Origin of the sequence: Novosphingobium sp. KCTC 2891 (genome assembly GCF_025938155.1) — a bacterium.
GTDB lineage: Bacteria > Pseudomonadota > Alphaproteobacteria > Sphingomonadales > Sphingomonadaceae > Novosphingobium.
Genome location: NZ_JAPCZG010000002.1, coordinates 1 through 112,314, shown reverse-complemented (window position 1 = coordinate 112,314; position 112,314 = coordinate 1). Strand labels below are relative to the sequence as shown.

Below are 112,314 nucleotides of genomic sequence, written 5' to 3'. Positions count from 1 at the left end.
CCGGCGGTGTCGTCGTCGTGCTCGGCAAGACCGGGCGCAACTTCGCGGCGGGCATGTCGGGCGGCGTGGCCTACGTCTATGACGTGGACGGCAACTTCGCGCAGCTCGCCAACGGCGCGATGGTCGATCTTCTTCCCGTCTCGGCAGAGCGGGACGAGGACGACGGTGCAGGCCGCCCGCAGCAGCGCGGCGTGGACGTCCACGACTTCGGCATGGGCGACATGCTCCGCCATGATGCGGATCGTCTCCGCATCCTGATCGAGCGCCACCAGCTCCACACCGGCAGCAATCGCGCGCGCGCGATCCTCGACAACTGGGCCGAGGAACTGCCGCGTTTCGTCAAGGTCATGCCGCGCGATTACGCGCGAGCGCTCCGCCAGCAGGAGGCCGAGCGCCTCGCCGCCGCCTCGGTTGCGGCTGAATAAGCGCGCGCGGAAGAAGGAATACAGAACATGGGCAAGGCTACCGGCTTTCTCGAAATCGACCGCAAGGACCGCACGTACGACGCGCCTGCGGAACGTCTGAAGCACTACCGGGAATTCGTGATCCCGCACGACGATGCCAGCCTCAAGGGCCAGGCTTCGCGGTGCATGAACTGCGGCATTCCGTATTGTCACAACGGTTGTCCGGTGAACAACCAGATCCCGGACTGGAACCACCTAGTCTATGAGAACGACTGGCGCGAGGCGCTGGACAATCTCCATTCGACCAACAACTTCCCGGAATTCACCGGCCGCATCTGCCCCGCCCCGTGCGAGGCGGCGTGCACGTTGAACATCGTGGACCAGCCGGTCACGATCAAGTCGATCGAATGCGCGATCGTCGATCGCGGGTGGAAGGAAGGCTGGATCGCGCCGCAGGTTCCGGCGAAGAAGACCGGCAAGTCGGTCGCCGTGGTCGGCTCCGGCCCGGCGGGCCTCGCCGCCGCGCAGCAGCTGGCGCGCGCGGGTCATTCGGTGACGATGTTCGAGAAGAACGATCGCATCGGTGGCTTGCTTCGCTACGGCATTCCCGACTTCAAGATGGAAAAGCAGCTCATCAATCGCCGCGCGATGCAGATGGAGGCCGAAGGCGTCCAGTTCCGCACGGGCGTTGAAGTGGGCGTGACCGTCTCGTTCGCCTCGCTGCAGGAAAACTTCGATGCAGTGGTGCTGGCGGGCGGCGCGGAAGATCCGCGCGGTCTGGCCATTCCGGGCGCGGAACTGCCCGGCGTGCGCATGGCGATGGAATTCCTCACCCAGCAGAACAAGCGCAACGCGGGCGACGATGAACTGCGCGCCGCCCCGCGCGGTTCGCTGCTCGCCACCGGCAAGCACGTCGTCGTGATCGGCGGCGGCGATACCGGCTCGGACTGCGTCGGCACGTCGAACCGCCAGGGTGCGCTGTCGGTCACGCAGCTGGAAATCATGCCCGAGCCGCCCGCGAAGGAAGACAAGGCGCTGTCGTGGCCGAACTGGCCGCTCAAGATGCGCACGTCGTCCAGCCACGAGGAAGGCTGCGAGCGCGAGTTCGCGGTGCTGACCAAGCGCGTGGTCGGTGAAAACGACGTGACCGGGCTGGAATGCGTCCGCGTCGAATGGGTTGGCGGCAAGATGCAGGAAGTGCCGGGAAGCGAGTTCACGCTCCAGGCCGACCTGATCCTGCTGGCGATGGGCTTCGTCGGCCCGCGCAAGCAGGGCCTGCTCGAACAGGCCGGCGTCGAGCTGGACGCGCGCGGCAACGTCAAGGGCAACGTGATCGACTACAAGACCAGCGTCGAGAACGTGTTCTCCTGCGGCGACATGCGCCGCGGCCAGAGCCTTGTCGTCTGGGCGATCCGCGAAGGGCGCCAGTGCGCGCGCGCGGTGGACCAGGCGCTGATGGGCGTGAGCGAACTGCCGCGCTGAACCGCGCAAACGGTGTGAACCGTGAAAGGGCGTCCGGCAACGGGCGCCCTTTTCGTTTGGGCTGGCATGGATGCCGGGGCTGGACGGGGGTTTCTGCCCTCTTTGACGTTCGCCCCGGCCCTGCCGATCACCCATGAAAAAGCCGGGCGCCACCTGCGTGGTGCCCGGCCTCTCAGGTCCGGTGCGCAAGGCCGCCGGCAGGGATTACTCGGCGGCGATCCCCGCGGTGCCGAACATGTCGACTTCCACTTCGATGCCTTCCTCGGTGTTGGCGACGGTCTTGGCCTTGCGGCGGCTGTCGAAGCTGGACCACACGGTGTTCCAGTCGCCGCGGGTGGCGGCCTTGGAATATTCGGTGGCGCGGGTCTCGAAGAAGTTGGCGTGCTCCACCCCGTTCAGCAGCGGGGCGAGCCACGGCAGCGGGTGATCCTCGATCATGTAGATCGGCTGGAAGCCCAGCTGGCCCAGGCGCCAGTCGGCGATGTAGCGGATATAGCGCTTGATTTCCTTCGGGCTCATCCCCGGCACCGGGCCCTGCTCGAAGGCGAGGTCGATGAAGGCATCTTCCAGCCGCACTGTCTTCTGGCAGCAATCGATGATGTCTTCCTTCACCGCCTTGGTCAGGCAGCCGCGTTCGGCCACGAAGGCGTGGAACAAGCGGGTGATGCCTTCGCAGTGCAGGCTTTCGTCGCGCACCGACCAGCTGACGATCTGCCCCATGCCCTTCATCTTGTTGAAGCGCGGGAAGTTCATCAGCATGGCGAAGCTGGCGAAAAGCTGGAGCCCTTCGGTGAAGCCGCCGAACATCGCCAGCGTGCGCGCGATGTCCTCGTCGGTGTCCACGCCGAACTGCTGCAGGTAATCGTGCTTGGCCTTCATTTCCTCGTATTCGAGGAACATGCCGTACTCGCTCTCGGGCATCCCGATGGTGTCAAGCAGGTGCGAATAGGCCGCGATGTGCACCGTCTCCATGTTGGAGAAGGCGGCGAGCATCATCTTGATCTCGGTCGGCTTGAACACGCGGCCGTACTTTTCGTGGTAGCAATCCTGCACCTCGACGTCGGCCTGCGTGAAGAAGCGAAAGATCTGCGTGAGCAGGTTGCGTTCGTGGTCCGAGATCTTCTGCGCCCAGTCGCGGCAATCCTCACCCAGCGGCACTTCTTCGGGCATCCAGTGGATCTGCTGCTGGCGCTTCCAGAAGTCGTAGGCCCAGGGATATTCGAAGGGCTTGTAGGTCTTGCGGGCTTCGAGAAGAGGCATGGGCTGAGGGTCCTCGTGAATCAGGTAAACGAATGTAGGGATCGGGGGGCGCCGGCGAAAGCGGGCGCAGGGGCAACCCGGCGCATCGGGGGCGGTTTTCCACCGCGTTGTCGCCAGCTTGAGCGAAGGCGTGCAGGCGCGCGCTTCGGCGTCCGTAGGGCGCATATCGGCGCAGGGCCGACGATGCTTTCCCCCGTGCGGGAACGTGCGATCGCAGCAGGCATTGGAAGGGCATGGGCGGCGGCCGGAGAGGCTGTGCCGCAATTCCCAATCCAAGGAGACCTGCCGTGAGCGGAGATCATGAACGCAATTCGGGCGACCAGACGGGCGCCGGCCAGCAGAGCCAGTTCCAGAGCGGTGCGAGCGGCCAGATGGGCGGCGGAGACGTGGCCAGCCAAATTCGCGAGCACATGGAAGTGATCGGCGCGGACGGGGTTCATGTCGGCACGGTCGACCACGTGGACGGCCGCCGCATCAAGCTGACCCGTGCTGATAGCGGCGTGGGCAGCCACCAGGGCCACCACCACTACATTTCGCTCGGCCTCGTTGCCGAAATCGAGAGCGACAAGGTGCGCCTCTCGGCCAACGGCGATGTCGCCTACGGCATGGAGGAAGAAGAATAAGGGCTGGGCGGGGGCGCCAGTCCCCGCCGCCCGGCGCAACGCTCTGACCCCCTCGGAGCCAGGCCGCGCCACGTCGTACATGGCTGGGCCGGAAGACGCCTCGTCGCAAGACGGGGCGTTTTTCTGTGCGTGGCCCCTGACGGGTGTCAGGGGCGCAGCAGACCAGAACCTTTCTACTTCCAGAACCAGCCGGGCTTGAGCTTGCGGCTGGCGCGGTTGCGCCACATCGAGATGTAGAGCCACAGGCCCGAGAAGCTGAAGAACACCATTGCAAAGCCCGAGAGGGTGGCGATCACCACGCCCAGCGGTCCGAAGCTTTCGCCCGAATGGAGATGGTGCAGCGTGCCGACCAGCGCGCGCGGGTCGCCCGGCTTGGGCTTGGGACGGCAGATGTAGTCCGGCGGGCAGGCAAACGCGGGCTTGCCTTCCGCTTGCGCGGCCTTGGGCTTTTCGCCCCCGCCCAGCAGCGGAACGACCTGGCTGAGCACGCCCGTCACCGCGATCCACAGCAGGAACACGGAAAAGAACACCGAGAGCCAGCGGTGCCACTTGCGCATGAAACGATCCTCTTTGATAATGCGAATTGTTCGCAGCGGTTGCCACGCTTGCCGGGATCAAGCAAGCGGGGGCCTTGTCGCCGATTGTAACGCACAGCAGCAAGCCGCGAAGTGTCGCGGTGTGTAACGGCGCTGACGGGACGACGGCGGTCATGCAGGGCCTGCGCACGCGAACGGGATGGGGCGTGCGCAAGGGCACGCCGGGCGGAGAGTCTTGTCAGAAAGCAGGCCGGCGCGGCGCGTGAACGCCGCCACCGGCCGGGAAGGCCGGCTGCCGCTTACTGGCAGGCGAGGCATTCCTCGTAGTCCGTCGGGCTGGCGGCCAGTTCGATCACCGGGGCGCTGGCGGTGTTGTCCGCCTCCACCCCGCCGGCGAAGCCCGCGCGCTGCACCGACTTCGAGCGCAGGTAGTAAAGGCTCTTGATACCCTTTTCCCACGCCTGGAAGTGGAGCATCAGCAGGTCCCACTTGTCGACGTCGGCCGGGATGTAGAGGTTCAGCGACTGCGCCTGGTCGATATAGGGCGTGCGGTCGGCCGCGAATTCGAGCAGCCAGCGCTGGTCGATCTCGAAGCTGGTCTTGAACACCGCCTTTTCCTCGGGGCTGAGGAAGTCGAGGTGCTGGACCGACCCGCCGCGCTCGAGGATCGAGTTCCACACGTTGGTAGAATCCTTCGACTTCAGCTTGAGCAGCTTTTCGAGGTATTCGTTCTTCACCACGAACGAGCCCGACAGCGTCTTGTGCGTATAGATGTTCGCCGGGATCGGCTCGATGCAGGCCGAAGTGCCGCCGCAGATGATCGAGATCGACGCGGTGGGCGCGATCGCCATCTTGCACGAGAAGCGCTGCATCACGCCCATGTCCGCCGCATCGGGGCAGGGGCCGCGTTCCTGCGCGAGCAGCAGCGAGGCCTCGTCGGCCTTGGCGGCGACGTGCTTGAACATCTTGAGGTTCCACGCCTTGGCCATCGCGCTTTCAAAGGCGATGCCCTTGCGCTGGAGGAAGGAGTGGAAGCCCATCACGCCCATGCCGACCGAGCGTTCGCGCGCGGCGGAATACTTGGCGCGGGCCATCTCGTCGGGCGCGCGGTTGATGTAGTCCTGCAGCACGTTGTCGAGGAAGCGCAGCACGTCCTCGATGAAGAGCTTGTCGGCGTTCCACTCGTCCCAGGTTTCAAGGTTGAGCGAGGAGAGGCAGCAGACCGCCGTCCGGTCGTTGCCGAGGTGGTCGCGGCCGGTGGGCAGCGTGATTTCCGAGCAGAGGTTCGAGGTCGAGACCTTCAGCCCCAGGTCGCGGTGATGCTTGGGCATCGTGCGGTTCACCGTGTCGGAGAACACGATGTAGGGCTCGCCCGTGGCGAGGCGGGTTTCGACCAGCTTCTGGAACAGCGAGCGGGCATCGACCTTGCCGCGCACCGAACCGTCCTTCGGGCTCTTCAGCTCGAACTCGGCGCCGTCGCGCACGGCTTCCATGAAATCGTCGGTCAGCAGCACGCCGTGGTGGAGGTTCAGCGCCTTGCGGTTGAAATCGCCCGACGGCTTGCGGATTTCGAGGAACTCCTCGATTTCCGGGTGCGAGACGTCGAGATAGCAGGCGGCCGAGCCGCGCCGCAGCGAGCCCTGCGAGATCGCCAGCGTAAGGCTGTCCATCACGCGGACGAACGGGATGATGCCGCTGGTCTTGCCGTTGAGGCCGACCGATTCACCGATGCCGCGCACCTGGCCCCAATAAGTGCCGATGCCGCCGCCGCGGCTGGCCAGCCAGACGTTCTCGTTCCAGGTGTTGACGATGCCTTCCAAGCTGTCGTCCACCGAGTTCAGGTAGCACGAGATCGGCAGGCCGCGACCGGTGCCGCCGTTCGACAGCACGGGGGTGGCGGGCATGAACCACAGCTTCGAGATGTAGTCGTAGAGCCGCTGGGCGTGGTCCTGATCGTCGGCGTAGGCATCGGCCACGCGCGCGAAGAGGTCCTGGAAGTTTTCGCCCGGAAGCAGGTAGCGGTCGTCGAGCGTGTCCTTGCCGAAGGCGGTCAGCAGCGCGTCACGCGCCGCGTCGGTCACGATCTTGAAGCGGCGCGGGTGAACCGTCTTGGAATCGTCCTGCGGCGCAGCGGCGGCGGACGTGATGGCGGAAGCTGCCGCAGCCATGCCGGCCGCCAGCAGGGTTTCGCTGCCCAGATCCTTCGCGTTCATGTCGATCGCCTTCGTTTCCGGCGTTGCCGCCTCGTTCGGGTCGAGCGCGGCGGTGCCGCCTTCGAGACCCAGTTCGTCCTGTGCCGCCACGGAGCCGTCCCCAGTCCTGAAATCCACGTGCAATCCCCGTCTTGCGGCCCTTCGCGCCGGGCGCGGGAGGGCTGTTCAAATCCATGACCACGATGCCGGGCGGAAAGCCCGGCGTTCCGCCTTGTCTTCGAATCAGGAACGCGCCCTGATCCTACATTGCCCGGAACAGGAGGGGAACATAATTCCTGCTCAACCGCTTCCGGACAAGGTTTTCAGCCAATGTGGCGATGGGCCGCCAAAGAGCGGATTCCATCGCTGCGCCCCTTGCGGTGCGCAGATGCTCCAAACTAGGTCTAGAGGTCCCCCATCGGCCCAACCACAATCCATAGTGCCTCAACCACTTTCAGACACAAGGGGGTAAAGGCCCTGACCCCGATTCGGTTTGTCGCACGTACGATTCGTTTCGTCGTCATGACAGCTATGCTGCAGTGCAGCGACGCGTGAGGCGAGCGACCTTTCAAGAGGCAAATGGCACCCGTCGGAATTTTTTTGGTGTCGGTCAGCAAATTGTGGACAAGAACGGGTCAACCGGCGTCTGACGGGGTGTCCACAGGAATGGAGTGCTTTGCGTGCTGAACCTCATCTCGATCCTGCTTTCGGGCCTGCTGGTCGGCTTCGCCGCGCAGGTGCTCTATCCCGGCCCGATCGACATGGGGCTGGGGCGCACGATCCTGCTGGGCATCGGCGGCTCGCTGGTGGCCGGCCTCGCTGCGAGCTGGCGTGACGGACGGCCCTGGAGCGAAGGCTTCAGCCGCGCCGGTTGCATCGCCTCGGTGATCGGCGCGATGGTGCTGATCTTCCTCGGCCGGCACTTCTGAGCGCTGCCGGGGCGCTGGCCCCGGCAATCCCAACCCCGCGGGCTGGCCCACGCCGCAGGCTGGCTGCGCCCCGCAAGCCGCCCGTCAGGGCACCAGGATGGTGTCGCGCGCCACCGCGTCGGTCTGCGGGTAATCGAGGTTGTAGTGCAGCCCCCGGCTCTCGTGCCGGGCCTGTGCCGAGCGGACGATCAGTTCGGCGCTCTGCAGCAGGTTGCGCAGCTCGATCAGGTCGGTCGAGACGCGGAAGTGGCCGTAGTAGTCGTTCACTTCGTCGAACAGCAGCTTGATGCGGTGCGCGGCGCGTTCGAGCCGCTTGTTGGTCCGCACGATGCCGACATAGTTCCACATGAAGCGGCGGATCTCGGTCCAGTTCTGCTTGATGACCACTTCTTCGTCGGCCTCGGTCACGCGGCTTTCGTCCCACGGCCGCACTGCCGGCGGAGTCTCGAAGCTGTCCCACCGGGCCAGGATGTCGCGCGCGGCAAGGTCGCCGAACACGAAGCATTCGAGCAGCGAGTTCGAGGCAAGCCGGTTGGCGCCGTGCAGCCCGCTCTCGGTGCATTCGCCGGCTGCATAGAGGCCGGGCAGGTCGGTGCGCCCGTCGATGTCGATCAGCACGCCGCCGCAGGTATAGTGCTGCGCGGGCACCACCGGGATCGGCTGCCGGGTCATGTCGATGCCAAGGCCCAGCAGGCGTTCGTAGATGTTGGGGAAATGCCCGCGGACGAACTCGGCCGGCATATGGCTGATGTCGAGATGGACGAAATCGAGGCCGAACTTCTTGATCTCGGAATCGATCGCGCGGGCCACGATGTCGCGCGGGGCGAGTTCGAGCCGGTCGTCGTAGAATTCCATGAAGCGCTTGCCGCTGCGCGGGTTGATCAGCCGCCCGCCTTCGCCGCGCACCGCCTCGGTGATGAGGAAGTTCTTGACCTCCAGGTTGTAGAGGCAGGTCGGGTGGAACTGCATCATCTCCATGTTGGAGACGCGCGCGCCCGCACGCCAGGCCATGGCAATGCCGTCGCCGGTGGCGCCGCGCGGCGCGGTGCTGAACTGGTAGACGCGCCCCGCGCCGCCGGTGGCGAGGATCGTGGCGCGGGCGGTGTGGGCCTCGACCTTGCCGGTCGCTTCGTCGAGCGCATAGACGCCCCAGACGCGGCCCGAGCCGCAATAGCGCGCCGCCTCGTGCCGTCCGGTGATGAGGTCGATGCAGGTCTGGCCGGGCAGCAGGGTGATATTGGGGCTGTCGTGAGCGGCCTTGAGCAGCGCCTTCTGCACCGCGGCCCCGGTGGCATCGTCGACATGGACGATGCGGCGGTGCGAATGCCCGCCTTCGCGGGTCAGATGGAGCGAGCCCTGCTCGGCATTGAACGGCACGCCCAGCGCGATCAGGCGGCGGATTGCCTCGGGCGCGTGCTCGACCACGAACTCCACCGTCTCGCGCCGATTGAGGCCCGCGCCGGCGATCATCGTGTCGTGAATATGGTTCTCGAAGGTGTCACCTTCGTCGAGTACCGCGGCGATACCGCCCTGCGCCCAGTTGGTGGAGCCGCCATCGAGCGCTCCCTTGGCGAGGACCAGCACCTTGCAGCGTTCGGCAAGGACGAGGGCGGCGGTCAGCCCGGCAGCGCCGGAGCCGACGATGAGAACGTCGTGTTGGGTCAACCTGCGCGGCTCCCGAAAGGGGCTATCGTTGATGGAACGGACCGGGGTCCGTGCTGTTCCTTTGCCCTCCGCGACCCGGTTTGGAAAGCCGGATTGGCTGACTACCAAGAGTTAATTATGAAAACTATCTTTCATTAATTTAATTAGGCTTCGCACTTGCAGCATGGTAGAAATACGTAATCCGCTCCAATGTTTACGGGATGGCGACATCATGTTTGGCCGGCTGCTCTGTCTGTTCAACCGTCACCGCCCAAGGCGGGACCGCATCGAATGGGACGGCTTCAACTACATCTCGGATTGCCGCCACTGCGAAGCCACTGTGCGCCGCCAGCCGCGTGGCGGCTGGCGTGCCCACCAGGGCGGTGCGCGAAAGTCGCAGAAGTCGGTCTGACGGCGGCGGATCAGGCAGCCGCGCTGGTGGTCAGCCGCACGAACACATCTTCCAGATCCGCCTCGCGCGTGGATACGTCGATGATGGCGTAACCCTGGTCCTGCACGAGCGCGAGCACCTGCCCGGCGTTCATGCGGTCCTTGTCATAGGTGATCTCGACCTGCCGCTCGGCGGAAACGATGCTTTTCAGGAAAGCGGGATGCTGCGGCGGCGCGGTCACGTCGCGGTCCAGCGTCAGCACCACGATCTTCTCGCGCGCCATGTCGACCAGTTCGCGCGTCGGCTTGTTGGCGATCAGCTTGCCGTGGTTGATGATGGCGATCTGGTCGCACAGTTCCTCGGCTTCTTCGAGGTAGTGCGTGGTGAGGACCACGGTAACGCCGTCCTCCTTGTTCAGCCGCACCACCAGTTCCCACAGCTGGCGGCGCAGCTCCACGTCGACGCCGGCGGTCGGCTCGTCCAGCACCAGCACGGGCGGGGCGTGGACCATGGCCTTGGCCACCAGCAGGCGGCGCTTCATGCCGCCCGACAGCGAGCGGGCATAGGCATCGGCCTTGTCGGCCAGATGGACCGAGCGCAGCAGCTCCATGGAGCGGCGCGCGGCCTTGGGCACGCCGTACAGCCCCGCCTGGATGCCAAGCACTTCCAGAGGGGTGAAGAAGGGATCGAACACGATTTCCTGCGGCACGATGCCGATGGAAGCCTTGGCGTTGCGCGTGTCGCGGTCGATGTCGTGGCCCCAGATCTCGACCTGGCCCGAGGTTTTCATCACCAGCCCGGCCAGCGTGTTGATCAGGGTGGACTTGCCCGCGCCGTTCGGGCCGAGCAGGCCGAAGATCTGGCCCTGCGGCACGTCGAAGCTGACGCCGTCCAGGGCCAGTTTGCCGGGCGCCTTGCCTGCGGGGGCGTAACGCTTGACGAGATCGCGGATCATGATGGCGGGCTGGGAAGTCATGCCGCCATCCCTGCCCCCGGACGAAGGCGAGGTAAAGGGGCATCGGCAACCCTGCTCTCGAGGGTCGCTATCGAGGGCGCCCGAAGACCATCCGCGCGCTTGTCCGCGCGCGCCGGTTTTGCTAGCGGCACTGCCCATGATCAAGGCACCCGAGACGACCCTCACCGACTCCGCCCGCGTCTGGTGCGACGGCGCCACCGACATTCGCGGCGGCAGCGCGCTTGGCCATCCCCGCGTGTGGATGGAAATCGACGAAAAGGGCTATGCCGAATGCGGCTATTGCGACCGCCGCTTCGTGCTGAAGGGCGGCCCTGCGGACACCGCAGCCCAATAACCCTCCGGTTCCAGTAGCGCAGCGCGGCGCGCCTTCCTATATCGGGAGGCGATGACCGATCTCACCAACCCCCGCTCGCTGCTCTACCGCCCCGGCCTGCTGACGCCCGACGACGCCCTGCGCCTGACGCGCGATGCGTTGAAGGCCTGCGACGACGGCGAGCTTTACCTCCAGTTCATCGCTTCCGAGAGCTTCGGCTTCGACGATGGCCGGCTCAAGATGGCCGATTATTCGCGCGATGCGGGCTTCGGCCTTCGCGGCGTTTCGGGAGAAATGACCGGCTTCGCCCATGCCAACGAGATGTCAGCGGCCGCCATCGCGCGCGCCGGCGAGACGCTGAAGCTGCTCGATCCGGCCAAGGGCCAGCCCGCGCCCCCGCCGCGCCGCAACAACCGCCATCTCTATACCGATGCCTCGCCGCTCGATGCGGTGCCGTTCGAGGCCAAGGTCAAGCTGCTCGAATCCATCGACGCCGCTGCCCGCGCCCGCGATCCGCGCGTGGCGCAGGTGTCGGCCTCGCTGTCGGGCACGTGGTCGGTGGTCGAGATCGTGCGCGCCGACGGTTTCGTCGCGCACGACGTGCGGCCACTGGTGCGGCTCAACGTCTCGATCGTGGCCGAGCAGAACGGCCGGCGTGAGACGGGCAGCTTCGGCATTGGCGGGCGGCGCCTCTATGACGACCTGTTCCTGCCCGAAACATGGAACCGCGCGATCGACCACGCGCTGGAACAGGCGCTGGTCAATCTCGAATCGGTGGCCGCCCCGGCGGGCGAGATGACCGTGCTGGTCGGCCCCGGCTGGCCGGGCGTGCTGCTGCACGAAGCGGTGGGCCACGGGCTGGAGGGCGATTTCAACCGCAAGGGCACCAGCGCCTTCTCGGGCCGCATCGGCCAGCGCGTCGCCGCGCCGGGCGTGACCGTGATCGACGACGGCTCGCTGCTCGGCACCGGGGGGCAGGGCCGGCGCGGCTCGCTCTCGATCGACGATGAAGGCACGCCCACGCAGGAGAACATCCTGATCGAGGACGGCATCCTCAAGGGCTACATCCAGGACCGGCTCAACGCGCGCCTGATGGGCGTGGAGCCGACCGGCAACGGCCGCCGCGAAAGCTATGCCCATGCGCCGATGCCGCGGATGACCAACACTTTCATGCGCGGGGGCAACGACGATCCGGCCGAACTGCTCAGCCGGGTGAAGAACGGCATCTACGCCAAGAGCTTCGGCGGCGGGCAGGTGGATATCACCAGCGGCAAGTTCGTGTTCTCCTGCACCGAGGCCTACCGGGTCGAGAACGGCAAGCTGGGCGCGCCGATCAAGGGCGCCACGCTGATCGGCGATGGTCCCACCGTGCTGACGCGCGTCACCGGCATCGGCAACGACATGGCGCTGGACGAAGGCGTGGGCATCTGCGGCAAGGGTGGGCAGTCGGTGCCCGCCGGCGTCGGCCAGCCGACGCTGCTGGTCGAAGGGCTGACCGTGGGCGGCACCGCCTGATCGCGGCCGTGGCGGCGGGCGATATCATCGCCGGTGGCTGTGGCTGCGGCGCGGTCCGCTATACCGCCACCGACGGCGGCTTCCTGCCTTATGCCTGCCACTGCACCGGCTGCCAGACGCGGCAGGGATCCTCCTTCGCGCTGAACCAGCAGGTGCCCGCAGCGGGCCTTGTGGTCGATGGCGATACGATCTCCGGCACGGTGCTGTCGGTCAGCGGCGCGCGCGTGACGCACCATGCCTGCCCCCTGTGCCTGACGCGGCTCTACACCGTAAGCGATCGCCGGCCCGCGCTGCCCACGATCCGTACCGGCACGCGCGACGACAGCGCCGGCGTCGTGCCCGCGTTCCATATCTGGACCCGCCACAAGCAGCCGTGGATCGTCCTGCCTCCCGGCGTTCCCGCGTTTTCCGCCGAGCCGGACGATGCGGCGTGGGAGCGGCTGGTGCGCGGCGAAGGATCGGGCGGGGGCGCGCGTTGAATGACCGGCAGGGCCGGTCAGCGCCGGTTCAGCCGGGGTGAGGTATCGATCGCAGATCGAATTTCGAAGGACAACGAATCATGGCGAAGACGGCACGCATGACGGGGCTTGCCCTTGCGGCAGGCGCGATGGTTCTGGCGGGCGGCACCGCGCACGCGAAGCCCCGCCTCACCGGCGAGCAGCAGCTGGCCAAGATGCTGGAAGGGCGCGTCGCGGGCGAACCGGTCGATTGCATTTCCATGCCCACGATCAGTTCGAGCCGCATCATCGACAAGACCGCGATCGTCTACGATTCGGGCAGCACGCTTTACGTGCAGCGCCCGCGCACGGGTGCGGAATCGCTCGATGAGGATGACGTGCTGGTGACCAAGCTGACCAGCTCGCAGCTGTGCAGCGTGGACACGGTCCACCTGCATGATCGCAGCGGCGGCTTCTGGCGCGGCTTCGTGGGGCTGGACAAGTTCGTGCCCTACCGGAAGGTGAAGGCCGCCGAGGCCAAGTAAGGCCGCACGCCGGGCTGGCAAGCGCGGCAGAGGGCGATTAGGAAACGGCGCATGACTCTGCGCCTTGCCCGCCCCGACGATGCCGCCGCCCTGTCCGACCTCGGCCGCCGCGCCTTCGTCGCCAAGTTCGGCCACCTCTATCGGCCGGAAGACCTCGCCGCCTTCCTCGATGGCAGCCACACGCCGGAAAAGATCGCCGGGGAACTGGCCGATCCGGGCATGACGGTGGCCGTGATCGAGGAGGAGGGCGACCTGCTGGCCTTCTGCAAGCTGCTCCACCACAGCAGCCTGCCGCGCGTGACCGACGCGCAGCGCCCGCTCGAACTCAAGCAGCTCTACACCGATCCCGACCGGCTGGGGCGCGGCAACGGCGCGCGGCTGATGGGCTGGGCGCTGGACGAGGCGCGTGCACGCGGCGCGGACGCCATCGAACTGTCCGTGTGGAGCGAAAACCCCGACGCGCAGCGTTTCTATGCCCGCTACGGCATGGAAAAGGTGGGCGAAGCGATCTTCATGGTGGGCGAACAGGCCGACGAGGACTGGATCTTCTCGCTCCGCCTTTAAGGGCGTCCCGGTAAGGGTTTCGCGCAAGCGCCGGGTGCCCTATATGCGCCCCATGTCCTCGATCCGTCCCTGGCGCGATATCGCGCGTCGCAAGAGCCGCCAGATCATGGTCGGCACGGTTCCCGTCGGCGGCGATGCCCCGATCACGGTCCAGACCATGACGAACACGCCCACGTCCGACCCGGTGGCGACGATCGACCAGATCCGCCGCTGCGAGGAAGCCGGCGCGGACCTGATCCGCGTGTCGTGCCCCGACGTGGAAAGCACCGCCGCCTTCCGCCAGATCGTGAAGGCCGCGCGCGTGCCGCTGATCGCGGACATCCATTTCCACTACAAGCGCGCGCTTGAAGCGGCAGACGCAGGCGCCGCCTGCCTGCGCATCAACCCCGGCAATATCGGCAGCAACGCGCGCGTTGCCGAAGTGGTGCGCGCGGCCAAGGCCAACGGCTGCGCCATCCGCATCGGCGTCAACGCGGGCAGCCTCGAGAAGGACCTGCTCGAAAAGTACGGCGAGCCGTGCCCCGAGGCGCTGGTGGAAAGCGCGCTCGATCACATCAAGCTGCTGCAGGACCACGATTTCCACGAATACAAGGTGGCGGTGAAGGCCAGCGACGTGTTCCTGGCCGTTTCCGCCTACATGGGGCTGGCCGAAGCGGTCGATTGCCCCTTGCACCTTGGCATCACCGAGGCCGGCGGGCTGATCGGCGGCACGGTCAAGTCCTCCATCGGCATCGGCAACATGCTGTGGGCGGGCATTGGCGACACGCTTCGCGTCTCGCTCTCGGCTGAGCCGGAAGAGGAAGTGCGCGTCGGCTTCGAGATCCTGAAGGCGCTGGGCCTGCGCACGCGCGGCGTTCGCGTCGTCTCGTGCCCCTCGTGCGCGCGGCAGGGCTTCGACGTGATCCGCACGGTCGAGGCACTGGAAAAGCGGCTGACCCACATCAAGACGCCGATCTCGCTCTCGGTGCTGGGCTGCGTCGTCAACGGCCCCGGCGAGGCGCGTGAAACCGACATCGGCGTGACCGGTGGCGGCAACGGCAAGCACATGGTCTATCTTTCGGGCGTGACCGACCATCACGTCCAGTCGGCCGACATGCTCGATCACATCGTCGCGCTGGTCGAGGCCAAGGTGGCCGAGATCGAGGCGGCCCAGGACGCCACACCGCCGGCCGTGACCGAGCCGGCGGAGTAACCTTGCCCCCGCGCCACGGCCTGCCGGCTCTCCACCTGCTGCTCGCCATTGCCATCATGGCGGTGTGGGGCACCAATTTCGTCGTCATCAAGATGGCGCTCGCGCACCTGCCGCCGCTGACGCTGGCGCTGCTCCGCTTCGTCTTCGTGTTCTTCCCGCTGGCGCTGGTGCTACCCCGGCCGAAGGTGCCCTGGCGCAACCTGGCCCTCTATGGCGTGCTGATCGGGGCGGGGCAGTTCGGGCTGCTGTTCACCGCGATGCGCGGGCAGATCACGCCCGGCCTCGCCAGCCTTGTCGTGCAGACGCAGGTGTTCTTCACCATCGGCCTGTCGATGCGGCTGACGGGCGAGCGCGTGGCTCGCTTCCAGATCGCCGCGCTGCTGCTGGCCACGGCGGGGCTGGCGGTGATCCTGACGCACACCGATGGCAGCGCCACACCGCTGGGACTCGCGCTGGTGCTGTGCGCGGCGCTGTCGTGGTCGGGCGGCAACATGGTCGCGCGCCGGGCAGGGCAGGCCGATCCCAAGCTTAACATGCTCGCCTATGTCGTGTGGTCGGCGCTGTTCGCGGTGCCGCCGCTGCTGGCCTTCGCGCTGCTGCTCGAAGGGCCGCAGGCGATGGCGGCGGGGATCGCGGCGGCGGACGGCTGGACGTGGGGCGCGGTGGCGTGGCAATCGGTCGGCAACACGATGTTCGGCTATGCCGCGTGGGGCTGGTTGCTGGGCCGGCACCCCGCAGCGCAAGTTGCGCCGATGGCGCTGATGGTGCCGGTGTTCGGGCTTGGCGCCTCGGCCCTGCTGCTGGGCGAGCCGTTGCAAGTGTGGAAGCTGGCCGCTTTCGCGCTGGTCATGGCGGGCCTTGCGCTGGGCATGTTGTGGCCCCGGATCAGGATGAGGATGACACGATGACGCTTTCCATTCGCCCCGCCACCCCCGCCGACGTCGGCCTGATCGCCGACCTGATCCGCGCGCTCGCCGATTACGAGAAGTTGCTCGACCAAGTGCGCTTCGACGAAGCCGTGCTGGGCGAGAAGCTGTTCGGTGCCCGCCCCTATGCCGAAGTCGTGATCGGCGAGATCGACGGCGCGCCCCAGGGCTTCGCACTGTTCTTCCACAATTTCTCGACCTTTGAAGGCAAGCCGGGGATCTACCTGGAAGACCTGTTCGTGCGGCCGGAGGCGCGTGGTTCTGGCCTGGGCAAGGCGCTGCTGTCGCACCTCGCCGCGCTGGCGGTGGAACGCGACTGCGCGCGGCTGGAATGGTCGGTGCTCGACTGGAACGAGCCTTCGATCGGCTTCTACAAGGCGCTGGGCGCACGCCTGATGGACGAATGGACCATCATGCGCGTCGATGGCACGGCGCTGGCGCAGCTCGGCGAAGGGGCTGCAAGACTGGCCGAAAAAGTGTAGAACAAACGTTCACCACGCGGCAGGAAAGGCCGTGCTATGGACGGGAAGATGACGAAGGCGATGAACAGGCGGGCCGTGCTGACAGGCGCGGCAATAACGGCGGCGGCGGCCGCGCTGCCGGCGCGCGTCTTCGCCCAGCCTTATTCGATCAGCGAACAGCACCGCCGCGTGCTCGATGTCGCACGTGCGCGGGTGGAGCAATATCGCCCCTCGCTCTGGCGGACCGACATCGTTGGCGTGGCCGATTTCGCGCTGCCCTCGTCGCTGCCGCGCCTCCATTTCGCCGATCTCGAAAAGGGCGAGGTCCGCTCGTTCCTCGTCGCCCACGGCAAGGGCTCCGATCCGGAGCACGACGGCTTCCTCAAGCTGTTCTCGAACGAGCCGGGCAGCCTCGCGACCTCGCGCGGCGGGTTCATCACTTATGAGTGGTACAAGGGCAAGTACGGCACTTCGATCCGCCTTGGCGGCATGGACCCGGACAATTCCCACGTGCTCGACCGCGCGATCGTGCTGCACCCGGCCTGGTACGCCAACCCGGACATGCTGGAGAAGTGGGGCAAGCTCGGCCGCAGCGACGGTTGCTTCGCCATGGCCGAGGCCGATTTCAACGAAGCCCTCTGGCACCTCTCCGGCGGCCGCCTGCTGTTCGCGGACCGGCTGGGGATTTATTGAGGCTTGGTGTTGCCCGCCCCTGGCTTTCGCCAAGGGCGGAGCAAGGCCGCGCAATGCGCGGCAGATCAACGCATCAAAGCGGGTTGTCCAGCTTGATGATCGCCTCGGTGCTCTTGCGCTGGCTGGTGTGCAGTTCGCGGGGGGCGGCGAAGCTGGCGATCACCGGGGCATCGCGGCTGTAGAGGTCGTTAAAGCTGCGCATCATGCCGTTCACGTCGCGCGCCACCGTGAAATAGGTGACGTAGACCGGAAACGGCTTGGCCATCGGCACCTTGGTGTACTTGCCCGACAGGTTGTATTCCACCGCGGTTTCCGGCGGCAGTTCGGCCCCCAGGATGGCCATGGTCATGGCCAGCTCGGTTGCGCGTTCGGCGCGGATGCAACCGTGTGACAGCGCGCGCGTGGGCAGGGCGAACAGGCCCCGGCTCGGCGTGTCGTGGATGTAGATCGCGTGCTCGTTCGGCATGTCGAGCTTGACCCGGCCGAGCGCGTTGTTCTCGCCCGGCTGCTGGACCACGGTGATCGTGCCGTCCGCCGCCTTGGTCGCGACATAGCCTTCGCGCGCGGCCTGCTTCGGGTTGGCGATCAGTCGCGCGCCCAGGCCTTCGCCCTTCACGATCGATTGCGGCACCGTCCAAGTCGGGTTGAACACCACGTTCCTGACCTGCTCTGCCAGCTGCGGGGTGGCGGTCTTGCCCGGCTTGCCCACGATGGCGCGATAGGTGCGGATGTTCTGGTTGTTGACCGTCAGGCGCAGTTCCTGCTCGGGCACGTTGATCATCAGGTATTGCAGGCCAAGATCCTGCGCCAGCCAGCGCCAGCGGTCCATGTTGGCGCGGATCATCGCGATCTGCTTCGGATCCTTGGTCTTGGTCAGCATGTCCTTGAGCAGCGCGTAGTCGGGATGCTTCGGCGCCAGGCTGGCCAGCACGCCCTTCACGTCGTGCATCTCGGTCGCCTGGGCCAGAAGCTGCGCGTTGGGGTGGAGGTCCTGGTCGGGATCGACGGCGAACCACTGCACGCGCGCGGGCATCGGTGTGCGCCCGTCGCGCAGGTCCTCGGCCAGCCACACGAACAGGCGGCTGGCGAGCTGGTCGAGCGCTTCACCTTCGCCGACCTTGATCGCGGCGGCCAGCGGTGCGGGTTCATAATCGCGCGCGAACAGCCCTTCGGCGCCGATGCTCCGGATCGCTGCGAGCAGCGTCTGCGCGTCGGCAACGGTCCAGTGCGCCACCGGCATCGCTTCGGGTGCTTCGATCACCGGCTCGGCCTCGGTCGTGGCGGTTGCCGCGGCTGCCGGTGCGGCGGACGCTGCTGCCGGCTGGGGCGCCGCGGGCGCGGGCACGGCCGGCTGCGCAGGCACCGCCTTCGGCTGCACCGGCTTCGGCTGGGCAGGCTGGGCCTGGGCGGTCAGGTCCACCGGACCATCCTGCTGGCGCGCATCGGCGGGGCCGGCCAGCGAGGTGGCGGCGAGCAGGCTCGCGCCCAGCAGGCCGGAAAGGCTGGTCCGATCGAAAACGCGCATCGTGTCATATCCCTGTCTGCGGGAGCGTCCGGGTGGTGCGGTGAGGCCCGCGCCATGCTCGTGATTCCCTGCCCCAAGCCCTGTTGCCAATCAAGCAGCGTGCCTGACTGATTGCTGAATCCCCACCGCATTTCCCGGTTCCGCCCACAACAAGTTCCAGCCGAGACTTTCTTGCGCGACAGCGCCCGGCTATGCCGCCGGGCGATGAGCAGACCCTCGCTTCTCCTGCCGATCCTTGTCACGCTTGCGGGCCTTGCCTGCTTTGGCGTGATGGACGGCGTGATGAAGGCGGCCTCGATCGCGGTCGGTCCTTATGGCGCGATGTTCTGGCGCGGGCTGCTGGGGGCGCTGTTCATGCTGCCGCTGTGGCTGCGCAGCCGCCGCCGGGATGGCGCTCGCGGCTGGCCGGGCCGCGCGGTGATGCGCGTCCACCTGCTGCGCGGCGCGGTCGCGGCCGTCATGGCGGTGACTTTCTTCTACGGTCTAGTCCGCACGCCGATTGCAGAGGCGATCGCATTGTCGTTCATCGCCCCGCTCCTCGCGCTCTATCTCGCCGCCGTGCTGCTGGGCGAAACCGTCGGGCGCCGCGCGGTGGTGGGGTCGGTTCTTGCGCTGGCGGGCGTGGCGGTGATCGCGGCGGGCAAGTTCGGCGGCGATTACAGCGCGGAAGGCGTGAAGGGTCTCGCCGCGATCCTCGTCTCGGCGGTGCTCTACGCGTGGAACCTGGTGCTTCAGCGCCAGCAGGCACAGCTCGCCAGCCCGGAGGAGATCGCCTTTTTCCAGAGCGGACTGGCCTTCGTGCTGCTGGCGCCCGGCGCCCTGGTGCTGGCGCCGATGCCCGATCCGGCAACCTGGGGCGTGATCGCGGCCGCGGCGGTGCTGGCGACGACGTCGCTGATGCTGCTTGGCTGGGCCTATGCCCGGGCCGAGGCGCAAGTGCTGGTGCCGCTGGAATACACGGCGTTCATCTGGGCGGCCTTGGTTGGCTGGATCGCCTTTGCCGAGCCGCTGACCTGGCGGACGCTCGCCGGTGTCACGTTGATCGTGGCGGGCTGCCTGTTCGCTTCGCGGCGCGGCGAACCGCACCTCGAACCGGCCTGAGCCGCCCGCCCGGACGCGCTACAGCCGGTGTCAGCCGGCCATGCTTCCCTGCAGAAACGACCAAAGCGCGGCAGCAACGATCGCGGCCGTCATCGCGGCGACGATCGCCTGCGCGGTGCGATCGCGCGAAGGCGCGGGCCGCCGTGCCGGCGCGGGATCATAGGGATGGTGGCGACGGTGGCGCGCGGTGCGATCAACCATGGCGGGACCTTTCTTCTTGTTCCTCTACCCATCGGGCCCCGCCAGAATAAGACAGATAGATTACAGTTCCATTCAATTATCCGGCTGCAATGTAACAGTCAGGTTTCACGCGCCGAGCATCGCACGCAGCATCGCCCAGCCGGCGCCGGTCAGCGCGCCGCAGGCGAGCGCCAGCGCCAGCAATGTCGTGGTATGGTCGGCCACCCGGGCCGGCAGCGGGGCAATGATGTGCGGATGGCGCCGAGCGCGCGGTTGATAGATGCCCATGGCCTGAACCCCCTTTCGGCAATTTCGCCTCTTCCCCTCCCGACAGGATGAAATGAATGGACGCCTAATGCGTTCCATCGGGCAATTTAGCCTTTTGGCGGCCTTGACGAAGGGTCCGTAAGCGCGCATCGCGCTCGCGTTTTTCGGGCTGCCGTGCTCAACGTTTGCGTGCCGAACCGCCGCGTGATTGCCACGCCGGACGGCGCGTTTCCCCCGGGCGGGACGGCGTAGGCAGCCATGCCTTTAAGAGGGAAGACGCACAGCATGACCCAGGTCGGACAGGACTCGCTCGGCACCCGCAGCACGCTCACCGTTGGCGGCAAGGACTATGCCTATTACTCGCTCAGGAAGGCCGCCGGAAAGTTCGGCGACGTTTCGCGGCTCCCCTTCTCGATGAAGGTGCTGCTCGAAAACCTGCTGCGCTTCGAGGATGGCGGCTTCACCGTCTCCAGCGACGACGTGAAGGGCATCGTCGATTGGCAGAAGAACCCTGCCGCATCGAACAACGAAATCCAGTACCGCCCCGCCCGCGTGCTGCTGCAGGACTTCACCGGCGTTCCTTGCGTGGTCGATCTGGCCGCCATGCGCGATGCCATCGCCAAGCTCGGTGGCGATACCAGCAAGATCAACCCGCTGGTCCCCGTGAACCTCGTGATCGACCACTCGGTCATGGTCGATGAATTCGGCCATCCCAAGGCGTTCGAGGAGAACGTCGAGATCGAGTACCAGCGCAACCTGGAACGCTACGACTTCCTCAAGTGGGGTTCCAAGTCGCTCAACAACTTCTACGCCGTGCCCCCGGGCACCGGCATCTGCCACCAGGTCAACCTTGAGAACATCGCCCAGGCGGTGTGGACCAGCACCGACCAGAACGGCGTCACCGTCGCCTATCCCGACACCTGCGTCGGCACCGACAGCCACACCACGATGGTCAATGGCCTCGGCGTGCTCGGCTGGGGCGTGGGCGGCATCGAGGCGGAAGCCGCGATGCTCGGCCAGCCGGTCTCGATGCTCGTTCCCGAAGTGGTCGGCTTCAAGTTCACCGGCCAGCTCAGCGAAGGCGTGACCGCTACCGATCTCGTGCTGACCTGCACCAACATGCTGCGCAAGCATGGCGTGGTCGGCCGCTTCGTCGAATACTTCGGTCCGGGCCTTGCCGCGCTGACGCTGGCTGACCGCGCCACGCTGGCCAACATGGCACCCGAATACGGCGCCACCTGCGGCTTCTTCGGCATCGACGAAAAGACGCTGGACTACATGCGCCTGACCGGCCGCGAGGAAGCGCAGATCGCGCTCGTCGAAGCCTATGCCAAGGAGCAGGGCTTCTGGATCGACCCGTCGGTCGAGCCGATCTTCTCCTCGACGCTCGAACTCGATCTTTCGACCGTGGTGCCCAGCCTTGCCGGCCCGAAGCGCCCGCAGGACCGTGTGTCGCTGCCGGAAGTGGATGACGTATTCAACGCCGACATGGCGCAGACCTACAAGAAGACACCGGCGCGCGTGCCGGTCGAAGGCAAGGACTTCGATCTCGGCGACGGCGACGTGGTGATCGCGGCGATCACCAGCTGCACCAACACCTCGAACCCGGGCGTGATGGTTGCTGCCGGCCTCGTCGCCAAGAAGGCCAACGAGCTGGGCCTCAAGCCCAAGCCGTGGGTGAAGACCTCGCTGGCCCCCGGCTCGCAGGTCGTCACCGACTACTTCAACCGCGCCGGCCTTCAGGAGCACCTGGACGCGGTGGGCTTCAACCTCGTCGGCTATGGCTGCACCACCTGCATCGGCAACTCGGGCCCGCTCTCGGATCCGATCAGCAAGGCGATCAACGAGAACGGCCTCGTCGCTTCGGCGGTGATTTCGGGCAACCGTAACTTCGAAGGCCGCGTCTCGCCGGACGTGCGCGCCAACTTCCTCGCCTCGCCGCCGCTGGTCGTCGCCTATGCGCTCAAGGGCACGGTGATCGAGGACTTCGTGTCCACGCCGATCGGTATTGCGACCACCGGGGCGAAGGCCGGCCAGGAAGTGTTCCTCAAGGACATCTGGCCGACCAACGAGGAAGTCTACACCACGATGGCCGGCTGCATGGACCGCGCCATGTTCCAGGCCCGCTATGCCGACGTCTACAAGGGCGACGCGCACTGGCAGGCGATCAACGTCACGGGTTCGGAAACCTACTCGTGGCGCGCCGGCTCGACCTACGTCGCCAACCCGCCGTACTTCGAGGGCATGACCATGACCCCGGCCGCGGTGTCGGACATCATCGAGGCCAAGCCCCTGCTGATCCTCGGCGATTCGATCACCACCGACCACATCTCGCCCGCCGGTTCGATCAAGGCGGACAGCCCTGCCGGCCAGTGGCTGATGGAGCACCAGGTCGCCAAGGCGGACTTCAACTCCTACGGCGCGCGCCGCGGCCACCACGAAGTCATGATGCGCGGCACCTTCGCCAACATCCGCATCAAGAACGAGATGGTCCCCGGCACCGAGGGCGGCTTCAGCCGCTTCGGCGATGAAGTCGGCGCGGTCTATGACGTGGCGATGAAGCACAAGGCCGAAGGCACGCCGATGGTCGTCATCGCGGGCAAGGAATACGGCACCGGTTCGTCGCGCGACTGGGCGGCGAAGGGCACCAACCTGCTCGGCGTGCGCGCCGTGATCGTCGAAAGCTTCGAGCGCATCCACCGCTCGAACCTCGTCGGCATGGGCGTGCTGCCGCTTCAGTTCAAGGACGGTGAGAGCCGCACCTCGCTGGGCCTGACCGGCGACGACACCTACACCATCAAGGGTGTCGCCAGCCTCCAGCCGCGCCAGGACGTGGAAGTCGAAGTCACCCGCAAGGATGGCTCGAAGTTCAGCTTCACGGCGCTGTGCCGCATCGATACCGCCAACGAAGTCGAGTACTTCATGAACGGCGGCATCCTGCAGTACGTGCTGCGCAAGCTGGCCGCCTGACAGGTCGGCCCTGTGGCCCGATGAAAGGGGCGGTCCCGCAAGGGGCCGCCCTTTTTCGTTGTGGGAATGGGCTTGCGGATGCGCTGCCGGCTGGCGGGGCCACGCCAGCCTGCGTCCCCGGCATACGAAAAAGGGCGGCTCCCCCCGAAGCCGCCCTTCCCGATGCCCACTGGAGAGGGCTGGAATGTGTCGCCGTCAGGCCGTGCGGGCGGCCTGCATGGCAAACCGCCGCCGGCCGACGAGCGCCGCGGCCGCCGCGCCGAACAGCAGGACCATCGACGGCTCGGGCACGTCGGTGCCGCTCGATCCGGTCGTGGTGGTCGTCGTCGCGCCGTTCGAGGAACTCGACGTGGACGTCGAGGTCGATGTGGACGTCGACCCGCTGGTGCTGCTCGATGTGCTGGTGCTCGTGCTCGCGCCCGAAGAGGTCGAGGTCGTGCTGGTGACGTTGCCCGACGAGGTCGAGATGTTGCCCGAGGACGTCGATGTGGTGCTGGTCAGCCCGCCGCTGGTCGTGCTGAGATTGCCCGACGAGGTGGACGTGGACGTGGCGCCGCCCGAGGTCGAGCTGGAACTGGAGCTGGACGAGGAACCCGAAGTCGAGCTGGACCCCGAGGTGGACGAAGACGTCGAGGTCGATCCGCCCGAAGTGGAAGTGGAGCCGCCCGAGGTCGAGGTGGACCCGCCTGATGTCGAGGTGGACCCGCCCGAAGTGGAGGTCGAGCCGGTGCTGGTGGAGGATACCACCACGCTGCCGCCGCCGCCCGAACCGAAGAAGCCGCCGAAGAACCCGCCGCCGAAGCCGCCGCTGGAACTGCCGCCGATCACGATCGGCACGCCGCCGCCGGAACTGCCGCCCACGCCGATCGGGGGCAGGGGGGGCATGTAGGGGATGGGGATCATCGCAGCCTGGGCCGGCGCTTCGCAGGTGCGCGTGGTCACGGCCTGCACCATCTTGCGCGGACGATGCGTCTTGCGCGGCGCCAGGCGGCGCGCGTGCTTCACCGGCTTCACCTTGATCGGCTTGACGTGGTGGATCTCGCCCGAAGACGGCGCTTCGGACACGTGGACCGCACCGCCCCCGAGGACGGCGCCTCCGGCCGCGCAGGCCGCGAGTTTTGCCAATGCCATCCGAACCGACATGATCGCTGCTTTCGTTAACTGGCCCCTGCGAGCACGGGGCCGATCGGTGCATTGCTGCAGAAGGCGCCCTTGTTCACACGCAAGCAAACGCAGATCACCGGGATTCTGGCAATGCCATTAACCAGCAATTCGCCGTGATCCGGCGCAAAAAGTGCCGCTCCAACCCGCTCCCGGTTAACTGTGTCCCGGATTGGAACCGAACCGCGCGCGAATCTGACCAGGCGGGTCAGCCTTCGCCTTCGAACAGTCCCGGCAATTGCGCCGTGGGCGGGGTGAGTCCCAGATGCTGCCAGCCGCGATCATTGAGGCAGCGCCCGCGCGCGGTGCGCGCCACCATGCCCAGCTGGATCAGGTAGGGCTCGATCACTTCCTCGATCGTGTCGCGCGGTTCCGACAGCCCGGCAGCCAGCGTTTCCACGCCCACCGGCCCGCCCTTGTAGATGTCGGCGATCATCGTCAGGTAGCGTCGGTCCTGCAGGTCCAGCCCCAGCGAATCGACTTCGAGCCGGGTCAGCGCGTTGTCGGCCAGCGTGCGGGTGATCGTCTCGGCCCCGTCCACTTGCGCGAAATCGCGCACGCGGCGCAGCAGCCGCCCGGCCACGCGCGGCGTGCCGCGCGCGCGGCGGGCGATCTCAGTCGCGCCGCCCTGGTCGATGCCCACGCCCATCAGGCTGGCGCCGCGCGTCACCACGCGCTCCAGCTCGGCCACGGAATAGAATTGCAGCCGCACCGGAATGCCGAAACGGTCGCGCAGCGGGGTCTGGAGCAGCCCCTGCCGCGTGGTCGCGCCGATCAGCGTGAAGGGCGGCAGGTCGATCCGCACCGAGCGCGCGGACGGCCCCTCGCCGATGATGAGATCGAGCGCGCGGTCCTCCATCGCCGGATAGAGCACTTCCTCGACCACCGGATTGAGCCGGTGGATCTCGTCGATGAACAGCACGTCGCCGGATTCGAGATTGGTCAGCAGCGCGGCAAGGTCGCCCGCCTTGGCGATCACCGGGCCGCTGGTGGCGCGAAAGTTCACGCCCAGCTCGCGCGCGATGATCTGCGCCAGCGTGGTCTTGCCCAGCCCCGGAGGCCCGAAGAACAGCACATGGTCCATCGCCTCGCGCCGCATCTTGGCGCTTTCGATGAACACGCGCAGGTTGTCCTTCGCCGCCGCCTGCCCGACGAACTCGGCCAGGGTCTTGGGCCGCAGCGCCGCGTCCGGATCCTCGTGCTGGCGGTCGGAGGAGAGAAGGGGGTTGTCGGTCATCTCACGCTGTCGCCCGCTTCAGCGCCACGCGCACCAGCTCGTTCAGCCCGGCGTCCTCGCCCAGGTCCTCCACCGCCCGCGCAACCGCCATCGTCGCCACTGCGGGCTTGAAGCCAAGGTTCTGCAAGGCCGAAATCGCGTCGGCGCTGGCAGAGCCTGCGGGCGCGGCCATGCCCGGATCGCCGCCGATGCCGGCCGGGCCGGAAAGGCCGGCAAGCCCGCCCGCCTTGTCCTTCAGTTCGTGCACGATGCGCGTCGCCAGCTTGGGGCCGACGCCGTTGGCGCGCGCGACCATCGCGCTGTCGCCATTGGCGCAGGCGCGCTGCAATTCCTCGACCGAGAGCGCGGAGAGGATCGCCAGCGCCACCTTGCTGCCCACGCCCTGCACCGCCGTCAGCAGCCGGAACCACGCGCGCTCGCCCGCGCTGGCAAAGCCGATCAGGCGCTGGTCGGTTTCGGAAACCTGCAATTCGGTGTGGATGACCACGCGGTCCCCGGCGATGCCGAGGTGGGTGAGCGTCTTGGCCGAGCAATGGACCATGTAACCGACGCCATGGACGTCGATGATCGCCCAGTCGGGGCCGGTTTCGTCGAGGAGGCCGGTAAGCTTGGCGATCATGGTTTGTTCCCTATGGCAGGGAACATTTCACCGCGCCAGAGCCTTTCGTGCAACCTTAGCCGAGCAGCGTGCTGAGCAGGTCGGGGTGGAAGCTGCCGCCCAGGAAGCCGTTCAGCCCCATGAACAGCCCGAACGCACCGAAGGCCCAGGCCGCCCACAGCAAGCCAGCGCTTTCCGCGAGCGCGGCGACTGCGGCGATCGAAATCGCGGTGGAAATCGCGGCATCGGCGGCGTCGAACTGGTCGTCGTGGAAATTCAGCCGGTCATAGAGCGCAGACTGCGCCTTGGCCGATGCGGCGAGGGCGGGCGCCTCTGCCTTGTAGCGGGCGATGTCATGGTCCAGCCCGGTGAGCGCGTCCGCTGCCTTTCCGGGCGGGGCCAGCGCGGCGAGTTGCAGCCGCGCATCTTCGGCCAGATGCTGCTTGGTCCGCGTGGACTGGTATTCGTTCCACTGGTCGATGGACGCGGCCTGCGCCTGCTCCATCGCCTGCACCACGTTGCCGTCCTTGATCCCGCACAGCCCGGCAAAGACCGAGAGCACCACCACCGTGATGGCGATCTGCCGGTTGAGCCGCTTGTCCTTGGCTTCCGCGCTGAGTTCCAGTTCCATGCCCGCCAGCATCGCGCGCGCCGCTTGGCGCCGCGATGGCCGGATGACTACGGATTGGTAAGCTCAGCGATGGCTGCCCAGCATATTGGCATGGGTGATCGCCACGGCCAGCGCGTCGGAGGCGTCCTCGCCTGCCAGTTTCACGCCCGGCAGCAGCACCTTGAGCATCGCCTGGATCTGCTGCTTTTCCGCGGCCCCGGTGCCGACCAGCGCCTTCTTGATGACCTTGGTGGAATACTCGGCCACGGGGATGCCCGCGCGCGCCACGCTGAGCATGGCAACGCCGCGTGCCTGCCCCAGCTTCAGCGTCGACTGCGGGTTCACGTTGACGAACACTTCCTCCACCGCGCCCGAATCGGGGCGGTGGGTCAGGATCACGTCGGTCAGCGCGGCGTCGAGTTCGACCAGCCGCTCCGCCATCGAAGCCTTCGCGTTGGTGCGGATCTGGCCGTTGGCGACATGGGAAAGCCGGCTGCCCGCCTTCGCGACCACGCCCCATCCGGTGCAGGTGAGGCCGGGGTCGATGCCGAGGATGATCAAGCGATCATCCCCATCATCGCGCCGCGCGAAGCCGGTCCGGGCAGCCCGTCATGGGGCAGGATCAGCCCAGCTTCTCCATCACCTCGTCGGGGATCTCGTAGTTCCCCCACACGGTCTGGACGTCGTCGTCGTCATCCAGCGTGTCGATCAGCTTCAGCAGGGTGGCGGCATCGTCGGCCGAAACCTCTGCCTTCAGGCTGGGCTTCCACGCCAGCTTGACGCCTTCGGCTTCGCCCAGCGTCTTTTCCAGTTCGCGCGCCACTTCGTGCAGCGATTCGATGGCGACCCAGATCGAGTGCGAATCCTCGTCCGATTCGACATCGTCGGCACCGGCCTCGATCGCGGCTTCCAGCACCTTTTCCTCGTCACCGACCTTGCCGGGATATTCGATCAGGCCCAGCCGTTCGAAGCCGTGGCTCACCGCGCCGCTCGCGCCCAGGTTGCCGCCGTTCTTGGCAAAGGCGGTGCGCACGTTGGTGGCGGTGCGGTTGCGGTTGTCGGTCAGCGCCTCGACGATGATCGCGACGCCGCCGGGGCCATAGCCCTCGTAGCGCACTTCTTCATAGTTCTCGCCGTCGCCCTTGCTCGCCTTGTCGACGGCGCGCTGGATGTTGTCCTTGGGCATCGACTGCGCCTTGGCCGCGTTGATCGCGGCGCGCAGGCGCGGGTTCATGTCCGGGTCGGGCATCCCCATCTTGGCCGCGACGGTGATTTCGCGGCTGAGCTTGGAGAACATCGCGGAGCGCTTCTTGTCCTGCGCACCCTTGCGATGCATGATGTTCTTGAATTTGGAATGGCCTGCCATCGGTCCGTGCTTCTTGTTCGCCGCCACGCGCGGGCGCGTGGGAAACGGTGGGTCGGTTGAAATCGGACGGGCCGTAGCCGAGACGAGCGATCCGGGCAATCTTTCGCAACCCGGTGCCGCGCGTTTGCTTCGGCGATGGCCCGAATGATTGCCCCCAGCGGTTGGCTGAGTGTTAACCCGTATCGCGCCATGAACGGGCGATGCCCGACGCCAAACCCTCTGCCCTGAGCGCCTTTTCCGCCTTTCTGCGCCGCCCCACGCTGATCGAGCCGGCCGGGTTAGGCTCGCCGGAAGCGCGCCGCCTGTGGGCGGGGATGGCCGCACTCCATCTGGGGGTGTTGCTGCTGGTGCTGCTGCCGTTCCTGCGCTTCTGGCAGCAGGCCTTCGGGCTGCCCGCGCCCGACGCCTATGGCAAGCTGCCCGCCATGGTGATCGTGCCGGTGGTGGTGCTGGCCGCGCCTGTGCTGGAGGAAGCCGTGTTCCGCGGCTGGCTGACCGGCCGCCCGCGTGCGCTGTGGCTGCTGTGCTGCGGCGCGGCGGTGGTCGTGCTGGGGCTCGCCGCCTCGCGCGGGCTGGACCAGGTGCTCACCAGCGTGCTGTTCCTCACGCTGCTCGTGGCCGCGCCGCTCGGCTGGTTCGTGCTGCGGCGGCGGAGCGTGCCGGGCGTGTTCCGCTCCGCTTTCCCGCTGGCCTTCTTCGGAAGCGCGCTGGTCTTCGCGCTGTCGCATCTGGCCAACTATCCACGCATCAGCCTGGCCGCCGTGCCGCTGGTGCTGCCGCAGCTGTGGACGGGGCTGACTGCGGGCTTCGTGCGGATGCGGATCGGACTGCCCGGCTCCATCCTGCTTCACGGCCTGTCGAACGCGGCGGCGCTCGGCCTCGCCGTGCTGGTATCGCTCCTGTAAGTGGGGCGCTGCTATAGCAGGCGCTGCCACCAGCCAACATCGCGCCAGGCGCCCAGCTTCCAGCCCACCTGCCGGTAGACCCCCACCGGCGAGAACCCCATCGCCTCGTGCAGCACCACGCTCGCGGGATTGGGCAGGGCGATTCCGGCGAAAGCGGCGTGAAAGCCCTTCTCGCGCAGGCGCGGCAGCAGACTGCCGTAGAGCGCGCGGCCCAGACCTCGTCCGGTGTGCTCCTCGGCAATGTAGATCGCCACGTCGCACGAACTGGCATAGGCGGCGCGGGTGCGGTGCGGGCTGGCATAGGCATAGCCCGCCACGTCGCAATCCACCTTCGCCACCAGCCACGCGTGGCTCTCGCCGTATTCCGCTATCCGTCGGGCCATTTCGTCCGCATCGGGCGCTTCCAGCTCGAAGCTGGTCCAGCTTTCCTCCACGTGCGGGCGATAGATCGCGGCGCAGGCCGCGGCATCCGCCGCTGTCGCGGGGCGGATCGCGCGCGTGGTCACGGTGCGGTCTTCACCACGTGCCCGCGCTTCATCACGAAATCGACGTGTTCCAGCCGGCTCACATCCGTCAGCGGGTCGCCGGATACGGCGATGATGTCGGCGGGCATTCCCGGCGCGATCCGGCCCACGCTGTCGCTGCGGCCCAGCAGATCGGCCGCGCCCGTCGTGGCGGCGACGATGGCCTGCATCGGAGTCATCCCGGCCTCGACCATCAGCGCGAATTCCTGCGCGTTCAGCCCGTGCCGGGAAACGCCGGTGTCGGTGCCGAACGCGATCTTGACGCCGGAGCGGATGGCCAGCTTGTGGCTTGCCTTCATCGCGGCGGCGGCCTGCTCGGCCTTGGCGATGCTGGCGGGGGGCAGCGCACCGGCGCGTGCCTGCGCCAGCGCGGCGACAGGGGCCATCATCGTCGGCACCAGCCAGGTGCCATGCGCGACCATCGCCTTGACCGTGGCGTCGTCCAGGAACGTGCCGTGCTCGATGCTGTCCACGCCCTGCGCCACCGCGGCCGAGGTCCCGGCGGCGGCATGGCTGTGCGCGGCGACCTTGCGGCCGAAGGAATGCGCGGTGTCGATCACCGCTTTCATTTCCTCGCTGGTCATCTGCTGGCCCAGCCCGCCGGCCACGTTCGACAGCACGCCCCCGGTCGCGGCGAACTTGATCACCTGCGCGCCCAGCCGGATCTGCTCGCGCACCGCGCGGCGGCAGTCATCGGCGCCGTTGCACACGTTGTTGTAATCGTGGGGGTGAAATGCGTCGAAGCTTTCCTCGTTCACGCCGTTGTTGTCGCCATGCCCGCCCGAGACCGAGATCATCTCGCCCGCGTTGACGATGGTCGGCCCTTCCACGTCGCCCCTCTCCACCGCATCGCGCAGCGCGCGGATGCCGCGCGGCGGCCCGCCCAGATCGCGCACGGTGGTAAAGCCCGCCTCGACGGTCTCCTTCGCGTGCTCTGCGGCGATGAAGGCGGCGTCCTCGCGGTCGCGCGTGGTTGCCTCCAGGCGCGCTTTCATCGGGTCGCCATCGGCAAACAGGTGCACGTGCAGGTCGGTCAGCCCCGGCAGCACGAAGCGGTCACCCAGTTCCACCACTTTCGCGCCTGCGGGCGCGGGCAGGGTGCCGTCGCGCACTTCGCTCACCTTGCCGTCAGTGACGACGATGGTCGAAGGCCCGCGGGGTGCCTTGCCCGGTTGGTCGAGCAGGTGCGCGGCGTGGATGTAGGTCACCTGAGGGGCCGTGGCGGCGCCGGAAGGCGCGGGCTGCGCCAGCGCGCTGGTGGACATCAGCGCAAGCGCCGCCGTGGCCAGAATACGGTGCATCGGCAAAAATCTCCCCTGTCGTTGCAGCGGAGACTAATGCCGGCGGGCGGCGCGTAAACCCCTATCCGTTGACGATTGTGCCGCCGTTCGGGTGCAGCACTTGCCCGGACATGTAGGACGAATCCTCGCAGGCCAGGAAAAGGAACGCCGGTGCCACTTCGTTCGGCTGGCCGGGGCGTCCCATCGGCGTATCCTCGCCGAAGTGGTCCAGCTTTTCGGGGCTGGCGCCTCCGCTGGGATTGAGCGGCGTCCAGATCGGGCCGGGCGCCACCGCGTTCACGCGGATGCCGTCCGCGACCAGGCTTTCGGATAGCGAGCGCGTGAAGGCGGTGATCGCGCCCTTGGTGCTCGAATAGTCGAGCAGTTCCTTCGATCCCCGGTACGTCGTGATCGAGGTGCAGTTCACGATCGCCGCCCCCGCGTGAAGATGTTCGCGCGCGGCCTGGACCAGATAGAACATCGCGAAGATATTGGTCTGGAAGGTACGCTGCAATTGCGCCGGGGTGATGTCGCGGATGTCCTTGTCGGGGTGCTGCTCGCCGGCGTTGTTCACCAGCACGTCGATCCGGCCCCATTCGCCCATCGTCAGGTCGACCAGTGCACGAGCCACTTCGGGATCGCCCAGATCACCGGAAAAGGTGAGCGCCTCGGCGCCCTCGGCCTCGCACAGTTCACGCGTGCGCCGCGCGTCGTCGTCCTCGCAAAGGTAGGCGATGGCGATTTTCGCTCCCTCGCGCGCGAAAAGCACGGCCACGGCGCGGCCGATGCCGCTGTCGGCGCCCGTCACGATCGCCACCTTGCCTTTCAGCCGCCCCGACCCCGGATAGCGGGGCTGCCATTGAGGCTTGGGATCAAGGGTGGATTCGCTGCCCGGCAGGCCGTCCTCGTGGATCGGCGGGCGGATGTCGGCGGGATGGGAGGCCATGTCGGTTGTCCCCTGCAAAGTTCACGCAGGGTCCAACCGGCAGGGCAGAAGGCAGTTCCGCTCGCAGCGCGCCGGCTGCGGCGAAGCGCGCTCAGTCGATGCCGAGCGCGTTCTTGTAGGTTTCCAGCACGGCTTCCATCTCGCGGCGGTCGTCGGGCTTCATCTTCCGCAGGCGGACGATCTGACGCATGATCTTGGCGTCATAGCCGGTGGACTTGGCTTCGCTGTAGACGTCCTTGATGTCGTCGCCGATGCCCTTCTTTTCTTCTTCGAGGCGTTCGATACGCTCGATCAGAAGGCGCAGGCGGTCGTCGGCGGAATCGGCCATCGGGATTACTCCGGGTGAGGCGGTGAATCAGGAAGCGCGGCCTTTAGGGCCAGCAAGCCGATTCGCGCAAAAACCCGCCTGTGGAAATGTCAGGAGTCGTCCCCGTTGTCGTCGGCGCCCTCCGCCGCTTTCGGTTCCGCGCGACCTTTGAACCCCTGCGCGATGACGTACCATTCCGACGAATCCTTGCGGCTCGCGGGCGGCTTGGCGTGCTTCACCGTGCGGAAATTCTTCTTCAGGATCTGGAGCAGTTCCGTGTCCGTGCCGCCGGCAAAGACCTTGGCGACGAAGGCCCCGCCCGGCGCCAGCGTGTTCACCGCAAAGTCCACCGCCGTCTCCACCAGTCCCATCGTGCGCAAGTGGTCGGTCTGCTTGTGGCCCACGGTATTGGCGGCCATGTCCGACAGCACCAGGTCGGGCGGCCCGTCGAGAGCGCCTTCCAGCGCGGCCGGCGCCTCGTCGGCCATGAAGTCCATCTCGAAGATCGTCACGCCGTCGATCGGCTCGGTCGGCAGCAGGTCGATGCCCACTACCCTGGCCTGGGGCGCCTTCTTGCGCACCACCTGGCTCCACCCGCCCGGCGCGATGCCAAGATCGACCACCCGCTGGGCGCCGCGCAGCAGGCCGAATTTCTCGTCCAGCTCGCTCAGCTTGAAGGCGGCGCGGCTGCGCCAGCCTTCGGCCTTGGCCTGCTTGACGTATGGGTCGTTGATCTGGCGCGAAAGCCAGCGGACAGAGGATTGCGTGCGCCCCTTGCCGGTTTTCAGGCGCTCGCCGGGATCGCGTCCGGAACGGCTCACTTTTGCCCCACTTTCCGTAAGTTGCGCAGCGCGTCGCGGCTGCGTTCTGCTTCCACCCCGGCAGCCATCAGGCTGCGCAGGATGCCCTCGCGGATGCCCCGGTCGGCAATGCCGAGCCGGTCCGAAGGCCATATGTCGAAAATCGATTCCAGGATCGCGCAGCCCGCCACGACCAGGTCCGCGCGCTCGCGGCCGATGCACGGAACCGCGATCCGTTCGGTGTGCGAAAGCCCGGCCAGCCGCTGGCTGATGGCGCGCATCGATGCGGTCGGCACGATCAGGCCGTCCACCGCGCGCCGGTCATATTGGGGCAGTTCCAGATGCAGGCTGGCCAGCGTCGTCACCGTGCCGCTGGTGCCCAGCAGGCGGATCGCGCCGCGCTCCACGGCGCGTGCGCGTTCCTCGTCGATCCGCTCGGAGAACGAGGCGAAACCTTCGTCCACGCGGCGGCGCATCTCGGCATAGGCGGCGGCGCGCGCCTCGGCGCTGTCGGCGATATCGCCCACGCTTTCGGTTAGCGAGACGACGCCCCACGGCACCGATTGCCAGTCGACGATGCGCGGCACCGTGTCGGCCGTATCGACCAGCACCATCTCGGTCGATCCGCCGCCGATGTCGAAGATCATCGCCGGGCCTTCGCCGTGCTCCAGCAGGATGTGGCAGCCCAGCACCGCCAGCCGCGCTTCTTCCTGCGCGGTGATGATGTTCAGGCGGATGCCGGTTTCGCGGTACACGCGCTCGATGAACTCGGCGCCGTTGGTCGCGCGGCGACAGGCCTCGGTCGCCACAGAGCGGGCGAGGTGGACGTTGCGCTTCTTCAGCTTGTCGGCGCAGACGTGCAGCGCGGCCAGCGCGCGGTCCATCGCCGCGTCGGACAGCCGGCCCGATTGCGCCAGCCCTTCGCCCAGCCGCACCACGCGGCTGAAAGCATCGACCACCACGAAGTTCTCGCCCGAAGGCCGCGCGATCAGCAACCGGCAGTTGTTGGTGCCAAGGTCGATCGCGGCATAGGCCTGGCGGTGGAACGGGGCGGGCTTCTGCCAGCCTTGCGGTTTCGGCGCGGGCGCCGGAGTGGACGCCTGCGGTGACGTGGAAGCCTGCGATGACGTGGACGTGGCTGCGGGTGAAGGCGCGGACGCGGGTACGGGCGCGGGCGGTGAAACGGTCCCGGATTGAGGGCGCGGGTTGCCCTTGGTTGCACCGGCGGACTTCGGCGGGGTCATCGTTCCGGCGGCTTGGCGCGATCGGGGCCGCTGGCCCTTCTTCCTGCCGGTACGCTGCCCCTGCCCCTTCGCCGGCGGATCGAAGTCCGCCATGATTACGTATCGCTTTTATGTTCTCCCGCGCGGATGATACCGGCGGGTACTTGAGCACCATGGTAGCGATGCGATGTGCAGGGGGCAAGGCACCCCGCACGAAAGGTCGAGAGACCCGCTTGACTCGCCCTCGGCAGGCGTCTAGGTGCGCGCCTCCGATTGCCCCGTCGTCTAATGGTAAGACTACGGATTCTGATTCCGTCTATCGAGGTTCGAATCCTCGCGGGGCATCCACTTTCTGCATAATAATCAGAGACTTACCGATGTTCGCGGTAAGGTAGCGATGCCCCGTGATTACCGTGGATTCCTCGCGATTTTCATGGGGTTACGGCCTGTCCATGCGACATAGATGCGACATGGCGAAGCACCACGACTCCCGAGTCGCAGATCTCTAAATCACAGGCGTAAAGCGTGCTGGATCGGGGGCGAGCCCACCCCAATCGGCCAGCCCAGTCTCGACAGCTGCCAGTGCTTCGACCTGATGCGGGCGGAGCTGCTTGGGGGCCGCTAACTTGACTTCTTCGCGCTGGAACCATGCGCTCCAGTCGATCGGGCTGGCCTCCAGGCGTTCCAGACCGATGGTGGTGATGTTGAGATCGTCGAGCAGCGCCTCGGCGTTCGAACTCCACGGTGCTCCGGTCGTCTCGATGATCAGCCCGCGCGCGAAGTGCTTCTGCTGGGACGAACTGAGGAAGCTATCGATGTCCTTCTTCTGGATGTGGTAGCCTTCGGCGTAGAACTTGCACTGCACCGCACAGAACGCATCCTCGCCGCGGATCTTGGCGACGGCGTCGATCCCGATGTCGGAAGCAGTCAGTCCATGAGCCTTGGCCCAGTCGCCGAACATCCAGGCGCCTTCATACTCCTGCGTCATGCCAGGGTCGTTCTTGAGGAACGCCACGGCCAGCCGCTCGAAGTAGGTTCCCTTTTCACGCTCCGTGCGAGAAGAGTCGCGGAATTGCGCGAGAAGCGTGCGAAGCGGCGTGGACATCAGACCCCCATTCAAGTGCCGTGCACCCTATAGCGCTTGCGATGCAGGTCAAAGGGGGGCGGTTTCATATTGATGAAATCGAATGATTTTGAGAAACTTATTCAGGTCGGTGGCGACGTGGGGAAGCGCTTGACATCAGTGCTGGCGCCATGCTGTGTCATCGAACGCAAGCAGGCACACCTGCCTCCCCATCGGCGCTATCGGAATATCCCTTCGATTCCGGGAGCCCGGCGGATAGGCGGCATCCGGGTCACTTGCAGCTTCCTATTCTAGGACATCCATGTCGTGCAGGGCGTGCGCGTGCGCTGGCAGTCGGGACTCCGAAGCAACAACGGCAAGCGCGCGTTCGACAGCGCTTCCAATACCCCGCTGGCTGGCTATGCGGCCGGCCCAGAAGGAGGTTACGTCTCTTGCGTGGCCTTGGAATAAAATTGGCTCGAAAGCGCGTGATAGAGCTTGGGCTGACAGATCGCCGCGCTGACTGCATCTGCGATCAACGCCGTTGCGAACAGCGGCAGGACCATGGTCCGGTCCGCAGTCATCTCCATCATGATGATGACCGCCGTCATGGGCGCGCGCACCACACCCGTGAAATATCCAACCATGCCCAGCAACACGATTGCGCCTGCGGGGCTGTTCGGAAAGGCGGTCGAGATCAACTGGCCGAGGCCGGCTCCCACCGACAGCGAGGGCGCGAATATGCCGCCCGGCGCACCGCTCAGCGCCGTCGCCAACGTCGCGACAAACTTCGCCGGACCAAAGATGAGCGATGCGCTGTGCCCCTCCAGAAGCGTCTTGGTGGTTTCGTAGCCGGTGCCCCAGCTCAACCCGTTCATGGACCAGCCGGTCAGCGCAACGACCAAGCCGCACAATGCCGCCAGCACGACCGGACGGGACCGGAGACGCATCAGCCAAGGCGCGTCCGGCCGCGTCATGGCGATCAGGCTGCGTGAGAAGAGCCCGCCCAAAATGCCGCCGAGAACCCCAGCCAGAGGCGCAGCCACGAACATGACATGGAGCGGCAGGGCCCCATCCATGGCACCGAAATAGACGTAGTCCCCCGCCAGCCCCAGACTGACCAGGCCCGAAATCATCACCGCGGCCATGACCATGACCGCGACCTTCTGCTCGAAGGCCGCCGCCAGTTCCTCGATCGCAAAGGCGACGCCTGCAAGCGGTGTGTTGAAGGCTGCGGCGACGCCCGCAGCACCGCCGGCAATGATCACGCCCGCCGTGACCGGCACGCGCAACCAGCGATGGACCGCGACCATGAGCGCAGCGCTGATCTGCACCGTCGGCCCTTCGCGGCCCACTGAACCGCCTGCCATCAGCATGGCGACGGTGCCGATCAGCTTGGCCCATGCGGTTTTCAGCGACAGCAAATCCCCCGTCGCCTGCCGCTCGGGATTGTGGGTGGCGGCCATGACCTGAGGAATGCCCGATCCGCGCGCCGCCGGGAAGGAGCGCCGCGTGACATGAACCACAGCGGCAAAAACGGCGGGCGTGATGACGAACGGCGCATACGGCGAGATCGTCACGAGCGTCAGGAACAGCTTCTGCGCCATCTCGCCAATCCGGGCAAATGCGATGGCCGCCAACCCCAGCGCAACTGCACCGACCACGGCGGCCATGCGATTGTGAACAGCAGCAATATGCTTGCCGGTCAGCCGGTTGCGAAGTTGGTTGGGCATCCCTGCGCCTTAGGCTTCGACGGGCAAACCGCGCAAGAGCACGTCAGGCAACGTGACTCTCAAGGGTCGACTATCGGAATGTCCCTTCGATTCCGGGAGCCCGGCGGATAGGCAGCATCCGGGTCAATGATGTCTTGTGCAGTAGGACATGTGGACGTCAGCGCGATTGGCGGTGCCGGCTTCCCGCTCCACGTTCCCTTTCGGGAAAGGCTGATTGAGGGGTAATCTGTCGGTCATGCGTATCGCTGTCGTTCAATGCTCCAACATCTCAGATAACGCGCACCGTGCCGGTGACGCGATCGTGCAACGACTCCGATGGGCGGACGAGCAAGGCGTCAGTCTCACCCTCTTCCCAGAGGCTTACCTACTCGGTCACTCCTACGACCCAGAGACGATCAACTCGCGCGCTAGCCTAGCCGCCTCGGCGATCGATTCCTTGTGTAAGCGGGTGGCGGCATTTCACTCGGTGCTAGTGGTTGGAGCATTCGACATTGTTGACGGACAGATCTTCAACAGCGCGATCATCATCGAAGCAGGTCGGGTTGTGGGCCGATATGCCAAGGCGCACCCGAACGAGCCGGGGGTGATCGCCGGCGGCGACTTCCCCACGTTCCTGCGGTCGGGTTTCCGGTATGGTGTGAACATCTGCAACGACGCCAACCACCCCGGCCCGGCGCAGCGCATCGCCGACCAGGCAGCGCGAGTAATCCTCTATCCTTTGAACAATATGCTCCCTTTGGCGACGGCCGATCGCTGGCGGGAGAAGAGTCTGGCAAACCTGATCGACCGCGCGCGCCAAACGGGCTGTTGGGTGGCATCGTCCGACGTGACCGGCACGTCAGGCAATCTTGTGAGCTATGGATGCACCGCGATCGTGACCCCGGAGGGCAGCGTTGTCGCTCGCGTGCCGGAGTTGCAGGAGGGGGCGGCGGTTTATGAAGTGCCGTCCCGCTAGGCTGGGCAGTCCTTCCCAAGCCACCACCCCATCGGGAAAGGCATTTCGGTCAGAATAGGTGGGCAAGGTCCGGCCAACCATATGCTACCTCGTGCAAGGTCGCATCGCCTTTCGCGACTTCCTTCTCGAAGATGATCGCGCCGCCCAACCCCTTATAGAAGCCGCGCGCTCCCACATTCTCGCGCAGCACCCAGAGGCTCGCACCCGGCATCAGCCGTGCCGCCAGATCGTGTGCCATCAGGCTCATGAGAGCGCGACCCACGCCAGCCCCTTGTTGCGAGCGAAGGATGTAGATCGCGCCGATCTCACCTGCGAAGCCGCGCTCTCGCAGCGCATCGTCACGCTGGTCGCCACACGCCCCGAAGCCCATCTCACCCGTGTTCTCCGCGACATATACCCTTGTGCTGTTCAGGCTGGCGGGGGCGTCAAGAACGGCAGCCCACATCTCGACCAGGCACCGGCCGACCTGCGCTTCCGCCTGATCTACTCAGGCATCGCCCGCCCAGGGACGTCGAACTGCACGTGGCTGAAGGAGCGCTGTAATTTTATGGCCTAGAAATCGCGGCCCTCGTTGCACTCGCAAGACAGAACCGATGCAGCCCAATGATCACATTCCCGAGGCGCTAAGAATAGACCTGGGACGATTCGGACGGCTTCAATACTTAAGCTGCCGCTTATGCAAGTCACGGTAGTGCTGCAAACGGGTAACTCTCAGGCCTTGCATGCCGGAACGGTCCACTGCCCGCTCCCAGGCGACGTATTCTTCAAGCGTGAGGCTATATCGTTCACACGCCTCTTCAATTGTTAGAAGTCCGCCTTTAACCGCCGCGACCACTTCCGCCTTGCGGCGCACCACCCATCGTCGCGTCTCGCCAGGAGGGAGGCTTTCGAGTGTCAGCGGCTCGCCCAAGGGACCGATCACCGACGTGGGGCGGATTCTCTGGTTCTCTAGCATGTGACGCATTGTCTATGCCGAAAGTTAATAATCGGCTAAACTAATGATCTCAGCCTTCGCCTACCGTGATGCAAAAAGGGGCAACGCCTGCCGATTCTTACCGTCGCTGTGCGGAAGCGACGTCGCGGCCATATATCCATAGCCTATACATTTCGTGTATCGCGTCAAGCGCCTGTTCCACCGGAATTTCTGCACCCCGCGGACAGATACGTCCGCCTTCTTGGGCCTGACCGTTGGTCACCTCGCATGTGCGCCGTGGCCGCGCCAACAGGATACGCCACAGGTTGCGTTCAACAGCAGAGGCCGCCTGTGGGATGGCAACGCTATCTCGTCCAGCACGAATACCCAGAGCAACGACCGCATCATCTTGTGATGGGTTTTGAACAATGCCATCCTTCGGACGCCACCCATGCACTGCGGTGTGATTCCAAGCGGGAGGAGCCGGAATGAGCTACAAAATCATTGAGATTGAAGGCATCGGCGCAAAATATGCGGAGCGCTTGCAGGCGGCGGGAGTTTTTTCCACCAACGATCTGTTGAACGCATGTGGCAGTCGCACGGGACGCGACGCAACCGCAGAGAAAACAGGTTTCTCGGCCAGCCAGCTCCTAAAATGGACCAACATGGCTGATCTGATGCGGATATCTGGGGTCGGCGAAGAATATTCCGAATTGCTCGAAGCGGCAGGCGTCGACACGGTTAAGGAACTTGCAGCCCGCAATGCGGAAAATCTTGCGACAAAGATGAAGGAAGTCAATGAGACCAAGGGCCTGACCCGCGCTCTCCCAGGGGTCTCGCAAGTGCAGAAGTGGGTCGATCAAGCAAAGAATCTCGCCCCAGCGATCAGTTACTAACGGCGCATAAGAATCAACTAATTCACCCATCTCCCAGCGATCTTTGATCTTGAGGTCTCCGGGATTTCTTTGATCTTTTTCAAAATATGGTCAGAGAGGAGTGGGTTTGAAGTCGCATTTAATGATCTTCAATAGTGGACCTGCGCCACTACCATGATTGGCTTTATTCCTCATGATTACAGCGGATGCCAAGGAGGGGGTCAGGCAGTGCGCTGACCATGGCCGATCCCACGCACCCGCAACCTGATCGCATGTTCTTTTCGACAGTTCGGGAGCACGGCCGGGGGCGACTGGTGACACAAAGCGTCGTGCCTTGACATGGGCCCTTTTTCGTCCAGCTTGCTGCGGGAATAACGGGAGATATGCCCATGCTGAGTGAGTTCAAAGCGTTCATCGCGAAGGGAAATGTTCTCGACCTTGCCGTCGCGGTGATCATCGGGGCTGCGTTTGGCAAGATCGTTTCCAGCCTGACCGATGACATCATCATGCCGGTCGTAGGTGCGATCTTCGGCGGACTGGATTTTTCCAGCAAGTTCGTAGTTCTGGGGGGAATCCCGGCAAGCTACCATGGGGCGCTGACTGACTACGCCGCATTGAAGGCAGCTGGCGTCCCGCTTCTGGGATGGGGCGCATTCGTAACAGTCCTGCTCAACTTTCTCATTCTTGCGTTCATTATTTTCCTGATGGTCCGCGTTGCCAACAGGTTGATGCCCAAAGCTCCCGAAGCCGCTGCCGGGCCGAGTGAAACCCAGCTGCTGACGGAAATTCGCGACGAGCTGCGCCGGAAGGCTTAGGCACTGTAAACAATCAGGAGTCCGATATGAGCATGTTTGATGGAATCCTTGGGCAAGTCGGTAGCAACTTCGACATTGCCAATCTTGCGGCCAAAGTAGGGATTGATCCTGCGCTTGCGGAGAAAGCGGTGGCAGCCTTGGGTGTGGCACACCCTCAGCCCGGCGACACTGTAACGACGGCTGCCGCATCGACAGGCATCGACAGCGGCACCCTGACGCAAATCGTGGGTCACCTTGGCGGCGAAGGAAGCCTGGGACAATTCGCCCAGTTAATGCAGGACCACCCGGAAGCCAGTGGTTTTCTGAGCAAGCTCGACCAGGACGGCGACGGAAATCCGCTGAACGACGTGATGGGCATGGCGAAGAATCTCTTCAGCAAGACCTGATCGCCATCAGAGCCTGCCGGCGCTTTACCGACCTGGCGATTCGTGGATCGCCAGGTCGCGGGGGCCGTCAATCAGTTGGTGGCCTTGCACCTCATTTTACGCCTCGAACATTCATTCTGTCGCCAGACGCCGTATAGTGGCCGCTTGCAGTAGACTGCCCAATGCCACCGATAGCTTTAAACTCATTGTATGTCATTCCTGGCACCGCACCGATCGCCTTCGTAGGATCAGAATGGGGTGCTGCGAAAACGAGACCCCGACTACCGGAGCAATCGGGGTCTCGTGGAAACGACGTGGCTTGTTTCCACGCATGGCGCTGACGTCCAGCAGCTCTGTCGTCAAGGGTTTCCCACAGCAGCCTGCGATGCAACTGCGGAACAGTAACCCGATCGCAACTCCCCTCTGCGCGGATCAGCACTTTTTAAAGCGGCCCTTCGCGTCGCGGCAAGGAGCCTGCTTCGGACCTGCCGCCGTTGCCGTCTTGGCAGTGGGCGTTGCAGTAGCGGCCACCTTGGGGGCAGCTGCGCATTTCACGAACCTGCCCTTGGCATTCTTACACGGGACAGCCTTAGGCGCGGCAACTGCTGCAGTCGGCTTCGCAGCAGCTGCGGGCGGGCACTTGATAAACTTCCCCTTGCTGTCCTTGCATGCCGCCGCATTGGCAGACAAGGGTAGCGAAATGGCAGAAAGGGCGAGCAAGGCGAACGCGAACTTCTGGCGCATGATATGATCCTCCATGGCAGACACTGCCGCCATGCAAATTGCGCCAATCGAATTATGCGCCGCGTGACGCTCTGGTTACCTTATGGTCATATTTGACATCCGTGACTGACTGCGTTCGGGCAAGGTGCTGGCGGTAGTCATAAGCGATCCGCCCCCGGTGCAGGGCTGTAAGTCGGTTGCGCTCGGGGCACTGCGCTAACCGCCGCCGACAGCTTCGAACTGCCGCACCCTGGCAGCGGGATTAAATGAGGGCAGAATCTGAACGAGTTTCAAAGACAAGCTCCTTCGCATTCGGCAGCCGCATCGCTGGCAGACTGAAGGCGCTTGAAAACCGACGGATTTGGTGAGAGGACTGCTGCGCCCCCTCCATCAGGACGCTTCAGCCCCGCCGAGCGAACCCTCGGTGGGGCTGTTTTTCGCGGTTACGCCGCGTCCGAGTGGAAGGCAGCTTCCAACTCAGACTTGTGGAAATACATGCGCCGTCCCTTACTGGATCGCACAAGCGTTTGGCGCCATCTTCGCCGCATTCACGCTCTATCTGGTCGCCAGCGGCAAGGCCGGTTTTGCCGGCAGCGTCGCCAGCAACGGTGTCGGCGAGCATTCACCGGGCGGATACAGTCTGCAATCCGGCATGGTCATCGAAGTGCTGCTGACTGGTTTCTTCCTGATCGTCATCATGGGCGCGACCGACCGACGCGCGCCTGTCGGCTTTGCACCGATCGCGATCGGCCTGTGCCTGACTCTGATTCACCTCATTTCAATCCCCGTCACCAACACGTCGGTTAACCCAGCACGCAGCACCGGGCCGGCACTCGTCGAAGGCGGCATTGCCCTGCACCAGCTATGGATCTTCTGGGTGGCACCACTGGTCGGCGGTGTTCTGGGCGGCCTGATCTACCGCACGCTGATCGCCGGCGAGGAGGAGTAACACGGGGTTCTTGCGGCGTTGCCGCGCGCAGCCACCAATTCGCCAAGAAAGCACCATCTTGCGATCGAGGATTGACCGGCTGGTGTCGCTGTGAGCCCGGCAGGTCCGCCCAACGAGCGTCCGGTATGGGCAACGACTCTCGTTTTAATTGAAAACTTATCATGTGGGCCGCGCGCGAACATTCTGCTCCGACGGAGACTTTCCCACCCGCATCCAAGCGTCGACCGCGTCATAACAACCTCATCGACAACGAATGAGGTTCACATCGATGCCCCACGTATTCATGGTGACCAGCGCGGCCCTGCCCACGCCGGTGATAATCGTCGCCCGCGACAGCGACGAGGCACTGCGCAACTTCTGGATCTGGCGCGAATGCAGCGCGGGGAAATTGGGCACCATGTCCGCCATCGTTACCCGGTTCACCGCCGACGACCTTGCACGGGTGCCACAACTCGCTGACGCTGCACGGTCTGGCATGGCCGGTATCGCACGCTGGGTCGGTCACCGTGAGGGCTGGATTGTGACAACACCGGACGATGATGAACCAGCCGGCCAGGTTGCTCCCCCTAAGACGGAGATCAGCTGTTTCGTCTTCTCGCACGCGGATGACGGGACGCTGCATGTGTTCGCCGAGACCATGGAGCGCGCGATTGCGACCCTGCACCTCTACAACCTCGATCAGAACGGGTGGGACGCGGACTACGACGATGTGGTCGAATTGTCGCCCTGGCTGCTCACTGGCTCGATGGTGACGCTGCGCGAGGAAATGTTCGACGGCATAACCGGCGTAGGCATGCGTTGCGAGGACGGCTTCTGGCGCATCTTCCCCGCCGACTACACACCGCCGCTGCGGAAGCGCGATGGGAGTGTGCGGTGACGGATATGGGTGAGTGGGGCGCTATGCCCTGCCCATGACAGTGCGCGATAAGCTCGCGGGCTCGGTCGAGGTTTGCACCACCTGCGGGGCATCCAGGCTGCTCGCTGATCACCGCGCAGTCGGCTGATTTTGTTTCGCTTTCGGCCCACTCCCTGCCCGCATCCAGCGCACCGATGCGTCATGGTGACCTGACCGACAACGACGAGGCCCGGCACACATGGCACAAGTATTCATCGCCACCACAAACGAAGCGCGAGACCCAGTGACCTTGGTCGCGCGGCATGTGGAGGAGGCGTTCCGGCTGCTCTATCGCTGGCGCGAGGCGCATGATCCCCGCGCAGTCGGCACGGACGCCATGCTCGTGCATCTCACCGATAGGGACATCGCGGATCAGTCCCAGCTCGCTGAGCTTGCGCGGTCAGGTTGCGTCGGCTTGGCGTGGTGGACCGGCGAGCGTGAAGGCTGGGTCTTGGGAGTGCCGGATGGCGAGGCCCTCGGTGACATCGCACCGCCGTCCCCCGCGGTTCGCTGCTTCGTATTCACTACCATGGAGCCGGGTGGGACGTATGTTGTCGCCGAGACGTTGGAGCAGGGGATCGAGATGCTCAACGCCCACAGTCAGCGCCTGAATGGGTGGGACGCGCGCTATGGGGAGGTCGTCGAGCTGTCAGTCTGGCTGCTCTACGGGACGCTGATCACGCTGCGCGTCGAGATGTTTGCGGGCAAGACCGGCGTCGCGCGAGAATGCGAGGACGGGTTCTTCCGCATCGCACCTGCGGACTGCATGTTGCCGGTCGGCAAGTTGGATGAGAATGGCAACTAGCCAGAGCATTCCTTGGCCCTCCGCGCGACAAGCCACAATCTGTGGCATGCCACACGGATGCCCGCGCCGTGGCTGCGCTGGATGTAATCCGGTGTGGTCGGCGGGCTCTTGTTTTCGCCGAGGTCATCCTGATAGTCAGAAGTCTGCGCGCACACCGAAGGATATTTTCATCAAGATCTTTTGAACGCCGCGAGCAGTGCTTTATGAAGTGTGTATCTCTTGCCCAGCCACGCCGCGCAGCGGCTGGATGCGAGAAGAATTTAATTCTTCTTACACTCGGCGTGGACGTGTTTTGTAGGCGGTAAAGTGGCGGAAAACCGCAACTTTGTGGAAATCGCGGAGTGGCCGCCCAAGAGATAAGTTCATGACCGGCGTAGGGGGTAGTTCAACTGATGCGGGCAGACCGGTGCTCAAATCGTCGTAGGGGGTAAATTTTCCTCGTCGGCAATTTCCGTGAGCAAGTCGAAGCGTGGCCAGACCGGACCAGCGGCACCGGGAGGCACAAGGCCTTCAAGCAGTTCGACACGCGCCAAGTCTGCCGATGTGCGCTGGCGCAGGGACTCGTGGTTTGCATAACGGTTAGGCTTCATTCGGATCATTTCCCTTGCGACCGATGACGCATTGACCTTCTGCCGTGTGTGTTTGAGCACTTCGCGTGCGAGCCAAGCATCGGCGGTGACCTCGACCGACGCTGGCGGCATCTTCGCCAACCGGCTGGGTAGCTGTGCTTGGCTGTTCACGAGTTCGCGGAGCAGGTGTGCGCGAAACAGTCGGTGGCGGCACAGAAGGTCCATGGCACCATCATCCAAGAAGCCACTGGCCAGCCTCTTCGCCCTCGCTGCGCGCTTTCGTTCAGCGTCACGAGCCTTGTGTAGTTCGCGCTCGCGGTCGTAATGCGCGCTCACATGGGCGTCGTTCACGCTGTTGAACTGCCCATGCCGTATCAGCTGTGTGACAAGGCGATCGAACACCACCTGAGCTTGGGCTTTCAGATGCTTCTCCTGGAGTCCTTGAGCCCCGCCCCTGCCCACAAACAGACGATATGCATCGCCGATCTCGGGTGTGACATTCAAGCGGCGGTGGCATACCATGACGCATGCTTCCCTTACCTTGCAGCGTCCGCAGCGTGTCGGGCGAACCGCCCCATCGTGGTTGCGGTGCATCAGGGTAGCCCCCTGACGGACGTAGACAATGGGCTGCCCAAAGCAAGGCTTCCCGACTAGTGGCGGCTGCTCCGTGATGTGGCCAAGCTGATCCATGCGCACTTGACGCGCTTCGAACGTCGTCTGGTTCTTGAGCCTCAGGCCCGCCCACGGCTTCTCCTGCGACCAGTGCCGCACCTTCTCGGCGTGCCCGAGCCGCTCGATGGCTTCAATCGTGGTCATGATTGTCGGTCAGGCAGACATCTGGGTCATGGGGGTGGCCGAGAACGCCCGCTCCACTTCCGACTTGCGGAAGAAGAGACGACGACCCTTGCGGATCACCGGCAGATGTCCGTGTTCAACCAGCCGGTAGATTTGCCGCCGTGACAAGCCGGTGAACGCAGCGGCGGCCTCCGCACCATCGATGAGATCGAAATTCATGGAATCTCCAGAACAATGGACTTATTGTTCCTCCCCCTTGACACGCGACCGCCCTTGGTGTCAACCATAACAACACCGTTATTGTTTGGAGGAATTTTTGCAGCTCGCATTCAAAGAGGTCGAGGAGATCATGGCCATGCACTACGGTGTTACCAGTGCTGGTTCGATCGCATTCCGTGGTAGGTTACAGCACTTGCAGCGTGCTGGATTTCCGTCCGGTGTGAACACCGGGAAGGGGAAACGAGCGACCTACGGCTGGTCGCAGGTCATCGAACTGATCGTCGCACTCGATTTAATGGACGTCGGGCTCATGCCCGATGCGGCGCGATCAATCGTGGAGCTAAACCGAGCCTCTCTCTTGACCTTTGCATCATCGTTTGCCGCAGAAGCGGATTTCCATGAACTGGTGGAGTGGATCGACAGCGAACAATGCCCGCTCTCGGCCACCAAGATCATTCAAGTCTCAGCGGGCGCACTCCAACGGCTGTCCTGTGCAAGCGAGCCACAGCTTGGACTCCTAACCGGGCCACAGTTCGTGGACGCCGTCAGCGACGAATATGCGTTTGAGCCTGCAACCTGCACCATAAACCTGAGCAAGCGTCTTCTGACACTCATGAACGCCCTTTGGGTGCGTGCTGCGGTTGATCATGGCCCCGAGTTCGCAGCGGCTACTACCATCGGGTTGTTTCGCGAATGGGCGCAAAACACGCTCGCGGAGAACATGCCATGACGTCCATCCGCAAGCGGACATGGTCGGGCAAGGGCGGTGAGGCAAAGGCCGCTTGGCAGGTCGACTATCTCGACGCCGGCGGCAAGCGCCGGTCGAAGCAGTTCAAGCGTAAAAAGGACGCAGAAGCCTGGATCACGCAGGCGTCGTGGGAGGTGTCTAAGGGCATTCATACGCCAGACTCGCAGTCGATTACGGTCGAACAAGCGGCAAAGCTCTGGCTCGACTCGGTTCGCAATGATAATCTCGAACCGACAACAGTCGCGGCTTACGAACAGCATGTGCGCCTGCACATCGTGCCAAAGTGCGGTGCGAAGAAACTCTCGCAGCTAACTGCCCCCCAAGTGAAGCAACTGCTCGACGGTTGGGTAAAGACGCTCTCGCGGCCAATGGCGACGCGTGTTCTCCGCACTTTCAAGGCGATCATCACAGAGGCGCAAATCGCTGGTCTGGTGAACCAGAACGTTGCGTTAGCGGTGAAGATGAAGAGAGCGCCGCGTGAGAAGAGCCAGGTTGTCATCCCTACCAAGGCGGATCTGCGCGCGATACTAAACTCGGCGGCGGAGGTTGGTGGGCAGGCCCAGGTTCTGGTGTTGCTGATGATGTATACGGGTATGCGCGCGTCAGAACTACGTGGGCTGCCGTGGACGAATGTCGATCTGCGACGCGCCTATGTCAGCGTCACCCAGCGCGCAGACGCTCACGGCGCGATCGGTGCCCCGAAGTCTCGCACGAGCCATCGCACGATCCCGTTGCCCAAGAGTGTTGTCGCTGCGCTCAAGGCATGGAAGCTCGCTTGCCCGCCGAACGATTACAACCTCGTGTTCCCAAGCGAGCGAGGCAAGGTGACGTCGCACGGTATCATGGTGAAGACTCTCCTGAATCCGATCCAGGTCGCTGCAGGCACCACCACCGGCGGCAAGGAGCCGAAGCCGAAGTATACGCCGCACGATTTTCGTCACGCCGCCGCATCCATGTGGATCGAAGAGAAACTCAATCCCAAACGCATCCAGTCGCTCATGGGGCACAGCTCGATCCAGATGACGTTCGACACTTACGGCCATCTCTTCGAGCGCGCTCAGCACGACACGCGCGACGCGACAGCGATCGAGCGTGCAATCAACAGTGATGCGACATGAATGCGACACAGAGCTGAAAAACCGCAGAAATGCGTGAGTAAAAACGGATTCTGATTCCGTCTATCGAGGTTCGAATCCTCGCGGGGCATCCACTTTCCCAGATCCATCGCATTTTCGCGGCACCGCTCCGGCGCTCGCTGCCGCGCGGCGGATGCGTTCGATCCGCACAAAAAAGGCCGGCAGTGCTGCCAGCCTCGCGGGCCATGCCCACGCCGTTTCCCGCTTTATCGACGAAGAAGACCGGCCCGCGGGGAACGCGGGCCGGTCTCGCTCATTTCCGTTCAACCGTCGCTGTCGTTGCGATGGTGCGCGGAGTGTTCGTTGGAGTGTTCGTAAGCGTTTTCGAGGCCGTGATTGTCGCGCCAGCCCTTCTTGGGGCCGACGTGGGTCGGAAGGCTCCGGTCGGAAAACTTCTCGGACTGCTTTCCGGCATACGAGACCGAAGGCAGCGCATCGCGAGAACGGATGGAACCTGCGTGTGCGGAACCGGCGGCGAGAAGGGTAGCGAGTGCGATCGAAGAGCCGAGCAGTTTGGTCATGGACATCGAGATTCTCCGTTTTGACTGTCTCGATTTGCCCACCCGGAGTTGAAACTTGTTGTTAGGACCGGGTTAAGGCCTCTCCTTAAAAATGTACTAACCGAAGGGTTCCGCCGGTAATCTTTCGTTAGGAACCATGCGTTTCGCAGTCGCGGTAGAGCGTTAATGCAGTGCAGCAGATGCGACGAACCGTAACCGATGCGGATCAAAAGATTGCGTTCCGGCGCGGGTCCGGCGACAGACGGAAGCGATGACCGAAGAAGAAACGAACCGCGAACTCACCAATCGGAAGTTCTACAAGGCCGAGCAGGAAGCCGGATTTGTCGAGTCGCAGCCGCGCACCACACCGCAGCAGCAGGACCCGTCGTACCGGCTCGCTTTCCGCGACGTGGATTTCCTGCTGCGCGAAGAATTGCGCCCGGTGCGCTTCCAGCTGGAACTGCTGAAGCCGGAAATGCTGCTGGATGAGGCCGGCATCGGGTCCACGCTGGTGATGTACGGTTCCGCACGGATTCCCGCGCCGGACATGGCCGATGCGGCGCTCGCCACCGCCACCACGCCCGAACGCAAGGCGGTGATCGAGCGGCTGGTGGCCAAGGCCAAATATTATGAAGAGGCGCGCAAGCTCGCTTTCATCGCCTCGCGCTGCGCGGTGGTGGAAGAAGAGCGTCGCCAGTTCGTGGTGTGCTCGGGCGGCGGCCCTTCGATCATGGAAGCAGCCAACCGCGGCGCGACCGAAGCGGGGGCCGAATCGCTGGGGCTGAACATCGTGCTGCCGCACGAGCAGGCGCCCAACGCCTATGTCACGCCGCACCTGTCGTTCCAGTTCCACTATTTTGCGTTGCGGAAGATGCACTTCCTGCTGCGCGCACGCGCGGTGGCGGTGTTCCCCGGCGGCTTCGGCACGTTCGACGAGTTCTTTGAGCTGCTGACGCTGGTGCAGACCGGCAAGATGAAGCCGATCCCGATCCTGCTGTTCGGCGCGGATTACTGGAACCGCGTGATCAACTTCCGCGCCATCGCCGAGGAAGGCGTGATCAATTTCGAGGATCTCGACCTGTTCCACATGGTCGAGACCGCCGAGGAGGCCTGGGCGCACATCGTCGAATTCTACGGCCTGGACTGCGACTGAGGACGTCGCCGCGCGGTGCGGTCAGCGCACCGCGTGGTGTCCCAGCGGGCCATGGCCGTTGCCGTAACCCGGGGCGGCCAGCAGCGCGGCGCGCACGAACTCGCGCGCGTCTTCCACCGCTTCCTCCAGCGGCAGGCCCATGCCCAGCAGCGTCGCGATCGCGCTCGACAGGGTGCAGCCGGTGCCGTGGGTGTGGCGCGTGGCGATGCGCGGCGCGCTCCAGCAGCGTTCGGGCGCGCCGGGCACCACCAGCCGGTCGGTCACTTCGTCGCCTTCGGCATCGCCGCCCTTGGCCAGGTAGGCCACGCCGCGCGCCGCCATGGCCTCGTCGCCGCCCAGTGCTGCCAGTTCGGGCACGTTGGGCGTGGTCAGCGTGGCCAGCGCCATCAGCCGCTCGAATGCGGCGATGGTGGCCGCGTCCGCCAACGCCGCGCCGCTGGTGGAAATCATCACCGGATCGAACACGATCGGCACGCGCAGCCCCTCCAGCCGGCCCGCCACCACGGCGGCGACATCGGGCGAACCCAGCATCCCGATCTTTACCGCGTCGACGCCGATATCGCCCACGCAGGCATCGATCTGCGCGGCGACCATGTCCGGCGTCGTGGCGGTCACCATGCGGACTCCGGTGGTGTCCTGCGCGGTCAGCGCCGCGATGGCGGTCATCGCGTAGCCGCCCAGCATGGTGATCGTCTTGATATCGGCCTGGATGCCTGCCCCGCCCGACGAATCCGAACCGGCGATGGACAGGACCCGCGGCGCGCTCACGCCGCGCCCTTGTGGTGCCGCTCGGTCGATGGCGGGTGCTTGGCGTGAAGCGCTTTGGCGCGGGTGGGGCGGTCCACCAGCTCGCCGCTGCAATTGGGGCAGCGGTCGTCCAGATCCTCGGCGCATTCGGCGCAGAAAGTGCATTCGAACGAACAGATGAACGCACCCGGCGCCTCGGCCGGCAGGTCGGAGCCGCAGCGTTCGCAATCGGGCCGCATTTCAAGCATTTGTCTGTCCTTCGGTGGCGCCAATAGAGCGCCAGATGCTGTCAGGTGTCGTTAGGTGGCGTTCAGGTCGCGCGGCGCACGGCCTCGCAGATGCGCTCGACCACGGCTTCCACTTCGTCCGCGTCGTCGCCTTCGGCCATCACGCGGATCACCGGTTCGGTGCCCGACGGACGGATCACCAGCCGTCCATGCCCGGCCAGCTGCGCCTCGGCTTCGGCGATCACTTCCTGCACAGCGGGATTTTCAAGCGGCTTGCCGCCGGTGAAGCGCACGTTCTTGAGCAGTTGCGGCACCGGATCGAACAGGTGCAGAGCCTCGCTCGCCGGCTGGCCGGTGGCGATCAGGGCGGCCAGCACCTGCAACGCGGCAACGGTGCCGTCGCCGGTGGTGCCGTGGTCGGTCAGGATCATGTGGCCGGACTGTTCGCCCCCCACGTTGAACCCGCCTTCGCGCATCTTTTCAAGGACATGGCGGTCGCCCACAGCGGTCCGCACCAGGTCCAGCCCGCGCCCTTTGAGATAGCGTTCCAGCCCCAGGTTCGACATCACCGTGGCGACCACACCGCCGCCGCGAAGCTGGCCGGCAGCCGCCATGCGCGAGCCGATCAGCGCCATGATCTGGTCGCCGTCGACGGTCTGGCCCTTTTCGTCGACCACGATCAGGCGGTCGGCGTCGCCATCGAGCGCGATGCCGATATCGGCGCGCACTTCGCGCACCTTGGCCTTGATCGCTTCGAGGTGGGTCGAGCCGACCCCGGCGTTGATGTTCTTGCCGTTCGGCTCGACGCCGATGGCGATGACTTCGGCGCCCAGTTCCCACAGCGCGGAGGGCGCGACGTGATAGGCCGCGCCGTGCGCGCAATCGACCACGATGCGCAGCCCGTCGAGCCGGACGTTGTGCGGCAGGCTGGCCTTGACCGCGTGGATGTAGCGCCCGCGCGCGTCCTCGATGCGGCGGGCGCGGCCCACGTCTTCGGCGGCGGCGAGCGGCAGGTCCTGTTCGAGCATGGTCTCGATGGCGAGTTCGTCCTCGTCCGAGAGCTTGAATCCGTCCGGGCCGAACAGCTTGATGCCGTTATCCTCATAGGGGTTGTGGCTGGCCGAGATCATGACGCCCACATCGGCGCGCATTTCCCGCGTGAGCAGCGCGACCGCGGGCGTGGGCATCGGCCCCAGCAGCACCACGTCCATGCCCACGCTGGTGAAGCCCGCGGTCATCGCGTTTTCGAGCATGTAGCCTGAAAGGCGCGTGTCCTTGCCGATCACCACCCGGTGGCGGTGTGCGCCGCGCAGGAAATAGGTGCCGGCGGCCTGACCGACTTTCATCGCGGTGGCGGCGGTCATCACGCCGACGTTGGTCCGCCCGCGAATGCCATCGGTGCCGAAGAACTTGCGTCCCATCGAATTCACAACCCCGTTTGCCCGCCACCCTTGATGGTGTGCGGCTTTGCTATGTCGCGTGCCATAGCTATTGTCATCTCAAGATGAGCTTACCGCACCCTGAAAAAACGTCCATGACGCTGCCGCCGATCGCGCAGGTTTCCGCCGGCTGGACCTTCGGCGCGCTCACGCTGGGCCTTGCCGGCGGACTGCTGCTGGCTTTCGCGCAGCCCGATGCGCTGCCGATGGTGCTGGCGGTGTCTGAGCCGGTGGGCGACCTGTGGTTGCGGGCCTTGCAGGCGACGATCGTGCCACTGGTGGCGGCGCTGCTGTTCACCGGCATCGTCCAGACCGTCGCCACGGCCAGCGCCGGCGCGATGGCGCGGCGCAGCCTGGGCTATTTCCTTGTCTTCCTGGGCTTCAGCGCGGCGATGGCGCTGTTCGTGACCCCGGCGCTGTTGGCGCTGCTGCCCATTCCCGGCAGCGCGGGCGAGGCGCTGCGCGGCAGCCTTGGCGGCACGGGCGCCGGGGGGCCGGTGCCGGGCATGGCGGACTACCTGCGCTCGATCGTCCCGACCAACGTGCTCGATGCCGCGGCGAATGACCGGATGCTGCCGATGATCCTGTTCATGTCGGTCTTCGCGTTGGCGAGCACGCGGCTGGAGCCGCGCCAGCGCGAGCTGCTGGCCACGTTCTTCGCGGCCATCGCGGCGGCGATGCTGGTGGTGATCGGCTGGGTGCTGGCGGTGGCGCCGCTGGGCGTGTTGGCGCTCAGCCTGACGGTGGCGGCCAAGAGCGGCGCGGCGGCCATCGGCGCGCTGGCGCATTATGTCCTGATCGTGGTGCTGACCGGGGCAGTGGTATGGCTGTCCGGCTATGCCTTTGCGGTCCTGATCGCGCGCAAGCCGCCCGCCGCCTTTGCCCGCGCGATGGTGCCGGTGCAGGTCTTCGCGCTGTCCACCCAGTCCTCGCTGGCTTCGCTGCCGGCGATGCTGGGCGCCTGCCGCAAGCTGGGCGTGCGCGAGACGACCGCCGAGTTCGTGATGCCGCTGGCCGTCTCGTTGTTCCGCGCCACCAGCCCGGCGATGAACCTGGCGGTCGTGGTATATGTCGCGCACTGGTATGGCGTGCCGCTGGGGCCGGGGGCGCTGGTTTCGGGCTGGATCATGGCGATCCTCGTCTCGCTCAGTTCGGTCAGCCTGCCGGGCACGATCAGCTACGTCGCCTCGGTGGGGCCGATCGCCATCGCCATGGGCGTGCCGGTGGGCCCGCTGGCGCTGCTGGTGGCGGTGGAAGTGCTGCCCGACCTGATGCGCACGCTTGGCAATGTGACGCTCGACGTGGCCGTGACGGCTGCGGTCGATCGCGGCGTGCCGGGGGGCTCAAGCGACGAAGCGCACGACTGACGCGGCGAGCCGTGCTGCGTTGCAATAATCGCTATTTTCTCGTTTCCCGATTGAAAAAACTCGCTGGCACAGTGGCGTACACCGCCTAGGCGGTGCGGCACCGATGCCCTGTCCGGGCGTTGATCTGCGAAAGTTCACCCCCCTCATCCGGAGCTATCATGGCCATTACCCTTCTTCCGCTGCCCTACGCCGATACCGCGCTGGAGCCGGCCGTTTCCGCCACGACCTTGCAGACTCACCACGGCAAGCATCACAAGGCCTATGTCGACAAGACCAACGCTGCCATCGAAGGCACCGATCTGGCCGGCAAGAGCCTTGAGGACATCGTCGCCGCCGCGACTGCCAAGGGCGACAAGGGCCTGTTCAACAACTCGGCGCAGACCTGGAACCACGGCTTCTACTGGCACAGCCTGACCCCGGCTGCATCGGCACCGGAAGGCGACCTTGCCGCCGCGATCGACGCGTCGTTCGGTTCGCTCGATGCGCTGAAGGCCGAACTCGCGGCGCAGGGCACGGCGCACTTCGCTTCGGGCTGGGTGTGGCTGGTGGCCAAGGACGGCAAGCTGTCGGTCGAGCAGACCCACGACGCGGCGACGTTCAGCGACCTGTCGGGCAACCCGCTGCTGGTCATCGACCTGTGGGAGCACGCCTATTACGTCGACTACAAGAACCTGCGCCCCGATTACCTGAAGCAGGTGATCGAGACCCGCCTGAACTGGACGTTCGCGGCCGAGAACCTGGCGCGCGGCACGGTCTGGGCCTACCCGGCCTGATAGGCCATGGCGGGCCGGTCTGGGCGTCTGCTCAGCCGGCCCGCGCTGCCGATGATCCTTCCGATGCCGCCTGCGCGGCGGCATCGGCTTCGGAAAGAAGCGCGCTGGGCGGCTCGAACAGCGGTTCGCCGAACAGGAAGCCGACCATGTTGGGCCGGCCGAGATGTTCGAGCAGCGCCGACAGGGTGAGCAGGATCGGCACCGACAGAAGCGCGCCGAGCACACCCCAGATCCACGAGAAATAGCTGATCGCGAGCAGGATCGAGACCGGGTTGAGCGTGAAGCGCGCGCCCAGGATCGATGGCGTGATCACGTTGGATTCGATGGCGTGGAGCGCCAGGAACGCCAGCATCGGCACAAGCCCCAGCGCGACGGTGCTGGCGGTGCCGAGCCCGATCAGCGCGAGCAGACCCATCAGCACCAGCGGTCCCAGATAGGGCAGGAAATTGAGCACGAAGGCGAGGCCGCCCCACATGATCGGCGCGGCGAGGCCATAGGCCCACGCCCCTGCGGCCACGATCACGCCCACGCCGAAATTGATTTGCGCCACGGTGAGGATGTAGCTCGCCACCCGGTCCTGCACATCGCGCAGGACGCGGGCGATGCGCACCGAGGCGCCAAAGCTCTGCCGGTCGAGCAGCAGGCGCCGCTTCATGCGAATGCGCGATTCGATCATGAAGAAGGTCATCAGGAAGGTGAGCAGCGTTTCCAGCACCACGCTGGGCGTGGCGAAGGCGACCTGTTCGATCACCGAAGGGCTGGCCAGCACCACCTCGCGCGCGGTGTGGCCCGTCAGCCGCGCCAGCTGGCGGTTGATGTCGCCGATCCAGGCAAGGTTGCCGCGCAGTTCGGCAAAGCGCTGGCTGACCTGCCGCACCAGCGTGGGCACCTGATCCACCATCACGAAGGCCGGCTGGAGGATCAGCGACAACGCCAGCACGATCACCGCGATCATCGCCGTGATCGCCAGGAACGAGGCGAGCATGTTGGGCAGGCCGAAGCGGATCAGCCGGTCCGCCAGTGGCGACAGCACGATGGTGAAGATCATCGCGGTCACCGGCGGCAGGAACACCACCGACCCGATCGAGAGCACGAACGGCAGCGCCAGGAACAGGCCCAGCCCCAGCAGCAGCAGGATCGCCGATTGCAGCCGTGCGCTCTGATCCACCGGCGGCTCTTCGCCGGCGGGCGTGACGGGGGCGGTCAGTTCGGGATCCAAGGGTTTCGCTTTCGAAAACGGGTGCCACCGTTCCTGCCCCCCAATAGGGGGTGGGATCAAGTCCTTCGAAAGTGGGGGCAACCGAAAGCGGGTAGGCGCAAAGTGGGCAGCGCGCGGCCGGTCAGGAACCGGCCTGCACGGTGCTGTCGAGTTCGCCCATGATCGCGTCGTGGGCGATGGCGTCTCCGGTGCTGCGGCGGGGCAGCTGGCCGTCCTCCATCATCTGCGTCAGCGCGGCGCGGGCGCGGCCCACGCGGCTCTTGATCGTGCCGACGGCGCACTGGCAGATCTGCGCGGCTTCCTCGTAGCTGAAGCCGCCTGCGCCTACGAGCAGCAGCGCCTCGCGGCGTTCGGCCGGCAGGGTCAGCAGGGCGCGATGCATGTCGGAAAGGTGCAGCGGGCCTTCCTGCCCGGCGGGCGCCACCAGAATGCGTTCGGCCACGGTCTCGTCGTAGTCGGCGCGAAAGCGGTTGCGGCGCATATCGGTCAGGTAGGCGTTGCGCAGGATCACGAAGGTCCATGCCCGCATCGATGTGCCCGGCTCGAACCTGTCCTGTGCAGCCCATGCCTTGAGCAGCGTTTCCTGGACGAGATCGTCGGCAAGATCGGGGCGGCCGCACAAGCCGCGCGCAAAGGCGCGCAAATGCGGGATGACGCCGGTCAGCTCGCGCTTGAACTCGGGGCCTGCGGTGCGCGGGCGTTCGGCGTTGCGGTCGAACGGCCGCTTGACCGGGACGCGTTTTGCGCCGTCCTGTTCATCGGGAGCATGGCCATCGCCATGAGGCTGCGGGGAGCCGGAGTGAGCGTCAGCCATCCGAGTTGTCGTCCAGTTGGTCGAGCAGTTTGGCGAAGCTGTCCGGCAGGGGTTCGTCCACGACGGAATCGTAAAGACGGCGCAAGCCGGTCGCCCATTCCGGGGACTTCGCCTTTCCGTCACCACGGCGCGTTGCGCCCATCGTCTTCATTGGTTTCTTCTCTTTCGGCATTCGATCCGGCAAAGCCTCCCCCCAGGGTCGTCGCAAATCAGGAGCCGCGACCCGCGCGGCAAAGGCAAGATACAACGACCACGGGGTTCCAAGCCAGCCACCGCACGCCGTGTGTAAAGCGAGGAACGAAAGCCGGGCCGGGTGGTTCCCCGATAAATAAGTCGCGTGGGCGAACGTCCCGATCTGGCGCGGCAATTCTGGTCATGCCATAGCCGCAGGCCACGTGCGGTCGGACCGAAGCCCGGAGGATTGAACAGCCACGTGGAGAAGCTGCTCTCCGACAAGAACCTTTCGCAACGCTGGTACGAACGGTTTCCGCGCGCGCTGCCCATCGGCATCTTCGCGCTGACGATGGCTGTGACGGTGCTGAGCGTCTTCGCGATCGAGCACGCCGAGACCCAGCGCGAGACCGCGCAGCTGGCGCAGACTGCGCAGGCTGTTGCCTCTGGACTGGAGCGGCGGTCCAACGCCAACGCGGCCTATCTGCGATCAGGCGCGGCATTGTTCGCGACCCAGCAAATGGTCGAGGCGCCGCTGTTCCGCACCTTCATCCAGCAACTCCAGCTCGACGGGAACTTCCTCGGCTCGGAAGGGATCGGCTGGGCGATGAAAGTGAACCGCGCGGATATTCCCGTGGTCGAGGACGTGATGCGCCGGGGCGGCGCACGCGGATTCGCAGTCACGCCGGCGCCCGCACCGGACACGCCCTTCGTCGTGCCGGTGATGTATCTCGAACCCCGCTCTGGCCGGAACCAGCGCGCGGTCGGCTTCGATATGTATTCGGAACGCATCCGCCGCGCCGCCATGCAGCAGGCGGCCCAGCAGAACCGTCCCGTCGCGTCGGGTATGGTGGTGCTGCGGCAGGAAGACCGCGCACATGGTGCCCCCGGCTTCCTGATCTACATGCCGGTCTATTCTGTGCGGCGCGGTGAAGACCACGCGCTGAGAGGCTTCGTCTATAGCCCGTTCAACGGGCGGCAGTTCCTGCAATCGGCGCTGAATACCGACCGGATCGGCCCGGTGGGCATCCGCGTCTACGATCAGAGCGTGCGCCCCGGGAACCTGCTTGCGGAAATGCGGCTCACCCAAAGCTCCGGCCGGGTGGTGCGGCGGAGCATCGACCTTGCGGGCAGGCGCTGGATACTGGAAGTCGAAGCGCCGGCGACGACGATGCTCAGCCTGATGTCGGTAATGACCCTGCTGTTCGGTTTGCTGGTGGCGACGCTGCTGCTGGTGCTGGCGCGGTTGCTGACGCAGCAGGCGGTGGAAGACCGCATCGCGCTGGCCTGGTTCGAGCAACAGTCCTCGATCCGCAATTCCCTGACCCGCGAGCTGAACCACCGGGTCAAGAACACGCTGGCGAACGTGCTGTCGATCATCGCGTTGACCCGCCGCCGGGCGACCGATCTCGACAATTTCGCCGATAGCCTGGAAGGCCGCATCCGCGCGCTTTCCGCCACGCACGATCTGCTCACCCAGTCTGAGTGGGGCACCACGCCGATCCGGCTGGTGCTCCAGGCCGAACTGGCGCCCTATGCGCAGGGCGAGGACCCGCCGGTGGAAATGGATGGCCCCGACGTGGAACTGGCACCCAACGATGCCCTGTCGCTGGGCCTCGCGATTCACGAACTGGCCACCAACGCCGCCAAGTACGGTGCGCTCAGCGTTTCCGAAGGGCGCGTCCGCGTGGCCTGGGAAATGGTCGCCGCGGACCGTGCGCGGATCCGCTGGCAGGAAACCGGCGGGCCGAAGCTGGCATCCGAGGCGCGGCGCAAGAGGGGCTTCGGCACGGACCTGATCGAGAAGATCGTCGCGCACGAACTGCGCAACCCGGTGGACCTGCGGTTCGATCCGGACGGCGTGCAGTGCACGCTGGTGATCCCGGTGCGGCGGCGCGGAGATTTCGCCATTCGCGAGGGCCGCAAGGGCTGAACCGAAAACGGCCGCCCCGATGGGGCGGCCGTCGTTTGTTCGGTGCCGTAACCGATCAGGCCAGCGGGCGGCTGGATCCGAAGAACAGCGCCTGGCTGATCGCCGCCCGCACGGTCGATTCCTGGAACGGCTTGGTGATGAGATAGGTCGGCTCGGGCCGATCGCCGGTCAGCAGGCGCTCGGGGTAGGCCGTGATGAAGATCACCGGCACGTCGGTGATCTTGAGAATGTCGTCCACCGCGTCGAGCCCCGAACTGCCGTCGGCAAGCTGGATGTCTGCAAGGACGAGGCCGGGCGTTTCCTGCGACACGATTTCGCGTGCCTGGGTGCGAGTGGCGGCCATGCCGCACACGTCGTGGCCCAGCGAGCGGACAAGATCCTCAAGCTGCATGGAAATCAGCGGCTCGTCCTCGATGATCAGCACCGAAGTGGCGGATTCGCGGTCGATTTCCTCGATCGCTTCCTGCACCAGATCCTCGACGTCCTCGGGGGTGCGATCCATGATGGTCGCGGCTTCGTCGATCGAGAAATCCTCGAGCGTGGTCAGCAGCAGCGCCTGGCGATTGAGCGGGGTGATATGCGCGAGACGTTCCTGCGCGGCCGCTTCATGCGTGCCGTGCTCGACGCCGGAATAGTCGTTGGTATCGACAAAGGCGCTGGACCAGACCGCATTGAACGCGCGGTAGAGCGCAACACGGCCTTCGCCGATCTGCGCGCGCAATTCATTGTCGGCCAGCGCGGCTTCAAGGGTGGCGCGCACGAAGGCGTCGCCGGTTGCCTGGCTGCCCGTGAGGGCGCGCGCATAGCGGCGGAGATACGGCAGGTTGGCGGCGACTTTGGCACCCAGCGACATTTAGACCCCTTCCGGACACTCGATGCAACGCGCAACGTATGTAGGGTGAAAAAGGTTCCCGGGCCAGCGATCACCGCATCGCCCGCTATTCTGCGCCGCGCCGCTCCACCACCTGCGTTACCCAGTCCACCAGCACCTGCGGCGGCACTGGCTTGTCGAAGAAGGCAAAGCGCTCGCAGCCCGGCGGGAGGTGCTCGGGCAGCGCACCTGTGACCAGCGCCACCACGCAGCCCAGCCCATCGAGCCGCAGGGCCAGGTCGAGCGCCAGCCCATCGGGCAACTGGAAATCGAGCAGGGCGGCGGCGTAGTTGCGGCCTTGAATCGCTTCGTCCGCCGCGGCCAGGCTGCCGGCCACGTCCACGCGGTATCCGGCCGCGAGAAGTTCCTCTTCCATCTCCATGGCGACGAGCAGGCTGTCTTCCACCACCAGAACGCAGTGTGCGGCCCGATCCATCGCAATCCCCCTGTTCCCCTTCGTCGCAGGGGTGAAGGGGCGTTACGCGGGAACCGTGACGCGGTCAGTGTCATTTGACATGGCGCCGCGCGGCCCTGGGGGCGACGTCGGGCAAGGCAGCGCAAGCGGGGAGTTACGAGAATGGCCAGCGACGTGAGGGGCACCAACGACAACGGGGCACGGACGATGCCCGAGCGTATCCGCTGCCGCGAATGCCCGCTGCGGGACTGCACCGGATTGCTTGCGCCCGACGAAGGCCAGCGCGCGTGGATCGAGGCGTTCAAGTCCGGCGAGGCGCGGTTCGCGCGCGGGGAGCAGGTTCTGCGCCAAGGCGTGCGGGCCACCCGGCTGCACACCGTGCTGGAAGGCGTGCTGATGCGCTATCGCTTGCTGGAAGACGGACGTCGCCAGATCCTGAACTTCATGTTCCCGGGGGATTTCGTGGGTCTGCAATCGGCATTCGACGCCGATCTTTCACACGGGATAGAGGCGATGACCGATACTCTGCTCTGCGTGTTCCCGCGCGACCGCTTCTTCGAGCTGGCGCTCAGCCATCCGCGCCTGTCGTTCGACCTCACATGGCTCGCCGCGCGCGAGGAAGCCGCACTCGAGGAGCATCTCGTGTCGCTCGGCCAGCGCAACGCCCAGGAAAGGCTCGCCTACCTCGCGGTCTATCTGGTCGGCCGGGCGAGCGAGACGGGAGTGGCGCGGGACGGCGTGTTGCGGCTGACCGTCACGCAAAGCCAGATTGCCGACATGCTGGGGCTGTCGCTGGTCCATACCAACCGCTCGCTTCAGGCGCTGCGGCGGGCCGGTCTGGTCGATTGGACGCTCGCTTCGATCGCGGTCCCGGACATGGCTGCGGCGCGTCACTTCGCCCAGATGGATGGCGATGTGCTTTCGCCAAGACCTTATATATAAAGGATTTTGTGGAGAGTTTCGGAGGTCGGAGAAAAAATTCAAAAAAAATGAAAGGGCAGGGAACCACTCCAATGGGCGCTCGTTTAGGTCATGTCACCGCCGAGACCCCCCCTCCCGTCCAAGCGGCCGGTGATACGATCCCGAAAGGCCTCCGTCGAAACTCGGCGGAGGCCTTTTTTTGTGCGCTGTCACCTGAAGGCACGCCGGAGTATGGCCGCGACGCCTCGGCTCACGCGGGCTGAATGCCTTTACGGCTTCGTCCTGATGCGGTCGAAGGACGCGCGAAACGGCAGCCCGGCCGCCCAAGCGCCAGCCACCACGGGCAGCGCAAGTTTTACCGGATCAGTGGGGCAGGGCGCTGCGCAGGCGGGCCAGAAGGCCGGGCTTGGGCAAGTTGCCGCGGACCAGTCGCACCAGTTCGGACGACGGGAACGGCTTGACCAGCACGTGGCCCAGTTCCGCAATTTCGGAGGGAATGCTGTCCGGCGCGCCCGTGGAGAAAACGATCAGCGGCGCGACGGGGTTGAGCTGGACGACCAGTTCCGCAAGCGTCCAACCATCGTCGCGGTCGGCAAGATGCACGTCCAGGATAAGGACGTCAGGCCGGATGCGTTCGAGTTCACCCATGGCGGCGGAAATCGAGGCGCAGATGCCGACTTTTCGCGCGCCGGCTTCGGCAAGCGCTTCCGCCATGTCCATGGCGACGAGGGCGTCGTCCTCCACGATCAGCACACGCCCCAGAGGAACCGCATCTTTGCGGCGGGTTGCCTTGCCTGCCATCCGCCCGTTCCTCATCCCCACGGCGCGGCGACACCCGCCGTTCCGTGGACAAACAAACGCGGCCGGGGCAGTGCCGGTTCCCGGCAACCGCCCGCGGTTTGCGGGATCAGGCCGTGAGCGGTTTTTCGTAGATCGCGTATTCCTTGTTCACGGTGCTTCCGATCGCATCGGCAATGGCAACCATCCCCTGGTTGTCCTCGAGAATCCAGCCGATCTCGCCGCGCGTGGAGCCATAGCGCGAGATCGAATTGCGGCGGATGTATTCGATCATCATGAAGGCGAGCTGGCTGGCGAGGCGCGAGGACTGGAGCTTCTTGCGCACACCCATCAGCGGCACGCGCATCGTGCGCGGGCGGGGCTTGCGCAGCCACAGCAGCAGCTTGGCCCAGTTGAACGGAAAAAGCTTGCCACCCATCGGCTTCAGCACTTCGTTCAGGTCGGGCAGCGTCATCATGAACGCCACCGGCTCACCCTCGTACTCGGCGACCATGATCAGGTCCTCGCGCACGATCGGCTTGAACTTCTTGCCGGCGTAGGCGATCTCGCGGTCGGTGAAGGGCACGAAGCCCCAGTTGTCCGACCAGGCATCGTTGAGGATGTCGAGGATCAGCGCGGCTTCCGCGTCGAACTTGCTCTTGTCCACGTTGCGGATGCGGATCTTGGCGTTCTTCTCGCCCGACGTGATGATGCGCTGGATCAGCGGAGGGAACTCCTGCGTGATGTCCAGCTCATAGGTCTTGAGCATCTTGGCGGGGGTGTAGCCCAGCGCCTTGATGTAGTCGTTATAGCGTTCCGGCTGGTGCCCCATCATCACGGTCGGCGGATGGTCGAAGCCCTTGGTCAGCTGGCCCGGTTCTTCCCACACCGACATCGACAGCGGGGCGAGGACGCGGGTCATGCCCTTGCCCTTCAGCCAGTCCTCGGCCTTGGCGATCAGCGCGCGGGCGACGGCTTCGTCCTCGGCTTCGAGCAGGCCCCAGTTGCCGGTGCCCGGCCCCATGCCCTGCGACGCGTCCATGGCGGTGGCGAGGTGATCGATATGCGCGGAAATGCGGCCCACCGCGCGGCCACCGCGCCTTGCGAGGAACAGTTGCACGTCGGCATGATCGAAGAACGGATTCTTGCCGGGGGTGACCAGTTCCACCGCCTCCATCCGCAGCGGCGGCACCCAGTTGGGATCGCCGGCGTTGAGCCGGTAGGCCAGATCGACGAACTCGGCGCGCTCGCCCTTGCTGGTAACCGGAGTGATGACTACTTCGCCGTGTGCCACGATCTTGCCTTTGTTTGGATTTAGGGGGCGGGTCCCGGGCGAACTGCGTATGGTCGCGGCGCAATGTCAAGCCGAACCCGCGCCTTTCCTGCCCCGGCAAGCCAAGACGGCCGGCCCCAGATCGGCCCCGGGTCACACTGGAACCATTGCATGATTGCCTCCGAAACACTCGACCTTCCCGTCGGCACTTCCAGGACCGCCACACCGGCGCGCGGTCTTGCGGCCACGCCAGAGGACAAGGCGATGCTCCGCGCCGCCGCGGACCTGACGCGCGACATCTCGGTGGCGCGCGCGGGTATCTACTGGCCGGACATGCTCGCGTCGGCCCTGCTCGGGTATGCGGCGCTGGCGGCCGCGATCCTGTCGACCAGCGCGCTGGTCTCGGTGATCGCCGGCGCGGTGGCGGCGGTGGCGCTCTACCGGGCGCTGCTGTTCATCCATGAACTGACGCACATCCACCGCACGGCGCTTCCCGGCTTCCGTGCCGGCTGGAACCTGCTCGTGGGCATTCCTCTCCTGACGCCCTCGTTCATGTACGAAGGCGTGCATACGCTGCACCATGCCAAGACGCGCTATGGCACGGCCGAGGATCCGGAATACCTGCCGCTCGCGCTGATGAAGCCGTGGACGCTGCCGGTGTTCCTCGTTTCCGCGATCCTGCTGCCGGTGGGCCTGCTGATCCGCTCGGCCCTGCTGGTGCCGCTGGGGGTGATCGTGCCGCCGCTGCGCAAGCTGGTGTGGGAACGCGCCTCGGCGCTGGCGATCAACCCGCAGTTCCGCCGCCGCGCGCCCGAGGGTGAATTCGCCCGGCTGGTGTTCTGGCAGGAACTGGGCGCTTCGGCCTGGGCGATCTTCCTGGTTACGTGGTCCGCGTTCCATGGCTGGCGGCCGCTGGCGATCGGGCTGGCGGTGGTCTCGGCCACGGCGGTGCTCAATCAGGTCCGCACGCTGGTGGCGCACCTGTGGGAGAACGACGGCGAGGTGATGACCGTGACCGGCCAGTATCTCGATTCGGTCAATGTGCCGCCGCCCGCGATGCTGACCGCGATCTGGGCGCCGGTGGGCCTGCGCTACCACGCGCTGCATCACCTGTTGCCCAGCATGCCCTACCACTCGCTGGCCGAGGCGCACCGCCGCCTGCGCGCACACCTTGGCGCGGGATCGACCTATGACGGAGCGAACTATCCGGGGCTGATGCCGATGATCGCGCGGCTGGTCAAAAGCTCGATGGGCGCGCGCTGACGGGTGCGGATTGTCGCCGGCCGGCCTTCGAAAGGTCAGTGGCCGGCGGTGATCGCAATGCCCTCGCCCATCACCACCACAAGCGTAAAGGCCTTGCGCTGGCCGGCCGGATGCCGCCGGTCGAAGCGCGGGGAGGGCTTACTCTTCCGTCCGGATAAGAACCGTCTCGCCGATCAGCAGGAACAGGCAGAACGGCGCCCAGGCGGCCAGCACGGGTGGGTAGCCGCCGAAGTTGCCCATCGCGAGCGCGGCGTTGTCGACCACGAAATAGGCGAAGCCCAGCGCCATGCCGATCACCGCGCGCACGAACAGCTGGCCCGACCGTGCCAGCCCGAACGCCGCGACCGCACCCAGCAGCGGCATCAGCAGCGCGGAAAGCGGGCCGGACAGCTTGTGCCACCATTTGCCTTCCAGCTCGCTGGTTCGGTAGCCGGCATCGCGGATCGCCTGGATCGATGCGGACAGGCGCGGCAGCGATTCGGTATCGGCGTCGACCTTGCGCAGCACGACCTGCGCCGGCTCGACCTGCCTGGCGTAGATCTTCTCGCCCTTCACCGCGCTGCGCTGCGTGCTCTGCACGTCGAACGTGGCGGGATCGGTGAAGCGCCAGCCGGGATTGGCGAAAGTGGCCTGCGGGGTGCGGACGATCTCGGTGACCATGCCGGTGGGGTCGCGGCGATACCAGCTCACGTCGGTCATCCGCATCGCCGGGCCGCGGCCCTCGATCGCCTTGGCGAACAGGATGTTCTGCCCGTCCTGCAACCAGACGTTGGCCTTCACCTCGCTGTCCTTGGGGATCGGTCCGAAATCCGCCGCCTGCCATGCCTTCAGCGTCGCAGTGGAGCGGGTGACGATGCGTTCGTTGAAGGCGAAGGTCACGCCCGAGACCACCGCCGCGACCAGGAACAGCGGCGCCAGGATCTGGTGCGCGGAAAGTCCGGCGGCCTTCATCGAGACGACTTCGCTGTTCTGGTTGAGCGTCATCAGCGTGATGATGGTCGACAGCAGCACCGAATAGGGCAGGAAGCGGCTGACCAGTTGCGGCATCCGCAGGCCGACATAGGTCAGCAGCTGCGCCTGACCGTTGCCCGGTGCGGCCAGAATGTCCCCGCTTTCGCTGAGCAGGTCCAGCATCTGGAGCACGAGCACCAGCATCAGCAGCACCGCGACGATGCGGGTGGCGAACATCTTCGCGATGTAGAGCGTCATCGTCCGCGAGGGGAAGAATTCAAGCTGCACCGGCTGCTCCCTCGGCGTCGTCGGCATCGGTCGGCGCATCGCGCATCTGCCTGGGGCCGAATAGCTTGCGCAGGCGGCGGCTGATCTTGGCGAAGCCGGTTTCCAGCGCGCCGATCGGCTGGCCGCCGGGAACGTAGGCGATGCGCCAGTACATCCACAGGATCAGCAGGGCGAACAGCAGGAACGGCCCCCACAGCGACAGCGTGGGGTCGATCTTGCCCAGACTGGCCACGTCCTGCCCGTACTGGTTCACCTTGTGGTAGGCGACCACCATCACGATCGACAGGAACACGCCCAGCGTCGACGTCGAGCGCTTGGGCGGCACCGCGAGCGCCACCGCCAGCAGGGGCAGCAGGAACATCATCACCACTTCCACGATGCGGAAGTTGAAGCTCGCCAGGCTCTGCGCGCGCGCCAGCTGGGTCGCCTGGTTGCTCCAGCCGATCTTGAGCAGTTCGGGCAGGAAGTATTCGCGGTCCTTGTCGCCGCGCTGGCGGAACTGCTCGATCTTGGGCAGATCGATGGGCAGGTCGTGGCTGGCGAAGGTCAGCACGCGCGGGCTCTTGATGCCGGGGCCATCCTGCACGATCTGGCCGTCGGTCAGGCGCAGGATCACGGTGTCCGGATTGTCGCGGTTGGCGAAGAACTGGCCGTCGCGCGCGGAGATGACCAGCGTCTGGCCTTCCTTGGTGGCGATCCGCGCGAAGATGCCCTGAAGGTCGCGTCCTTCGTCGCGGCTCGATTCCACGCGCAGCGCCGTGCGGTCCTGCAACGAGTTGAATTCGCCCACCTTGATCGAAGCGCCCAGCGCGCCCGACCGCAGCTCATAGTTGAGCTGCTCGTAATAGTAGCGCGACAGCGGCTGGAGATAGCTGACGATCACCAGGTTCAGCGCGGCCAGTCCGATCGCGAACAGGTAGGGCACGCGCAGCAGCCGCGTGTAGGACAGCCCCACCGCGCGCATCACGTCGAGTTCCGAGGATGTCGCCAGCTTGCGGAACGCGAACAGGATGCCCAGCATCAGGCCGAGCGGGATGGCCAGGCTGGCATATTCGGGCAGCAGGTTCGCCAGCATCTTGAACACGACGCTGACCGGCCCGCCTTCGGTCGCGACGAAATCGAACAGCTTGAGCATCTTGTCGAGCACGAGCAGCGACGCGGCGATGACGAACACGGCGGCCATCGGCACCAGCACGAGCCGGGCGATATACCTGTCAGTGGCGGTCAGAAACTTCACGGGCGGATCGATGTGTCTCGGCTGGGGCGAAGGGTGGAGCGTGGACTAGCCCGGTTGCGTGCGCGGCGGAAGGCGAAAAGCGCAGCGTCCCCTGCGCGCGCTAAGGGAGCTTTCATAACCAACGTTATTGCCACTATAGGACCATGGATATAGATAATGACGCTTCGTCCTAGGGATCGGGCGTTATCAACGCCCAACACCGGTTCCCGCTCTGGGGTCTCCGGTATTCTGGGTTGTCGCAGCAATGGGAGATAATATCGTCGTGGTAGCAGGCAGGCAGGCGCCGCGCTGGTGGGATTCGCTGAAGCTGCGCAGTGCGCCGCAGCCTTCGGATCTTCAGGCGGTGGCGGATTTTTGCGAGGCGCTCGAACCGGACCGCCAGCGCGCGGGCTTTGAACGCGCGCTTCGGCTGTTCGGAGCGGCCCCGCTGCTGCCTGCCCCGCACGAGGAGGACACCCGCCGCGACGACTTGCTGTGGATCAACCTGCTGGCGGATTCGGGAGCATATGAAAGCGCCGCTGTGGCGCTTTTGCCCGATGCGGCGGTCTACACGTGCGGCCGGCTCAACGACGGCACGTTCATCGCGCAGGTCGTGCTGGGCAGCGGCACCGGCGCGCATTCGCGCAGCGCAAGGTCATTGGCGATGGCGCTGGTCGCCGCCGTGCTGCGAGCCATGGCGCGCGACATCGTGGAATTGCGCGCGCTTCAATAAGGCGGGCAGGCCAACAAGGGCAGCAGGGCGGCCAGGCGGACCGCCAGAAAGCGGCTCAGGCCTTTTCCAGCGTGCATTGGAGCGGGTGCTGGTTCGCCTTTGCGAAGTCCATCACCTGGTTCACCTTGGTCTCGGCGATCTCGTAGGGGAATACGCCGCACACGCCCACGCCCTTCTGGTGCACGTGGAGCATGACGCGCGTGGCCTGTTCCAGATCCATGTGGAAGAAGCGCTTCAGCACCATCACCACGAATTCCATCGGGGTGTAATCGTCGTTGAGCATGAGCACCTTGAACATGCTCGGCTTCTTGGGCCGGGTGCGGGTCTTGGTGGCGATGCCGACCAGATCGTTGTCGTCCGGACCCCGTGTTCCGTCATCGTCCGCCGCCATCACGCGAATCGATGCACGCGCCGAGGTGGCCTCAAGGGCGGAAAAACCGGATTCATGCTTCATGATGGTGTCGAATATCGCATTGCCTGCCCGCGCATACAAGAGGCGCCGCAAGCGTGTGGCCGCAAAGCCCTTTCCGAAATGCAAACGGACCGGGCGGGGGTTCCCGTCCGGTCCGCTTCCACAGGCCTCGGCGGCGCGCCGCACGCCGAATGAGCGCGCCGTCAATCAGATGATCAGGCGGCCTGCTTCATCTTTTCGACCGCGAGGCTGACGCGGGTCGAAATCGGCTGGAAAGCTTCGTTGGCGAGCTTCAGCATGGCTTCGCTGTTCTTCGAGCTGGCGGCCACGGCGGCGTCGAACTGCTTGCGCAGGAGCGCCGACTGCTTCTCGAAGAACTCGGTGGGCGACTTGACCGAAGCCAGGCCCTTGAGTTCGGAAGTCATGGTTTCCATCGCCGACTTGCTTTCGGCAACGTAGCTCTTGCCCATTTCCTGCATGCCGGTGGCAAGGATCTTGCCCGACTGCACGATGGCTTCGACGTTGCCCTTGGCGAACTCGCCGGCATCGCCGAACGCAAGCTTGGCCTTGTCCGAAGCGCCCTTGACGGCGGACTGGAACTTTTCGGTGAATTCGTTGGCGGTGGTGGTCATGACGGAGTGTTCCTTCCTGGAAGCCGGCGCACTCCGCGAGAAGGGGGCGGCGGCGGGTATCACGCGGTTCTTGATCGGTGCAGTCGTCTTCGGCGGGACGCTCGCAACCGACTTGCGGGGGGCAGGCTTGGCCTTGGCGCGGGGCGCCGCAACCTTGACCGGAGCCACCGCTGCTGCGGGGGTCTTGGCCGGGGTGCGGGGCTTGGCCTGTCGGGCTTGCCTGACCTTGAGGGCGGGGACTTCGGCTTCGGGGGCACTGGCCACTTCGACAGTCACGGCGGGTTCTTCCGCGGCAACGATCTCGCTGGCAGGTGCTTCGGCCTTCTGCTCGCCCTCATCCTTGCGTGGACGGCCTGGCTTCCTCTTGGCGGGAAGGTCTTCGGCCGCGATGACCTCAGCGGCGGGGACGGTGTCCGGTTCGGCCACGGCCTCGACCACCTCGGGAACGACCACGGGGGCCGGAACCTGAGCCGGGGTCTCGATCATGTCTTCCTTCATTTCGTCTGCCATCGCTGACGGCTCCTGCAAAATGCCGCTTGGCCGATCGGAGTCTTTCCCATGGGCCTCTGCTGCACTGCACAAAATACGCATGATCCGCCCAGAGTCAAGGCGTCATGGTGCAGTGCACAATAAACCTGATCCAAAGGCGAGGTTCGGCCCCCTGTTCGGGTCCGGCCGAATGCGTCAGCGGGTCTTGACGTAGCGCCCAGGCGCGTCCTCGATCACGCTGTCGCCGCGGCCGCCGGGCTTGCGCTTGCCCTTCGCGGGGACACGCGCGGGGTCCAGCTTGCCGATCCAGTCGATCCAGTCCGGCCACCAGCTGCCCTTGGTCTCCTGCGCCCCGTCGATGAACTCGGCGAGCGTCCTCGCAGGTGCGTCGTTCAGCCAGTACTGGTACTTGCCCGCCTCGGGCGGGTTGACCACGCCGGCGATGTGGCCCGATCCGGCCAGCACGAATTTCCAGGGCCCGGCCAGATGGCGCGTCAGCTGCCACACGCTTTCCGCAGGCGCGATATGGTCCTCGCGCCCGGCCTGGATGTAGCATGGTGTTGCAATGCGGCGCAGGTCGATCGGCGTTCCATCGACAGTGATCGCGTCGGGCACGACCAACTGGTTGTCGCGATAGAGGTCCTCAAGATAGGCCTTGTGCCACTTCGACGGCAGGTTCGTGGTGTCGCCGTTCCAGTGGAGCAGGTCGAACGCGGGGTAGTCCTGCCCCAGCAGGTAGTTGTTGACCACGTAGTTCCAGATCAGGTCCGGGCCGCGCAGCAGGTTGAACGTGACTGCCATGTAGCGCCCGTCGAGATAGCCGTCGTTCGAGAGCGTTTCGAGCAGCGCGATCTGGTTCTCGTCGATGAAGTTCCTGAGGTCGCCCGCATTCGCGAAATCGACCTGGGCGGTGAAGAACGTGGCGGACGCGATACGGTCGGCCTCGCCGCGCCGCGCCAGCAGCGCCAGCGTGGCGGCCAGCGTGGTCCCCGCCACGCAATAGCCGATGGTGTGGACCGCCGGCACCCCCAGCCGCTCGCGCACCACGTCGACCGCTTCGATCTGGGCGCGGATGTAATCGTCCCACACCACGTCGGCCATGCTTGCGTCGGCCGATTTCCACGAGACGACGAACACCGTCAGCCCCTGCGCCACCGCCCAGCGGATGAAGCTGTTCTTCGGGTTGAGATCGAGGATGTAGAACCGGTTGATCCAGGGCGGGAAGATCAGCAGCGGCACCGCGCGCACTTCGTCGGTGACGGGCGAATACTGGATCAGCTGGAACAGCGGGGTTTCATGCACCACCTTGCCTGGCGTGGCGGCGATGTTGCGGCCCAGCTCGAACGCGTGCGGGTCGGTGTGGGTCAGCTGCCCCTTGCGCAAGTCTGCCAGCAGGTGCTCGGCGCCCTTCACCAGGTTCTCGCCCTGCGTTTCCAGCGTCCGCTCGATCACCAGCGGATTGGTCAGCGGGAAGTTTGCCGGGCTGAGCGCATCGGTGATCACCTTGGTCAGGAAGCGCAGCTGCTCCTTCTTCTCGGGCGCCAGGCCGTCGATCCCGGCCGCCATCGCGTTGATCCGCTCTGCCAGTAGCAGGTAGGTCTGGTGCAGCAGCGCGAAGACCGGCTGTTCGCGCCAGCGCGGATCGGCGAAGCGGCGATCCTTGCGCGGAAGCACGTGGTCGGCCTTCGGCTTGTCGCCCGCAAATTGCCCCAGCACCGTGGTCCACAGCGAGAGGCTTTCCTCCCACAGCTTCGCCTGCACTTCTGTCGAGGCGAGCGGCATGGCGCCCAACCACTGCGAGAACATCGCCGACCAGCGATCGCCATTGCCCAGCTTCATCAGCGCCGGTTCGATCCCGCCGGCCTGCTCCGCGCCGAAATCGAGCCACATCTTCTGAAGCTTGGCGGCGGACATCGCCCAGTGCTGCATATCCGCGGGATCGGGAACCTTGCTGCCCATCGTGGGCAGGAACGGTGCGAACAGCGATTGCAACGCCTCGCCCTGCTTGCGGAAGAGATCCTCCACCACGATGCTGTCGTCGTCGGCGTGGGGCGGCGTCTTGTCCCGGCTCATCTGCGCTTCCGTCTCACGAGGTCGTCTTCGGCGTTACACCTTGGTCTATACACGCGATGTGACAGCTTGTTAGCCCTTGCGGTTCCCTTGCGCGGCCGATTGGCGTAAGGCCGCGCTGCGGCAATTTCCGCCGCGTCATATGAGTAACCTGTCGTGGACGAAGAATTCTACCGCATGAAGCGCCTGCCGCCGTACGTCATCGCCGAAGTCAACGGCATGCGGGCAGCAGCACGCGCCGCAGGGCGGGACATCATCGACCTCGGCATGGGCAACCCCGATCTTCCCCCGCCCCAGCACGTGATCGACAAGCTGTGCGAAGTGGCGCAGAAGCCCGACGCGCACGGCTATTCGGCTTCCTCGGGCATCCCCGGCATCCGCAAGGCGCAGGCCAATTACTATGGCCGCCGCTTCAACGTCGATCTCGATCCAGAGACCGAAGTGGTGATGACCATGGGATCGAAGGAAGGGCTGGCCAGCCTCGCCACCGCGATCACCGCGCCGGGCGATGTCGTGCTGGCGCCCAACCCCAGCTATCCGATTCACACTTTCGGCTTCATCATCGCCGGGGCGACGATCCGTTCGGTGCCGACCACGCCCGACGAACGCTATTGGGATTCGCTCGACCGGGCGATGAAGTATTCGGTGCCGCGTCCCTCGATCCTGATCGTCAACTATCCGTCGAACCCGACGGCCGAGACCGTGGACCTCGCGTTCTACGAACGGCTGGTGGCGTGGGCGAAGGAGAACAAGGTGTGGATCCTGTCCGACCTTGCCTATTCCGAGCTGTATTTCGACGGCAACCCGACCCGCTCCATCCTTGAAGTGCCGGGGGCCAAGGACGTGGCGGTGGAATTCACCTCGATGTCCAAGACGTTCTCGATGGCGGGCTGGCGCGTCGGCTTCGCGGTCGGCAACAGGCATCTCATCGCGGCGCTCAAGCGGGTGAAGTCCTACCTCGATTACGGTGCGTTCACGCCCATCCAGGCGGCGGCCTGCGCCGCGCTCAACGGCCCGCAGGACATCGTCGACAAGAACCGCGAGCTTTACCAGAAGCGCCGCGACGTGATGGTCGAGGCGTTCGGCCGCGCCGGGTGGGAAATCCCCAGCCCGCCGGCCTCGATGTTCGCCTGGGCTCCGCTGCCGCCGGCGCTCCAGCATCTCGGCAGCCTCGAATTCTCGAAGCAGCTGCTCACCCATGCCGAAGTCGCGGTCGCGCCGGGTGTCGGCTATGGCGAGGACGGCGAAGGCTTCGTGCGCATCGCCATGGTCGAGAACGAGCAGCGCCTCCGCCAGGCGGCGCGCAACATCAAGCGCTACCTCCAGAGCATGGGCGTCAACGCTTCGGCGGCCTGACGCCATCCCGAACGGGCCGGCGCCGTTCGCGCGCGCGCCGGCCTATTTGGCTCTCCCTGCTTTACCCCCGGCGGCGAATGCGCAACGATGGGGCAAAGATCACGAAGGGATGAGGTTTTCCATGCGTTTCCACGACCGCGTCAGCGTCACCATCGAAGACCATGTCGCCCATGTCCTGCTCGACCGGGCGGACAAGATGAACGCGCTCGACGATGCGATGTTCGAAGGGTTGGTCGCCGCCGGCCACCACCTGCACGAACAGCGCGGCGTGCGCGCGGCGGTGATTTCGGGCGCTGGCCGCGCCTTCTGCGCAGGGATCGACCTCTCCAGTCTTGGCAACCGCAGCCGCTGGGAGGGTGAGAACACGCTCGTCATCCGCACCCATGGCAACTGCAACCGGCCGCAGCAGGCCGCGATGGTCTGGCGCAAGTTGCCGATGCCGGTGATAGCGGCGGTCCACGGCGTTGCCTTCGGCGGCGGGCTTCAGGTCGCGAGCGGGCCGGACATCAGGATCGTCCATCCCGATACGCGCATGGCGGTGATGGAATCGAAGTGGGGCCTTGTGCCCGACATGGCCGGCTTCGCGCTGTGGCGCGGCAATGTGCGCGACGATGTGCTGCGCGAACTGATCTACACCCACCGCGAATTCCGGGGCGAGGAGGCGCTGTCGCTGGGCTTCGCCACCCATGTCGATGCCGATCCGCTGGGCCGCGCGATGGCGCTGGCGCACGAGATCGCAGGCAAGAGCCCGACCGCGGTGCGCAGTTCCAAGTCGCTGTGCAACCGGGTGCCGGAATTGTCGACGGATCAGGTGCTCATGGCCGAAAGCCTGGCCCAGCAGGAACTGATGTACTCGCGCAACCAGACGGAAGCGGTGGCGTCCGGCATGGAAAAGCGCGCGCCCGAATTCGTCGATCCCTGAGCGCGACCCGAACGGCACCTAAACGAACCTGAAGGTATCTGAGCGTCTCTGATGAAGGCCCTGCACGATCCCGGCGGTATCCTGAGCCGCGGCCTCGCCGACATTCGCACCCAGTTCCAGGTGCCCGCCAGCTTTCCGCCGCAGGTCCTCGCCGCGGCGGAGGCCGCCGCCGCGCGCACGCCTGACGCTCACGTCGATCGCACCGCCGTTCCCTTCGTCACGCTTGACCCGGCGACGTCGACCGATCTTGACCAGGCCTTCGCCATCGAGCGCAGCGGGGGCGACCTCGTGCTGCGCTATGCCATCGCCGATGTCGCGTGGTTCGTGGCCGATGGCGATCCGGTCGACGTGGAGGCATGGCACCGGGGCGAGACGCTCTACCTGCCCGATGGCAAGGCGGGTCTCTATCCGCCGGTGCTGGCTGAAAAGGCCGCCAGCCTCCTGCCCGACGGCCCCCGCCCGGCGGTGGTCTTCGCCGTCCGCGTGGCGCCGGACGGGGAAACCCGGCTCGACGGCGTGGAGCGGGCGCTGGTGCGCAGCCGCGCCAAGCTGGCCTACGACCGGGTGCGTCCCGCCGATATGCCCGATGGCTTCGCCGAACTGGCCGAGCGGATCGCGGCGGCCGAAACCCGGCGCGGCGCGGCGCGCGTCGATCCGCCGCAGCAGGAAGTGGTGGGGCTGGGCCATGACCGGTTTGCGCTCGCCTATCGTCCGATGCTGGCGTCCGAAGAGCAGAACGCGGCGCTGTCGCTGGCGTCCAACCTCGCCGTCGCGCGGGCGCTGCTCGATCACCATACCGGGCTTTTCCGGGTGATGGCCGGGCCGGACGCGAAGGCGGTCGCGCGGCTGCGACAGACCGCCGGTGCGCTCGCGCTCGACTGGCCCGCGGGCATGGACATCAAGGATTTCGAGCGCACGCTCGATCCCGCCGATCCGCACCACGCCGCGTTCATGCTGGCGGTGCGCCGCGCGGGCAGCGGCGCGGGCTATGCGCCTTATCACGCCGGAGCGGAGCCGTGGCACGCGGCCATCGCGGCCCCCTATGCCCACGCCACCGCGCCGCTGCGCCGGCTGGCCGATCGCTATGTGATCCGCGCGGCGCTGGCGGTGGCGAACGGGCAGGCGGTGCCCGACGAAGTGGTTGCCGCGTTCGACCGCCTGCCCGAGGTGATGGCCCGCGCCGACGCGCTCGCCGGGCGGATCGAGCGCGCGGTGATCGACCTTGCCGAAACGGTCATGCTTCATGGCCGCGAGGGGGAGGTGTTCCGCGCGGTGGTGACCGATACCGAGGGGCCCAGCGCGCGAATCCATCTTGAGGGCCTGCCGGTGGTGGCGCGCACGCGCAGCCCCGGCGCGGCGCCTGGCACGCGGCTGGCGGTGCGGCTGGAAAAAGCCGATCCCGCCGCCCGCACGCTGGCATTTGTTCCGGCCTGAAAGAATCCCGTTGCGGCCGGCGCGCCGCTCGGCTAACCGCCCCCTTCCACGCGAATGCGCATCGAGGCCCGATGGCGGAGTGGTTACGCACCGGACTGCAAATCCGTTTACGCCGGTTCGATTCCGGCTCGGGCCTCCAAAAAATCAGCAGCTTGCATGAACGGCAACGACGAAGGCCCCGGACATGGGCAATTCGGCGGGTGACATCATGTTGCGCTGGTAATTGCGGCGCTGCAATTCCATTGGTCCCATGGGTTCCGCCCCCCGCGAAATGAGCCTCTCCGAATCGCGGGGCTCAGGGAACGCAGAGCCGCGGCCAGGCCCCTTTGCAGACCGTACTTCTCGGGCATCGCCGGCCGTAGGAAACGGGCGCCCCCCACACGCGGGCGCGCGGTGGGAAGTGGCGAGCGGTCTGCGGCGGCAAGCTCTTTGAAGCTTGCCGCCGCGCGCCACCTGTCTTGCCTAAGCCGGATCAGAAATGATCGGCGTTCATCACCTTGGTCCACGCCGCCACGAAGTCGGTCGTGAACTGCTGCTTTGCATCGTCGGAGGCATAGACTTCCGCCACCGCCCGCAGTTCCGAGTTCGAACCGAAGGCGAGGTCGACCGGCGTTGCCGTCCACTTCGCGGTGCCGCTCGCACGATCCTTGCCCTCGAAGAGGCCCGGCGTGCCTGCCGACCTGGACCAGACGGTGTCCATCGACAGCAGGTTGACGAAGAAGTCGTTGGTCAGAGTCCCCGGACGGCTTGTGAGCACGCCCGCCGTCGACGAGCCGGCGTTCGCACCCAGCGCCCGCATCCCGCCGAGCAGTACGGTCATTTCGGGGACGGTCAGCTTCAAGGTGCTTGCCTTGTCGACCAGCGATTCGGCCGGTCCCAGATCGGCATCGGTCGCGTAGTAGTTGCGGAAACCATCGGCCTTGGGCTGGAGATAGTTGAACGAGGCAACGTCGGTCTGCGCCTGCGTTGCATCGACCCGGCCCGGCGTGAACGGCACTGTCACGGTCTGTCCGGCTGCCTTGGCGGCCTGCTCGATGGCGACATTGCCGCCCAGCACGACGAGGTCGGCAAGGCTCACCTTCTTGCCGCCGGTCGCTCCCTTGTTGAACCTGGCGCGAATGGCTTCGAGCCGTCCCAGAACCTTTGTCAGTTCCGCGGGATTGTTCACGGCCCAGTTCTTCTGGGGTTCAAGCCGCAGGCGGGCCCCATTGGTGCCGCCGCGCATGTCGGTGGCGCGGAAGGTCGAGGCCGATGCCCAGGCCGTGCGCACCAGTTCTGCGGTGGTCAGGCCCGAACCTGCGATCTCTGCCTTGAGCCCGGTGACATCCGCGTCACCGATCATCGCGTAGTCCGCCTTGGGCAGGGGATCCTGCCAGGTGAACGTGACGCCGGGCACGTCCTTGCCGAGATAACGCGCTTGCGGCCCCATGTCGCGATGGGTCAGCTTGAACCACGCGCGGGCGAAGGCATCGGCAAAGGCCTGCGGGTTCTTCTGCCAGGCCTGGGTAATCTTGCGGAAGCCGGGGTCTTCACGCATCGCGATGTCGGTGGTGAACATGATCGGCGCGTGCCGCACGTCCGGACGATGGGCATCGGGCACCAGGTTGGCGGCTTCCGGGTCCTTCGGGATCCACTGAGTCGCGCCTGCGGGACTTTTGGTCTTTACCCATTCGAAGCCGTACAGATTGTCGAGGTATTGGGTGGTGAAGGCAACCGGGCTGGCGGACCATGCGCCTTCAAGGCCGCTGGAGACGGTGTCTTCGGCATTGCCCTTGCCGCACTTGTTGACCCAGCCAAGGCCCTGCTGCTCGATCGGGGCCATGCCGGGATCGGCAGCGACACATTCTTCGGGCTTGTGCGCGCCGTGCGCCTTGCCGAAGGTGTGGCCGCCGGCGATCAGGGCGGCCGTTTCATCGTCGGTCATCGCCATCGCACCAAAGGCGCGGCGGATATCGGCGGCGGCGGCCAGCGGATCGGGATTGCCGTTGGGGCCTTCGGGATTGACGTAGATCAGGCCCATCTGCGTGGCCGCGAGCGGTCCCTTCAGGTTGCCGCTGGCATCGCGCCGCTGGTCCGTCAGCATCTTGGTTTCCGGACCCCAGAAAACGAGGTCAGGCTGCCAGGCATCCACACGGCCACCGGCAAAGCCGAGCGTCTTGAAGCCCATGTCCTCCATGGCGACGTTGCCGGTCAGCACCATCAGGTCGCCCCACGAAAGCTTGCGGCCATACTTCTGCTTGATCGGCCAGACGAGGCGGCGCGCCTTGTCGAGGCTGACGTTGTCGGGCCATGAATTGAGCGGCTCAAACCGCTGTTCGCCGCCGTCCGATCCGCCGCGACCGTCCCCGGTGCGATAGGTGCCGGCGCTGTGCCAGGCCATGCGGATGAAGAAGGGGCCGTAGTTGCCATAGTCGGCCGGCCACCACGGCTGCGAGGTGTGCAGCACCTTCCGGATATCGGCCTTGACTGCATCGAGATCGAGCGAAGCGAATTCGCGCGCGTAGTTGTAGTCGGCACCATAGGGGTTCGACTGCGCTTCATTCTGGCGGAGTGCCGAGAGATCCAGGCTTTTGGGCCACCAGTCCTTGGCAGCGGGTGCGGCAGCGGGTGCGGCAGCGGTTTCTGCATGGGCAGGTCCTGCCAGTGCGACGGACGAGGCTGCCGCCATCAGGATGGCAACGGCGAGGCTACGGAACTTCATGATAGAGCTCTCCTCCTGTTCGGCCAGGTCGGCGCCGGGCTCGACATCGGATTATCGCTCACGGACGCCGCCGCCCAACGGGATAACAGTATCACAGTAATCGACAAAAGCGCTCAACAATCAAAGCGGAAGCAGGTGTTTCGATTTCCTGCGCGATTCCATGATGATGCCAGCTTGTCGCGTGCGGGGTGCCGGTTCTCGCACCGGATCGACTTGTCGCTGTTGCGGTATTCGTGGTGTTGCCGGCCGCGCTCGATCGCCTGTCGGCCAGGCATCACTTGCCGGTTGTGTTGCACAGTTCGCAAAGGGCGTGGATGACCCCGCGCATGACGGGATCCTTGAGGCTGTAGAAGCGGGTCTGCGCCTCGCCCCTTATCTTGACCACGCCTTCCTCGCGCAGCAGCGCCAGGTGCTGGGAAACCGACGATTGGGAAAGCCCGCTAAGCTCCACGAGTTCGCCGACGGACACCTCGCCTTCGTCCATGCGGCAGAGCATCAGCAGGCGCTCCGGGTGACCCATCAGCCTGAGGCGGCCTGCCATGCTCACGGCGTTGGCCTTGAGGTCCGAGAGATCGGCCGGCTTCATGCGCCAGGTTCCGGAAACGGCCGACCATCGTCGCGCAGCACGACATAGATCGCGGGAATGACCAGCACGGTCAGCAAGGTCGACGAGGCGAGCCCGAACAGCAGCGAGATGGCGAGACCCTGGAAGATGGGGTCGGTCAGGATCACCGCCGCGCCGATCATGGCTGCCGCTGCGGTCAGGACGATCGGCTTGAAGCGGATCATGCCTGCCTCGATCAGGGTTTCGCGCAGGCTCTTGTCCGGCGAGCGCGTGTGGCGGATGAAATCGACCAGCAGGATCGAATTGCGCACGATGATCCCCGCCAGGGCGATGAACCCGATCATCGAGGTCGCCGTGAACGGGGCGCGGAACAGCATGTGGCCCAGCACGATGCCGACCAGCGTGAGCGGGATGGGGGTAAGGATCACCAGCGGAATCGTGAAGCTGCGGAATTGACCGACCACCAGCACGTAGATGCCCAGCAGCGCGACCATGAATGCGCCGCCCATGTCGCGGAAGGTGACCCAGGTGATCTCCCATTCGCCGTCCCACAGCAGCGAGGTCTTGCTTTCGTCGTTCGGCTGCCCGTGAAGGATCACGTCCGGCTTTTGCAGGCCATGCGCCTTCCAGTCGAACTTGTTGATGGCATCGTCGACCGCCAGCATCCCGTAGATCGGCGCTTCGTAGCGGCCGGCGAGTTCAGCGGTCACCATGGCGGCTCCGCGGCCGTCGCGGCGGAAGATGGCCTGTCCGCCTGGTTCCATGCGCGCCGTGACCAGCTCGCCCAGGGGCACGAGCTGCCCGGTGGGCGTGGCCGCGACGGGCGTTGCGGCGAGCGAAGCCGACCAGCTGCGTTGCGACTGGTCGAGCGCGAGTTCGATCGGCAGCGGATCGCGATCATTGCCGCCCATTTGCCCATTTCTGGGTGCATAGCCGACCACTTGCGTGCCCATAAGCGCGCCGATGCTGTCGAACAGCTGGCGTTCGGACAGGCCATAGTGGTCAAGCTTTGCCCGGTCGGGGATCAGCTTGAGCGTCGGGCGGGGCTGTCCGAAGCTGTTGTCGACGTCGACGATGTAGGGCACCGACTTGAAGATCGCCTCGACCTGCGCGGCGGTCTTCTGGCGGGTGGCCTCGTCCGGACCGTAGATTTCGGCGAGCAGCGTTGCCAGCACCGGCGGTCCCGGCGGCGTCTCGACCACCTTCAGCGAGCCACCGGCGGGCAGGGGGATCGCCTTCAGCTTTTCACGCAGGTCCACCGCCACATCGTGGCTGGAGCGCGAGCGATCGCCCTTGGGCAGGAGCGTCACCATCAGGTCGCCCATTTCAGGGGCATTGCGCAGGAAATAGTGCCGGACCAGTCCATTGAAATTGAACGGGGCCGACGTTCCCGCATAGGCTTCCATCGAGGTGACTTCGGGCACGGTCCGCGCCACGGCGGCGGCCTGTTCCAGCACGCGCGACGTCGTCTCCAGGCTGGTGCCCTCCGGCAGGTCGGCCACGAGCTGCACTTCGCTCTTGTTGTCGAAAGGCAGCAGCTTCACCGTCACCGCCTTGAAGTAGAACATCGAGCACGCGGCCAGGGTGGCGACACCGACGATGACCAGGAAGCGCCTGGCGCTTTGCCGCGTGGCGATCACCTTGCTGGCATAGCGCTTGTAGAGCGCGCCCAGTTTGCCCCCGTGCTCGTCGTGTCCATGGGAGAGGGTCTTGCGGGCGAAGCGGACCATCAGCCAGGGCGCGATGATGACCGCGACGAAGAAGCTGAAGATCATCGAGGCCGAGGCGTTGATCGGGATCGGCGCCATGTAGGGGCCCATCAGGCCCGAGACGAACAGCATCGGCAGCAGGGCCGCAACGACGGTCAGCGTGGCGATGATCGTCGGGTTGCCGACTTCGGCCACGGCATCGACCGCGCCGTCGATGCGGCTGCGCCCATCGTTCATGGCCCAGTGCCGGGCGATGTTCTCGATCATCACGATGGCGTCATCGACCAGAATGCCGATGGAGAAGATCAGTGCGAACAGGCTGACGCGGTTGATCGTGAAGCCCATGACGTTCGATGCGAACATGGTCAGCATGATCGTGGTGGGGATGACGATGGCGGTAACGCCCGCTTCGCGCCAGCCAATGGCAAAGCCGATCAGCACGACGATCGAGACGGTTGCCAGCGCGAGGTGGAAGATCAGCTCGTTGGCTTTATCGTTCGCGCTTTCGCCATAGTTGCGGGTGACGGCCACGTCGACGCCCGCCGGGATCAGCGTGTTCTTGAGCGCATTGACGCGTTCCACGACGCCTTCCGAAACAGTGACCGCGTTGGCGCCGGCGCGCTTGGCGATGGCAAGGCTGACTGCCGGACCCATATTCCAGCCCGAACGATCATCCTTTGCCCAGCGCCAGGCGCGGGCCTGGTTCTGCGTCGGAGCCTGCTCGATTTTCGCGACATCGGAAAGCAGGACCGGGGCGCCGCTGGCCGAGCGCACGGTCAGGTTCGCAAGTTCCTGCGCATCGCGCAGCGTCTGGCCGGCAACGACCAGTGCCGCTTGCCCGCCTTCGCGCACGGTTCCGGCCGGGAGGGCGCGATTGGCCTGCGAAACGGCTTCGATCAGATTGCCCAGCGGCACGCGGTAGAGCGCCAGCCTGGCCGGATCGGGAACCACGCGCAGCGCCATGTGCTGGCCGCCGGTGATGAAGGTGAGGCCGACATCGTCGACCTTGGCAATCTCGGTCCTGAGCTTGCCCGCCAGTTCGGCCAGGGCCTGGTCGTCCCATCGGCCGGGCGTGCCGGGCTTCGGGGTCAGCGTCAGGACCACGATCGGCACGTCGTTGATCCCGCGCACCGTCACCTGCGGCGCAGGGATACCGACCGGAATCCGGTCCTTGTTGGCCTCGATCTTCTCGTTGATGCGGATCGCCGCGTCCTCGGGGTTCGAGCCGACGAGGAACCGGGCGGTGACCATGGCGCCGTTATCCTGCGCCTGGGTGTAGACATGTTCGACGCCGTCGACGCTCTTGACGATGGTCTCCAGCGGCTTGCCCACCAGCTCCACGGCGTCAGACGCGGACAGGCCCGGTGCCTGGACCATGATGTCCACCATGGGCACCTTGATCTGCGGTTCCTCTTCGCGCGGGATCGTGATCGTGGCCAGCAGGCCGACAAGGATCGCGGCCAGCAGGAACAGCGGGGTGAGCGGCGACATGATCGTCGCCCGCGTCAGCTTGCCGGATATGCCGATGTTCATCAGCGCCGGGCTCCGTTCGGCTGAGCACCATTCGGGCCAACCAGTGTATCGCCGGCACTTGCGCCGGAAAGGATTTCAACCTTGCCCGGTTCCGCCGACGCTGCCGTCTGCACAGGCACCTGCGCGGCCGAACCGTCCTTGGCGAGGATCGTCACATAGTCGATGCCATAGCGATTGGTGACATAGCCGGCCGGCACCAGCAGGGCCTTGCGCGCCCCGGTATCGACCTTCGCGGCAACGCGGCGGCCGATCAGGCGGTTGTCGATACCCGGCATGTTCACGTCGGCGGTCACCTGTCCGGCGGTGACGGAGGGATAGAGCTTGATCACCGTCCCCACGCCCGCGCCGCTGCCGATGCCGCTTGCGGTGACTCGCGATCCCGCATGGACCTTGTCGGCAAGCGATTCGGGCATTTCGAGGCGGACGATGGTCGGGCCAGCGGTAATCACGGCGATCGCCATGCCCGGCGCAACGGGGGAACCGGCGGGGACATCGGCGCGCAGGACGCGGCCGCTGGCAGGCGCGGTAACCGTGCCTTGCCCTGCCACGGCTCCCACCGCCGACTGCTGGGCCTGCGCCGCACGCACCTGAGCATTGGCCGCAGCCGCTGCCGCCTCCGCCTGTTCAAGACGCGCCTTGGCGTAAACGCCGTTCTGGTAGAGGAACCGGGTGCGCGACAGTTCGCCCTGGGCCTGCGCGGCCTGGGCCTGCGCGGCGGCGGCCTGCGCGCCATAGGCGCCGGCCTGATAGCCAAGCTGGCTGTCGACAATGCGCCCGATGACCTGGCCCTTGGCAACCATGTCGCCTTCCCTGACCGTCAGCGTGGTCAGGATGCCGGGAATGCGGGCCAGAACCTGGGCCTGATCGACCGTGGCGATTTCGGCGCTGACGTCTTGCCAGTTCACCGTGTCGCTGGCGCCGAGGACCAGCCGGGGACCTGCCGGCGCCTTGGCCGTCTGCGCCGTCTCCTCGCCGCTGCTGCAGCCGGTGAGCGGTAGAGCAAGGACCGCCGTGCCCAAGGCGGTCAGGGCCAACAGGTATCCCCGCATTGTCATGTCCCCTGCAGAGTTGCTTATCGTTCGACCGGCAAGCCGGCCGATTGCCAGGCGCCAAAACCGCCCGCGAGATGGGTATCGACGGCGGACTGGGCCACGGCGCACTTGTCGAGCGCCATCGCCGAACGTTTGCCGCCCAGGCAGTTGAGCACCAGCGTCTTGCCGGCGGTGTCCGGCAGTCTGGATGGCTGGAACGTCGACAGCGGCATGTTGATCGCGCCGGGAATGTGCCCGCTCTCGAACTCATCCACTTCGCGCACATCCACCACGACCGCTTTGCCCGAGCGCAGCATCGCGTCGAGTTCCTGCGCGGTCACTTCGGGATGCTTTGGCGTACCGAACCCAAAAACCATCGGCTCATCCTTTCACGGGGAGTGACCCTCAACGGGTCCCTGGCAAACTTTATCCCTTGCTCATATCCTAAAATGATTATATAAGTCAACGCCGATGCAACACATCGTTGCGCGTTTCGACCGATTTTCCGAGCGACCGAGGCTCTGAACTGGATTGCGGGAGAGCGAAAATGTCATTGCCCCAGATCATTATCCTGGGTTCAGGCCTTGGCGGCACGATCGCTGCCTATGAAATCCGCGATGCCGCGAAGGGCAAGGCGGAGGTCACCGTGATCAACGACCAGGAAGATTTCTGGTTCGTCCCGAGCAATCCCTGGGTGGCGGTGCGTTGGCGCGAGCCCGACGCCGTAAAGGTCCATTTGCCGCCGATCATGAAGAAGAAGGGCATCGGGTTTACCGCCGTGGGCGCAAAGCGGGTGCACCCCGCCGAGAACCGGGTCGAACTCAACGACGGCACGTCGCTGGCCTACGATTACCTTGTGATCGCCACTGGCCCCGAACTGGCCTTCGACGAGGTGGAAGGGCTTGGTCCAGACGGGTTTACCCAGTCGGTCTGCCGAACGGATCATGCCTCTCATGCGGCAGATGCCTTCGATCGCTTCTGCGAGAATCCGAAACCCATCGTGGTCGGCGCCGCGCAGGGCGCATCTTGCTATGGCCCTGCCTACGAATTTGCGCTGATTCTCGACACCGAACTGCGCCGCCGCAAGATCCGCGACCGCGTGCCGATGACCTACATCAGCCCGGAACCCTACATCGGCCATCTCGGCCTGGACGGCGTGGGCGACACCAAGTCGCTGCTTGAAAGCGAGCTGCGCAACCGGCACATCAAGTGGATCACCAATGCCCGCATCACCAAGGTGGAAGAGGGCACCATGCATGTCGAGGAAGTGGCCGAGGACGGTTCGGTCAAGTCGGCCCATGACCTGCCGTTCGGCTATTCGATGATCCTGCCCGCCTTCCGCGGCGTCGGGGCCGTGCACGGCATCGAAGGGCTGACCAATCCTCGCGGGTTCATCCTGGCCGACAAGCACCAGCGCAATCCGACCTTCAAGAACGTCTATTCGCTGGGGGTGTGCGTTGCGATCCCGCCGATCGGACCGACCCCTGTTCCCGTGGGCGTGCCCAAGACCGGCTTCATGATCGAATCGATGGTCACCGCCATCGCGGCCAATCTGAAGCTGGAACTGGAAGGCAAGGAGCCGGCCGAAGAAGCCACCTGGAACGCCGTGTGCCTGGCCGACTTTGGCGACGGCGGTGTCGCCTTCGTGGCCCAGCCCCAGATCCCGCCGCGCAACCTCAACTGGTCGTCGAGCGGCAAGTGGGTGCACCTCGCGAAAGTCGGGTTCGAGAAGTACTTCCTGCACAAAGTACGGCGCGGGACCAGTGAACCCTTTTACGAAAAGCTTGCGATGCACGCGCTCGGCATCCGCAAGCTGCGCTTCAAATAAGGAGAATGGCCATGATGCTTGATGCTGCGGTTTTCCGCTTCGCCGGAGTGGTGGTTCTGGCCAGCCTGGCGCTGGCGCACTGGGTTCATCCGGGGTTTCTCTGGCTGACCGCGTTCGCCGGCGCGAATCTGTTGCAGGCCAGCTTCACCGGTTTTTGCCCTGCGGCAATGATCTTCAAGAAGCTGGGTGTCAGGCCCGGTAACGCGTTCAATTGAATCGGGACTGAAATGCGCCGCCTGATTCTGCCGTTGGTCACGCTATCCTGCCTCGCTGCCGCCCCCCCGGCATCGGGGCAGGATCTCGCCGCCGCCGTCACCGATGCTTTGGCGAACGCCCCCACGCTCGCCGAAGCCAACGCGGGTGAGGCGGCGGCGAAAGCCCGGCTCGACCGCGCACGTGCGGAAAGCAATCCGCTCCTGCGGGTGGAAGGATCGTACGGAGTCGGCCGGATCGATAACGGCGGCTTCTTCGGCCTTGCGGCGGACAGTGTTTCTCCCTTCACGGTGCAGGCCACCGCGGAGATGCCGCTCTACGCCGGCGGGCGAATTTCATCGGCCATCGATCAGGCGCGCGGCGGCGCGGACATGGCGCGCTTCGGAGCAGAACAGGCGCGGTTGCAGACCATCGTTCGGGCGGTCAGCACCTACACCGAGGTTCTCACCGCGCGGAAGCTCGAAGCCCGGTATGGCCAACTCGTCGGCGAACTCGTCGAAACCGAGCGGCAAGCGGAATTGCGGTTCCGCGCGGGCGAGATCGCCAGTTCCGAACTGGCCCAGGCGCGCGCGAGAAAGGCAGAAGCCGACGCCGGACTTGCTCAGGCGCAAGGACGCCGCACTTCAGCCGAGGCCGCCTATCAACGCCTGACGGGCAAACCCGCCGGCGATTTCGCGCCCCTGCCGGCGTTGCCGCATATTCCGGCAACGCTCGACGAAGCGCTGGATATGGCGCGCACTTCCAATCCGGCCTTGCGGCAGGCGAAGGCGGGCGTGGACGTTGCGCGTGCCGGGGTTCGTTCCGCCAAGGCAGAAGGTATGCCGACCGTCGGTGCCTTTGCCGAGGCGGCGCATGTGCGTGACCAGTTCTTTCCCGGCTACAAAGCGGACTCGGTTGCCGTGGGTGTGCGCGGGCGCTGGACCTTGTGGGCCGGGGGGCGCGTTTCTTCGCAGACACGTGCTGCCGATGCCGATCTCGATGCCAGCGAAGCAAGGCTCCGCCAGGCCGATCAGGCGCTGGAAGGCATGGTCATCGATGCCTGGCAGGGACTGATAACGGCGCGGCGCATGACCGATGCATCGCGTCTGCGCACCGACGCCGCCGCCGAAGCGCTGCGCGGCACCCGCCTCGAGGCGAAGGTGGGCGCAAAGCCCACGCTTGCCGTGCTCGATGCCGAACGCGAAGCGATCGAGGCCGAAGCCGCGCTGCTGCAGGCCGAAGGCATGCAGACCGTTGCTGCCTGGCAGCTCAACGCCCTGACCGGAAACATCGCGCCATGAGCGATACGGCCATCTAGGGCGGGGCGGCCCGATGGGGGCGCATATCGAGCGCCGCGCGCAACCATCGATATGAGCCTAGTGGCGGTCGTTTTCCAGCTTGTCGTAGCTGGTCACGATGCTGGCCGGCACTTCCGGAAAGTCATCCCAGGGCAATTCGCGGTGCAGCGCCTGCGACCAGCGCTCCAGCCACTCGATACCGTCCGCACCGACATAGGGATCGGGCGTGCGGTAGGCCGGATCGCGCATCGCCCGGTCCAGGCTGGTGAAATGCATTCCGCGCCGGGTGATAAGACCGGTCAGGCTGTCGATGCAGTCGGCATTCAGCTTGCTGGCGTGAAGCAGCATCACATAGGCGATGTCGCGCCCGAACAGCGCGTGCGCCGCCTTGCGCGACCAGTCGATGGTGAGCGCGGAATGGGCGAGGTAAGCCTCGCGGATGTAAGCCGCGCGGGCATGGTCGTGATGGAGCACCGCGTCGTCGTAGGGTTCGGCAAACTCCCAGTCGTCCGGGTCGATCGTCACCGGCGCGGAGCGATAGCCGTGGGCCGCGAGCCAGCCCGCGACGAACGACTTGGTGGCTGTGTCCGCCCCGGTTTCGAGATTGGGGAAGCGGAACCAGCGCAGGTGCCTGTGCCGGGCGGCCATCAGCGCGCCGGTGACTTTCTCGCCCTTGGCGATATCGGCCACGAAGGGGCGGGCGCCCAGCGTGTTGAGCGATTCGTGCGAGTAGGTGTGGTTGCCGAGGTCCATTCCGGCTTGCAGCCAACGCTTCAGGATCGCGATCTGGTGGCCGCGGTCCAGTTCGTCGAGCTTGCCTTCGTTGACGAAACCCGTCGCGGCGATCCGGTGCCGGCGCAGCCCCGTCAGCAGGTCGTGGTTGAAGCTGTCGACGTATCGCTGGTTGGGCAGCGACAGCCCCGGCAGGTCGTCGAACGTCAGGGCAACTTGGCCGGCCGGGGGCGAAGCCGCCCGAACCGGGGCCGCGCACAGTAGGGTCAGCGATGCGAGCATGGCAGTCAGAAGTTTAAGCAAGGCGTGTGTTCCTCCGGGAGCCCGCGTCGATGGCAATCGCGGACTCCTTCCGCTTCTTGAACGGCGCCCTTTTAGCCCGGCGATACGCGTCGACGCGAATTACGAAGGCGTAACCTCGTTGCCATGCGGCGTGCAGGTGATGGCGTGCAAGGTGATCGTCAGGAGAACACCGATTCATTTGCGTGAGTGCCAGAAAGCGGAAGCGATAGTGCAGGGCGAGGAACATTCCCGCGGCCGGGACAAGCCGCGCGAGAGCGCCCGTGAAAGCGGTGGCTTGTGGTCGATCCACTATCTGCGCGCGATCGCGGCCCTGGGCGTGGTGCTGTTCCACAGCCTGGACGGCACGAACTGGCAGTTCAACCTGGGCGCGGCGGGCATCCACCTGTTCTTCACGATCAGCGGTTTCGTGATCTGGACGAGCACCGAGCGGCGGCCGGTCGCCGTGGCGCCCTTCATGGCGGCGCGCATCGTCCGGATCGTGCCGCTGTACTGGCTGGCCACGCTGGTCGCGGTTCTTTCGACGTTCGTGGTGCCGGGCTATTTCTGGCAGGCGACGACCCGGCCGATCAACCTGGTCACCTCGCTGCTGTTCATTCCCCACGAGGGAGTGTCGGGCGGCGTTTACCCGGTTCTCTACCAGGGGTGGACGCTGCAATACGAAATGTACTTCTATGCCCTGTTCGCGGCCTGCCTGATCGTGCCTGCGCGGCGCCGGTTGCTGGCGCTTGCGGTCTGTCTGGGTGTTGCCTTGGCAGCGGGCGCGATCTTCAAGCCGGACGGGCCGATCCTGCAAACCTACACCCATCCGATCTGCCTTGAATTCCTTGCCGGCGTGGTGGCCGCCCGGATCGTGGATGCGGCGGGGAAACGGCTTGGCCGTGGCGGTGCTGCGCTGCTCGCGGCAGCCGGCGGCATCGCCTTCCTGCTGGCCGACACCTGCGAAGACCGGCTGGGCTGGTGGGCGAACGTGCTGCTGCCGCTGGGCACGGCATCGGTGGTGGTCGGCCTGGTCTGCCTGGAACGTGCCGGAGGGTTGGTGCGCAGCACCTGGTTGCGCTTTGCCGGAGAGGCTTCCTATTCCACCTATCTGTTTCAGACGGTCGGGTTCGCGCTGGTCGCGTCCCTGATGCCGCACTTGCCCGCGCTGGCACGGGTCCTGCTGTTCGTGGTGGCCGCGCAGACCTGCGGATGCCTGATGTTCCGGTTCGTGGAGAAGCCACTGGTCCGCACGCTCAAGGCGCACACGCTTCAGCGAAGCGGGGATCGCCGCGTATCGGGCGCGGCGCGGGCAGAGCCGATCCCTTAAGCGCCCCCCGCGCCCCGCCACCTGTCCGAAATCACGGCTACCGCCGGACCGGACGAGCGCTCAACTCTGCCCCGACACGACAGAACAGCGAAATTGGCCCGACGGCCTTCGCGGCAGGGAGAGAGCCATGATCGAGGAGGGTGCCGGCGCGTTCGAGGAGCTGGCGATGGGGTATGGCTTCGTCGAGGCTCCGCGCGGCGCGCCAGATGGCTCGCAGTGGTTCGCCGATCTTGCCGGCGCCACCGTCTATCGCCGCGATGCGGGGGGAGGCGTGCAGGCCATGCTGACCGGCCGCGACTGGGTTGGCGGCATCGTGCACGATGTTTCGGGGCAGGTGCTGTGCAGCGGCCGCGGCGGGATCGTGGCGCTTGACCCCGCCACCGGCGCCACCCGCACGGTCCTGGCCGAAATCGAAGGCGAGCCGATCATCGCAGTCAACGACATGGAGGGCGACGGACGCGGCGGCATCTATGCCGGGACGATCGATTTCGTCTCGATCATGGAAACGGGGCAGGCGCCCGCACCCGGCCGGTTCTTCCACATGGACGCGCAAGGCACGGTCACCGTCCTGCGCCGCGACGTCCATGCATCGAATGGCATCGGGCTCAGCCCGTGCGGTCGCTGGCTTTACCATTCCGACACCTCGCGCGGGATCTGGCGCCATGCGCTGGAGGCCGGACAGGCGGGGCAGCCGGAACTGTTCATCCCGCTTGGCGACAGCGATGGCCTTGTGGTGGACCGCGAGGGTGGGCTGTGGGTGGCCTGCTGGGAAAGCGGCAGGTTGCTGCGCTTTGATGCCGATGGGACGCAGACGCACTGCCTGACCAGCCGATATCCCCATATCGTCAGTCTGGGTTTTGAGCCGGGCGATCTGTCGTCGCTGCTGGTCAGCACGGGCGGCAACGAAACCGTCACCGGCGCGGGCGGGGTGCTGCGGCTGAAAGTGGCGGTGCCGGGTATGCGCGAGCACCCTTCGGCGCTTGCCATGCTGCAACGATCGTCGTGACCGCTTTCGAGGCAGGTCTTCAGCCGAGTGCGTCGAGCGCGAGGGCGATGGCGCCGAGCGGGCCGGCCTTGCCGCCCAGCGCCGGCACGGTGACGCGGGTTTCGACCGTCTCGGGCGTCAGGAACGGCAGGTAGCCGCCAAGGCTTGCGAGCAGGTGGGTGCGGACCTGGGGCAGCAGGGCGGCGCGGGCGATGCCGATGCCGCCGCCGATCAGCACGGCTTCGACCGAGGTGATGAGGAACAGCGTGGCGACGAGATCGGCGATTTCGGTCGCGACGTAGGCCCAGGTGGGGTGGTCGGCAGGGACTTGCTCGCCCGGCATTCCGAAGCGCGCGGCGAGCGCGGGGCCGCTGACGAGGCCCTCGATGCAGTCGCCGTGGAACCGGCAGGTGCCGGCGAACGTGTCCCCTGCGGCGCGGCGGACGCGGACGTGACCAATCTCGGGGTGCATCGCGCCGTGGACCGCGCGGCCGTCGATGACCACGCCTCCGCCAAGACCGGTGCCGATGGTGATGTAGCACAGGCTTTGGAAGCCCTGCGCCGCGCCGGCGCCCCAGCGATATTCCGCAAGCGCGGCGCCATTGACGTCGGTGTCGATCGCGACGGGGCAGGCGAGGCCATCCGCCAGCGCGGCGCGGACCGCGGCGCCCGACCAGTGCGGCTTGGGCGTGGGCAGCATCGTGCCGGCCGCAAGGTCGAGCGGGCCGAACGAGGCGATGCCGAGCGCGGCGATGGGCGCGGCATCGTTCCAGCGGCGCAGGACCGCCGATGCGGCGGGCAGGGTGATTTCCGGCGCTTCGGTGGGAATGGCGACCTGCTCGACGATGGTCTGGCCCTCCGCGAGGACGAGGATGGTCTTGGTGCCGCCGAGTTCGACGCCGGCAAGGCGGGGGGCAGGCCGGGGGGCAGGGCGGGGCTGGGTCATCGCGATCAGGTCTCCTTCAACGCGGCGCGGGTGCCGTCCAGCTCCAGATGAAGGAACGGGGCAAATGTAGCGCCGAAGCGGCGTACATCGTCGCCGCCCCAGTTGTCGACGAAGCTGGTGACCGAAAGATCCGGCAGGACCATCCAGCTATAGGCCTGCGCCGGTGCCTGCGGCGGGTTGGCGAAGACGAGGCCGGTGCCGTTGAGCGGCTGCCACGGCCCTTCCACGGTGTCTGCCACCATGCCGTAAAGACCCGTGGGGCCGACCGGCCCGGCAGGATCGAAGACGTGCGCCTGCGTCGACCAGAACAGATAGACCTTGCCCGCGTGGCTAACGAGGTGGGGGCGTTCCAGTTCGTTGTTCAGTCCGTCTGCCGAGACGATGGGCGGCAGCAGGCGCCAGGCATCGGGCGCGTCCGGCTCCGCCACGGCGAGGCCGATCACTCCGTTGTAGGCGCTGGGCGATCCGGCGAGCGAGGCGGCGAAAGTCAGCCAGTGGCGGCCGTCCGCACTGCGGAAATAGGCGGGATCGCGCCATGCCTTGATCGTGCCGATACCGCCGCCGATGGTGGTGGGCATATAGTGCGCGGGATCGGGCGGCACCACTTCGGCAAGGTCGTGCCAATCGGTGCAGCGGCCATCGCTTTCGAGCGTGGCGCGGGCCGAGAACATCCGCTGCTCGAAAGTCAGCTCGCTTTCGCCCCGGCGGCCGGCGGCGGTGAAGTAGAGCGTCAGCGTGCCGTCATCGTCGGCAATGGCGCTGCCAGACCATTCGCGGCTGCCGGGGGCGAAGCCATCGGGCATCGCCGGGCCAATTTCGGTCCATGCGCCATTGGCGGCGCGGCGAAACAGGGTGATGCGGGCGTGGCCGTGGCGCTCGTCCGGATCGGGGAAGCGCGGCGCGCCAAGCGCCATCCACACCTGCGCGCCATCGGGCAGCAGGAAGGGGTGGCCATCGCGCCGCTGGAGTGGCCAGGCATCCCAGATGTCGGTGGCGGCGGAGACACGTGCCACGTCGGTCTCGGTCAGCAGCGGGGCAGCGGCATGGGGTCCGATGGCGCGGACGTGGTCCGCGCTCCAGCGCGAGGGGATCGGCAAGGTGCTCTCCTGCTGGAAATGGGGAGGGAGGACCGCCGGCGGACTTGTCCGCCGGCGGCGCCCATGGTGCGACCCGGGGCTTAGAAGGTGTACTTGACCGAGGCGGAGATGGTCCGCCCGTTGATCGAGCGGGCGCGGACGAAGTTGGTGGCGTTGTCGACGATCGCGCCTTCCTCCGCCTCGGTGATGCCGGTGGCGTTGAAGAGGTTGTTGGCGTTGAGCGAGACTTCGACGTTGTCCACGGGATGCACGTTCACGAAGGCGTTGACCTGCGCATAGGCGGGGAACACCAGCTGGTTGTTGTCCTGCGCAAAGGCTTTGGTCGTGCCGATCACGTTGAAGCCCACGCGCGCCGCGCCGAAATCGAGCGCCGGGGTGAACGAATAGAGCAGCTCGGCCTGGCGGCGCGGGCGGTTGCCTTCATTGGCCGGCGTGATCGCGTCCTTGGCAATGGTGGCGTGCGTATAGGTCGCGCCCGCGCGCAGGTCGAAGATACCCTTGCGGTAGGCGGCTTCGAGTTCCAGCCCGGTCGCCTTGTAGACGCGGCTGAAGAAGCGCTGGCTGGTCGCCTCGAAGTTCTGCTCCTGCGTCTTGGCATGGAAGCCGGTCAGGAACAGCGCGAACGGACCGGAGCGCAGCTTCACGCCGAGTTCGTACTGGTTGACGTAGTTGATCGCATCGGCCTTGCGCACGGATCCGTCGGGCTGGATCAGGCCGAACAGCAGGCGATCTGCATTGGCGCGGCCGCCGCGGCTGGCGCGGGCGAACACCGCCAGGTCATTGCTGACGCGGTAATTCGCGCCAACCGACCACGAGACGTAGTGGACGTTGTAGTTCACCGGCGAGGCGGCGCCGTTGTTCATCACCGAGACGCTGGTTTCGGTGGGGTCGATCGTGCCGTTCTGGTTGACATCGAGCACGGCCTGCGTCGCCCCGGCATAATCGCCGCGCGCCTTGACGCTGTCGTAGCGGATCGAGGCGTCGAAGTTGACGGGGCCGACCTGCGCGTTGAACGCGGCGTAGGGGGCGATGATGTCGTAATCGACGTTGTAGCTGCGCGTGCAGCAGTTGCCCCAGAAGGGCACGCCATAGGCATAGAGGCCGTTCTGCGAGAGAACCTTGCCGCTGGCGTTGTCCATCACATTGAGCAGCGCGGCGTTGTGGCCGTTCACTTCCATCAGGAAGCTGTCCCACACCCAGTCCATGTCGATGGTCTGGCGCGCATTGTAGAGGCCGGCGGTGAGCGAATAGTCACCGAAGGTCTTGGTCAGCTTGAGGTCGTTGGTGAAGCCGCCGAAATCGTTGATGTCGACGTTGAACAGGTGCGTGCGCATGGCCAGGCCGTTGGCCCCGCCGGTGAACGCCTTGCCCGCATTCGGGCCGGTGGCATACTGGAGCGAGTAGGCGCCCGCCGCGCCGCCCGAGAAGCTGCCGTTGGCGAGATAGTTGCCGGTGCTGTCGGCAATGCCCTGCGCGCCGCCGATCTCGGCGGGGAAGGGCGAGACGAACCGGCCCTTGACCGACTGGTAGCGGAAGCGTTCTTCCAGCTTCAGCCCGTCCGCCACGTCGAACACCGCTTCAAGGCCGACTGCGTTGACCAGCGGACGCATCCCGTCCTTCAGGTTGGTGGTGCGGCGGTTGTTCTGGCCGTCCAGCCCGGTGGCGCTGGTGAAGTAGGCGCTCTGGATCGTGTCGGACTTGATGTCGAACCCGTCGATCGAGCCGAAAGTGGGATTGGCGTTGGTGCCGGTGACGCGCGTGGGCATCGGCAGGTAGCTGATCGCGTGATCGTCAAGGTGCTTGAAATAGACCCGGACGTAGCCGGCATCGAACTTGCGCGTGAGGTTGGCCTTGATCTGGTAGCCGCGGTTGGCGGTGTAGCCCGCATCGCGCGGACCTTCGCCCGAACGCCAGAAACCGCCGACGTTGAACGTGGTCTTGTCGTCGATGTGGCCGCCATAGTCGAAATCGACGCGGTAATCCTCGTAGTCGACGCCCGCCGTGGCCATCACCACGCCGCCATCCTTCTCGCCGGTGTTCGAGATGAAGTTGATGACGCCGCCGGGCGCGTTCGAGGCCAGCGTGGAAGCGCTGCCGCCGCGCACGGCCTGGATCGAGGCGATGGTCTGATCGGCGCGCAGGAAGATGTCGGCGTTGCCGAAGGCGATGTCGCCGAACTGCATGACGGGCATGCCGTCTTCCTGCAATTGCAGGAACTTCGCGCCGCCCGAGGCGACCGGAAGGCCGCGCACGGCGATATTGGCGTTGCCGTCGCCGCCGGTCGATTCCGAACGGATGCCGGGGATCGAGCGGAAGATTTCGGCGGTGGTGCGCGGCGCGGCTTCGGCGATGGCGGCGGCGCCGAGCGAGGACACCGAAACCGAACTGTCCAGCTTGTTCACGGCGCGCGGCTGTGCGGTGACGACGATCTCGTTCATGCCCAGCGGATCGGCGGCGGCATCATCGGCCGCAGGCTGCGGATTGGCGTCCTGGGCAAGGGCCGGCGCGGAAAGCGCGCACAGGGCGACGGACGCGAAAAGGAAAACGCTCTTCATGACATACCTCCCAGATGGCCCTGCGTGGGGACCGATGGCGGTCGCTGGACGACCGCTCGGGAGTTGGATACGCATTTCAGCAAACGTTTGCAATCAGAATAAGCAATCGTTTGCTGAAATGCGTGACAATCGCTTGGCGACGGCTTTCACCCGCTGTCCAAGTATTTTGAATCGGGCTGTTTTTTAGCTGGACTCGCGTTCCACCAGACGCGGCGTCAGCGTGACCGAGGCAACATGCTCGCCCGCAAGGCGGCGGCACAGCAGATCGACCAGCAGCCGGGCGCCGCCTGCGATGTCCTGGTGCACGGTGGTGAGCGGGGGGGTGGCGATTCGCGCAACGAGAACATCGTCGAAGCCGATGAGCGACATGTCGCGCGGCACCGCGATGCCGTGTTCGGCGGCGGCACCGATCACGCTCATCGCGATGATGTCCGACGCGGCAAAGATCCCGTCGGGACGGTTGCCGGCGCCGAAATAGGCCATGGCGGCTTCGTAGCTGCCTTCCGGAGTCAGGTGGACCGGCACGATGTCCACGTCGCGGCGGATGTCATCGGGCAGGGTTTCGAGAAACCCGGCTTCACGCGCGGCGAATTCGGGCGCGGCGATGTTGCCGAAATAGGCGAGGCGCCGACGACCGCGCGCAACGAGGTGCCGAGCGGCGATCTGGCCGCCGGCGACATTGTCGCTGCCCACGGTGATATAGGCATTGGCCGGGTCATGCGCGCCCCAGACCACCATGTTGCGATAGCTCCTGGCGGTGCGGTTCAGCGTGGCGCCCTGGTCCGACTGGCCAATGACGATGATCCCGTCGGTCCGGCCGGAGCGGACGAAATCGTCGAGCCAGTCCTTGCGCTTGGGCAGCACGCGCGACAGCAGCAGGTCATAGCCGCGTTCGGCCAGCTCGTCGGCCAGATGGCCGAGCATCGCGCTGAAGAACGGATCGGACAAGTGCTGGCACCGCTCGTGGCCCAGCGGCAGCAGCACTCCGATGGCGCCCGTGCGGCCAAGCCGCAGGTTCTGCGCGGCAACGTTGAGCCGGAAGCCATGGGCATCGGCGAGCGCGCGCACGCGTTCGCGCGTCTTTTCGTTGAGCGTGCCCTTGCCCGTCAGCGCGCGGGACACGGTCGAGACTGAAACCCCGGCGATGCGCGCCAGATCGGCGATGCTGCGCACCTCGGGCCGCTCCGCCGGACGATCAGATTGCGAACCTGTATCAGTCAACCCGCCAACCCCGTTTCGAGACCCCGTGCCGAGCGTGACAGGCCGGTTACGCGGCGCTCCTTTCGGGCGCGGTCCGGACGATCAGCGTCGCCGCGCCTGCTGCTAGCATGAAAACACCCGAAAGTAGCAATATGTTACGTGGATCCCCGCCCAACAGCGGCTGGTAGATTACCGGCACGACCAGCGTTTCGATCAGCATGGGCAGCACGATGAACATGTTGAAGATACCCATGTAAACGCCGGTCCGCTCCGGCGGGATCGCGCCGGCCAGCATGACGTAGGGGTTGCCCATCATGCTCGCCCAGCCGATGCCGATACCGGTCATCAGCAGGAACAGCGTGGTCCGGTCGGTAGCGTGGGGGATCGCCAGCATGGCAAGGCCCGACAGCGCGACGGCGGCGGCGTGGACGTTGCGCGCGCCCAGCCGGGTGGCCAGGGGAATCATCGCCGCGGCGGCAACAAAGGCGATGGCGTTGTAGACCGCGCCCGCCTGCCCGGCGAGAAGCACGGCCTGACGGAAGGCGGGACTGGCCGGGTCGCTCGTCTGGAAGATCGAGCGCGCCAGCGCGAAGGCCACGAACTGCCAGTAGGCGAACATCGCGAACCACTGGAACAGCATCGACAGCGCCAACTGGCGCATCGGGCGCGGCATTTCCGCCACCGCCGCGGCGAAATCGCGCAGCGCCGTGCCGGGCGACAGGCGCTCGCTGCGGATGCGCACGATTTCCGCTTCGGACAGCGGCAGCTCCGGAACGCGGATCACCGACCACAGGATCGTGGTGAGAGAGATCACCGCGCCCGCGACGAAGGCGATCCGGGTGACCTGGGGGATGCCGTTGGCATCGACCGCGTCGGCGCTGAATCCCCACCACACCAGCAGCGAAGGCGCGAGATAGGCCAGCGTCTGCGACAGTCCGGTGAACGCGCTCTGCACGAGGAACCCGGTGGTGCGCTGGTCGGCGTCGAGCCGGTCGCCGACATAGGCGCGGTATGGCTCCATGGTGACGTTGTTGGCGGCATCGAGCATCCACAGCAGGCTGGCGGCAAACCACAGTGCCGGGCTGTAGGGCATGAGCAGCAGGCCCAGGCTGCACAGCAGTGCGCCGACGAGGAAATAGGGCGTCCGGCGGCCGAACCGGCTCACCGTGCGGTCGCTCATCGCGCCGACGATGGGCTGGACGAGCAGCCCGGTGACAGGGCCGGCCAGCCACAGCAGCGGCAGGGTCGCCTCGTCCGCGCCAAGGAAGCGGTAGATCGGCCCCATGTTCGCCTGCTGCAGCCCGAACGAGAACTGGATGCCGAGGAACCCGAGGTTCATCTCGATGATGCGCAGCAGGCTCATCCGCGGCTTTGCCGTCAGGTCACGCATGAATTGTCCTCATCCCGTTCGCCCGATGTTATCGCGGGCCTTGGCAAGCGGATACAGCAATGCGACGAATATGGCAAACGTTTGCTGAATGACCGGGCGTCGCTATCCGATGCGGCGATAGAGCGCCGAATCTCCCTCGGCCGCACTTTGGTCCATCCCTCGAAGCGCGCTGGTGCGGGCGCACCGCTGCGCTGTCGGTGGCTGCCGTATTCATGCGCCGCACCATTGCAGATGGGCCGGGCCTGCGCATCTGTCTTTGGTTAGCTGCTCTCACGCACAGGGTGGTGCCGGGAACCGGGCCGGCGCTGAGGCGTTGCCCTGCGCAATACGATCGTCGTGCGCGAAGTGGGGGGCGGCTCGATCGACCAGGGTGTCCTCACAGAGTAACCAGATGCCTTTCCAGCGCGGCGTTGCCGCCCGTAATCTGCTGAGCCTTGCCCTTATCGCCATACTCGGCCTGACGTTCGCGGCGGATCTCGTGTTCCCGCTCGGCACTGCCGTGTGGGTCATCTATCTGGTGCCGACCGTGCTGGCGTTCCTGTCGGACCGGCCGTGGGTGCCGGTGGCGTCAGCGGCGATGGCCACGGTACTGACGATTGCAGGGTTCTACCTCGCGCCCGCCGGCGTCGATCCCTCCGTCGCGATGGTCAACCGCACGCTGGCAACGCTGGTGGAGATCGCGCTGGCGAGCCTTGGCGTGATGTTCATCCGTTATCGCAACGAGGCGGTGCGCCAGCAATGGCTGCGCGACGGCGAGGCGGGACTGGCACTGGCGGTCGGCGGCGAGCAGGGGCTGGACGATCTGGGCCGTGCGGCCTTGCGCTATATCGCCGGTCGCACCGGCGCTTCGGCCGGGGCCATCTATGTGCGTGATGGCGAGGGCTTCCGCCGGATCGCAGCGCTGGGCGTGCCCGAGTCCGCGCCGCTGCCGCAGCGATTGTCACGCGATGACGGCATCGCCATGCGCGCGGTCGACGAAGGCCGCACGATCACCATCGACCAGGTGCCCGATGGCTATTTCAGCTTCGGTTCCGCGCTGGGCCGGGCGCGTCCCGGCCGGCTGGTGATCGGCGTGACCGAAGTGGATGGCACGGTGAACGCCGTCGTCGAGCTCGGCTTCCTGGGTGAGGCCGACGTGACCGGTGCCGACGTGGCGGCCTATCTGGACCTCGTGCGCCGCCAGCTCGGCGTCGCCATCCGTTCGGGCAAGTACCGCGCGCAGCTTCAGGCGCTGCTGGCCGAGACGCAGCAGCAGGCCGAGGAATTGCAGGCGCAGGGCGAGGAACTGCGTGCCAACAACGACGAGCTGGAAGCGCAGACGCGCGCCTTGCAGGCGGCGCAGGGCGAGCTGGAGCAGCAACAGGCCGAGCTCGAACGGAGCAACGTGCAGCTTGAAGAGCAGGCGCGCTCGCTCGAGGCGCAGCGCGACGAACTGGAGCGCGTGCAGGTCTCGCTCAAGGCGCAGGCGGGCGAACTGGAGCTGGCCAGCCGCTACAAGAGCGAATTCCTCGCCAACATGAGCCACGAACTGCGCACGCCGCTCAATTCCCTGCTGATCATGGCACGGCTGCTGGCAGACAATCGCGGTGGCAACCTGACGGGCGAGCAGGTGCGTTTTGCCCAGACGATCGAGACATCCGGCAACGACCTGCTGACGCTGATCAACGACATCCTCGACATTTCCAAGATCGAGGCGGGGCGGCTGGAACTGCAGCCCCGGCGCGTGCGGCTCGCGCCGCTGCTGGAGAAGATCGCGCAGGGCTTCCGCGCCTCGGCCGAGAGCAAGGGGCTGATGCTGGCGGTCAAGATCGACCCGGACGTGCCGCAGGACATCGAGACCGATCCGCAGCGGCTGGAGCAGGTTCTCAAGAACTTCGTCTCGAACGCGATCAAGTTCACCGACAGGGGCGAGGTCGCGCTCGAAGTGCACCGCCAGGAGCGGCATCGCATCGGCTTCACCGTGCGCGACACGGGGCCGGGCATCGCGCCCGAGCAGCAGGACGCGATCTTCGAGGCGTTCCGGCAGGAGGATGGCACGATCAGCCGCAAGTATGGCGGCACCGGGCTGGGCCTTTCGATCTCGCGCGAACTGGCGCGTCTGCTGGGCGGCGGCATCTCGCTCGACAGCACGCCGGGGCAGGGCAGTGCCTTTACGCTGGACCTGCCGGACGCCTACGATCCCGCCTCGGTCCTCCCGCCGCCGCCCGCCGCGGCTGCCCCGCTTCGACCGGCATCCCCGCCTCCCCCTGCGACGGCCATGGTGCGCCCTGCGGCGTCCGAGGATGACCGCGAGGTGCTGTCGGGTGACGCGCGGGTGATTCTGGTGGTGGAGGACGATCCCGTGTTCGCCCGCATCCTCAGCGATCTGGCGCACGAGATGGGCTTCCAGTGCCTGATCGCGGGCACCGCCGACGAAGGCGCGCTGATGGCGCGGCAATACTTGCCCCATGCGGTAATCCTCGACATGAACCTGCCCGATCACACCGGGCTGTCGGTGCTCGACCGGATCAAGCGCGACACGCGCACCCGGCACATTCCCGTCCACGTCGTCTCGGTCGATGACGATACGCTCGCCGCACTGTCGAGCGGGGCGGTGGGCTATCTGCTCAAGCCGGTCCGGCGCGAATCGCTGGTCGGGATGCTCGAAGGGCTGGAAGCGCGCATGGACCAGCGCCTGCGCCGCGTGCTGGTGGTGGAGGACGACGTGGCCCAGGCCGAAAGCGTGCGCCATCTGCTCGCCTCCCGCGATGTCGAGACGGTGGAAGCGCACAGTGCGGCCGCCTGTCTGGAACGACTGGGCAGCGAGACGTTCGACTGCATGGTGCTCGATCTCAACCTGCCCGACATGCCGGGACTGGACCTGCTGGAAAAGCTCAGCACCGACGAGAGCGTCGGCTTCCCGCCGGTGATCGTCTACACCGGGCGCGATCTTTCGGCGGAAGAGGAACTGCGCCTGCGGCGTTATTCCAAGTCGATCATCGTCAAGGGCGCGAAAAGCCCCGAACGCCTGCTCGATGAAGTGACGCTGTTCCTTCATCAGGTCGTGGCCGACCTGCCTGAGCCGCAGCAGAAGCTGCTGGCCAAGGCGCTGACCCGCGATGCGGCGCTGGAGGGGCGCCATATCCTCGTCGTCGAGGACGATATCCGGAACGTCTATGCGCTGACCAGCATCCTTGAGCCGCACGGCGCGCGGGTGCGGATCGCGCGCAACGGGCTGGAGGCGCTGAACGAGCTGGAAAAGGCAGCCAGGGGCGAGGCGCTGCCGGTGGAACTGGTGCTGATGGACGTGATGATGCCGGAAATGGACGGCCTCACCGCCACGCGCGAGATCCGCAAGCAGGGCGCGTGGCGCGCCCTGCCGATCATTGCGCTGACCGCCAAGGCAATGGCGCGCGACCAGCAGGACTGCCTCGATGCCGGGGCCAACGATTACCTCGCCAAGCCGCTCGACGTGGACAAGCTGCTGTCGCTGGTGCGCGTGTGGATGCCGCGATGATCACCGCGCCCGACACCACCGAGGAGATCGAACTGGACCTCCTGCTGGAAGCGATCTGGCGGCGTTACCAGTTCGATTTCCGCAACTATGCGCGCGAATCGCTGCGCCGGCGGATGGACCGCGCGCGCCTGCATTTCGGCTGCGCGACCTTTTCGGAGCTTCAGCACCGTGTTCTGCACGATCCCGGCGTGCAGCCGGCGCTGATGGGCTTCCTGACCATCCAGGTCAGCGAGATGTTCCGCGATCCGGCCTACTTCCTCGCCCTGCGCGAAAAGGTCGTTCCCCATCTGCGCACCTGGCCTTCGCTCAAGGTGTGGATCGCGGGCTGCGCCAATGGCGAGGAGTTCTATTCGCTGGCGATCCTGCTGCGCGAGGAAGGACTGGAGGAGCGCACGATCTTCTATTGCACCGACATCAACCCGGCCGCGCTTGAAAAGGCGAAGGCCGGGATCTACGATCTGGATCGCATTCCCGGCTTCACCCGCAATCACCGTGCGGCGGGGGGCAAGGGCTCGCTGTCGGACTACTACACGGCGGCGTTCGGTGCGGCGCGGTTCGATCCCAGCCTGCGCCGGCGCACGGTCTTTGCCGACCACAACCTGGCCAGCGACGAGGTCTTTTCCGAAATGCAGCTGATTTCCAGCCGCAATGTCCTGATCTATTTCGATCGGCAGTTGCAGGACCGCGCGCTCGGGCTGTTCGGGCGCTCGTTGGCGCGGGGCGGGTTCCTGGGGCTGGGATCCAAGGAAACGCTGCGCTTTTCTGCCCATTCCGATGCGTTCGCCGATTTCGTGCCGGAGGAGAAGATCTTCCGCCGCAATGTCGTGCCGGTGACGGAGACGCGCGATGCAGCTTGAGCCGGTCCGCATCCTGGCGGTGGACGATATCGAGGAGAACCTGCGCGCGCTGGAAGCGTTGCTCCAGCAGAGCGGGATCGAGGTGGTCAAGGCGCGCAGCGGCTTCGAGGCGCTGGAATTGCTGCTGAAACAGGATTTCGCGCTGGCCCTGCTCGACGTGATGATGCCGGGCATGGACGGCTTCGAACTGGCCGAACTGATGCGCGGGATCGAGCGGACGCGCGGCGTGCCGATCATCTTCCTGACCGCGCTTGCCACTGACGAGCGGCGCAAGTTCCGCGGTTTCGAGGCGGGAGCGGTCGATTACCTGCTCAAGCCGGTCGATCCGCAGGTGCTGGCAAGCAAGGTGGGCGTGTTCGCGCAGCTCGCGCGGCAGCGGCAGGAACTGGCTCGGCAGCGCGACGAACTGGGCCTGGTGCTGTCGCGGCTGCGCGCGCACAGCGACAATTCCCCGCTGGGGATCATCGAAATCGACGCCGACCTGCGCGTCATCACCTGGACCCGTTCGACCGAGCGGATGACGGGCTTCGCCCGCGCCGACGTGCTGGGCCTCCAGATTTCGCAGGTGCCGTGGCTGCCCGAGGACGGGCGCGCGGATTTCGTGCGGGCGATGCAGGCGCTGCTTGACCGGGGCGAGGCGAGTGAGACGATGCACCACCGCATGGCGCGCGCCGACGGCGTGACGATCGATGGTGAATGGTATTGCTCGTCGCTCACCGGGCCCGATGGCCGGGGCACGCTGGCGCTGCAGGTGCTCGACGTGACCGAGCGGCGCCGGGCGGAGGAGACGCAGGCGCTGCTGGTGGGCGAACTCAACCACCGCGTGAAGAACTCGCTCGCGACGGTCCAGGCCATCGCGACGCAAAGCGTGCGTCACTCGCGCTCGCCCGAGGCTTTTCTCAAGACGTTCACCGGGCGCCTGCAGGCACTGGCGCGCGCGCACTCGCTGCTCAGCGCGGCGACGTGGGAAGGGGCGAGCGTGGCTGAACTGATCGCCGAGCAACTCGCGCTGGGGGCCGTGCCCACCGGACGGCTCAGCGCGTCAGGCCCCTCGGCCTATCTGGCGCCCGAACCGGCTCTGCGGCTGGCGATGGTGTTCCACGAACTCGTCACCAACGCGATCAAGTACGGTGCGCTGTCGGATACGGCGGGGCGCGTGGATGTGACCTGGGACGTGTGCGAGGGCACACTGCTGCTGGACTGGCGCGAAAGCGGCGGCCCGGCGGTGGCACCGCCCGATCACTCGGGGTTCGGCTCGCGGCTGATCCAGTCGAGTCTGGGCGGCGAGGCGCGATCCGAATTCCGCCCCGAAGGCGTGCATTGGACGCTGCGGATGCCGCTGGCGCAGGGCGCATCCTGCGCGGTGCCTCCCGTCAGGTCGGCGCCGACAGGTCCTGACTCGCGTGCCGATGGCCTGTCGATCGCGGGACAGCGCGTGCTGATCGTCGAAGACGAACCACTGGTGGCCATGGAACTCGAAATGCTGCTGGAGAACGCCGGCGCGGTGCCATTGGGGCCGGTCACCACTTGCGCCGAGGCGATCGAGGCGATTGCCTCGCAGCGTCCCGACATTGCCCTGCTCGACGGCAATCTGCATGGCGAAAAGGTGGACAAGGTGGCCGCGGCGTTCGACGCGGCGGGTGTGCGCTTCGCCTTCGTCAGCGGTTACGGGCGCGAGCATCTGCCCGCCTGCTTCGCCGACCGCCCTGTGGTGGGCAAGCCCTTCGACGCGGTGCAGCTGCTGAACGTGGCGCGCCAGCTGGCGGCGGCAAGTTCTTTGGCGCCCGCAGGATCGAAATCCGCAGCCCTGCGTTGAGGTGGCATGACGTGAGCGCATGAAGTGAACTTCAGGGGCATCGGCCAAGGCCGGTGCCCCTTTCATTTGGTGTCGTTCAATCGGGCGCAGGGCCGCCTTCGAGGATGGCCGCCAGCGCCTGTGCCACGCGCGCGAGCGTGGCCGGGTCGGTCCACGTGGGATGCGGGCGCGAGGTATCCGCTAGTTCGCTTTCGCGCGCCGACAGAATCCCGCCGAGCGCCGCGCCCATGAACAGCAGCCGCTGGTTGACCAGCGTGGGGGCCACGTCGGCCATCAGCCGCCGGGCATGATCGAGGCAGCGCTGGTAGCCCGAGTTCCATTGCCCATCCACGGCGTCCATGAACAGGCGCCGGTTCGACAACTGGATCATCACCACGAAGCGGTTGTAGCAGTCGCTCCACGGCGGATCGGAAGGCAGCAGCGAGGAGCGGACGAGCAGGTCGGTCACGTCGAACAGGCGGGCCGGGCCGCTGCGCGCTTCCAGGTCGTCGAGCATCCGGTTGCGCAAGTCATCGATCAGGCGCGCGCCGTGGACGATCACCGCGCGCACCAGCGCTTCCTTCGATCCGAAGTGATAGCCCACCGCGGCGTGGTTCTTCTGCCCGGCGCCCTCGGCGATCTGGCGCACGGTCACGCCGTCGATGCCATGTTCGGCAAACAGGCGGAGCGCGGCTTCCTTGAGCATTTCCGCCGGATCGGCGCGGGGCACGGGGGCGGAACTGGCCATGGCCTGCAAATACCTTTTGACACGCGGCTAAGTCAAACACATTATCCATCTGGATAAGAGATTCGACCCGAGCAAAATCGGGAGACTGGTGGAGGATACGTGAGCGAGGCGGATGCGATCGCCGGTGTGGACCTGGCTGCGCTTGTGGCATGGATGGACCGCGAGGGGCTGGGCCATGGCCCGCTCGAGGCGGTGGAGCAGCTTTCGGGCGGCACGCAGAACATCCTGCTGCGATTCGGCCGTGCCGGGCGCACCTATGTGCTGCGGCGCCCCCCGCCGCACCTGCGCGCCAATTCCAACGAGACGATGCGCCGCGAGGCACGCGCGCTGGCCGCGCTGGCGGGCACCGATGTGCCGCACCCCGGCCTGATCGCGGCCTGCCCGGACGACAGCGTACTGGGCGCGGCGTTCTATCTGATGGAGCCGATCGACGGCTTCAACGCGGCGCAGGGGCTGGAGCCGCTGCACGCGGGCGATGCGGCGGTGCGCCACCGCATGGGCCTCGCCATGGTCGATGCCATCGCCGCGCTGAGCAAGGTGGATTACCAGGCCGTTGGCCTCTCGGATTTCGGCAAGCTCGACAACTGGCTGGGCCGGCAGGTGGGCCGCTGGGCCTCGCAGCTCAAGAGCTACGAGGAATTTCCCGGCTGGACCGGACCGCAGGCGATCCCCGGCGTCGACAAGGTGGCGCGCTGGCTGGAGGATCATATCCCGCCCAGCTTCCAGCCCGGTATCATCCACGGCGATTTTCACTTCGGCAACGTGATGTTCCGCCACGACAGCGGCGAACTTGCCGCGGTGGTCGACTGGGAACTGTGCACCATCGGGGATCCGTTGCTCGACCTCGGCTGGCTGGCCGCGACCTGGCCCGAGGAAGGCCGCCCGCGCGCGACCGACGTGGCGATCACGCCGTGGGACGGCTTCGCCACGATCGACGAGCTGGTCGCTCGCTATGGCCAGCAGACCGGGCGCGATCTTGCCCACTTCGACTGGTTCGCGGTGATGGCCTGCTACAAGCTGGGCATCATCCTTGAAGGATCGAACGCCCGCGCCTGCGCCGGCAAGGCCCCGCGCGAGATCGGCGACCGGCTCCACGCCCACACCATCGACCTGTTCGAGCGCGCGTTGCGCCGGATCGGGTGAGAGAGAGGACAGCTTTTCGCATGATCGACGATACCGATTTCACCGGCAGGAAAGTGCTGGTCGTGGGCGGCTCCAGCGGCATCGGCAACGGCATAGCCCATGGTTTCCGGATGCGCGGTGCAGACGTTCACGTCTGGGGCACGCGGGCCAAGGCAGAGGACTATGATCCGGCCGATGGCTCGGACCTGGCGGGCCTTGGCTATACCTGCGTCGACGTGGGCGATCCCGATGCGATCGAGGCGGCGCCGGCTCCGTTCGACGGGCTGGACGTGCTGATCCTGTGCCAGGGCACGGTGGTCTACCGCCGCGGCGAGTTCGAGCGCGAGGGCTGGGACCGGGTCATGGCGGTCAATCTCGACAGCCTGATGCACTGCGCGCGCAAGTTCCGCGGTGCGCTGTCGCAAACGCAGGGATCGATCGTGATCGTCAGCTCGATCTCGGGGCTGAAGGCCAATATCGGCAACCCCGCCTATGCCGCGTCGAAGGCCGGCGCGATCAGCCTGACCAAGACGCTGGGGCAGGCCTTTGCCGCCGACGGCATTCGCGTGAACGGTCTCGCGCCCGGCCTGGTCGACACCAAACTGACCCGCGTTACCACCCGGAACCCGCAGCGACTGGAAGGCGCGCTGGCCGCCATCGCCCAGCGCCGCGCGGGTACCCCCGAAGACATGGCGGGCGCGGCGATCTTCCTTGCCAGCCCGCTCGCATCCTACGTCACCGGCCACACGCTCGTGGTCGACGGCGGCCTTTCACTCTGACTTTTTCCGAAAAGAGGCACCAACGATGATTTTCGAACATACCGACAAGGTGAAGGGCCTGATCGCGCAGATCGAAGCCTTCATGGATGAACACATCTATCCCAACGAACAGGCCTATACCGACTTCGTCCACGACCAGAACAACCTCTGGAAGGAATGGCCCGGCATGGAGGCGCTCAAGGCCAAGGCCAAGGCGCTCGGCCTGTGGAACCTGTTCCTGCCCCACGAATATGGCGAACTCTCGCCCGGCCTGACCAATCTCGAATATGCCCCGCTGGCGGAAATCTTCGGCCGCGTGCCGTGGTCGAGCCAGGTGTTCAACTGCTCGGCCCCCGATACCGGCAACATGGAAGTGCTGGCCAAGTTCGGCAGCCCGGAGCAGCAGGAAAAGTGGCTCAAGCCGCTGCTCGATGGCGAAATCCGCTCGGCCTACGTGATGACCGAACCGCAGGTCGCCTCGTCGGACGCCACCAACCTTGAACTGTCGATCATCCGCGATGGCGACGACTACGTGCTCAACGGGCGCAAGTGGTGGATTTCCAACGCGATGCACCCGCGTTGCGACATCTGGATCGTGATGGGCAAGAGCCGCTTCGATGGCGATCGCCACACCCAGCACTCGCAGATCCTGGTCGAACCCAAGACTCCGGGCATCACCATCGTGCGCCACCTGTCGGTGTTCGGTTCGCACAATTCGCCCGGCGGCGAATGCGAGCTGCGCTTCGACAACGTGCGCGTTCCGGCCGGAAACCTGATCCTGGGCGAAGGCCGGGGCTTCGAAATCGCGCAAGGGCGCCTCGGGCCGGGCCGCATCCACCACTGCATGCGCTCGATCGGTCAGGCCCAGCGCGCGCTGGAATTCATGGCCCGCCGCGCCGACAGCCGCGTCGCCTTCGGCAAGAAGCTGGCTGACCAGTCGAGCATCCGCCAGGACGTCGCCCGCAGCTTCTGCGAAGTCGAAATGGCCCGCCTGCTGACGCTCAAGGCTGCCGATGCGATGGACCGCTATGGCAACAAGGTGGCGAAGGACCTGATCGCCGCGATCAAGGTCGTCGCCCCCACCATGGCGCAGACGGTGTGCGACCGCGCGATCCAGGTCCACGGCGGCATGGGCGTGAGCGGGGACACCCCGGTGGCCTCGTTCTTCACGCTCAACCGCTTCGTGCGCCTCACCGATGGACCCGAAGAAGTCCACATGAGCCAGCTCGGCAAGCAGAAGATCCAGGAATACGTGCGCAGCAACGCACGCTGACCTGACCTGACCGGTCGAGGGCCGGAGGCGCTGCGGGCGCTTCCGGCCTTCGCCACACGATCTGCGGGAGAGAGACGATGGGCTGGATCAAGAGCGGCGACCAGACGCTGACGCCGGAGCAGTTCGACGCACGCGCGCGCAAGGCGGCGACCGTGCTGCAGGACTTCGGCATCGTGCCGGGCGATGGCGTCGCGCTCTATCTGCGCAACGACCTCGCCTATTTCGAAGCCGTCTTTGCCGCCGGGATGCTCGGCGCCTACCCCGTGCCGGTGAACTGGCACTATACGCCCGATGAAGCGGGCTACCTGCTGCGCGACAGCGCGGTGAAGCTGCTGATCATCCACGCCGATCTGCTGCCGCCGATTGCAGAGGCCGTGCCCGAGGGCCTTGCCGTGGTGATCGTGGACACCCCGCCCGAAGTGCGCGCCGCTTACGGCCTGCCCGAAACCACCTTGCCCGCAGGCGCGCCGTTGTGGGGCAAGCTGGTCGATGCCGCCGCGCAGTTTGCGGGCGAACCGCAGCCGCCGCTGTCGTCGATCATCTACACCTCTGGCACCACCGGCCGCCCCAAGGGCGTGCGCCGCGCGCCGTTCACGCCTGAACAGGGCGAGGCGGTCAACATGATGCTCGCGCGCTCCTATGGCTACATGGACGTGATCGAGGGCCGCGCCGCGCCCGACAGCATCACCACCGCCGTGATCGGCCCGGTCTACCACTCCGCGCCCAATGCGCATTCGGCCTTCTCGATCCGGCTGGGCGCCAACGTGGTGATCTGTCCGCGCTTCGATGCCGAGGAATTGCTGCAACTGATCGAGCGGGAGAAGATCACGCACCTCAACATGGTGCCGATCATGTTCAACCGCCTGCTGCGCCTGCCGGAAGAGGTGAAGCGCAAGTACGACCTGTCCTCGCTGCGCTTCATCACGCACGCCGCCGCGCCCTGCCCGCCGCCGGTCAAGCGTGCGATGATCGAATGGTGGGGGCCGGTGATCAACGAATATTACGGCTCGACCGAGATGGGCAACGTCACCAGCCTGACTTCGGAAGAATGGCTGGCGCACCCCGGTTCGGTGGGCAGGATCATGCCCGGCGTCGATCTGCGCGTGGTGGACGAGGCGGGCAACGACGTTCCGCCGGGCACGATCGGCGAAGTGATCGGACGCGGGCGCCATGGCAGCGACTTCACCTACCAGAACGCGCCTGAAAAGCGCGCGGCGATGGAAAAGTATGGCCTCATCACGCCGGGCGATGTCGGCTATTTCGATGCCGATGGCTTCCTCTATCTGTGCGACCGCAAGAACGACATGATCATTTCGGGCGGGGCGAACATCTACCCGGCCGAGATCGAGGCCGAACTGCACAAGCTGCCCGGCGTCGCCGATTGCGCGGTGTTCGGCATTCCCGACGAGGAATTCGGCGAAAGCGTGATGGCGGTGGTCCAGCCGATGCCAGGCGTGACCCTGCACGCCGACGACCTCAAGGCAGAGCTGCGCAGGGTGATGACCGCCTACAAGGTGCCGCGCCGGATCGACTTCGCCGACAGCCTGCCGCGCGAGGATTCGGGCAAGATTTTCAAGCGCAAGCTGCGCGAGCCCTTCTGGGCCGGGCGCGAACGCGCGATCTGAGGGAAGGCAAGCGATGAAGGCCCTGCGTTATTACGGCGAACGCGACATCCGGCACGAGAGCATGGACGATCCTGCGCTCCTGTCGGACCGCGATGCGATCATCAAGGTCGATGCCTGCTCGATCTGCGGATCGGATCTGCACATCTACCACGGCCACGGCTTTTCCGAGGACGTCGGCTTCTGTGTCGGCCACGAGGCCGTGGGCGAAGTGGTCGAAGTTGGCCGGGGCGTCCACCGGCTGAAGGCAGGCGACAAGGTGATGATCCCGGCGGCAGTCGGCTGCGGCGCGTGCCGCGCCTGCCTCGCCGGGGTGGTCAACCTGTGCGAGAACAACGGGGCGGGCTGCTACGGACTTTCCGCCAAGCTCCAGGGGTCGCAGGCCGAAGCGGTGCGCGTGCCCGCCGCCGACATGAATGCGGTGAAAATCCCGGACGGCGTCGACGCCGAGCAGGCGCTGATGATGACCGACGCGCTGGCGACCGCGTGGTACGGCGCACGCATGGCGGACATCGTGCCCGGATCGAGCGTGGCGGTGGTCGGTCTTGGCCCCATCGGGCTGATGGCGGTGGACAGCGCTTTCGTGATGGGCGCGCACGTGGTCTATGCGATCGACCCCATCGCCGAACGCCGCGCGCTGGCCGAGGAATCGGGCGCCATCGCGCTCCACCCGGACGAGGCGATGGAGCGGATCAAGGAAGACACGCACGGCCGCAAGCTCGATTGCGCCATCGAAGTGGTCGGCAGCGACAAGACGGTCGATTTCGCGCTGCGGCTGGTGCGCCCGCGTGGAACCGTCTCGGTGATCGGGGTGCAGCAGTCGCGCCGCTTCCCGTTCCCGCTGGAGCGCGCGTTCGCGGCGGGGCTGACCTTCCGCACCGGTACCTGTTCTGTGCCCGAGGAACTGCCCGCGCTGTTCCCGCTGGTGCAATCGGGGCGCCTGCGGCCGGAGCGCTACATCAGCCACCGGATGCCGCTGTCGCAGGGTGCCGAGGCCTATCGCCTGTTCGAGGCGCGCGAGGCAGGCGCGCTCAAGATGGTGATGCTGCCGGACTGACGAATGGCCGCACTGGCAGACGAAAGGAGCGGCCGGCCCGTGGCCTGCCGCTCCCGTTCCCACGCTGTTCCTCGCCTTGGCCAGGCGCCGCACCGAGGCTGGAAAGTGCGCGCCGGCTCGGGCAGCATCGAGCGATGAACCGTCGATTCGTTCTTGCCGCCGCGCTTCCGCTGTTGATCGCCCTTTCTGCGGCCGCGCCGCGCAAAGCCGCTCCCCACCCCGCCCCGCCGCTACCCGAACCCGTCCTGCACGACACCGAGCGGGTCGCGATGACCACCGAAGCGGGCACCATCGTCCTCGATCTCGATGGCAAGCACGCGCCGGTCAGCACGGCGAACTTCCTGCGCTATGTCGATCAGAAGCGCTTCGACGGGATCGTGTTCTACCGGGCGATGCATCTCGACTGGGGCACTCCGCCCAACGGGCTGGTGCAGGCGGGCGTGCGCGGCGATCCGAAGCGCGTGCTCAAGCCTATCGCGCATGAGCCGACGAACGTGACCGGCGTGCTGCACAAGGCCGGCACGATCTCGATGGCGCGCTATGCCCCCGGCACGGCGACTGGCGATTTCTCGATTCTGCTGTCGGACATGCAAGGGCTGGACGCGCAGCCCGATTCCACCAACCCTGAGGCGCAGGCGGGCTATGCTGCGTTCGGTCACGTGGTGGAGGGCATGGACACGGTGCGCCGGATCTGGGATGCGCCGATCTCCGCCACCGCCGGCGAAGGCGCGCTCAAGGGGCAGATGCTGGAGAAGCCGGTGAAAGTGCTGACCGTGCGCCGGATAGCGCTTCCCGCAGCGCCGCCGTCACCCCCCGCTTCACCGCTCGCGAACTAGCCCGCCAGCGTCCGCGCCGCTTCGGCGATGGCGCCTTCCACTTGCGCGTGGTCGGCCTCGTCGAGGCAATAGGGCGGCATCACGTAGATCGTGTTGCCCAGCGGGCGCAGCAGCACGTCCGCTTGGCGGAACATGGCCATCAGCCGGGGGGCGAGCGACGAGAGATAGCCGCCGTCGGGCACTTCGAGGTCGAGCGCGGCGATGGTGCCGCAGCGCCGGGTGTTGCGCACGCCGGGCAGGGCGGCGAGCCGGTCGAGCATCGCCTGCTGCCGGATGCCCAATGCCGCGATTCGCTCGCGCACGGGTTCCTCGCGCCAGATCGCGAGGTTTTCCGCCGCGGCTGCACAGGCAATCGGGTTCGCGGTGTAACTCGACGAATGATAGAACATCTTCGCGCGGTCGGTGGACCAGTGCGCCATGAAGATCTCCTCGCGCGCCATGGTGACGGCGAGCGGCATCGATCCGCCGGTCAGCCCCTTGGCAAGGCAGAGGATGTCGGGCGCTACGCCGGCCTGTTCGCAGGCGAGCAGCGTGCCGGTGCGGCCCCAGCCGGTCATGACCTCGTCTGCGATGAACAGCACATCGTGGCGGCGGCAGACTTTAGCCATCGCGGCCAGCACCTCGGGCGGATAGACCAGCATCCCACCCGCGCCCAGCACCAGAGGCTCGACGATGAACGCGGCCGGCTTTGCCCGGCACGCGGTTTCGAGCGCGGCGATGGTGTTGGCGCCGTCTCCCACCGGGAACGGGATCGTGCCCACGTCGAACAGCAATGGCTCGTACGGTGCGTTGAACACGCCGCGCTCGCCGATCGACATCGCGCCGATGGTGTCGCCATGATAGCTGTGTTCCATCACCAGGATGCGCTGGCGGCCGGAACCTTCATGCGCCCAGAAGCCCAGCGCCATCTTGAGCGCGACTTCGACGCAGGTGGAGCCGCTGTCGGAGAAGAACACGCGCGTCAGCTCGGGCGGCATGATCTCGACCAGCCCGCGCGCCACCGCCTCGGCCGGTTCGTGCGTCCAGCCGGCGAAGATCAGCTGGTCCAGCTTGCCCGCCTGCCGGCGGATCGCCTCCATGATGCGCGGGTGGCAATGGCCATGGGTGGTGACCCACCAGCTGGAAATCGCGTCGATCACGCGGCGCCCGTCGGCCGTGTAGAGCGCAGCCCCGTCGGCATGGGTGACGAGGGGAACCGGTTCCTGCAGCCCGTGCTGGGTGAAGGGATGCCAGACGGGCGAGCCGGTCATGCAAAATCCTCGATGCGGAAATGCGCGGCGAAAGCGGCAGAGACACTGGCGCGATCCAGCGTTTCCAGCCGGGGCAGGCGGCCCAGATTGCGCACGTCGCCCATGCCGCAGATTGTCATCTCGCTGTCGGCCACTTCGTCGCCCACGAAGGCGATGCCGCGGATGGCAACCCCGCGCGCGCGCAGCACTTCGATGGTCATCAGGCTGTGGTTGATCGTGCCCAGCGTGGTCCGCGCGACGACGATCACCGGCAGGTTCCACCAGGCGAAGATATCGGCATAGGTGGTGTTGCGGGTGACCGGCACCAGTGCGCCGCCTGCGCCTTCGACCACCAGCCGATCGGCGCCTGGCAGCGCCAGCCGCGCCATGTCGATCGCGACGCCGTCGATCTCTGCCGCGCGGTGGGGCGAGCAGGGCGTGTTCAGCAGATAGGCCTCGGGAAGCACGCGCTCGGGCGGAAGACCGCCCAGCCGGGCGACGTGATCCCGGTCCGCGCCTTCGTCGAGGCCGGACTGGATCGGCTTCCAGTAATGGGCTTCCAGCGCGCCCGCGAGGGCTGCCGAGAACACGGTCTTGCCGACGCCGGTGTCGGTTCCGGTGACGACGAAGCGGCTCATCTCAGCGCTTCCGCCAGCACGTCGGCCAGCGCATCGACATCGCCTGGGGTGGCATTCAGCGTCAGCGAGATACGCAGCCGGCTGGTGCCCTGCGGCACCGTGGGCGGGCGGATGCCGCGCACGTCGAAGCCGGCTTCCTGCAGCTTGCCCGCCACAGCCATCGTGCGCGCGTCCTCGTGCAGGATCAGCGGCAGGATCTGCGATCCGCTGCGCAGCGCGCCCAGCGGCGTCAGGCGGTTTTCCGCATGACGGACCAGCGCGGAAAGCCGTTCGCGGCGCTCGGGCTCGTCGGCCAGCATCCGGATCGCTTCACGCACGGCGGCGCAGACCAGCGGCGAGGGCGCGGTCGAGAAGATGAAAGGGCGGCCCCGGTTGACCAGGAAATCGCGCACCACGCGCGGCCCCAGCACCAGCGCGCCTTCGCAGCCCAGCGCCTTGCCGCAGGTGCGCAGGACGATGGTGTCCGGCCGTCCGTCCAGCTCGGCGGCAAGGCCGCGTCCGTTGGGGCCGAACACACCGGTGGCATGGGCCTCGTCGATGAACATGATCGCCTCGTGCCGGCGCGCCACTTCGGCGAAGTCGGCCACCGGCGCGCAATCGCCGTCCATCGAATAGAGCGTCTCGAACGCCAGCCAGATGCGGCCGGTGTGGCCGGCGGCCCGCCATTCGCGCGCGGCGTCGTCGAATGCCTGCGGATCGTTGTGGGCGGCGGAGACCGACGTGGCGCGGGTGAGGCGCAGCCCTTCGTGCATCGAAGCGTGGACCAGCTCGTCATGGACGATCAGGTCGCCCTTCTGCGGCAGCGTGGAGAGCAGCGCGACATTGGCGGCATATCCGGCCGAGAAGAACAGCGCACTCTCGGCCCCGAAGAAGGCGGCGGCTTCGGCCTCCAGCACTTCGTGTTCGGGATCGTTGCCGCGCAGCAGCCGCGACCCGCCCGAGCCGAGCGGCACGCCGCGCCCGATGGCTTCCTGCACCGCAGCCGCAAGGCGCGGCGAGGACGACATCGAGAGATAGTCGTTCGACGCGAAGTCGATGCCCCGGCGCGGGGTGAGCGACCGCAGGCGGGCGCGTTCGCCCAGCGCGGCGAGATCGGCAGTGTGCGCCTTCCACAGGCTCGCGGCAGTAGCCTCGGGGGCGGCACCGGGCGCGGTCATGCGCGTTGCCACGTTCAGGCCGCGCAGCCGCCCGAGCAGCCGCCCACGGCCTTCATGGCGCGCAGCGGCTCCTCGCCTTCCATGGGCTTCAGGCCCAGCCGCGCGAACATCGCCGCGTCGGCATCGTCGCCGGCATTGGCGGCGGTGAGCAGCTTGTCGCCGGTGAAGATCGAATTCGCGCCGGCCATGAAGCACAGCGCCTGCGTCGCTTCCGACATGCTCTCGCGCCCGGCGGAGAGGCGGACCATCGACAGCGGCATGGTGATGCGCGCCACCGCCACGGTGCGGACGAACTCGATGTCGTCGATCTTGGCGAGCGGGGTGTCGGCCAGCATGTCGCCCAGCACG

At 66.1% G+C, this 112,314-nt stretch carries 107 protein-coding genes, 2 tRNA genes and 2 pseudogenes (1 of these 111 only partly in view); 52 read left to right on the top strand and 59 right to left on the bottom strand.

The features are described from left to right. Positions 1-425, top strand: the 3' end of a protein-coding gene (gene gltB, locus OLX02_RS04200; protein WP_264420506.1) for a glutamate synthase large subunit. It extends 4,216 nt beyond the left edge of the window; the window shows 425 of its 4,641 coding nt (coding positions 4,217-4,641); the start codon falls outside the window, past its left edge; its stop codon occupies positions 423-425. Between the two features lie 27 nt (positions 426-452). Then, a complete protein-coding gene (locus tag OLX02_RS04195) occupies positions 453-1,886 on the top strand; it encodes a glutamate synthase subunit beta (RefSeq protein WP_264420504.1) in 1,434 nt (477 codons plus the stop codon). Between the two features lie 204 nt (positions 1,887-2,090). Here the strand turns inward: OLX02_RS04195 and OLX02_RS04190 are convergent, their stop codons facing one another. Continuing rightward, complete coding sequence (locus OLX02_RS04190) at positions 2,091-3,146, bottom strand: ribonucleotide-diphosphate reductase subunit beta (RefSeq protein WP_264420502.1); 1,056 nt, start codon at positions 3,144-3,146, stop codon at positions 2,091-2,093. Positions 3,147-3,517: 371 nt separating this feature from the next. On the opposite strand from OLX02_RS04190, the gene OLX02_RS04185 reads away from it, so the two are divergent. Then, a complete protein-coding gene (locus OLX02_RS04185; protein ID WP_264421160.1) occupies positions 3,518-3,769 on the top strand; it encodes a DUF2171 domain-containing protein in 252 nt (83 codons plus the stop codon). Positions 3,770-3,942: 173 nt separating this feature from the next. On the opposite strand, the gene OLX02_RS04180 is transcribed toward OLX02_RS04185, so the two are convergent. After that, positions 3,943-4,353, bottom strand: coding sequence for a PepSY domain-containing protein (locus OLX02_RS04180; protein WP_413630084.1), 411 nt, complete (start codon positions 4,351-4,353; stop codon positions 3,943-3,945). 251 nt (positions 4,354-4,604) lie between these two features. After that, positions 4,605-6,635, bottom strand: a complete 2,031-nt coding sequence (locus tag OLX02_RS04175) for a ribonucleoside-diphosphate reductase subunit alpha (protein ID WP_413630058.1) — start codon at positions 6,633-6,635, stop codon at positions 4,605-4,607. Between the two features lie 542 nt (positions 6,636-7,177). On the opposite strand from OLX02_RS04175, the gene OLX02_RS04170 reads away from it, so the two are divergent. Further along, positions 7,178-7,426, top strand: a complete 249-nt coding sequence (locus OLX02_RS04170) for a GlsB/YeaQ/YmgE family stress response membrane protein (protein WP_264420500.1) — start codon at positions 7,178-7,180, stop codon at positions 7,424-7,426. A gap of 84 nt (positions 7,427-7,510) precedes the next feature. Here the strand turns inward: OLX02_RS04170 and nadB are convergent, their stop codons facing one another. Together nadB and OLX02_RS04160 are read right to left on the bottom strand one after the other, a co-directional pair. Further along, positions 7,511-9,091, bottom strand: coding sequence for an L-aspartate oxidase (gene nadB / locus OLX02_RS04165; protein WP_264420498.1), 1,581 nt, complete (start codon positions 9,089-9,091; stop codon positions 7,511-7,513). 401 nt (positions 9,092-9,492) lie between these two features. Continuing rightward, positions 9,493-10,437 carry an ABC transporter ATP-binding protein gene (locus OLX02_RS04160; protein WP_264420496.1) on the bottom strand — a complete coding sequence of 315 codons (945 nt, stop codon included), beginning with the start codon at positions 10,435-10,437 and terminating at the stop codon, positions 9,493-9,495. A 136-nt stretch (positions 10,438-10,573) separates the two neighbouring features. Here OLX02_RS04160 and OLX02_RS04155 point away from each other — a divergent pair, with 136 nt between their 5' ends. From OLX02_RS04155 to OLX02_RS04115, 9 genes are all read left to right on the top strand, one after another. Further along, positions 10,574-10,771, top strand: a complete 198-nt coding sequence (locus tag OLX02_RS04155) for a zinc-finger domain-containing protein (RefSeq protein WP_264420494.1) — start codon at positions 10,574-10,576, stop codon at positions 10,769-10,771. Positions 10,772-10,822: 51 nt separating this feature from the next. Continuing rightward, positions 10,823-12,265, top strand: a complete 1,443-nt coding sequence (tldD, locus tag OLX02_RS04150) for a metalloprotease TldD (RefSeq protein WP_264420492.1) — start codon at positions 10,823-10,825, stop codon at positions 12,263-12,265. A gap of 8 nt (positions 12,266-12,273) precedes the next feature. Beyond that, on the top strand, positions 12,274-12,744 hold the full coding sequence (locus OLX02_RS04145) for a GFA family protein (RefSeq protein ID WP_264420490.1): 471 nt from the start codon (positions 12,274-12,276) through the stop codon (positions 12,742-12,744). A gap of 80 nt (positions 12,745-12,824) precedes the next feature. Next, entirely contained in the window at positions 12,825-13,247 is a 423-nt protein-coding gene (locus OLX02_RS04140; protein WP_264420488.1) for a hypothetical protein, read from the top strand. Between the two features lie 51 nt (positions 13,248-13,298). Beyond that, a complete protein-coding gene (locus OLX02_RS04135; protein ID WP_264420486.1) occupies positions 13,299-13,811 on the top strand; it encodes a GNAT family N-acetyltransferase in 513 nt (170 codons plus the stop codon). 52 nt (positions 13,812-13,863) lie between these two features. Further along, complete coding sequence (gene ispG, locus OLX02_RS04130) at positions 13,864-15,003, top strand: flavodoxin-dependent (E)-4-hydroxy-3-methylbut-2-enyl-diphosphate synthase (protein WP_264421158.1); 1,140 nt, start codon at positions 13,864-13,866, stop codon at positions 15,001-15,003. Between the two features lie 2 nt (positions 15,004-15,005). Further along, complete coding sequence (locus tag OLX02_RS04125; RefSeq protein ID WP_264420483.1) at positions 15,006-15,911, top strand: EamA family transporter; 906 nt, start codon at positions 15,006-15,008, stop codon at positions 15,909-15,911. Beyond that, positions 15,908-16,411: a GNAT family N-acetyltransferase gene (locus tag OLX02_RS04120; protein WP_264420481.1), complete on the top strand. Its 504-nt coding sequence runs from the start codon at positions 15,908-15,910 to the stop codon at positions 16,409-16,411. Before OLX02_RS04125 ends, OLX02_RS04120 begins: the two co-directional genes overlap by 4 nt. Before the next feature lie 36 nt (positions 16,412-16,447). Continuing rightward, positions 16,448-17,083, top strand: a complete 636-nt coding sequence (locus OLX02_RS04115) for a murein L,D-transpeptidase catalytic domain family protein (RefSeq protein WP_264420480.1) — start codon at positions 16,448-16,450, stop codon at positions 17,081-17,083. 73 nt (positions 17,084-17,156) lie between these two features. Here OLX02_RS04115 and OLX02_RS04110 read toward each other — a convergent pair whose 3' ends face one another. After that, positions 17,157-18,608 (bottom strand): L,D-transpeptidase family protein, encoded by a 1,452-nt coding sequence (locus tag OLX02_RS04110; RefSeq protein ID WP_264420479.1) that lies wholly within the window; start codon positions 18,606-18,608, stop codon positions 17,157-17,159. 204 nt (positions 18,609-18,812) lie between these two features. Here OLX02_RS04110 and OLX02_RS04105 point away from each other — a divergent pair, with 204 nt between their 5' ends. After that, positions 18,813-19,709: a DMT family transporter gene (locus OLX02_RS04105; protein ID WP_264420478.1), complete on the top strand. Its 897-nt coding sequence runs from the start codon at positions 18,813-18,815 to the stop codon at positions 19,707-19,709. Between the two features lie 30 nt (positions 19,710-19,739). Here OLX02_RS04105 and OLX02_RS04100 read toward each other — a convergent pair whose 3' ends face one another. Continuing rightward, entirely contained in the window at positions 19,740-19,910 is a 171-nt protein-coding gene (locus OLX02_RS04100; RefSeq protein ID WP_264420476.1) for a hypothetical protein, read from the bottom strand. Between the two features lie 105 nt (positions 19,911-20,015). Next, positions 20,016-20,177, bottom strand: coding sequence for a hypothetical protein (locus OLX02_RS04095; protein WP_264420474.1), 162 nt, complete (start codon positions 20,175-20,177; stop codon positions 20,016-20,018). A gap of 264 nt (positions 20,178-20,441) precedes the next feature. On the opposite strand from OLX02_RS04095, the gene acnA reads away from it, so the two are divergent. Then, positions 20,442-23,126 (top strand): aconitate hydratase AcnA, encoded by a 2,685-nt coding sequence (gene acnA / locus OLX02_RS04090; RefSeq protein WP_264420471.1) that lies wholly within the window; start codon positions 20,442-20,444, stop codon positions 23,124-23,126. 195 nt (positions 23,127-23,321) lie between these two features. Here acnA and OLX02_RS04085 read toward each other — a convergent pair whose 3' ends face one another. Further along, positions 23,322-23,402 carry a hypothetical protein gene (locus OLX02_RS04085; RefSeq protein WP_264421157.1) on the bottom strand — a complete coding sequence of 27 codons (81 nt, stop codon included), beginning with the start codon at positions 23,400-23,402 and terminating at the stop codon, positions 23,322-23,324. A 19-nt stretch (positions 23,403-23,421) separates the two neighbouring features. On the opposite strand from OLX02_RS04085, the gene OLX02_RS04080 reads away from it, so the two are divergent. Further along, positions 23,422-24,015, top strand: a complete 594-nt coding sequence (locus OLX02_RS04080; protein ID WP_264420469.1) for a hypothetical protein — start codon at positions 23,422-23,424, stop codon at positions 24,013-24,015. 480 nt (positions 24,016-24,495) lie between these two features. Here OLX02_RS04080 and ruvB read toward each other — a convergent pair whose 3' ends face one another. The 5 genes from ruvB to OLX02_RS04055 form a co-directional block, all read right to left on the bottom strand. After that, positions 24,496-25,524 (bottom strand): Holliday junction branch migration DNA helicase RuvB, encoded by a 1,029-nt coding sequence (gene ruvB, locus OLX02_RS04075; RefSeq protein ID WP_264420467.1) that lies wholly within the window; start codon positions 25,522-25,524, stop codon positions 24,496-24,498. A gap of 1 nt (position 25,525) precedes the next feature. Then, positions 25,526-26,143, bottom strand: a complete 618-nt coding sequence (gene ruvA / locus OLX02_RS04070; RefSeq protein ID WP_264420465.1) for a Holliday junction branch migration protein RuvA — start codon at positions 26,141-26,143, stop codon at positions 25,526-25,528. A gap of 55 nt (positions 26,144-26,198) precedes the next feature. Further along, positions 26,199-26,753 (bottom strand): DUF4337 domain-containing protein, encoded by a 555-nt coding sequence (locus OLX02_RS04065; protein WP_264420464.1) that lies wholly within the window; start codon positions 26,751-26,753, stop codon positions 26,199-26,201. 63 nt (positions 26,754-26,816) lie between these two features. Then, entirely contained in the window at positions 26,817-27,293 is a 477-nt protein-coding gene (ruvC, locus tag OLX02_RS04060; RefSeq protein ID WP_264420462.1) for a crossover junction endodeoxyribonuclease RuvC, read from the bottom strand. Between the two features lie 61 nt (positions 27,294-27,354). Further along, positions 27,355-28,098 carry a YebC/PmpR family DNA-binding transcriptional regulator gene (locus OLX02_RS04055; protein WP_264420460.1) on the bottom strand — a complete coding sequence of 248 codons (744 nt, stop codon included), beginning with the start codon at positions 28,096-28,098 and terminating at the stop codon, positions 27,355-27,357. Between the two features lie 200 nt (positions 28,099-28,298). Between OLX02_RS04055 and OLX02_RS04050 the strand changes: the two genes are divergently transcribed. Next, positions 28,299-29,003, top strand: a complete 705-nt coding sequence (locus OLX02_RS04050) for a type II CAAX prenyl endopeptidase Rce1 family protein (RefSeq protein ID WP_264420458.1) — start codon at positions 28,299-28,301, stop codon at positions 29,001-29,003. Between the two features lie 11 nt (positions 29,004-29,014). On the opposite strand, the gene OLX02_RS04045 is transcribed toward OLX02_RS04050, so the two are convergent. The 6 genes from OLX02_RS04045 to OLX02_RS04020 all read right to left on the bottom strand — a co-directional run bounded on the left by OLX02_RS04045 (position 29,015) and on the right by OLX02_RS04020 (position 34,197). Continuing rightward, a complete protein-coding gene (locus tag OLX02_RS04045) occupies positions 29,015-29,509 on the bottom strand; it encodes an arsinothricin resistance N-acetyltransferase ArsN1 family B (RefSeq protein ID WP_264420456.1) in 495 nt (164 codons plus the stop codon). Further along, positions 29,506-30,828, bottom strand: a complete 1,323-nt coding sequence (locus OLX02_RS04040; protein WP_264420455.1) for a metal-dependent hydrolase family protein — start codon at positions 30,826-30,828, stop codon at positions 29,506-29,508. The genes OLX02_RS04045 and OLX02_RS04040 overlap by 4 nt, the downstream gene beginning before the upstream one ends. Before the next feature lie 61 nt (positions 30,829-30,889). Continuing rightward, entirely contained in the window at positions 30,890-31,753 is an 864-nt protein-coding gene (locus OLX02_RS04035; protein ID WP_264420453.1) for an SDR family oxidoreductase, read from the bottom strand. 91 nt (positions 31,754-31,844) lie between these two features. Further along, positions 31,845-32,081 (bottom strand): DUF2312 domain-containing protein, encoded by a 237-nt coding sequence (locus tag OLX02_RS04030; RefSeq protein ID WP_168851257.1) that lies wholly within the window; start codon positions 32,079-32,081, stop codon positions 31,845-31,847. 89 nt (positions 32,082-32,170) lie between these two features. Next, positions 32,171-32,881 carry an RlmE family RNA methyltransferase gene (locus OLX02_RS04025; protein WP_264420450.1) on the bottom strand — a complete coding sequence of 237 codons (711 nt, stop codon included), beginning with the start codon at positions 32,879-32,881 and terminating at the stop codon, positions 32,171-32,173. After that, on the bottom strand, positions 32,878-34,197 hold the full coding sequence (locus tag OLX02_RS04020; protein WP_264420448.1) for a Ppx/GppA phosphatase family protein: 1,320 nt from the start codon (positions 34,195-34,197) through the stop codon (positions 32,878-32,880). The genes OLX02_RS04025 and OLX02_RS04020 overlap by 4 nt, the downstream gene beginning before the upstream one ends. Positions 34,198-34,357: 160 nt before the next feature. Here OLX02_RS04020 and OLX02_RS04015 point away from each other — a divergent pair. Continuing rightward, positions 34,358-34,431: transfer RNA gene (locus tag OLX02_RS04015), tRNA-Gln, on the top strand. 157 nt (positions 34,432-34,588) lie between these two features. Here the strand turns inward: OLX02_RS04015 and OLX02_RS04010 are convergent. Beyond that, positions 34,589-35,188: a restriction endonuclease gene (locus tag OLX02_RS04010; protein WP_264420446.1), complete on the bottom strand. Its 600-nt coding sequence runs from the start codon at positions 35,186-35,188 to the stop codon at positions 34,589-34,591. Positions 35,189-35,589: 401 nt separating this feature from the next. Continuing rightward, the gene (locus tag OLX02_RS04005; protein ID WP_264420444.1) at positions 35,590-36,879 is read right to left on the bottom strand and encodes a chloride channel protein; all 1,290 of its coding nucleotides are present in this window, start codon (positions 36,877-36,879) and stop codon (positions 35,590-35,592) included. A 235-nt stretch (positions 36,880-37,114) separates the two neighbouring features. Here OLX02_RS04005 and OLX02_RS04000 point away from each other — a divergent pair, with 235 nt between their 5' ends. After that, a complete protein-coding gene (locus OLX02_RS04000; RefSeq protein WP_264420442.1) occupies positions 37,115-37,834 on the top strand; it encodes a carbon-nitrogen hydrolase family protein in 720 nt (239 codons plus the stop codon). 49 nt (positions 37,835-37,883) lie between these two features. On the opposite strand, the gene OLX02_RS03995 is transcribed toward OLX02_RS04000, so the two are convergent. Continuing rightward, entirely contained in the window at positions 37,884-38,279 is a 396-nt protein-coding gene (locus OLX02_RS03995; protein ID WP_264420440.1) for a GNAT family N-acetyltransferase, read from the bottom strand. Between the two features lie 210 nt (positions 38,280-38,489). After that, positions 38,490-38,789: a DUF1153 domain-containing protein gene (locus OLX02_RS03990; protein ID WP_264420439.1), complete on the bottom strand. Its 300-nt coding sequence runs from the start codon at positions 38,787-38,789 to the stop codon at positions 38,490-38,492. 446 nt (positions 38,790-39,235) lie between these two features. Between OLX02_RS03990 and OLX02_RS03985 the strand changes: the two genes are divergently transcribed. The 3 genes from OLX02_RS03985 to OLX02_RS03975 all read left to right on the top strand — a co-directional run bounded on the left by OLX02_RS03985 (position 39,236) and on the right by OLX02_RS03975 (position 40,823). After that, the gene (locus OLX02_RS03985) at positions 39,236-39,643 is read left to right on the top strand and encodes a DUF4332 domain-containing protein (protein WP_264420438.1); all 408 of its coding nucleotides are present in this window, start codon (positions 39,236-39,238) and stop codon (positions 39,641-39,643) included. A 368-nt stretch (positions 39,644-40,011) separates the two neighbouring features. Beyond that, positions 40,012-40,437 (top strand): large conductance mechanosensitive channel protein MscL, encoded by a 426-nt coding sequence (gene mscL, locus OLX02_RS03980; protein ID WP_264420436.1) that lies wholly within the window; start codon positions 40,012-40,014, stop codon positions 40,435-40,437. A 26-nt stretch (positions 40,438-40,463) separates the two neighbouring features. Further along, complete coding sequence (locus tag OLX02_RS03975) at positions 40,464-40,823, top strand: hypothetical protein (RefSeq protein ID WP_264420434.1); 360 nt, start codon at positions 40,464-40,466, stop codon at positions 40,821-40,823. A gap of 411 nt (positions 40,824-41,234) precedes the next feature. On the opposite strand, the gene OLX02_RS03970 is transcribed toward OLX02_RS03975, so the two are convergent. Continuing rightward, entirely contained in the window at positions 41,235-41,546 is a 312-nt protein-coding gene (locus OLX02_RS03970) for a hypothetical protein (RefSeq protein ID WP_264420432.1), read from the bottom strand. 484 nt (positions 41,547-42,030) lie between these two features. On the opposite strand from OLX02_RS03970, the pseudogene OLX02_RS03965 reads away from it, so the two are divergent. The 3 genes and pseudogenes from OLX02_RS03965 to OLX02_RS03955 form a co-directional block, all read left to right on the top strand. Next, positions 42,031-42,474 (top strand): annotated as a pseudogene (locus OLX02_RS03965) (aquaporin); the annotation flags it as partial. Positions 42,475-42,742: 268 nt separating this feature from the next. Next, a complete protein-coding gene (locus tag OLX02_RS03960) occupies positions 42,743-43,351 on the top strand; it encodes a hypothetical protein (protein ID WP_264420430.1) in 609 nt (202 codons plus the stop codon). A 217-nt stretch (positions 43,352-43,568) separates the two neighbouring features. Beyond that, complete coding sequence (locus OLX02_RS03955) at positions 43,569-44,174, top strand: hypothetical protein (RefSeq protein ID WP_264420429.1); 606 nt, start codon at positions 43,569-43,571, stop codon at positions 44,172-44,174. Positions 44,175-44,584: 410 nt separating this feature from the next. Here the strand turns inward: OLX02_RS03955 and OLX02_RS03950 are convergent, their stop codons facing one another. Together OLX02_RS03950 and OLX02_RS03945 are read right to left on the bottom strand one after the other, a co-directional pair. After that, positions 44,585-45,559 carry a hypothetical protein gene (locus OLX02_RS03950; protein ID WP_264420428.1) on the bottom strand — a complete coding sequence of 325 codons (975 nt, stop codon included), beginning with the start codon at positions 45,557-45,559 and terminating at the stop codon, positions 44,585-44,587. A gap of 9 nt (positions 45,560-45,568) precedes the next feature. Continuing rightward, a complete protein-coding gene (locus OLX02_RS03945) occupies positions 45,569-45,757 on the bottom strand; it encodes a helix-turn-helix domain-containing protein (RefSeq protein ID WP_264420426.1) in 189 nt (62 codons plus the stop codon). A gap of 97 nt (positions 45,758-45,854) precedes the next feature. Between OLX02_RS03945 and OLX02_RS03940 the strand changes: the two genes are divergently transcribed. Next, entirely contained in the window at positions 45,855-46,487 is a 633-nt protein-coding gene (locus tag OLX02_RS03940) for a hypothetical protein (RefSeq protein ID WP_264420424.1), read from the top strand. Beyond that, entirely contained in the window at positions 46,484-47,623 is a 1,140-nt protein-coding gene (locus OLX02_RS03935) for a tyrosine-type recombinase/integrase (RefSeq protein WP_264420422.1), read from the top strand. Before OLX02_RS03940 ends, OLX02_RS03935 begins: the two co-directional genes overlap by 4 nt. Before the next feature lie 281 nt (positions 47,624-47,904). On the opposite strand, the gene OLX02_RS03930 is transcribed toward OLX02_RS03935, so the two are convergent. Beyond that, positions 47,905-48,162, bottom strand: a complete 258-nt coding sequence (locus tag OLX02_RS03930; protein ID WP_264420420.1) for a hypothetical protein — start codon at positions 48,160-48,162, stop codon at positions 47,905-47,907. Positions 48,163-48,412: 250 nt separating this feature from the next. On the opposite strand from OLX02_RS03930, the gene OLX02_RS03925 reads away from it, so the two are divergent. Further along, the gene (locus OLX02_RS03925) at positions 48,413-49,294 is read left to right on the top strand and encodes an LOG family protein (RefSeq protein ID WP_264420418.1); all 882 of its coding nucleotides are present in this window, start codon (positions 48,413-48,415) and stop codon (positions 49,292-49,294) included. 21 nt (positions 49,295-49,315) lie between these two features. On the opposite strand, the gene thiD is transcribed toward OLX02_RS03925, so the two are convergent. The 3 genes from thiD to glmM form a co-directional block, all read right to left on the bottom strand. Further along, the gene (gene thiD / locus OLX02_RS03920) at positions 49,316-50,062 is read right to left on the bottom strand and encodes a bifunctional hydroxymethylpyrimidine kinase/phosphomethylpyrimidine kinase (protein ID WP_264420417.1); all 747 of its coding nucleotides are present in this window, start codon (positions 50,060-50,062) and stop codon (positions 49,316-49,318) included. Beyond that, positions 50,059-50,289: a DUF1272 domain-containing protein gene (locus OLX02_RS03915; protein WP_264420416.1), complete on the bottom strand. Its 231-nt coding sequence runs from the start codon at positions 50,287-50,289 to the stop codon at positions 50,059-50,061. Before OLX02_RS03915 ends, thiD begins: the two co-directional genes overlap by 4 nt. Before the next feature lie 62 nt (positions 50,290-50,351). Continuing rightward, complete coding sequence (gene glmM / locus OLX02_RS03910) at positions 50,352-51,689, bottom strand: phosphoglucosamine mutase (RefSeq protein WP_264421156.1); 1,338 nt, start codon at positions 51,687-51,689, stop codon at positions 50,352-50,354. A 113-nt stretch (positions 51,690-51,802) separates the two neighbouring features. Here glmM and OLX02_RS03905 point away from each other — a divergent pair, with 113 nt between their 5' ends. Further along, positions 51,803-53,074 carry a dicarboxylate/amino acid:cation symporter gene (locus OLX02_RS03905; protein WP_264420414.1) on the top strand — a complete coding sequence of 424 codons (1,272 nt, stop codon included), beginning with the start codon at positions 51,803-51,805 and terminating at the stop codon, positions 53,072-53,074. Between the two features lie 158 nt (positions 53,075-53,232). Further along, the gene (locus OLX02_RS03900; RefSeq protein ID WP_264420412.1) at positions 53,233-53,847 is read left to right on the top strand and encodes a superoxide dismutase; all 615 of its coding nucleotides are present in this window, start codon (positions 53,233-53,235) and stop codon (positions 53,845-53,847) included. 31 nt (positions 53,848-53,878) lie between these two features. Here the strand turns inward: OLX02_RS03900 and OLX02_RS03895 are convergent, their stop codons facing one another. From OLX02_RS03895 to OLX02_RS03885, 3 genes are all read right to left on the bottom strand, one after another. Then, complete coding sequence (locus OLX02_RS03895) at positions 53,879-55,066, bottom strand: AI-2E family transporter (protein ID WP_264420410.1); 1,188 nt, start codon at positions 55,064-55,066, stop codon at positions 53,879-53,881. Between the two features lie 121 nt (positions 55,067-55,187). Then, the gene (locus OLX02_RS03890; protein ID WP_264420409.1) at positions 55,188-55,880 is read right to left on the bottom strand and encodes a sigma-70 family RNA polymerase sigma factor; all 693 of its coding nucleotides are present in this window, start codon (positions 55,878-55,880) and stop codon (positions 55,188-55,190) included. Beyond that, positions 55,873-56,031: a NepR family anti-sigma factor gene (locus OLX02_RS03885; RefSeq protein WP_319641230.1), complete on the bottom strand. Its 159-nt coding sequence runs from the start codon at positions 56,029-56,031 to the stop codon at positions 55,873-55,875. Before OLX02_RS03885 ends, OLX02_RS03890 begins: the two co-directional genes overlap by 8 nt. Positions 56,032-56,313: 282 nt before the next feature. Between OLX02_RS03885 and OLX02_RS03880 the strand changes: the two genes are divergently transcribed. Beyond that, on the top strand, positions 56,314-57,984 hold the full coding sequence (locus tag OLX02_RS03880) for a CHASE domain-containing protein (protein WP_264420408.1): 1,671 nt from the start codon (positions 56,314-56,316) through the stop codon (positions 57,982-57,984). A 55-nt stretch (positions 57,985-58,039) separates the two neighbouring features. Here OLX02_RS03880 and OLX02_RS03875 read toward each other — a convergent pair whose 3' ends face one another. Both OLX02_RS03875 and OLX02_RS03870 read right to left on the bottom strand, forming a co-directional pair. Then, positions 58,040-58,837: a response regulator gene (locus tag OLX02_RS03875; RefSeq protein ID WP_264420407.1), complete on the bottom strand. Its 798-nt coding sequence runs from the start codon at positions 58,835-58,837 to the stop codon at positions 58,040-58,042. Between the two features lie 85 nt (positions 58,838-58,922). Next, positions 58,923-59,291, bottom strand: coding sequence for a hypothetical protein (locus OLX02_RS03870; RefSeq protein WP_264420406.1), 369 nt, complete (start codon positions 59,289-59,291; stop codon positions 58,923-58,925). A 141-nt stretch (positions 59,292-59,432) separates the two neighbouring features. Here OLX02_RS03870 and OLX02_RS03865 point away from each other — a divergent pair, with 141 nt between their 5' ends. Next, entirely contained in the window at positions 59,433-60,212 is a 780-nt protein-coding gene (locus OLX02_RS03865; RefSeq protein WP_264420405.1) for a Crp/Fnr family transcriptional regulator, read from the top strand. Positions 60,213-60,554: 342 nt separating this feature from the next. Here the strand turns inward: OLX02_RS03865 and OLX02_RS03860 are convergent, their stop codons facing one another. Further along, positions 60,555-60,992 carry a response regulator gene (locus OLX02_RS03860; protein ID WP_264420404.1) on the bottom strand — a complete coding sequence of 146 codons (438 nt, stop codon included), beginning with the start codon at positions 60,990-60,992 and terminating at the stop codon, positions 60,555-60,557. Between the two features lie 106 nt (positions 60,993-61,098). Further along, the gene (locus OLX02_RS03855; protein ID WP_264420402.1) at positions 61,099-62,262 is read right to left on the bottom strand and encodes an N-acetyltransferase; all 1,164 of its coding nucleotides are present in this window, start codon (positions 62,260-62,262) and stop codon (positions 61,099-61,101) included. A gap of 150 nt (positions 62,263-62,412) precedes the next feature. Between OLX02_RS03855 and OLX02_RS03850 the strand changes: the two genes are divergently transcribed. Beyond that, complete coding sequence (locus tag OLX02_RS03850) at positions 62,413-63,504, top strand: fatty acid desaturase family protein (protein WP_264420401.1); 1,092 nt, start codon at positions 62,413-62,415, stop codon at positions 63,502-63,504. A 138-nt stretch (positions 63,505-63,642) separates the two neighbouring features. Here OLX02_RS03850 and lptG read toward each other — a convergent pair whose 3' ends face one another. Further along, positions 63,643-64,743 carry an LPS export ABC transporter permease LptG gene (gene lptG, locus OLX02_RS03845; RefSeq protein WP_264420400.1) on the bottom strand — a complete coding sequence of 367 codons (1,101 nt, stop codon included), beginning with the start codon at positions 64,741-64,743 and terminating at the stop codon, positions 63,643-63,645. Continuing rightward, the gene (lptF, locus tag OLX02_RS03840) at positions 64,733-65,980 is read right to left on the bottom strand and encodes an LPS export ABC transporter permease LptF (protein WP_264420399.1); all 1,248 of its coding nucleotides are present in this window, start codon (positions 65,978-65,980) and stop codon (positions 64,733-64,735) included. Before lptF ends, lptG begins: the two co-directional genes overlap by 11 nt. Before the next feature lie 262 nt (positions 65,981-66,242). Between lptF and OLX02_RS03835 the strand changes: the two genes are divergently transcribed. Next, on the top strand, positions 66,243-66,692 hold the full coding sequence (locus OLX02_RS03835; RefSeq protein ID WP_264420397.1) for a hypothetical protein: 450 nt from the start codon (positions 66,243-66,245) through the stop codon (positions 66,690-66,692). A 55-nt stretch (positions 66,693-66,747) separates the two neighbouring features. On the opposite strand, the gene clpS is transcribed toward OLX02_RS03835, so the two are convergent. The 3 genes from clpS to OLX02_RS03820 all read right to left on the bottom strand — a co-directional run bounded on the left by clpS (position 66,748) and on the right by OLX02_RS03820 (position 70,298). After that, entirely contained in the window at positions 66,748-67,083 is a 336-nt protein-coding gene (gene clpS, locus OLX02_RS03830; RefSeq protein WP_264421153.1) for an ATP-dependent Clp protease adapter ClpS, read from the bottom strand. 236 nt (positions 67,084-67,319) lie between these two features. Further along, complete coding sequence (locus OLX02_RS03825) at positions 67,320-68,246, bottom strand: phasin family protein (protein WP_264420395.1); 927 nt, start codon at positions 68,244-68,246, stop codon at positions 67,320-67,322. Between the two features lie 174 nt (positions 68,247-68,420). Next, on the bottom strand, positions 68,421-70,298 hold the full coding sequence (locus OLX02_RS03820; protein WP_264420393.1) for a PHA/PHB synthase family protein: 1,878 nt from the start codon (positions 70,296-70,298) through the stop codon (positions 68,421-68,423). 153 nt (positions 70,299-70,451) lie between these two features. On the opposite strand from OLX02_RS03820, the gene OLX02_RS03815 reads away from it, so the two are divergent. The 4 genes from OLX02_RS03815 (at position 70,452) to OLX02_RS03800 (ending at position 74,146) form a co-directional block, all read left to right on the top strand. After that, on the top strand, positions 70,452-71,651 hold the full coding sequence (locus OLX02_RS03815; RefSeq protein WP_264420391.1) for an LL-diaminopimelate aminotransferase: 1,200 nt from the start codon (positions 70,452-70,454) through the stop codon (positions 71,649-71,651). Between the two features lie 121 nt (positions 71,652-71,772). Then, positions 71,773-72,573, top strand: a complete 801-nt coding sequence (locus OLX02_RS03810) for a crotonase/enoyl-CoA hydratase family protein (protein ID WP_264420389.1) — start codon at positions 71,773-71,775, stop codon at positions 72,571-72,573. Between the two features lie 51 nt (positions 72,574-72,624). Further along, entirely contained in the window at positions 72,625-74,007 is a 1,383-nt protein-coding gene (locus tag OLX02_RS03805) for an RNB domain-containing ribonuclease (RefSeq protein WP_264420388.1), read from the top strand. A 65-nt stretch (positions 74,008-74,072) separates the two neighbouring features. Next, positions 74,073-74,146 (top strand) — tRNA-Cys (locus OLX02_RS03800). A 333-nt stretch (positions 74,147-74,479) separates the two neighbouring features. Here the strand turns inward: OLX02_RS03800 and katG are convergent. From katG to OLX02_RS03775, 5 genes are all read right to left on the bottom strand, one after another. Continuing rightward, a complete protein-coding gene (gene katG, locus OLX02_RS03795) occupies positions 74,480-76,708 on the bottom strand; it encodes a catalase/peroxidase HPI (protein ID WP_264420387.1) in 2,229 nt (742 codons plus the stop codon). Between the two features lie 274 nt (positions 76,709-76,982). Continuing rightward, on the bottom strand, positions 76,983-77,294 hold the full coding sequence (locus OLX02_RS03790; protein WP_264420385.1) for an ArsR/SmtB family transcription factor: 312 nt from the start codon (positions 77,292-77,294) through the stop codon (positions 76,983-76,985). After that, positions 77,291-80,515 (bottom strand): efflux RND transporter permease subunit, encoded by a 3,225-nt coding sequence (locus OLX02_RS03785; protein ID WP_264420384.1) that lies wholly within the window; start codon positions 80,513-80,515, stop codon positions 77,291-77,293. The genes OLX02_RS03790 and OLX02_RS03785 overlap by 4 nt, the downstream gene beginning before the upstream one ends. Beyond that, positions 80,515-81,549, bottom strand: coding sequence for an efflux RND transporter periplasmic adaptor subunit (locus OLX02_RS03780; RefSeq protein ID WP_319641229.1), 1,035 nt, complete (start codon positions 81,547-81,549; stop codon positions 80,515-80,517). The genes OLX02_RS03785 and OLX02_RS03780 overlap by 1 nt, the downstream gene beginning before the upstream one ends. 38 nt (positions 81,550-81,587) lie before the next feature. Then, complete coding sequence (locus tag OLX02_RS03775) at positions 81,588-81,923, bottom strand: rhodanese-like domain-containing protein (protein ID WP_264420382.1); 336 nt, start codon at positions 81,921-81,923, stop codon at positions 81,588-81,590. 170 nt (positions 81,924-82,093) lie between these two features. Here OLX02_RS03775 and OLX02_RS03770 point away from each other — a divergent pair, with 170 nt between their 5' ends. From OLX02_RS03770 to OLX02_RS03760, 3 genes are read left to right on the top strand one after another with little or no spacing between them, the layout of a single operon-like run. Then, positions 82,094-83,374 (top strand): NAD(P)/FAD-dependent oxidoreductase, encoded by a 1,281-nt coding sequence (locus OLX02_RS03770; RefSeq protein WP_264420380.1) that lies wholly within the window; start codon positions 82,094-82,096, stop codon positions 83,372-83,374. A gap of 11 nt (positions 83,375-83,385) precedes the next feature. After that, the gene (locus tag OLX02_RS03765) at positions 83,386-83,589 is read left to right on the top strand and encodes a DUF2892 domain-containing protein (RefSeq protein ID WP_264420378.1); all 204 of its coding nucleotides are present in this window, start codon (positions 83,386-83,388) and stop codon (positions 83,587-83,589) included. Positions 83,590-83,601: 12 nt separating this feature from the next. Beyond that, positions 83,602-84,867: a TolC family protein gene (locus OLX02_RS03760; protein WP_264420376.1), complete on the top strand. Its 1,266-nt coding sequence runs from the start codon at positions 83,602-83,604 to the stop codon at positions 84,865-84,867. Between the two features lie 75 nt (positions 84,868-84,942). On the opposite strand, the gene OLX02_RS03755 is transcribed toward OLX02_RS03760, so the two are convergent. Continuing rightward, complete coding sequence (locus tag OLX02_RS03755; RefSeq protein ID WP_264420374.1) at positions 84,943-85,899, bottom strand: polysaccharide deacetylase family protein; 957 nt, start codon at positions 85,897-85,899, stop codon at positions 84,943-84,945. 208 nt (positions 85,900-86,107) lie between these two features. Between OLX02_RS03755 and OLX02_RS03750 the strand changes: the two genes are divergently transcribed. Next, entirely contained in the window at positions 86,108-87,205 is a 1,098-nt protein-coding gene (locus OLX02_RS03750) for an acyltransferase family protein (protein ID WP_264420373.1), read from the top strand. A 127-nt stretch (positions 87,206-87,332) separates the two neighbouring features. Beyond that, positions 87,333-88,211, top strand: coding sequence for an SMP-30/gluconolactonase/LRE family protein (locus tag OLX02_RS03745; RefSeq protein ID WP_264420372.1), 879 nt, complete (start codon positions 87,333-87,335; stop codon positions 88,209-88,211). A 19-nt stretch (positions 88,212-88,230) separates the two neighbouring features. Here OLX02_RS03745 and OLX02_RS03740 read toward each other — a convergent pair whose 3' ends face one another. The 5 genes from OLX02_RS03740 to OLX02_RS03720 all read right to left on the bottom strand — a co-directional run bounded on the left by OLX02_RS03740 (position 88,231) and on the right by OLX02_RS03720 (position 95,378). Further along, a complete protein-coding gene (locus OLX02_RS03740; protein WP_264420370.1) occupies positions 88,231-89,136 on the bottom strand; it encodes an ROK family protein in 906 nt (301 codons plus the stop codon). 5 nt (positions 89,137-89,141) lie between these two features. Then, complete coding sequence (locus OLX02_RS03735; RefSeq protein ID WP_413630082.1) at positions 89,142-90,227, bottom strand: glycoside hydrolase family 68 protein; 1,086 nt, start codon at positions 90,225-90,227, stop codon at positions 89,142-89,144. Between the two features lie 86 nt (positions 90,228-90,313). After that, the gene (locus OLX02_RS03730) at positions 90,314-92,788 is read right to left on the bottom strand and encodes a TonB-dependent receptor (RefSeq protein ID WP_264420366.1); all 2,475 of its coding nucleotides are present in this window, start codon (positions 92,786-92,788) and stop codon (positions 90,314-90,316) included. Positions 92,789-92,971: 183 nt separating this feature from the next. After that, complete coding sequence (locus OLX02_RS03725; RefSeq protein ID WP_264421151.1) at positions 92,972-93,952, bottom strand: LacI family DNA-binding transcriptional regulator; 981 nt, start codon at positions 93,950-93,952, stop codon at positions 92,972-92,974. 103 nt (positions 93,953-94,055) lie between these two features. After that, a complete protein-coding gene (locus OLX02_RS03720) occupies positions 94,056-95,378 on the bottom strand; it encodes an MFS transporter (protein WP_264420365.1) in 1,323 nt (440 codons plus the stop codon). Between the two features lie 391 nt (positions 95,379-95,769). Between OLX02_RS03720 and OLX02_RS03715 the strand changes: the two genes are divergently transcribed. The 3 genes from OLX02_RS03715 to OLX02_RS03705 are packed head-to-tail and all read left to right on the top strand — an operon-like array spanning position 95,770 to position 101,547. After that, on the top strand, positions 95,770-98,874 hold the full coding sequence (locus OLX02_RS03715) for a response regulator (protein ID WP_264420363.1): 3,105 nt from the start codon (positions 95,770-95,772) through the stop codon (positions 98,872-98,874). Then, complete coding sequence (locus OLX02_RS03710; RefSeq protein ID WP_264420361.1) at positions 98,871-99,731, top strand: CheR family methyltransferase; 861 nt, start codon at positions 98,871-98,873, stop codon at positions 99,729-99,731. Before OLX02_RS03715 ends, OLX02_RS03710 begins: the two co-directional genes overlap by 4 nt. Further along, on the top strand, positions 99,721-101,547 hold the full coding sequence (locus OLX02_RS03705) for a response regulator (protein ID WP_264420359.1): 1,827 nt from the start codon (positions 99,721-99,723) through the stop codon (positions 101,545-101,547). Before OLX02_RS03710 ends, OLX02_RS03705 begins: the two co-directional genes overlap by 11 nt. A 76-nt stretch (positions 101,548-101,623) precedes the next feature. Here the strand turns inward: OLX02_RS03705 and OLX02_RS03700 are convergent, their stop codons facing one another. Further along, entirely contained in the window at positions 101,624-102,274 is a 651-nt protein-coding gene (locus tag OLX02_RS03700; protein WP_264420357.1) for a TetR/AcrR family transcriptional regulator, read from the bottom strand. A gap of 99 nt (positions 102,275-102,373) precedes the next feature. Between OLX02_RS03700 and OLX02_RS03695 the strand changes: the two genes are divergently transcribed. The 6 genes from OLX02_RS03695 to OLX02_RS03670 all read left to right on the top strand — a co-directional run bounded on the left by OLX02_RS03695 (position 102,374) and on the right by OLX02_RS03670 (position 108,942). Next, positions 102,374-103,417 (top strand): phosphotransferase family protein, encoded by a 1,044-nt coding sequence (locus tag OLX02_RS03695; protein WP_264420356.1) that lies wholly within the window; start codon positions 102,374-102,376, stop codon positions 103,415-103,417. 20 nt (positions 103,418-103,437) lie between these two features. Continuing rightward, on the top strand, positions 103,438-104,175 hold the full coding sequence (locus OLX02_RS03690; RefSeq protein WP_264420354.1) for an SDR family NAD(P)-dependent oxidoreductase: 738 nt from the start codon (positions 103,438-103,440) through the stop codon (positions 104,173-104,175). 25 nt (positions 104,176-104,200) lie between these two features. Beyond that, positions 104,201-105,427, top strand: coding sequence for an acyl-CoA dehydrogenase family protein (locus tag OLX02_RS03685; protein WP_264420352.1), 1,227 nt, complete (start codon positions 104,201-104,203; stop codon positions 105,425-105,427). A gap of 77 nt (positions 105,428-105,504) precedes the next feature. After that, positions 105,505-107,052 (top strand): acyl-CoA synthetase, encoded by a 1,548-nt coding sequence (locus tag OLX02_RS03680; RefSeq protein ID WP_264420350.1) that lies wholly within the window; start codon positions 105,505-105,507, stop codon positions 107,050-107,052. A 13-nt stretch (positions 107,053-107,065) separates the two neighbouring features. After that, on the top strand, positions 107,066-108,106 hold the full coding sequence (locus tag OLX02_RS03675) for an alcohol dehydrogenase family protein (RefSeq protein ID WP_264420348.1): 1,041 nt from the start codon (positions 107,066-107,068) through the stop codon (positions 108,104-108,106). A 134-nt stretch (positions 108,107-108,240) separates the two neighbouring features. Further along, a complete protein-coding gene (locus tag OLX02_RS03670; protein WP_264420347.1) occupies positions 108,241-108,942 on the top strand; it encodes a peptidylprolyl isomerase in 702 nt (233 codons plus the stop codon). Here OLX02_RS03670 and OLX02_RS03665 read toward each other — a convergent pair. From OLX02_RS03665 to OLX02_RS03650, 4 genes and pseudogenes are all read right to left on the bottom strand, one after another. After that, entirely contained in the window at positions 108,939-110,192 is a 1,254-nt protein-coding gene (locus tag OLX02_RS03665) for an adenosylmethionine--8-amino-7-oxononanoate transaminase (protein ID WP_264420345.1), read from the bottom strand. The two genes, OLX02_RS03670 and OLX02_RS03665, sit on opposite strands and share 4 nt — an antisense overlap. Next, positions 110,189-110,809: a dethiobiotin synthase gene (bioD, locus tag OLX02_RS03660; RefSeq protein WP_264420343.1), complete on the bottom strand. Its 621-nt coding sequence runs from the start codon at positions 110,807-110,809 to the stop codon at positions 110,189-110,191. The genes OLX02_RS03665 and bioD overlap by 4 nt, the downstream gene beginning before the upstream one ends. Next, positions 110,806-111,966, bottom strand: coding sequence for an 8-amino-7-oxononanoate synthase (locus OLX02_RS03655; protein ID WP_264420341.1), 1,161 nt, complete (start codon positions 111,964-111,966; stop codon positions 110,806-110,808). Before OLX02_RS03655 ends, bioD begins: the two co-directional genes overlap by 4 nt. A 14-nt stretch (positions 111,967-111,980) precedes the next feature. Further along, positions 111,981-112,314: pseudogene (locus OLX02_RS03650) on the bottom strand (biotin synthase); the annotation flags it as partial.

Bases quoted from the DNA above. Each gene is read 5' to 3' on its own strand.
- OLX02_RS03785 (WP_264420384.1), bottom strand. From the start codon at position 80,515: ATGAACATCGGCATATCCGGCAAGCTGACGCGGGCGACGATCATGTCG.
- OLX02_RS03825 (WP_264420395.1), bottom strand. From the start codon at position 68,246: ATGGCAGACGAAATGAAGGAAGACATGATCGAGACCCCGGCTCAGGTT.
- OLX02_RS03990 (WP_264420439.1), bottom strand. From the start codon at position 38,789: ATGCTAGAGAACCAGAGAATCCGCCCCACGTCGGTGATCGGTCCCTTG.
- OLX02_RS03970 (WP_264420432.1), bottom strand. From the start codon at position 41,546: ATGCGCCAGAAGTTCGCGTTCGCCTTGCTCGCCCTTTCTGCCATTTCG.
- OLX02_RS04040 (WP_264420455.1), bottom strand. From the start codon at position 30,828: ATGCACCGTATTCTGGCCACGGCGGCGCTTGCGCTGATGTCCACCAGC.
- OLX02_RS03740 (WP_264420370.1), bottom strand. From the start codon at position 89,136: ATGACCCAGCCCCGCCCTGCCCCCCGGCCTGCCCCCCGCCTTGCCGGC.
- OLX02_RS03985 (WP_264420438.1), top strand. From the start codon at position 39,236: ATGAGCTACAAAATCATTGAGATTGAAGGCATCGGCGCAAAATATGCG.
- OLX02_RS03820 (WP_264420393.1), bottom strand. From the start codon at position 70,298: ATGAGCCGGGACAAGACGCCGCCCCACGCCGACGACGACAGCATCGTG.
- OLX02_RS03655 (WP_264420341.1), bottom strand. From the start codon at position 111,966: ATGACCGCGCCCGGTGCCGCCCCCGAGGCTACTGCCGCGAGCCTGTGG.
- OLX02_RS03900 (WP_264420412.1), top strand. From the start codon at position 53,233: ATGGCCATTACCCTTCTTCCGCTGCCCTACGCCGATACCGCGCTGGAG.
- OLX02_RS04190 (WP_264420502.1), bottom strand. From the start codon at position 3,146: ATGCCTCTTCTCGAAGCCCGCAAGACCTACAAGCCCTTCGAATATCCC.
- OLX02_RS04105 (WP_264420478.1), top strand. From the start codon at position 18,813: ATGAGCAGACCCTCGCTTCTCCTGCCGATCCTTGTCACGCTTGCGGGC.
- OLX02_RS03850 (WP_264420401.1), top strand. From the start codon at position 62,413: ATGATTGCCTCCGAAACACTCGACCTTCCCGTCGGCACTTCCAGGACC.
- ruvA (WP_264420465.1), bottom strand. From the start codon at position 26,143: ATGATCGCCAAGCTTACCGGCCTCCTCGACGAAACCGGCCCCGACTGG.
- OLX02_RS03875 (WP_264420407.1), bottom strand. From the start codon at position 58,837: ATGTCGCTGGGTGCCAAAGTCGCCGCCAACCTGCCGTATCTCCGCCGC.
- OLX02_RS04030 (WP_168851257.1), bottom strand. From the start codon at position 32,081: ATGGCCGATTCCGCCGACGACCGCCTGCGCCTTCTGATCGAGCGTATC.
- OLX02_RS03665 (WP_264420345.1), bottom strand. From the start codon at position 110,192: ATGACCGGCTCGCCCGTCTGGCATCCCTTCACCCAGCACGGGCTGCAG.
- OLX02_RS03945 (WP_264420426.1), bottom strand. From the start codon at position 45,757: ATGAATTTCGATCTCATCGATGGTGCGGAGGCCGCCGCTGCGTTCACC.
- OLX02_RS04160 (WP_264420496.1), bottom strand. From the start codon at position 10,437: ATGACTTCCCAGCCCGCCATCATGATCCGCGATCTCGTCAAGCGTTAC.
- OLX02_RS04115 (WP_264420480.1), top strand. From the start codon at position 16,448: ATGGACGGGAAGATGACGAAGGCGATGAACAGGCGGGCCGTGCTGACA.
- OLX02_RS03975 (WP_264420434.1), top strand. From the start codon at position 40,464: ATGAGCATGTTTGATGGAATCCTTGGGCAAGTCGGTAGCAACTTCGAC.
- OLX02_RS03770 (WP_264420380.1), top strand. From the start codon at position 82,094: ATGTCATTGCCCCAGATCATTATCCTGGGTTCAGGCCTTGGCGGCACG.
- OLX02_RS04035 (WP_264420453.1), bottom strand. From the start codon at position 31,753: ATGGCCTCCCATCCCGCCGACATCCGCCCGCCGATCCACGAGGACGGC.
- OLX02_RS04095 (WP_264420474.1), bottom strand. From the start codon at position 20,177: ATGGGCATCTATCAACCGCGCGCTCGGCGCCATCCGCACATCATTGCC.
- OLX02_RS03935 (WP_264420422.1), top strand. From the start codon at position 46,484: ATGACGTCCATCCGCAAGCGGACATGGTCGGGCAAGGGCGGTGAGGCA.
- OLX02_RS04195 (WP_264420504.1), top strand. From the start codon at position 453: ATGGGCAAGGCTACCGGCTTTCTCGAAATCGACCGCAAGGACCGCACG.
- OLX02_RS03715 (WP_264420363.1), top strand. From the start codon at position 95,770: ATGCCTTTCCAGCGCGGCGTTGCCGCCCGTAATCTGCTGAGCCTTGCC.
- OLX02_RS04010 (WP_264420446.1), bottom strand. From the start codon at position 35,188: ATGTCCACGCCGCTTCGCACGCTTCTCGCGCAATTCCGCGACTCTTCT.
- OLX02_RS04000 (WP_264420442.1), top strand. From the start codon at position 37,115: ATGCGTATCGCTGTCGTTCAATGCTCCAACATCTCAGATAACGCGCAC.
- glmM (WP_264421156.1), bottom strand. From the start codon at position 51,689: ATGGGACGCAAGTTCTTCGGCACCGATGGCATTCGCGGGCGGACCAAC.
- acnA (WP_264420471.1), top strand. From the start codon at position 20,442: ATGACCCAGGTCGGACAGGACTCGCTCGGCACCCGCAGCACGCTCACC.
- OLX02_RS04065 (WP_264420464.1), bottom strand. From the start codon at position 26,753: ATGGAACTGGAACTCAGCGCGGAAGCCAAGGACAAGCGGCTCAACCGG.
- OLX02_RS03700 (WP_264420357.1), bottom strand. From the start codon at position 102,274: ATGGCCAGTTCCGCCCCCGTGCCCCGCGCCGATCCGGCGGAAATGCTC.
- OLX02_RS04050 (WP_264420458.1), top strand. From the start codon at position 28,299: ATGCCCGACGCCAAACCCTCTGCCCTGAGCGCCTTTTCCGCCTTTCTG.
- OLX02_RS03760 (WP_264420376.1), top strand. From the start codon at position 83,602: ATGCGCCGCCTGATTCTGCCGTTGGTCACGCTATCCTGCCTCGCTGCC.
- katG (WP_264420387.1), bottom strand. From the start codon at position 76,708: ATGAAGTTCCGTAGCCTCGCCGTTGCCATCCTGATGGCGGCAGCCTCG.
- OLX02_RS04185 (WP_264421160.1), top strand. From the start codon at position 3,518: ATGGGCGGCGGAGACGTGGCCAGCCAAATTCGCGAGCACATGGAAGTG.
- OLX02_RS03870 (WP_264420406.1), bottom strand. From the start codon at position 59,291: ATGGATCGGGCCGCACACTGCGTTCTGGTGGTGGAAGACAGCCTGCTC.
- OLX02_RS03905 (WP_264420414.1), top strand. From the start codon at position 51,803: ATGACGCTGCCGCCGATCGCGCAGGTTTCCGCCGGCTGGACCTTCGGC.
- OLX02_RS04020 (WP_264420448.1), bottom strand. From the start codon at position 34,197: ATGGCGGACTTCGATCCGCCGGCGAAGGGGCAGGGGCAGCGTACCGGC.
- OLX02_RS03765 (WP_264420378.1), top strand. From the start codon at position 83,386: ATGATGCTTGATGCTGCGGTTTTCCGCTTCGCCGGAGTGGTGGTTCTG.
- OLX02_RS03670 (WP_264420347.1), top strand. From the start codon at position 108,241: ATGAACCGTCGATTCGTTCTTGCCGCCGCGCTTCCGCTGTTGATCGCC.
- clpS (WP_264421153.1), bottom strand. From the start codon at position 67,083: ATGGCGGCGGACGATGACGGAACACGGGGTCCGGACGACAACGATCTG.
- OLX02_RS03710 (WP_264420361.1), top strand. From the start codon at position 98,871: ATGATCACCGCGCCCGACACCACCGAGGAGATCGAACTGGACCTCCTG.
- OLX02_RS03775 (WP_264420382.1), bottom strand. From the start codon at position 81,923: ATGGTTTTTGGGTTCGGTACGCCAAAGCATCCCGAAGTGACCGCGCAG.
- OLX02_RS03890 (WP_264420409.1), bottom strand. From the start codon at position 55,880: ATGGCTGACGCTCACTCCGGCTCCCCGCAGCCTCATGGCGATGGCCAT.
- OLX02_RS03745 (WP_264420372.1), top strand. From the start codon at position 87,333: ATGATCGAGGAGGGTGCCGGCGCGTTCGAGGAGCTGGCGATGGGGTAT.
- OLX02_RS03925 (WP_264420418.1), top strand. From the start codon at position 48,413: ATGACCGAAGAAGAAACGAACCGCGAACTCACCAATCGGAAGTTCTAC.
- OLX02_RS03690 (WP_264420354.1), top strand. From the start codon at position 103,438: ATGATCGACGATACCGATTTCACCGGCAGGAAAGTGCTGGTCGTGGGC.
- OLX02_RS03865 (WP_264420405.1), top strand. From the start codon at position 59,433: ATGGCCAGCGACGTGAGGGGCACCAACGACAACGGGGCACGGACGATG.
- OLX02_RS04085 (WP_264421157.1), bottom strand. From the start codon at position 23,402: ATGGTCCTGCTGTTCGGCGCGGCGGCCGCGGCGCTCGTCGGCCGGCGG.
- OLX02_RS04055 (WP_264420460.1), bottom strand. From the start codon at position 28,098: ATGGCAGGCCATTCCAAATTCAAGAACATCATGCATCGCAAGGGTGCG.
- OLX02_RS03885 (WP_319641230.1), bottom strand. From the start codon at position 56,031: ATGAAGACGATGGGCGCAACGCGCCGTGGTGACGGAAAGGCGAAGTCC.
- OLX02_RS03805 (WP_264420388.1), top strand. From the start codon at position 72,625: ATGAAGGCCCTGCACGATCCCGGCGGTATCCTGAGCCGCGGCCTCGCC.
- OLX02_RS03930 (WP_264420420.1), bottom strand. From the start codon at position 48,162: ATGACCAAACTGCTCGGCTCTTCGATCGCACTCGCTACCCTTCTCGCC.
- OLX02_RS04135 (WP_264420486.1), top strand. From the start codon at position 13,299: ATGACTCTGCGCCTTGCCCGCCCCGACGATGCCGCCGCCCTGTCCGAC.
- OLX02_RS03810 (WP_264420389.1), top strand. From the start codon at position 71,773: ATGCGTTTCCACGACCGCGTCAGCGTCACCATCGAAGACCATGTCGCC.
- OLX02_RS03860 (WP_264420404.1), bottom strand. From the start codon at position 60,992: ATGGCAGGCAAGGCAACCCGCCGCAAAGATGCGGTTCCTCTGGGGCGT.
- OLX02_RS03705 (WP_264420359.1), top strand. From the start codon at position 99,721: ATGCAGCTTGAGCCGGTCCGCATCCTGGCGGTGGACGATATCGAGGAG.
- ruvB (WP_264420467.1), bottom strand. From the start codon at position 25,524: ATGACCGACAACCCCCTTCTCTCCTCCGACCGCCAGCACGAGGATCCG.
- OLX02_RS04120 (WP_264420481.1), top strand. From the start codon at position 15,908: ATGACGCTTTCCATTCGCCCCGCCACCCCCGCCGACGTCGGCCTGATC.
- OLX02_RS03675 (WP_264420348.1), top strand. From the start codon at position 107,066: ATGAAGGCCCTGCGTTATTACGGCGAACGCGACATCCGGCACGAGAGC.
- tldD (WP_264420492.1), top strand. From the start codon at position 10,823: ATGACCGATCTCACCAACCCCCGCTCGCTGCTCTACCGCCCCGGCCTG.
- bioD (WP_264420343.1), bottom strand. From the start codon at position 110,809: ATGAGCCGCTTCGTCGTCACCGGAACCGACACCGGCGTCGGCAAGACC.
- OLX02_RS04140 (WP_264420488.1), top strand. From the start codon at position 12,825: ATGGCGAAGACGGCACGCATGACGGGGCTTGCCCTTGCGGCAGGCGCG.
- OLX02_RS03680 (WP_264420350.1), top strand. From the start codon at position 105,505: ATGGGCTGGATCAAGAGCGGCGACCAGACGCTGACGCCGGAGCAGTTC.
- OLX02_RS04100 (WP_264420476.1), bottom strand. From the start codon at position 19,910: ATGGTTGATCGCACCGCGCGCCACCGTCGCCACCATCCCTATGATCCC.
- OLX02_RS04155 (WP_264420494.1), top strand. From the start codon at position 10,574: ATGATCAAGGCACCCGAGACGACCCTCACCGACTCCGCCCGCGTCTGG.
- OLX02_RS04110 (WP_264420479.1), bottom strand. From the start codon at position 18,608: ATGCGCGTTTTCGATCGGACCAGCCTTTCCGGCCTGCTGGGCGCGAGC.
- OLX02_RS03960 (WP_264420430.1), top strand. From the start codon at position 42,743: ATGCCCCACGTATTCATGGTGACCAGCGCGGCCCTGCCCACGCCGGTG.
- mscL (WP_264420436.1), top strand. From the start codon at position 40,012: ATGCTGAGTGAGTTCAAAGCGTTCATCGCGAAGGGAAATGTTCTCGAC.
- OLX02_RS03955 (WP_264420429.1), top strand. From the start codon at position 43,569: ATGGCACAAGTATTCATCGCCACCACAAACGAAGCGCGAGACCCAGTG.
- OLX02_RS03915 (WP_264420416.1), bottom strand. From the start codon at position 50,289: ATGCTTGAAATGCGGCCCGATTGCGAACGCTGCGGCTCCGACCTGCCG.
- OLX02_RS03730 (WP_264420366.1), bottom strand. From the start codon at position 92,788: ATGAAGAGCGTTTTCCTTTTCGCGTCCGTCGCCCTGTGCGCGCTTTCC.
- OLX02_RS03790 (WP_264420385.1), bottom strand. From the start codon at position 77,294: ATGAAGCCGGCCGATCTCTCGGACCTCAAGGCCAACGCCGTGAGCATG.
- OLX02_RS04005 (WP_264420444.1), bottom strand. From the start codon at position 36,879: ATGCCCAACCAACTTCGCAACCGGCTGACCGGCAAGCATATTGCTGCT.
- ispG (WP_264421158.1), top strand. From the start codon at position 13,864: ATGTCCTCGATCCGTCCCTGGCGCGATATCGCGCGTCGCAAGAGCCGC.
- OLX02_RS03685 (WP_264420352.1), top strand. From the start codon at position 104,201: ATGATTTTCGAACATACCGACAAGGTGAAGGGCCTGATCGCGCAGATC.
- OLX02_RS03995 (WP_264420440.1), bottom strand. From the start codon at position 38,279: ATGTGGGCTGCCGTTCTTGACGCCCCCGCCAGCCTGAACAGCACAAGG.
- OLX02_RS03950 (WP_264420428.1), bottom strand. From the start codon at position 45,559: ATGACCACGATTGAAGCCATCGAGCGGCTCGGGCACGCCGAGAAGGTG.
- OLX02_RS03720 (WP_264420365.1), bottom strand. From the start codon at position 95,378: ATGCGTGACCTGACGGCAAAGCCGCGGATGAGCCTGCTGCGCATCATC.